Here is a 114,459-nt window from a genome sequence, read left to right as displayed (position 1 = left end):
GACCAGCCGCCGTTCAATCCCACGTTCATTACCCAGGGCGCACTCTTCGCGAACGCGCCGGAGGCGGTGTTTCTCGAGGAAACCGTGGAGACCGACCAGGATCGCTGCGAAACCGGGCGCTACTGGGCGTGGGATGGACGGCAGATGCGGCTAAGCATGGAGTACGTGGGCGGCACCTGTAGCGGCGATGGAGCATCCATCTGGCGACTGCCGACTTACATCACGGAATTCCGTTAGGGCATCCGCCGGGCGTGGCCCGGCGCTACCGCGGGAGCCCGGCTCACTCGTGAAGCTGGCGCGGCTTCTTCCAGAACTGCCAGCGCTGGCCACGGTCCAGCTGGAACTGCAGGCCGTCTTCGAAATCCAGCACCAGCCGCTGCAGCTCGCCACGCTTCAGCGCGGCCAACAGCGGACGGATCGCATCATTGCCCAGCTGCTGCAAAGAGCGCAGCTGGCGCAGATCCACCAATGCATCCACCGACTGCTCGCCATCCACGGCAACGCCCGCAGCCAGGGCCAGGCCCTGCAGCAGCGCATCGCGGCTGCGCACCTGTGCGTGCGGCGTGTTGACCGATACCGGCATCACGCCACCGCCCCAGAACCACAGCGAATTGATCGGCTGTTGTCCCTGCGCGGCGCGCTGCTGGTTCCAGGAATGGTTGTGCAGCAGCACCTGCGCCTCGGTCATCAGCGCCCGCCAACGACGGCCGGTGTCGCCCTGCGGAAGGTGCGAGAACAGGTCATCGCCCAGCACCTCGTCCGGACTGTCGAAGTCCGGCAGCTCGCTGTCGATCGGAAGCCGCAGGTACCAGCGCGAAGGATCCGGTGCGTCGAGCACATACCCGGCATCGGCGAACAACGGCTGCAGCACTGGCAGCAGCGCCAGGCAGTCGGCCAGGGTCGGCCGCAGCGTTTCGCCGTAGGCCATCATCCGCGCGCCGTGCATGTCCGGCACCATGCAGGCCGGATCAGCACGCAGCCAGCACGCGCCGGCAGCATCGCCGACGTCACGCTGGCGGGTCAGTGCAGCTACCGGCCAGTGCGGCGCGGCAACCGAGAAATGGCGCTGCAGCTGTGCCCGCTCGCCGGCTTCAAACTGCGAGGCGTCGGCGCGGCCCAGGGCACGCGCCACGTCATCAGCCAGCGCAGCCGCGGCAAAGCGGCTGCGCGCCGGCAACAGCAGGGTCGCCGTCGCCACCGGGTCAGTCCAGGTAGCTGACGCTGACGATCTCGTACTCGCGCTGGCCGGCCGGGGCGTCGATCACGATCGAATCGCCTTCCAGCTTGCCGATCATCGCGCGCGCCACCGGCGAGGAGATGGCGATCAGGCCCAGCTTGATGTCCGCTTCCAGGTCACCGACGATCTGGTACTTCTTCTCTTCGTCGGTTTCCACGTCGGCCAGCGTCACGCTGGCGCCGAACACCACCTTGGAGCCCGCATTGAGCTTGCTCACGTCGATGATCTCGGCGTGCGACAGCTCGCCTTCCAGCTGCTTGATGCGGCCTTCGATGAAACCCTGTTCCTCGCGCGCGGCGTGGTACTCGGCGTTCTCCTTCAGGTCGCCATGCTCACGCGCTTCGGCGATCGCAGCGATCACCTTCGGGCGTTTGACCGACTTCAGGTGATCCAGTTCATCGCGCAGACGCTGCGCGCCCTTCATCGTGATGGGGGCTCTCATGCATTCAACTCCTTGTGCAGTTCCTGCAGCGACCAGACAGGGCCGGTGCCGCGGAATTCCAGTGAATCCACCAGCGCCTTGGCGCCGGCAATGGTGGTCGAGTAAGTGACGCGGTGCTGCAGCGCCTCGCGACGGATCGAGAACGAATCGTTGATCGCCGAACGACCTTCGGTCGTGTTGACGATGTAGACGATCTCGCCGTTCTTGATCGAGTCGACAATGTGCGGACGGCCTTCGACCACCTTGTTGATGATCTCGCAGTCCATGCCGTGCTGCTGCAGCCAAGCGGCGGTGCCACGGGTGGCGACCAGGCTGTAGCCACGGGCCAGCAGGGCCTTGGCCACCGGCAGCACGCGCTTCTTGTCCGGGTCACGCACCGACACGAACGCCTTGCCGACCGGCGGTGCCTTGATGCCACCAGCTTCCTGCGCACGCGCGAAGGCGGCGTTGAAGCTGCGGCCCACGCCCATCACCTCACCGGTGGAGCGCATTTCCGGCCCGAGGATCGGATCGACGCCCTGGAACTTGGCGAACGGGAAGATCGCTTCCTTCACCGAGTAGTAGTCCGGCACGATTTCCTTGGTCGCGCCCTGCTCTTCCAGGGTCTTGCCCGCCATGCAGCGCGCGGCGATCTTGGCCAGCGGCATGCCGGTGGCCTTGGACACGAACGGCACGGTGCGCGAGGCACGCGGGTTCACTTCCAGCAGGTAGATGGTGTCGTTGCCTTCTTCATCGGTCTGGATCGCGAACTGGGTGTTCATCAGGCCGACCACGTTCAGGGCCTTGGCCAGTTCCACCACCTGGCGACGCAGCTCGGCCTGGGTTTCAGCCGACAGCGAGTACGGCGGCAGCGAGCACGAGGAATCACCCGAGTGCACGCCGGCCTCTTCGATGTGCTCCATCACGCCACCGATCAGGACGTTGCCCTGGGCATCGGCGATGATGTCGACATCACACTCGACCGCATTGTCGAGGAAGCGATCCAGCAGCACCGGCGAATCATTGGACACCTTCACCGCATCACGCACATAGCGGGCCAGGTCGGATTCGCCATAGACGATTTCCATGGCGCGGCCGCCCAGCACGTAGCTCGGGCGCACCACCAGCGGGTAGCCGATCTCGCGGGCCAGCAGCAGGGCTTCCTGGTCGTTGCGGGCGATGCGGTTCGGCGGCTGCTTCAGGCCCAGCTTGTCGACCAGCTGCTGGAAGCGTTCGCGGTCTTCGGCCAGGTCGATGGAGTCCGGGCTGGTACCGATCACCGGCACGCCATTGGCTTCCAGCGCGCGCGCCAGCTTCAGCGGGGTCTGGCCGCCGTACTGCACGATCACGCCCTTCGGCTGTTCCAGTTCGACGATTTCCAGCACGTCTTCCAGGGTCAGCGGTTCGAAGTACAGGCGGTCGGAGGTGTCGTAGTCGGTCGACACGGTTTCCGGGTTGCAGTTGACCATGATGGTTTCATAACCATCCTCGCGCAGCGCCAGTGCCGCGTGCACGCAGCAGTAGTCGAACTCGATGCCCTGGCCGATGCGGTTCGGGCCACCACCCAGGATCATGATCTTGTTGCGGTTGGTCGGCGCGGCCTCGCACTCGTCCTCGTAGGTCGAGTACAGGTAGGCGGTACCGGTGGAGAATTCACCGGCACAGGAGTCCACGCGCTTGTAGACCGGACGCACCTTGTGCGCACGACGCAGTGCACGGATGGCGGCTTCGTTGGTTCCGGTCAGCTGGGCCAGGCGGGCGTCGGAGAAGCCGGCGCGCTTGAGCTTGCGCAGGCGAGCGGCGTCCAGTGCGTCGATACCATCGGCGGCGACCGAGGTCTCGGCAGCGATGATCTCTTCGATCTGGTCCAGGAACCACGGATCGATGTAGGACAGCTTGAAGATGTCCTCCACGCTCATGCCGGCGCGGAACGCATCGGCGACGAAGAACAGGCGCTCCGGGCCCGGCGCCTTCAGTTCGCGGCGAAGGGTCTGCAGGTCGTCTTCATTGGTCAGGTCCAGGCCGGTCGGGTCGAAGCCGACCTTGCCGGTTTCCAGGCCACGCAATGCCTTCTGCATCGATTCCTGGAAGGTGCGGCCCATCGCCATCACCTCACCCACCGACTTCATCTGGGTGGTCAGGCGTGCATCGGCAGCCGGGAACTTCTCGAAGGCGAAACGCGGGATCTTGGTGACAACGTAGTCGATCGACGGTTCAAACGAGGCCGGGGTCAGGCCACCGGTGATCTCGTTCTTCAATTCGTCCAGCGTGTAGCCCACGGCCAGCTTGGCGGCGACCTTGGCGATCGGGAAGCCGGTGGCCTTGGAGGCCAGCGCCGAGGAACGCGACACGCGCGGGTTCATCTCGATCACGACCACGCGACCGGTGTCCGGGTTGATGCCGAACTGCACGTTCGAGCCACCGGTATCGACGCCGATCTTGCGCAGCACGGCGATGGAGGCATCGCGCAGGCGCTGGTATTCCTTGTCGGTCAGGGTCTGCGCTGGGGCCACGGTGATCGAGTCACCGGTGTGCACGCCCATCGGGTCCAGGTTCTCGATCGAGCAGACGATGATGCAGTTGTCCGCGGTGTCGCGGACCACTTCCATTTCGAATTCCTTCCAGCCCAGCACCGACTCTTCCACCAGCACTTCAGTGGTCGGTGACAGTTCCAGGCCACGGCTGACGATGTCGACCAGCTCTTCGCGGTTGTAGGCGATGCCGCCACCGCTGCCGCCCAGGGTGAAGCTGGGGCGGATGATGGTCGGGTAGCCAACGCGGGTCTGGATCTCCAGCGCTTCGTCCAGGGTGTGGGCGACGGCGGCGGTCGGGCACTCCAGGCCGATCTCACCCATGGCCACGCGGAACAGCTCGCGGTCTTCGGCCATCATGATCGCTTCGCGCTTGGCGCCGATCAGTTCAACGTTGTACTTCTCCAGCACGCCGTTGTCGGCCAGGTCCAGTGCGCAGTTCAGCGCGGTCTGGCCACCCATGGTCGGCAGCAGCGCATCGGGCTTTTCCTTGGCGATGATCTTCTCGACCGTCTGCCAGTTGATCGGCTCGATGTAGACGGCGTCGGCCATTTCCGGGTCGGTCATGATCGTGGCCGGATTGCTGTTGACCAGCACCACGCGGTAACCCTCGTCGCGCAGGGCCTTGCAGGCCTGGGCGCCGGAATAGTCGAACTCGCAGGCCTGGCCGATGACGATCGGGCCAGCACCGATGATGAGGATGGTCTTGAGGTCAGTGCGCTTGGGCATTTTCTTCTCTAAGTCAGTACAGCGTGACAAGGGGGAGTGATCGCACGCTGTCGATCAGGAAATCTCTTGGGGTTTCAGCGCAATCCGGCACTGGTCCTGCAATCCTCTGGCCAACTGCTCCGGCAGGTCGTCGGGTGGGCTCAGGCGTCCGAAACTGGCCAGCAGGCGCTCGTGGGCCGCGCTGGCCAGGAACGCCTCGAACACGGACTGGTACTGCTCGCTCTGCACGTCGATGGATTCGGCATCATCACCCGTCGTGCCGCCTGCGAGGGCCCGATAGCCCTTGCCTGACGGCGTCTCCAGGAAGCGCGCCCATTCGGCGATGACGGTGTCGCCGTCGTCGCCAAGATCGTTGATCACCGATCGCCTTGCCTGGCCGAGCAGAACCGCATGGATGGCGCTGCGTGCGCACTGGCGGTCGCCCTCGGGCAGTGCCTTGAGCGATGGCACTTCGGCCACCATCATCTCGGCCGACGCGGCCCCCATCGAACCTTTGTTCAGCTTCCGCATCACGTCAGCCACACCGGCATCGGTTGCCGGCGCTGCCGAAGCGAGCCCGGCAACGCACAGCAGCGGCAGCAGAGCGAGGCTGCGCATCAGGCCTTGGCCTCTTCCATCAGGACCACGAAGCGGTCGAACAGCGGACCGACATCGGTCGGCCCCGGCGACGCTTCCGGGTGACCCTGGAACGAGAACGCCGGCACGTCGGTGCGGGCCACGCCCTGGTTGGTGCCGTCGAACAGCGAACGGTGGGTCACGCGCAGGGTCGGCGGCAGGGTCGCTTCATCGATAGCGAAACCGTGGTTCTGCGAGGTGATCATCACCCGGCCGTTGTCCAGGTCCTGCACCGGGTGGTTGGCGCCGTGATGGCCGTGGCCCATCTTCATGGTCCTGGCGCCCGAGGCCAGACCCAGCAGCTGGTGGCCCAGGCAGATGCCGAAGGTCGGGATCTTCACGTCGATGAAGGTCTTGATCGCTTCGATCGCGTAGTCGCACGGTTCCGGGTCACCCGGGCCGTTGGACAGGAACACGCCGTCCGGCTTCAGCGCCAGCACCTCGGCAGCCGGGGTCTGCGCCGGCACCACGGTCACTTCGCAGCCACGCTCGGCCAGCATGCGCAGGATATTGGTCTTCACGCCGAAGTCGTAGGCCACGACCTTGTACTTGGCCGGCACGCTGACGAAGGCATTGGCATCCAGGTCCAGCTGGCCCTCGGTCCAGGTGTAGGTCTTCTCGGTAGTGACGACCTTGGCCAGATCCATGCCCTTCAGCCCCGGGAACTTGCGGGCAGCTTCCAAAGCCTTTTCCACGTCGATGTCGCCGGCCATCAGCGCACCGTTCTGCGCGCCCTTCTCGCGCAGGATGCGGGTGAGCTTGCGGGTGTCGATGCCGGCGATGGCGACCACGCCACGCTGGATCAGCCAATCCTGCAGCGACACCTGGCTGCGCCAGTTGCTGGGACGGCGGGGAACATCGCGCACGATCAGGCCGGCCGACCACACCTTGGACGCTTCATTGTCCTGGTCGGTCATGCCGGTGTTGCCGATATGCGGATAGGTCAGCGTGACCATCTGCCGGGCGTAGGACGGGTCGGTCAGCACTTCCTGGTAGCCGGTCATGGCGGTGTTGAACACCACCTCACCGACGGACAGGCCGGGCGCGCCTACGGATTCGCCCTCGAATACGGTGCCGTCTTCGAGGACGAGAATTGCGGCTTGGGTCACGGGAATCTCACTTTGGCTACCGAGGGGGCTGCCGAAGTCACGCCTGCGCTTCACGGAAATCCGGTTGCAAAAAAGCGCGGACGTACGGTCTGGGACCGGTCCGGCTTTCGTGATTCGGCGAGTGCGAATTGTAGCGCTGCCGGGGCGCTCGCGCCAGCGGTTATCGCGCTTGATGAACAGGCGATTGCGCATTCATTTCAATCCGGCGGCGTATGTGGGGTCCGCTGGCCGGCAATCCCATTGGCGTCCGGTGCCCCGAGGTTGCCGGCCAGCGGCCGGCACTACCGACTTACTGCAGCAGATCCCGTACCCGGTAGCTGCCGGCCGCCCGGCCCTGCAGCTGGCGGGCGGCGAACAGGGCACCGCGGGCGAAGATGTCGCGGTTGGTGGCCCGATGCACCAGCTCGATGCGCTCACCCAGCCCGGTGAACTGGACCAGGTGCTCGCCAACGATGTCGCCGGCACGCAGGCTGGCGTAATGCGGCTCCGCCCCACCCCGCTGCGCGGCCGCCCCCAGGGTCAGCGCGGTGCCCGACGGCGCGTCCTTCTTCTGGGTATGGTGCGACTCGACCACGTCGCAGTCCCAGCCGGCCAGCGCCTGCGCCGCGCGCTCGACCAGCTCGTCCAGCACCGCCACGCCCAGGCTGAAGTTCGATGCCCACACCAGCGCAATCCTATCCGCCGCTGCCTCCAGCGCCTGGCGCTGCGTGCTGGAGATGCCGGTGGTGCCCGATACAAGTCCTGCACCCCGCTCCACGCACAGCGCCAGCAGCGGGTCGAACCCTTCGGGCAGGCTGAAGTCGATCGCCACATCGAACGCCGGTGCGCCGGGCAGCTCGCTGGCAGCGAAGAACGGCACGCCGTCGACCACGCGCTGGGCTGGCGCGCGACCGGTCACCGCGGCCACGATCTGCAGGGTTTCGGGATGTTCGGCAGCCAGCCGCAGCAGGGCCTGGCCCATGCGCCCGGAAGCGCCGTGAATGAGCAATCGCAGGGGAGTCTGGTTCATGCCCGCAGGCTAGCGGCAGCACACCCGCTCCGGCAAGCACCATCGCTGCTACGCTGCATGCCCTTTCATGCAATGGATGGCAGTTCCACCATGCAGATCAGCGAACAGCTGGTACTGGTCACCGGCGCCGGCCGCGGCCTTGGCAAGCACATTGCCCGCGCCTTCGCCGCCCAGGGCGCCCGCGTCATCATCAACTACCACCGCAGCGAAGCCGCCGCACGCACCCTGGCCGCTGAGCTGGGCGGGCAGGCGATCGCGCTGCCGGCCGACGTCACCGAGCGCGCCCAGGTCGATGCGATGCTGCAGCACGCGCTGGCCCACTTCGGCCAGGGTGTCACCACGGTGGTCAACAACGCGCTGGCCGCCTTCTCGTTCAACGGTGACGGCCGCGACGGCGCCGCCGATATCGGCTGGCCGGCATTCCAGGCACAGTTCGAGGGCAGCGTGCGTGGCGCGCTGAACACCGTGCAGGCCGCCCTGCCCGGCATGCAGGCGCGTCGCTTCGGCCGCGTCATCAACATCGGCACCAACCTGTTCCAGAACCCGGTGGTGCCCTACCACGACTACACCGCCGCCAAGGCCGCACTGCTGTCGCTGACCCGCACCCTTGCCGGCGACCTGGGCCCGCATGGCATCACGGTGAACATGCTGTCCGGCGGCCTGCTGCGTACCACCGATGCCAGTGCCGCCACGCCGGAAGCGGTGTTCGACTACATCGCCGCCAATACGCCGCTGCGCAGCGTCACCACCCCGGCCGAGTTCGCTGATGCGGTGCTGTTCTTCGCCAGCCCGTGGTCGCGCGCGGTGACCGGCCAGAATCTAGTGGTCGATGGCGGCCTGGTGCGGGACTGAGCCAATGCGCATCTCCGAAGTCAGTCGCCTGACCGGCGCCAGTGCCAAGGCCATCCGCCTGTACGAGGCACGCGGCCTGCTGCTGCCGGTGCCGCGCCTGAACCGCTATCGCGACTACAGCGAACAGGACGTGGCCTGGGTGCAGCTGATCCGCCAGGCGCTGGGGCTGGGCATCACCCTGGCTGCGATCTCGCGCCTGCAGGGTCGCGATGGGCGACTGGACTGGCCGGCGGCGTTGGCGCTGCTGGAACAGCAGCGGATCCGTATTGCCAACGAACGGGGGCGGCTGGCGCAGGTCGAGCGCGCCCTGCAGCAGGTCAGCGACGAGCTGCAGCAGTGGCTGCACTCCGGCAGCGGCGACTGCATCCTGGAACCCAGCGGCTGCACCACCCCGGTTTGACTCTGCCCCTGGGGCAGACCGCAACCTCGCGCACTTTCCATTGCCCGAGGTTGCCGTGTCCCGTTCCATCCTGATCCTGCTGGGCCATCCCGACCGCGACAGCCTGTGCGGCGCCCTCGCCCAGCGTTATGCCACGGCCGCCGAGAACGCCGGCCACCGAGTGCGCCTGATCGCACTGGGCGAGCTTGGATTCGACCCGGTGCTGCGCCACGGTTATCGCCAGATACAGCCGCTGGAAGCCGACCTGCAGGACGCCGCCGATGCGATCGAAGCCTGCGATCATCTGGTGCTGGTCTACCCCACCTGGTGGGGCGCGATGCCGGCCCTGCTGAAGGGCTTCTTTGACCGCGTGCTGTTGCCGGGCTTCGCCTTCCGCTACCGGCGCGATTCGGTGTGGTGGGACCGTCTGCTGGCCGGGCGCAGCGCGCGGGTGATCACCACGCTGGACACGCCGCCCTGGTATTACCGCTGGATCTACCGTGACCCGGGCATCACCCAGGTCCGCGCCACCATCCTGGAGTTCTGCGGCATCCGCCCGGTGCGGGTCAGCCGGCTGGGTGCGGTGCGCGGCAGTACCCCAGCGCAGCGGGAGCGATGGCTGGCGATGGCAGCGGAGCTGGGCTCACGGACTCGGTAGATCCACGCCATGCGTGGATGAAATGCCGGCCCACGTTCCCGGTGTCGCATTTGCCAATTGACCGCCAGGCACTGCGCCTCAAGGCTGTGGGCCCTTCTTCCGGCCCAGGCAAAGCCCATGAAATCCTCGACCGTCTTCAGCAAATGCGCAAAGAAGACAGGCTTTGCCGGGACATCGACCACCCGCTACCGCTTGCTGGATGACGCCCTGCTTGTCGTAAATCACCAACGCGCCAGCGAAAGCCGGGGCTTCTATGTGAATGCTGGACTCTACTTTCCAGAGCTGCTCGAGTATCCCCTTGCACCTGACGATCTTGAAACGGCTTTCAGGTACCGCTCCAGCATTCCCACGCCGCATGTCGACTGGCGGATCGAAGAGACGCCAGGCCTGCGCCGGACTTTCATCCAGCAGGATCTTGAAGATCTACTGCAGGCCGGCAACCGCGACGCGCTGAAAGGCCTGCTGCTCTTTGCCCTTGCCGATGTGGCGGGCTTCGCGGCAACCCATGGCAACCGCGAGGCGGTGCGGCGACTGAATCAGGACGGGAGTTTCCGCGCGATCATCCGCAAAGAGGTCTGAACCCGGCCGGCGTCCGGTAGATCCACGCCATGCGTGGCGGAAAACCCACAGTAGATCCACGCCATGCGTGGATGAAGCGCGGAAGCGTGCGAACCAAGGTTCGCACCCACCAGGGCAGGAAAAGCAGCGTCAGTGCTGCTTCGGCGGAGTCGGCCCGCAGCTGTCGCAACCGCCACAGGCGCCACCACCTCCGCTCGCCGGCGGCGCGATCTTCCGCCCCAGCCCCTGCAGCCAGGCAGCGCGGCCCGGCTTCAGCAGGGCCAGCGCCAGGGCCCCGCGCAGCGTGCGCACGGTGCCGGGGAACTGCTTCTTCAGCACCACCCAGGCACTGACCAGCACCGCCACCGCGATGATCAGGTACTGGATCAGCAGGCCGGTATCCATCAGCCGCCTCCCAGCGCCTTGGTCACCTGGTAGGTGATCAGCGCGGCGACATAAGCCGCGGCAAACAGATAGAACGCCGAGAAGCCCATCGTCTTCCACGAATTGGTCTCGCGCTTGATGGTGGCCAGCGTCGAGATGCACATCGGTGCGTAGATGAACCACACCAGCAAGGCCAGACCAGTCGCCAGCGACCAGCCATCAGCCACCACCGGCGACAACGCGGAGATCGCCGCGTCGTCATCGGCAGCCGACAGCGCATACACCGTCGCCAGCGAGGACACCGCCACTTCACGTGCAGCAAGGCCCGGAATCAGCGCGATGCAGATCTGCCAGTTGAAACCCAGCGGCGCGAAGATCGCCGTCATCGCATGGCCGATCTGGCCGGCATAGCTGTAGTCGATGGCCGGCATCGTCGCGTCGGCGGGCGCCCCCGGGAACGACAGCAGGAACCACAACAGGATGGTCAGCGCCAGGATGATGCCGCCGACGCGCTTGAGGAAGATCATGCCGCGCTCGTACAGGCCGACGGCGAGATCACGAGGATGCGGAATGCGGTACGACGGCAGCTCCAGCATCAGCGGGTGCTCGCTCTTGTCGCGGCGCCACTTCTTCATCACCCACGACATCACCAGCGCGCTGAGGATGCCGGCCACGTACAGGCCGAACAGCACCAGGCCCTGCTGGTTGAAGATGCCGATCTTGCCGGCCGGAATGAACGCACCGATCAGCAGCGCATACACCGGCAGGCGCGCCGAGCAGGTCATCAGCGGTGCCACCAGGATCGTGGCCAAGCGGTCACGCGGGTCCTGGATGCTGCGCGTGGCCATGATGCCCGGCACCGCGCAGGCGAAGCTGGACAGCAACGGGATGAACGACCGCCCCGACAGGCCCGCCGCCGCCATCATCCGGTCAAGCAGGAACGCGGCACGGGGCAGGTAACCGGATTCCTCCAGCGCCAGGATGAAGGCGAACAGAATCAGGATCTGCGGCAGGAACACCACCACGCCCCCCAGGCCGGCGATGATGCCGTCGGTCAGCAGACTGGTCAGCGGCCCTGCCGGCAACACGCTGGCGGCCAGTTCACCGAGCCAGGCGAAGCCGGCCTCGATACCATCCATCAGCGGCGTCGCCCAGGCGAACACCGCCTGGAAGATCAGGAACATCACCACGACCAGGGTGATCAGGCCGAACACCGGATGCAGGAGCCAGCGGTCCAGCGTGTCGTCGATCTTCGCGGTCCGCGCCGGCATGCGCACGGCTGCAGCGAGGATCGCACGCACCTGCGCGTGGTAGTCCACGCTGCCATCAACACCGGCCAGCGGCGCATCCAGGTGCGGCACCATGGTGTCCAGGCGCTCCACCAACGCACGCGCGCCCTGCTTGCGCACCGCCACGGTTTCCACCACCGGCACGCCGATTTCGCGCTCCAGCGCGGCAACGTCGATCTGGATGCCGCGACGCTGCGCGGCGTCCACCATGTTCAGGGCGATGATCATCGGCTTGCCCAGCTCGCGCAGTTCCAAGGCGAAGCGCAGGTGCAGGCGCAGGTTGGTGGCGTCGATCACGCACAGCAGCACGTCCGGCGCGGCTTCGCCCGGGTAGAAGCCCCGGCACAGGTCACGGGTGATCGCCTCGTCCAGGCTGGCCGGATGCAGGCTGTAAGCACCTGGCAGGTCAAGCACGGCGAATTCACGACCGGACGGCGCACGCAGGCGCCCTTCCTTGCGTTCGACGGTGACGCCGGTGTAGTTGGCAACCTTCTGCCGGCTGCCGGTCAGCTGGTTGAACAGCGCGGTCTTGCCGCTGTTGGGATTACCGACCAGCGCGATGCGCAGCGGGGCGGCGGTGGCAGTAGCGGTCATGCACGTCGTTCCTGGCTGGCGGCGTCGACCACGACGCGCTTGGCTTCACTGATCCGCAGCGCGAACCGGGTGAACCCGACCTGCACCAGCAGCGGCTCGCCCCCCACCGGGCCCTTGGCCACCAGGCGCACTTCCTCGCCCTTCACGAAACCCAGCTCGCGCAGGCGACGGGCAATGGCATCGTTGGCATGCAGGTCCTGCACGGATTCGACCACGGCCGAGGTGTGCAGCGGCAGTTCGGACAGCGTCATCTAGCGTGTTCTCTGCTGGATGTAAATGGTTCTCGATTCTAACATTCCCGCGTCGCGTCATGGCCCATGACCAATGGCCCGCTATGATCCATACAGGTATGGAGTGACTCTGGAATCCCATGAACGATGCTTTGCAGATCGAGCGCAGCGGCGCCGTCCTCACCCTCTGGCTGAACCGGCCGGAGCTGCACAACGCCTTTGACGCCGGGCTGATCGCCCGGCTGACCGCCGCACTGGAAGCCGCCGGCCACGATGATTCGGTGCGGGCGGTGGTACTGGCCGGCCACGGCGCCTCCTTCTCGGCCGGTGCCGACATGCAGTGGATGCGCGGCATGGCCGCCGCCAGCGAGGCCGACAACCGCGAGGACTCGCTGGCCCTGGCGCGGCTGATGCGCACCCTCGATGAGCTGCCCAAGCCGACCCTGGCCCGGGTCCATGGCGCGGCCTTCGGTGGCGGCGTCGGGCTGGTTGCCTGCTGCGACATCGCCATCGCCAGCACCTCGGCCCGCTTCGGCCTGACCGAAAGCCGCCTGGGCCTGCTGCCGGCGGTGATCTCGCCCTACGTGATCGAGGCCATCGGCCCGCGCCAGGCCCGTCGCTGGTTCGCCACTGGCGAGCACTTCGACGGCGAGACTGCGCTGCGCATCGGTCTGGTCCACCAGCTGGTCGAATCCGAACGCCTGGACGAGGCCGTGCAACGCCAGTTGGCCCTGCTCGACAAGGCCGGCCCGATCGCCTCGTCTTCGGCCAAGCAACTGGTGCGGCAGGTCCGCGACAGCGACGACCGCGACACGCTGGATCGCGATAATGCCGCCCTGATCGCGCGCCTGCGGGTGTCCGCCGAGGGCCAGGAAGGCCTGGGCGCCTTCCTCGACAAGCGCGCCCCCCATTGGGTCACGGAAGCCTGAACATGCTCGATCATCTTGGTTTGACCAGCGCCGACCTGGCGCGCAGCAAGACCTTCTTCCTGCAGGCACTGGCGCCGCTGCAGATCGGCGTGGTGATGGAAGTCACCGCCGAACAGACCGGCGCCCACGACCACATCGGCTTCGGCAGCGACGGCAAGCCGTTCTTCTGGCTTGGCAATGGCGGCACTGCCAGCCACGGCGTGCACGTGGCCTTTGCCTGCGCCAGCCGCGCCCAGGTGGACGCCTTCCATGCCGCCGCCCTCGCCGCTGGCGGCCGCGACAACGGCGCCCCGGGCCTGCGCCCGTGGTACCACCCCGACTATTACGGTGCCTTCGTGCTCGACCCGGATGGCAACAACATCGAAGCGGTCTGCCACCGCCCCGCCACCGGGGAGGCCGCATGAACGACTACGTCCGCATCGTCGAGGTCGGCCCGCGTGACGGCCTGCAGAACGAAAAACAGTCGGTGTCCACCGCCGACAAGATCGAACTGATCAACCGCCTGTCGGCCACCGGCCTGCGCAGCATCGAAGCGACCAGTTTCGTCAGCCCGAAGTGGATCCCGCAGCTGGCCGACGCCGCCGAGGTCTATGCCGGCATCCAGCGCCGGCCGGGCATCCACTACCCGGTACTTGTGCCGAACGAACAGGGCTACGACCGTGCCCGTGCGGTGGGCGTGGAGGAAGTGGCGGTGTTCACCGCCGCGTCCGAGGCGTTCAATCGCACCAACACCAATGCCGGCATCGATGAATCGTTGGCGCGCTTCGAGCCGATCCTGCGCCGTGCCGCCGCCGATGGCGTGCGCGTGCGCGGCTACGTCTCCACCGTGCTCGGCTGCCCCTACCAGGGCGAGGTGCCGCTGGCCGACGTGGTGCGGGTGGCCCGCGCCCTGCACCAGATGGGCTGTTACGAAATCTCGCTGGGCGACACCATCGGCGTCGGCACCCCGCGCAAGGCACGGGCGATGCTGCAGGCGGTGGCCGCCGAGATCCCGATGGAGGCGCTGGCCGTGCACTTCCACGACACCTATGGCCAGGCCATCGCCAACATCGCCACCTGCCTGGAAGAAGGCGTGCGCGTGGTCGACAGTGCCGTCTCCGGTGCCGGTGGCTGCCCGTATGCGAAGGGCGCCAGCGGTAACGTCGCCAGCGAAGACGTGGTCTACCTGCTGCAGGGCCTGGGCCTGGACAGCGGCGTGGACCTGCCGGCACTGGCCGAGACCGGCCGCTGGCTGGCTGGCCTGCTCGGACGCGCCACCGCCAGCCGCACCGGGCAGGCGCTGGCCGCCGCCGGGTGACCGCCGCACTGCGCCGCCCTGCAAAGGCGGCGCAGTGCACAACAGCGGCGGTCGCAGCTTCCGTTAGAATCGGCGGTTCTCGAACCTGCAGGACCGTTCAATGCAGCTGTCTTCCGTACGTGCCGTGATCACTGGCGGCGTCTCCGGCCTCGGCCTGGCCGTGGCCCAGCACCTCGTCGCCCAGGGCGGCAAGGTGGCCCTGTTCGACCTCAACGACGACAAGGGTGCGGCCGCCGTTGCGGGGCTGGGCGCCGACAAGGCCCGCTACTTCAACGTCAACGTCAGCGATGAGGCAGCCGTGGCTGCGGCCATCGACCAGGCCCACGACTTCCTCGGCGGCCTGAACGTGGCGATGAACTGCGCCGGCATCCTCGGCGCCGGCCGCGTGCTCGGCAAGGAAGGCCCGATGCCGCTGGCCGGCTTCCAGGGCACGGTGATGGTCAACCTGGTCGGCAGCTTCAACGTCGCCAAGGCCGCTGCCAACCGCATGCAGCACAATGAAGCCGGCACCGACGGCGAGCGCGGCGTGATCATCAACACCGCCAGCATCGCCGCCTATGAAGGCCAGATCGGCCAGGCTGCGTATGCCGCCAGCAAGGGCGGCGTGGTGTCGATGACGCTGCCGATGGCACGCGAACTGTCGCGCTTCGGCATCCGCGTCAACACCATCGCTCCGGGCGTGTTCTGGACGCCGATGGTCGATGGCATGCCTGAAGCCGTGCAGCAGTCGCTGGCCGCCTCGATCCCGTTCCCGTCGCGCCTGGGCAAGCCGGAAGACTTCGCCAGCCTGGTCGGCTTCATCCTCGGCAACACCTACCTCAACGGCGAGACCATCCGCCTGGACGGCGCTACCCGCCTCGCTCCGAAGTGATTCCCCCCGGGCGCCGGGACGGCGCCCTCCCCCAACGACCTAGATCACCATGAAAGCCAACGACATCAAGAAGGGCAACGTCGTCGAGTTCAACAACGGCGTGTACCAGATCCGCGACATCGAGCGCAGCTCGCCGCAGGGTCGCGGCGGCAACGTCCGCTTCCGCTTCATCATGTACAGCGTGCCGGGCGGCAACAAGCTCGACGCCAGCTTCGATGCCGACGACAACCTGGTCGAGGTCGAACTGCTGCGTCGCCAGTCCACCTATTCGTACAAGGACGGCGATGCGTTCGTGTTCCTCGATGACGAGGACTACACCCCCTACACCCTGGACGCGGACGTGATCGGCGACGACGCCGGCTACATCACCGACGGCCTGACCGGCATTTACGTGCAGGTGATCGACGAGCAGCCAGTGGCGATCCAGCTGCCGGCCTCGGTGGTGCTGGAAGTGATCGAGACGCCGCCGGAACTGAAGGGCGGCACCGCCACCAAGCGCCCGAAGCCGGCCAAGCTCAACACCGGCATCGAAATCATGGTGCCGGAGTACATCGTCAACGGCGAGCGCGTGCTGGTGAACACCGCCACCGGGGAATTCGCTGGCCGTGCCGACTAAGCGTCTCGCGTTGATCGCCTGCCTGTCCCTGCTTGCGGCGTGTTCGCCGCAGGCAGCGGACAACGCTGCTGATGCTGCGCCGAACGCCGCACCGGTCGAACCGGCGGTGACGGCCACACCGGCGGTGGAGGCACCGGCCGCCGTGGAGGCCACCGCCGAAGCGGAGCCCTCTACCGACCAGACCTCGGGCGATGAGGAACTGGACAAGGCACGCGCAGCCGCAGGCTGCCCGGTTCCGGAGGATGTGTATGACGTCGACGACGTGCGCATCTACTGCACGATGCCGGCTGACGTCCAGGCTTTCCTCACACGTGAGAACACCTGCCAGCATTTTGCAGGCGAGGAGCCGTACGACGACGAGCGTCGCCGCGAACTGGAAGAGGCCGGCGCAAAGTACTGCGAGGGCCGCGAGAAGATCTTCACCGATCTGATCGCGCGTCATCGCGGTGACTGTGCGATCCGCAACGCGCTGATCGGAGTCAACGGTCGCTATGACCTGGACTTCGATCTGGACCTGAAGCCCTGCGAGGGCTGATTCGATGCACGCCGGGCATGGCCCGGCGCTACCGATGCGGCGGAATCAGGCGTTACTTCGCGCCAAAATTGCCGCAGCCGTGGTATTGGCGGGTACCGATGGTCAGATTCACTTTGGCCTCGAACGCCTCGCCGCTCATGTCGTCCTGGCAGGTGGTGCGCTGGAAGCTGAGCTTGACGTCGGTGCCATCGGACGCCTTGCCGCTCCAGCCGTCAGCACCTTCGGCGGGCTTGGCGACGTCGAAACGACGCTCACCGTAATCCACTTCCACCTGCAGGCCCGGCGTGTCGCCGTCGACAACCGCCAGCCAGCCGGGTTCATTGCCGGTGGCACGGAACGCGGCCTTGCCGGCGCTGCCATCGCCTTCGGTGGCTTCCACCGCATGGCACTCGCGGTCCGCCTCGCCCTTCAGGCTCAGCAGGCCGTCATCGCTACCCTTGGTCCAGAAGCTGTTGCCCTGGCCATCGCCATACTTGGCGCCGGACGCCGCGCGCTCGGAGGTCATGGCGAAGGTGCGATCACCGATCACCACCGTGGCCGCATCCTCACCATTGAAGGTCGCGCGCACGTCCAGATCGCCACAGCGATACGGGGATTCATTGCCACCCTCGCTGCTGGCGCTCGGCTGTGGCGTGGCAGGCGGGGCGTCATTGCCGCCCGCAGCGGGCGCCTGGGCTGGCTGGCACGCGGCCAGCACCAACCCGAGGGAGGCTGCCAACAGACTGGGAACTACACGCATGGCTCGACTCCTTGTCGACACTACAGAGAGGCTCGACCCTACCACCTGTCGGTGAGCGGGGCCTGAAAGCGGCCTGACCGCGCTCACGCGGCCAGTACCGCCATCGACAGGAGCTGTGCGCCGCTGTCGCCGGAACTGCAGGTCCACACCCGCAGCAGGCGCAGTTTCAGTTCGCGCTCCTGGCCCTGGTCGTGCACCGACAAGCGCACGTCGCTGGACAGCAATGCCAGGCGTCCGCACAGCAGCGTTTCCACCGCATGCGACTGCAGGCTGCGCACCTGCAACCTGCCGGCCAGCCAGTCGCCCAGCCATGGCAGATCGAGCATGCGCCCGCCCTGCCCGTCCATCATGAACAATGCTGGCGATACCAGCGCGGTCAGCGCATCGTGGTCGTCATCCAGCAATGCCTGCCGCAGGCGCTGTTCCAGCGCCACCAGCTGCCGCTCATGCAGGTCTTCAACGATGTCCCGTTCCATCCACGGATCCTTCCGGCATCGGCCGGCGCCTGCGCAGGCGTTGCGCGATCCACTGCCGCGCGCCCTGCACCACTACATAGAAGACCGGTACGAAGAACACCGCCAGCACGGTCGCACTGACCATGCCGCCGAACACACCGGTTCCAATCGCCTGCTGGGTTTCCTTCGACGCACCCTGCGCCAGCATCAGCGGCACCACGCCCAGCGCGAACGCCAGCGAGGTCATCACGATCGGCCGCAGGCGCAGCCGCGCCGCTTCCAGTGCCGCTTCAACCAGGCTGCGACCCTGCTGCTGCAGCTGGCGCGCGAACTCGACGATGAGGATGGCGTTCTTCGCCGACAGCCCGATCACCGTGATCATGCCGACCTTGAAGAACACGTCGTTGGGCATGCCCCGCAACAAAACTGCAGCAACGGCACCGAGCAGGCCCAGCGGCACCACCAGCATCACCGCCAGCGGGATCGACCAGCTCTCGTACAGTGCCGCCAGCACCAGGAACACCACCAGCATCGACAGCAGCAACAGCCACGGCGCCTGCGCGCCCGATTCGCGTTCCTGCAGCGACTGGCTGGTCCACTGCAGGGCAAAGCCGGACGGCAGCTTTTCGGCCAGCCGCTCCATCTCCGCCATGGCCTGGCCGGTCGACACGCCGGAGGCCGGTGCGCCGGACAGGTTCAACGCCGGGAAGCCGAGATAGCGCTGCAGCTGCAACGGCGCCTCGGTCCAGTGCGGCGTCACCAGTTCCGACAACGCCACCATGCCGCCTTCGCTGTTGCGGACGTACAGCTTCAGCACGTCCTCCAGCTCCATCCGGTGCGGCGCATCAGCCTGCAGGATCACCTGCTGCAACCGGCCCTTGTTGGGAAAGTCGTTGACGTACTGCGAGCCCATCGCTGCCGACAGTGTGCTGCTGATGTCAGCGAAACCCACGCCCATCGCCTCGGCCTTGGCGCGGTCGATGTCCAGCCGCACGCTGGTACCTGCGGGCAGGCCATCGGCATGCACCTCCGACAACAGCGGGCTGGCCTCGGCCAGCTTCAGCAGCTGCTGCAGGGCCGCGCGCAGCTCGGCCTGACTCTGCCCGGTACGCGCCTGCAGGGCCAGCGAGAAGCCGGACGAACGCCCCAGGCTGTCGATGGCCGGCGGCATCACGCTCATCACCTCGCCCTCGGCAATCGTGGCCATCGCCTTCTGCGCGGCCTCCACTTCGCCGGCTGCGGTGGCCCCTGCACGCTCGCCCCAATCCTTCAGCATGGTGTAGGTCAGCGCCGCGCTCGGGCCGGAACCGGAGAAGCTGTAGCCGAGGATCGACTGGTTGGAGCCGATGCCCGGGCGTGACGCCACATGCCGTTCGTAGGCTTCTACCACGGCCAGCGTGCGTTCGGCGGTGGCTTCGGCCGGCAGCTGGATCGATGTCATGAAGTAGCCCTGGTCCTCTTCCGGCAGGAATGCGCCCGGCAGCCAGTGCAGGCCCAGCAGTAGCGCCACTACCAGCGCGGCGAACACGCCCATTACCCGCCCGCTCCACTGCAGCACCGACGCCACACCACGCTGGTAACGCCCGGTCATCCGCTCGAAGCCACGGTTGAAGGCGCCGAACAGCCCGCCACGACCATGATGGCCATGGCTGTTCGGGCGCAGCAGCGTCGCGCACAGCGCCGGCGTCAGGCTCAATGCCAGCAGCGCCGAGAACAGGATCGACACCGCCATCGCCACGGTGAACTGGCGGTAGATGGCGCCCACCGAACCGCTGGCCAACGCCATCGGGATGAACACCGCAGTCAGCACCAGGGTGATGCCGATCACTGCGCCGGTCAGCTCACGCATCGCCTTGATGGTCGCCTCTCGCGGCGGCAGCCCTTCTTCGGCCATGATCCGTTCCACGCCTTCGACCACCACGATCGCGTCGTCGACGATGATGCCGATTGCCAGCACCATGCCGAACATGGTCAGCACGTTGATCGAGAAGCCCAGCGCCAACATCACCGCAAAGGTACCCAGCAGCGCGATCGGTGCGACCAGCGCCGGAATCAGCGTGTAGCGCCAGTTCTGCAGGAACAGGTACATCACCGCGAACACCAGCAGCATCGCCTCCAGCAGCGTCTGCACCACCTTCTGGATCGAGATCTTGACGAACGGCGCGGTGTCGAATGGAATGCTCGCCTCGACTCCGCGTGGCAGTAAGGGTGCCAGCTCGGCGATGCGCTCACGCACGGCCGACGCGGTACGCACCGCATTCGCGCCCGGGCGCAGCTGCACGCCGGCGGCGGTGGCCGGATGGCCATCCTCACGGGTGCCCCAGGCATAGCTCTGTGCGCCCAGCTCGACGCGGGCGACATCGCCCAGCAGCACCCGCGAGCCGTCGGCCCCGGCACGCAGCACGATGGCGGCGAACTGTTCCGGCGTGGACAGCTGGCCATCGGCGCTCAACGGCACGGTGATGCGCTGGCCCGGCACACCCGGCGAATCGCCGATGCGCCCTGGTGAGATCTCCAGATTCTGTTGCTCTATGGCAGCGGCCACGTCACCCATGGTCAGCCCGTAGCCGGTCAACCGGGTCGGGTCCAGCCACACGCGCATCGCCTGCTCGGCGCCGAACAGCTGCACGCGGCCGACGCCATCGATGCGGCGCAGCTCCTCGATGATGTTGCGCGCCATGAAGTCGCCCAGCGCGGCCTCGCTGACGCTGGCATCTGGCGAACGCAGGCCGACCAGCATCAGGAAGCCGGAATCGGCGGCCTCGACGAACAGGCCGTTCTGGCGCACGCTGCGCGGCAGGCGCGGCTCGATCGCCTTGATCCGGTTCTGCACGTCCACCTGCGCCAGCTCCGGGTTGGTGCCCGGCTTGAAGGTCGCAGTAATCGAGGCTTCGCCGGAGGTGTCCACCGACGACTCGAAATACAGCAGGTGCTTGACGCTGGACAGCTCGCGCTCGATCAGGCCGACCACCGCGTCATTCAGCGTCTGCGGGCTCGCACCCGGGTAGCTGGCGTAGATGCTGACGCTGGGCGGCGCAACCGCCGGATAGCGTTCCACCGCCAGCCGCGGGATCGCCAGCACGCCGGCCAGGATGATGAAGATCGCCAGCACCCAGGCGAACACCGGGCGATCGATGAAGAAACGTGCCATGTTGTATTTCCCTGGAGGGACCAGCCCGGTAGAGGCTCAGCCCTTGCTGCCGGCCTGCACCGCACCGGCGCTGGCGACCGGCATCTGCCAATCGCGCGCATCGACCACCACGCCTTCCTGCAGGCGCTCCTGGCCCTCGACCACCACCTTCTCGCCGGCTTTCAGACCCGTGCGCACGAGCCACTGGCGATCAACGCTGCCGTCGACTTCCAGCGTGCGGATCACTGCCTTGCCATCACCACCGATCACCCAGGCATACGCCTGTCCGCCGGCGCTGCGCAGCACGGCCTGCTGCGGCACGGTCAGTGCACTGGCCGGCGCGCCGCGCGGCACTTTCGCGCGCACGTACATTCCCGGCAGCAATTGGCGCTGCGGGTTGTCGACCAGGATGCGCAGGATCACATCACCGGTGCGTGCATCGACGTTGATGCCGGAGAACAGCAGCTGTCCACGCTCGGGCATCGGCTTGCCGGCGGCGCCGATGATCGTTACCGGCAACTCATCGCCACCGGCGGCGCTGCGCTGCAGCGACTCCAGCTGCGCGGCGGGCTGGCGCACATCGACGTAGACCTGGTCGATCTGCTGCACCACCGCCATCGGCTCGGTATCGGCCACGCCGACAAGCGCGCCTTCGGTCACCAGCGTCTGGTCGATGCGGCCGGCAATCGGTGCACTGACCGTGGCATAGCGCAGGTCCAGCTGGCGCCGGGAGAGGATCGCACGCGCCTCGTTGACGGCGGCACGCGCCTGTTCGTACTCGGCACTGGCGTCGTCGCGGTGCTGCTGGCTGACCGCCTGTGCAGCCGCCAGAGCATGCAGCCGCTGTGACTGCACACGACTGCGGCCCAATGCCGCCTCGCTGCGCTGCAGCGCCGCCATTGCCGAATCAACGTCGGCCCGGAATGCGGCCGGGTCGATCTGGAACAGCGCCTGGCCGGCGCTGACTTCGGCGCCCTGGTCGAACAGCCGACGCTGCACGATCCCACCCACCTGGGCACGGATCTGCGCGGTACGCACGGCGGCCACGCGGCCGGGAAGCTCGTCGTCGCGCTGCACCACCTGCGGGCCGACGGTGACCACGCTGACGCGTGGCGTGGCTTCAGGCGTGGCTTCGGGGGTGGAGCAGGCCGTCATGGCCAGGGCGAGGGCCGCGATCAACGCGGCCGGTGTCCTGAAGGTTCTCATTGCTGTGCACAATGCCGCGCAGGCGGCTGATAGGTTCTGAAGCGCAGAGTGTGCGTGGCGATGATGGGGTTTCGATGGAGGAACTGTGGAGATACGATGGAGGCAAGCACCTTAAGGCCCCGCCCCTGCATGCATGCCTCCCCTGCCCTCGCCGCCCTCGTCCTGATCGTCGAGGATGAGGCCGAGATCGCCGACATTCTTACCGCCTACCTGGAACGCGAAGGGCTGCGCACCGTCCGCGCCGCCGATGGCCACAGTGCGCTGGACCTGCATCGCAGCGCCCGCCCCGACCTGGTCCTGCTGGATGTACAGCTGCCGCGCCTGGATGGCTGGAGCGTGCTGACCCAGCTGCGCCAGCGTGGTGAAACGCCGGTGATCATGCTGACCGCGCTGGACCAGGACCTGGACAAACTGACCGCACTGCGCATGGGCGCCGACGACTACGTGGTCAAGCCATTCAATCCAGCGGAGGTGGCAGCACGCGTACGCGCCGTGCTGCGGCGTACGTTGCGCGCCTCGCGCGTGGACGCACCGACCGCGCTGCGCGCAGGCCCGCTGCTGATCGACTCGGCTACCCATGCCGTGCACGTGGAAGGCGATGGTTACAGCCACGAAGTACTGCTCACCCTCACCGAGTTCAAGCTGCTGCATTGCATGGCGCTGGCGCCGACCCGCATCTTCAGCCGCAGTGAACTGATGCACGAATGCCTGCCGGAAAGCGAGGCGCTGGAGCGTACCGTCGACAGCCATGTCAGCAAGCTGCGCCGCAAACTGGACGAAGTAGGCATGGTCAATGTTCCGGCCAGCGTGCGCGGCGTCGGCTACCGGTTGATGGCCGACCGCTGATGGCCCGCCTGCGCCGCTCAGGGCTCAGCCGCCACATCATCGTCTCGATGTCGCTGATGGTGATCGGCGTCATCGTGATGATGATCCTGTCGTCGTGGCTGCTGTATGCGGTGCTGGTCGAGTTCTTCCCCGGCAGCACCGAAGAACCGGAAAGCTGGCTGCCGACCGGGCCGGAGCTGGCGTGGATGGTCGGAGTGATCCTGACCGGCCTGGCCCTGGCCATCGCCGCGTCGTTCCGTCTCGCTCATCGCATCCTTTCGCCCTTGAATTCACTGGTCGACAGCGTGCGCGCGCTCGCTGGCGGTGACCTCGGCGCGCGCGCCAGCGTCGAGGAGAACTCACCGGGCGAAGTGGCCACCCTGGTCGAGGATTTCAATGCAATGGCACGCCGCCTGCAGCACGTGGAGAGCGAGCGTGCGATGTGGCACGCGGCCATTGCCCATGAACTGCGGACCCCGGTGACGATCCTGCGCGGCCGCCTGCAGGGGCTGGCCGAGGGCGTGTTCCAACCGGACGAATCACAGTTCCGCAGCCTGCTGGCGCAGGTCGAGGGGCTGTCGCGCCTGATCGAGGATCTGCGCGTGCTGAGCCTGTCCGACAATGCGCGGCTGGACGTACGCCGCGCGCGCACCGATGTGGTGGCCGAGGTACATTCGGTGATGACCTTGGTCGACCCCCAGTTCCGCGCCGCCGGCTTCGTGCTGGAGCTGGAAACCAGCCGCGAGGAGCATGCCGCCCATTGCGATCCGACCCGGCTGCGCCAGGCGTTGCTGGCATTGCTGGAGAACGCGCGACGCTATGCCAGCCCGGGTAAGGTGCGGATTGCCGTGCACGATACGCCCGGCCATGTGCAGGTGGCGATCGAGGACGAGGGCCCTGGCATCGACCCGGCATTGCACGCCGATATCTTCACTCCGTTCATGCGCGCCGATGGCTCGCGCTCACGCCAGGGCGGTGGCAGCGGGCTCGGCCTGGCGGTGGTCAAGGCCATCGCCGACGCGCACGGCGGCCGTGTCTACTGCACGCCGGGCAGCGCCGGCGGCAGTCGTTTCGTCATCGAACTGCCGCGCCAGTAGCGGGCGTGGCCGCCTGCTTCCGCAGGTGCGCGCCGAGTGCAGCCAGGTTGGCATCGATCGCATCCATCTCGTTCCGCTGGCCAGCCGGCAACTGCCGGCGTAGTTGCACGCGCAGCGCCTGCCAGGCCGGCACCGCCTGGGCGCTGGCGGTGGCAACCGCTGCGGCCAGCACCGCCTGCTCATCGGCCAGCGGCAACCCGTAGCCACCATCCGCCAGCAGCGTACCCGGGCGCAGCCACTGGCCACCCTGCTCAAGCAGCTGGCGCAGTCCGCGCGTCTCGGCGCTGTCCGGCGCCGCAAGCAGGCGTCGTTTCAACGCATCACGCGCGCGCAGCTCGGCGCGGCGCTGTGCGGCCTGTTCCAGCAGCAGCAATCCAGCGCTGGCGCGCAGGTCGCCTTGCATCAGCCACGGCGCACGCCGCTGTGCGGGCAGTTTCAGCCAACCGCGCACATCGCGCACCGGAAGGCCCAGCTGTGCGGCTGCCACGGTGAACAACTGCTGGTAGTGATCGCGCGCCGAGGCAAAGTAGTAGCCCTGCGCCTGCGCTGCATTGCGGTCCGTCAGCACCTGCTCATCCAGCACATGCAGCCGTGCAAGCCGGCGCTTCAGCCCGCGCGGGCTCAGCTGGGCCAGACCAGCCTGGCCCAGGCGCGGCACACCCGCCTGCAGCAGCTTTGCGGTTTCCACCGCACAGTTGTTGCTGACGAAGTAGTAGCGCCCGTCATAGCTCCAGTGCACCTGCGCGGTGCGCTCGAGCAGGCTGGAGATATCATCAGGTTCCAGCTGCAACGGCAGCGACTGCAGACCCCGTAGTTCCACCTTGGTGTACTCGTCCACCACCTGCTGCAACGGCAGCACGAACAGGCGCGACGGGTAGCCACCGGTCAGGCCACGCCAGTTGGAAATCTGCACATCGCCCACGAACGCGCGGAACGACAGCACGCGGTGGTACTCCAGATCCAGACGGCAGTCAGGGCCCGGCGCGCGACCTGGCCGGCAGATCACCAACCGCAGCATGCTGTGGCCCCAGCGGCTCATCGGTTGCGCACTGCCTTCGGCGAACAGATAGTCCACCGCGTAGACACGCGAGGGATCGAGCTGCAGCAGCGACGCAGCGCCTTCTTCCGATTCGGCCTGGAGCAAGGGCAGCGTCGTGGCGCACTGCGGCTGTGGCAGCGAGGGTGGCGTACCAAAGTGAGCCCGGTACCACTGTGCCAGCGCCGGGCGCCGGCAGGCGAACTCACTGTCGAGCACGAAATGCTCGGCGTTCACCGCCAGGTACTCGGCCGGGTCTTTCAGTTCATAGGCATCCGGGCTGCGGTCACGGAAGTCGTTGTCGCCACGGCCGAGATGCCAGGGCTTGCGCTGCCATCCGGCCAGATCGCGCCAACGCGGACTGCGCGACCAGTTCGCGCTGGTACGGTCAGAAACATGGGTCAGTTCGTGTACCAGCGCGCTGCGGCGTGCGCGCCGGGCGCCGGGCGCCGCATCATCCAGCAGCTCGCGACGCAGGGCGATACGCCCGGCGAAAGCGCGGCCATGTACATCGGCCGGCAGGTCATCGCTCCAGCGCACCTGGACCTGTGCCGGCAATGCGCGCAGCAGGCCCTCGGGCAGCAGTGCCTGCACGTCGGCCAGGGTCTGCCTTGCGAGCTGCTGCTGCGTCGGATCGAGACCGGCCGCGTCCAGCTGCAGGCGATCGGCCGCGTGCGCGACGTGAGCGATCAGCAGTAGAGCCACGCCATGCGTGGCTGCTGTGATCGCCCATCTGCGCTTGGCATTCAGCCGAGCATGGCTCGGCTCTACAGAAAGCGATGACGCCGAGGTCATGCAGCCCGGATCAACGCGCCAGCAGCGCGCGGGCCAGTTCCAGGTCACTCTGCTGCTGCGCGGTGGCACTCTGCTCACGCAGGTGGACCAGCGCGGCCTGCAGGCGGGCGCCACGGATCTGGCCATCGCTGGCAACGAACGCGGCAGCATCATCGCGCGCAGCCTGCACCATCTTGTCATCGCCCGAGCTGCTGGCCGAGGAGCCGGAAGAGGCACCGGTGGCCGAGCCGGCCGAGGTACCGGCAAAGCTGGAAGCGAAGCCGGCCAGCGGCAGGGACAGCAGGGCGAGCAGCAGAAGCGGACGGGTCATCGGTTCGAAGCCGGTTGTGAGGATGGGTGGAGCGTAACGGGTGCGTGAAGAATTTGCCCGACTCAAACGTCGAACAGCTTGCCGGGATTCAGCCGCGCTTGGGGATCGAACGCGCGTTTGACCGCCTTCATCAGCGCGATCTCGGCCGGGCCGCGGGTGCTGTCCAGGTAACCCTTCTTGACCAGGCCGATGCCGTGCTCGGCCGAGATGCTGCCATCGAAGCGCGCCAGCACCTGCGCCAACAGCTTGGTCACCTGCTCGCATTGTGTGACGAAATCGGCGTCGCTGGTGTCGTCCGGCTTGAGCACGTTGATGTGCAGGTTGCCGTCGCCGATGTGGCCGAACCAGACCACGTCGAAGTGCGGATAGGCCTGCCCGATCAATGCCTGGGTCTCTGCCAGGAACGCCGGCATCGACGAGATGCGTACCGAGACATCGTTCTTGTACGGCTTGTAGCGCGCCAGCGATTCGGTGATGCCTTCGCGCAGGCGCCACAGCTGGGCGGCCTGGGCGTCGCTGGCACTGATCACGCCGTCGCTGACCCAGCCATTGCCCATGCAGTCCTCGAAGGCCGCCATCGCCGCCGCTTCCTGCGCTTCGTCGTTGGCGGCGAACTCGGTGACCACGTAGTACGGATGCACCTCATCGAACGGCGCCTGTGCGCCATGCGCCAGCACGTGCTCCAGCGCGCGGTCGGTAAAGAATTCAAAGGCCTGCAGCTGCAGGCGCGCGCGGAACGCCGCAAACACCTGCATCAGCACTTCGAAGCTGGGCAGTGCCAGCAGCATCACGTTGCTCGCCGGCGGCGGGTCGGTCAGCTTCACCGTGGCTTCGACGATCACGCCCAGCGTGCCCTCCGAGCCGATCAGCAGCTGGCGGAAGTCATAGCCGCTGGAGTTCTTGATCAGGCCCTTGTTGAGCTCCAGCAGCTCGCCGCTGGCGGTGACCACCTTCAGCCCGGCGATCCACTCGCGGGTGTTGCCGTAGCGGATCACGCGGATGCCACCGGCATTGGTGGCAATGTTGCCGCCGATCGTGCAGGAACCACGTGCGGCGAAATCCACCGGGTAGATCAGGCCGTGGTCCAGCGCGGCGTTGTGCACGGCTTCCAGCGGCATGCCCGCCTGCACCACCAGGGTGCGATCGACCGCGTCGTAGGCCAGCGCCTTGTTCATCCGCTCCAGGCTGAGCACCAGCTCGCCGTTGGCAGCCACCGCGCCACCGGAGAGGCCGGTGCGGCCGCCGGACGGCACCACAGCCACGCCCTCGCCTGCGCTCCAGCGCATCACCGCCTGCACCTCCTCGACCGTGGCCGGCAGTGCGATCGCCAGCGGCGCCGGCGTCCAACGCCGGGTCCAGTCGCGCCCGTAATGCTCCAGGTCGGACGGGTCGGTCTTCAGCTTCAGGCCGGGACAGGCCTGCAGCAGCGAGGCAATGCGGGAATCGGTCATGACGGTCCAGCGCGGTGCGTGAAGAACGGGCAAGCGTGCCAGCGGCACGCGCCAGCGTCCAGCCCCACAGCGCTGCAGATAGCTACGGATGCAACCAATTGCGCACTGCACCATGGGCGCTTCGATCTGGCATAGTGGTCAGCCCCTGTCCCACTGGCCGTGTTGCCCCATGTCGCCGAAGAAGACCTCGTTCCCGAAGCAGGATATCCGCGTGCTGTTGCTGGAGGGGGTCAGCCAGACCGCCGTGGAGGTATTCAGCGCCGCCGGCTACAGCCAGATCGAAGCCCATACCAAGGCACTGCCCGAGGACGAACTGAAGGCGCGCATCGCCGAGGCGCACATTGTCGGCATCCGTTCGCGCACCCAGCTCAGCGCCGAGGTGCTGGCCGAGGCCAAGCGGCTGATGGCGGTGGGCTGCTTCTGCATCGGCACCAACCAGGTCGACCTGGATGCGGCCGAGCTGGCCGGCATCCCGGTGTTCAACGCTCCCTACTCCAACACCCGCAGCGTGGCCGAGCTGGTGATCGCCGAGGCGATCATGCTGACCCGCGGCATCCCGCAGAAGAATGCCGAGTGCCATCGCGGCGGCTGGTCGAAGTCGGCCAACGGCAGCCATGAGGTGCGCGGCAAGGTGCTGGGCATCATCGGCTACGGCCATATCGGCACCCAGGTGGGCGTACTGGCCGAATCGCTGGGCATGCAGGTGATCTTCCACGACGTGGAAACCAAGCTGTCGCTGGGCAATGCGCGCGCGGCGGCCAGCCTGGATGACCTGCTGGCACGCGCCGACATCGTCACCCTGCACGTGCCGGAGACGCCGTCCACGCAATGGATGATCGGCGCTACAGAGCTGGCGAAGATGCGCAGCGGTGCGCACCTGATCAACGCCGCGCGCGGCACCGTGGTCGACATCGACGCGCTGGACGCCGCATTGGCCAGCGGTCACATCGGCGGTGCGGCGCTGGACGTGTTCCCGGTCGAACCGAAGGGCAATGGCGATATCTTCGAATCGCCGCTGACCCGCCACGACAACGTCATCCTCACCCCGCACGTGGGCGGCAGCACGCTGGAGGCACAGGACAACATCGGCATCGAAGTGGCGGCCAAGCTGGTGCGCTACAGCGACAACGGCAGCACCCTGTCAGCGGTCAACTTCCCGGAAGTGACCCTGCCCGAGCACGCCGACAGCCTGCGCCTGCTGCACATCCATCAGAACGTGCCGGGCGTGCTGTCAAAGGTCAACGAGATCTTCTCGCGCCACAACGTCAACATCGACGGCCAGTTCCTGCGCACCGACCCGAAGGTGGGCTACGTGGTGATCGACATCACCGCCAGCGAGGCACAGGCCGCCGCCGTGCGCGACGAGCTGGCCGCGATTGCGGGCACGCTGCGCACGCGCATTCTGTACTGATAAAAGGGCACCACGCCATCCACGCATGGCGTGGATCTACCAGGAGATCGCGCGCCCGGTAGATCCATGCCGCGCGTAGATGACGCAATGTCCAGATGGCCGCAATGCCAGTAGATCCACGCCATGCGTGGATGCGTTTTTCAACGTGCCAACCACCGGCGCGCCATGCGTTGCATCGATTCGTCCGATTCCGGATCGGCCGCGACCTCGGTCACCGGCCGCCAGGCCAGGTCCAGCGATTCCTCGCTGAGCACGAAGGCCTCGCCACCCAGCGCCCGGATCACGAAACGCACGTCGTAGTGCCAGTGCCCCGGCACATCCTTGCGCTCCGGAATCCAATGCTTGTCCAGATCGAAGATGGCCGGGTCTTCCAGCACCAGCCCGCTCAGGCCCGACTCCTCTTCGGCCTCCTTCAGCGCCACCCGGGCCAGGTCGCGGTCGCCGTCGGCGTGGCCGCCCAGCTGCAGCCAGCGCTGCAGCTTGCGGTGGTGGGTCAGCAGCAGGCGTTGGCCATCGGCGCTGACCAGCCAGCAGCTGGCGGTGAAGTGGCCAGCCAGCCGTTCGCGCCGGAACGGATCTTCCGGATCGTCCAGCAATGTGCCGAATTCGGCAGCCAGTGCGTCGTGGGAAGGCTCACGGCGGGCGTAATCCCGCAGCAGACCACGCAGGCGATCGTCAAGCACGGCAAGGGTTTCGGCGGTCTGGCTCATGAATGGGCGGTGTTTGGAAAAATACTGCTCATTATCGCCGTTCATTGTTGCGATTGCGCTTGTGCGTTGGCTTCAGCTTTGGCTAAGGTACAGCGGGCCGTTCGCACGACCTTCACCATTCCAGGCCGCTGGCAACGTATCAGCGGACCACCCAATCCGATCACTAGGAAGTACTGCATGCTGAAAGCTCTGTTGAGGGTCAAGCCGGTCGAACCGGCCGGGCACGTCGATGCCGGCGAACCCATCGAAGGCAGCCTGGATGGCGAAGCCACGTTGAAACGGACCCTCACGGCTAAACACCTGATCCTGCTTGGCGTGGGTGCGGTGATCGGCGCAGGCATCTTCGTGTTGACCGGCCAGGCCGCAGCCAACCACGCCGGCCCCGCCGTCATGCTGTCGTTCGTGATCGCCGGCTTCGCCTGCGCACTGGCGGGCCTGTGCTATGCCGAGTTCGCGGCAATGATGCCGGTCTCCGGCAGCGCCTACTCCTATTCCTACGCCACCCTCGGCGAGGGCATGGCCTGGTTCATCGGCTGGTGCCTGGTGCTGGAGTACCTGTTCGCCTCGGCCTCGGTCGCGGTGGGCTGGTCGGCGTACCTGATCAGCTTCATCACCACTACCCTGCACATGCCGTTCCCGGATGCGCTCAGCGCGGCCCCGATCGCCTGGACCGGCAGCGAGTTCATCGCCTCCGGCAAGCTGTTCAACCTGCCGGCAGTGTTGATCGTGGCAGCGGTCTCCGGCCTGCTGTACGTGGGCGTGACCCAGTCGGCGTTCGTCAACGCCATCATCGTGGCGATCAAGGTCACCGTCATCTGCCTGTTCATCGGCATCGGCGCAGCGCACATCGATCCCGCCAACTGGCAGCCGTTCATCCCGGAAAACACCGGCGTGTCGGGCGAATTCGGCTGGAGCGGCGTGTTCCGCGCGGCCACCATCGTGTTCTTCGCCTACATCGGCTTCGATGCGGTCTCCACGGCTGCCGGTGAAACCAAGGACCCGCAGCGCAACATGCCGATCGGCCTGCTCGGTTCGCTGGCGGTGTGCACCATCGTCTACATCATCGTCTGCGCGGTGCTGACCGGCATGATGCCGTACCACCTGCTGGGCACCGACAAGCCGGTGGCTACCGCACTGGAGCCCTACCCGACCCTGGCCTGGCTGAAGACGCTGGTCGAGATCGGCGCCATCGCCGGCCTGTCCTCGGTGGTGCTGGTGATGATGATGGGCCAGACCCGCATCGCCTACACCATTTCCCGCGACGGCCTGCTGCCGAAGTTCTTCGGCAAGGTCCACGCGCGCTTCCGTACACCGTACGTCGCCACCATCGTGGTCGGCGTGATCGCCGCCGCACTGGCCGGCATGGTGCCGCTGAACGTGCTGGGTGAACTGGTTTCGATGGGCACTCTGCTGGCCTTCGCCACGGTCTGCATCGGCGTCCTGGTGCTGCGCTACAGCCGCCCGGAACTGCACCGTCCGTTCCGTGTGCCGGCCGTGTGGATCATCTGCCCGCTGGGTGCGGCCACCTGCCTGTTCCTGTTCTGGCAGGCGTTCGTGGTGCACTGGCACCTGTTCGTTGGCTGGACCCTGCTCGGCCTGCTGATCTACCTGGGCTACGGCATCCGCAACAGCAAGCTGGCCAAGTCGCCCTGATCCGCCTACGGGCCGGCCTCGCGCCGGCCCGTCCGTTTTCCCTGCGCGCCCCTTGCGGCGCGCTTCGACAAGACCACCACACATGTTCAAGCAACTGTGGGCCACCAAGCACCCGCATGCCGCCCATGAAGACGCCAACGGCCTGAGCCTGCGCCGCCACCTCGGCCCCTGGGGCCTGACCGCCCTCGGTATCGGCGCGGTGATCGGCGGCGGCATCTTCGTCATCACCGGCCAGGCCGCCGCCAATCATGCCGGCCCGGCCATCATGCTGTCGTTCGTGCTGGCCGCCATCTGCTGCGCCTTCTGCGCGCTGGCCTATGCCGAGTTCGCCTCGATGGTGCCGGTCTCCGGCAGCGCCTACACCTATACCTACGCCACGTTCGGCGAGCTCTCGGCCTGGTTCATCGGCTGGATGCTGGTGCTCGAATACGGCGTCTCCGCCTCGGCGGTCGCGGTCAGCTGGACCGGCTACTTCCTCAGCCTGCTCAGCCAGTTCGACATCCATCTACCTTCGGCACTGGTCAGCGCCCCGCTGGACGCACAGCTGCGCCCGACCGGCGCGATCGCCAACCTGCCGGCCGCCGCCCTGGTACTGCTGCTGACCTGGCTGTGCTACGTCGGCATCAGCAAGTCCTCGGCGATGAACATGGCGATGGTCGTGCTCAAGACCGGCCTGATCGTGCTGGTCATCGTGGTCGGCTGGAAGTACGTGGACACCAGCAACTGGACCCCGTTCATCCCGGCCAACGAAGGCCCCGGCAAGTACGGCATGGAAGGCGTGCTGCGCGGTGCGGCGATGGTGTTCTTCGCCTACATCGGCTTCGAGGCGGTGTCGGTGGCGGCGCAGGAATCGAAGAATCCGCAGCGCGACATGCCGTTCGGCATGATGCTGTCGCTGGTGATCTGCACGGTGCTGTACATCGCGATGGCCGCGGTGATGACCGGCCTGGTGCCCTACCAGCTGCTGGGCACCGACGAGCCGGTGGTGACTGCGGTGGCGGCGCATCCGCAGCTGGGCTGGCTGCGCTGGGTGGTCGAGGTCGGCGCACTGGTCGGCTTGTCCTCGGTGGTGCTGGTGATGATCATCGGCCAGCCGCGCATCTTCATGATCATGGGTCGCGACGGCCTGCTGCCGCCGGTGTTCACCAAGATCCACCCGAAGTACCGCACACCGCACATCAACACCGTGATCACCGGCATCGGCATCGCGCTGCTGGCGGCGCTGTTCCCGCTGGACATCCTGGGCGAGCTGACCTCGATGGGCACGCTGATCGCGTTCGCGGCGGTATGTGCTGGCGTGCTGATCCTGCGCCGCACCCAGCCGGACCTGCCGCGCCCGTTCCGCATGCCGATGGCGTGGCTGATCTGCACCTTGGGCGTGCTGAGTTGCCTGGCGCTGTTGTCGGCGATGACGATGCACAACTGGATGCTGATGGGTGTGTGGACGTTCGTCGGCTTCGTGATCTATTTCTGCTATGGGTTCCGGCACAGCCGCCTGCGGGGGAAGTAAGGGGTTTTGCATTGCAGGGCCTGCGGCCCTGCACCCGCCTTTGAAGCCGGAGCAACGGCAACAGCTGGGTTGAGGGTTTGGCGGGGCGGGTTGGGTTCGCGGGGGACGCCGTTAACCCGTCCCTGGGGGCTTGGCCGCGGCTTGCTCGCGTGCGCTGTCCTGCGCACACGGCAAGACCGGGGTTGGGCCTCCTGCCCAACCCGCCCGAGGCATGCCTCGGGCCCATGCCGCGGACACCCCCGCGAACCCAACCCGCCCCACCTCCGACAGTCTCCAGGCACGTCCAGTAGATCCACGCCATGCGTGGATGAAGCGTTCCCGGAAACGAATGTATCGGGACGAATCTGCCGTAGAGCGGAGCCATGCTCCGCTCCGAGCAAGCGCAGCGCCGCGACCCGCTTTCCGCTTTTCCTTCTTCACTCCGTGGCTGGCCGCACGCCGGAACCTGTCAGAGGCGGGGCGGGTGGGCCGTGCAGGGGCGTTGGCGCCATGGATGGCGCCATCGAGCTTACAGGGACGTACTTGCAGCGTCCCCTGGACGGCCCACCCGCCCCGCCACCTCCATGAACCGCTTTCCGTGACCAACCAACCACCGCCCAGCCACGAGGGGCTCAGCCGTTGGCCGAATCCAGTAAAATCACCCGCATGAACGCCCCCACCTTCCCGTACGACACCGCGCGCCTGAGCGAACTGGCCCAGCTGCTGATCGACAACGTCCGCGAACTGGCCCAGGCCGGCTGGACCCCGGCCACCAGCAGCAACTTCTCCCACCGCCTGGACGACCGCCACGCGGCGATCACCGTCTCCGGCAAGGACAAGGGCCGACTGATCGAGGACGACATCATGGTGGTGGACTTCGACGGCCTGGCCGTCGGTCGCCCGCTGCGCCCGTCCGCCGAAACTTTGCTGCACACCCAGCTGTACCGCCGCTTCCCGGAAATCGGATGTGTGCTGCACACGCATTCACCGGTGCAGACCATCGCCTCGCGCCTGTACGCGCAGCAGGGCCACATCCGGGTCGAAGGCTACGAGCTGCTGAAGGCCTTCGCCGGCAACAGCACCCATGAAATGGCCATCGACATACCGGTGTTCGCCAACACCCAGGACATGAACGTGCTTTCGAAGCAGGTCGATGACCTGCTCGACACGCAAACCCTGTGGGGCTATCTGATCGACGGCCATGGCCTGTATGCCTGGGGCCGTGACATGGCCGAAGCCCGCCGTCACATGGAAGCCTTCGAATTCCTGCTGCATTGCGAGCTGGAACTGCGCAAGCTGCGCGGCTGAGCCTGGGCGCAGGTGCAGATGCCGATCCGGAATCTGCACCCCACCCCCACCCTGCTACCCTGTCTTCCCCCCGAGACGTTCAAGCTGCCGCCATGAGCCGACTGCGCATCTACGACGACACCCACCCCGAATCGCCGCTGCTGGACAGCCAGGACGGCGCGATCATCGCTGCCGAACTGCAGAAGATCGGCGTCACCTTCGAACGCTGGCAGGCCACCGCGCCGGTCGCGCCGGGCGCCAGCCAGGATGAAGTGTTCGCTGCCTACCGCGCCGACATCGACCGCCTGGTCGCCGAACGCGGCTTCAAGAGCGTGGACGTGGCCTCGATCGCGCCGGACAATCCGAACCGTGCCGAGCTGCGGAAGAAGTTCCTCGACGAACACTTCCACAAGGAAGACGAGGTGCGCTTCTTCGTCGCAGGCTCCGGCCTGTTCACCCTGCACGTGGCCGACAAGGTCTACGAGATCGAATGCGTGAAGGACGACCTGATCGCCGTGCCCGATGGCACCACCCACTGGTTCGACATGGGCGATGAGCCCAGCTTCGTGGCGATCCGCTTCTTCACCGAGCCGGATGGCTGGGTCGGTCACTTCACCGGCACCGACATCGCGCAGAAATTCCCCCGTTACGTACCTACCCAGGCGTCCTGAGCCATGCAGCCCCGCGTCATCCTGACCGATATCGAAGGCACCACCAGCAGCATCTCGTTCGTCAAGAACGTGCTGTTCCCCTATGCCCGCGAGGCATTGCCCGCGTTCGTCGCCGAACATGGCCAGCAGCCGGAAGTACGCCGCTGGCTGGATGCGGTGGCCACCGAGATCGGCGGCGCCTGCCAGGACAGCCTGGTGGCCGAGACGCTGCAGGGCTGGATCGACCAGGACCGCAAGCACACCGCACTGAAGGCGCTGCAGGGCCTGATCTGGGACGAAGGCTACCGTCGCGGCGACTACACCGCGCACTTCTACCCGGAAGTGGCGCCGGTGCTGAAGGGCTGGCATGCCTCGGGCCTGCCGCTGTACGTGTACTCCTCCGGCTCGGTGCCGGCGCAGAAGCTGTTCTTCGGCTTCAGCGACGCCGGTGACCTCAGCCCGCTGGTGTCCGGCTGGTTCGACACCGAAGTGGGTGGCAAGCGCGAGGCCGACAGCTACCGCCGTATCGTGCAGGCCATCGGCGTGCCGGCTGGCGAGATCCTGTTCCTGTCGGATGTGGTGGAAGAACTGGACGCCGCTCGCGAAGCAGGCCTGCAGACCCGTCTGATCGACCGTCTGGATGATTACCCGCTGCCGCGTACCGGGCAGGCCGCCAACGGCCACGATCGGGTCGAGAACTTCCAGCAGATCCAGCTGTAAAAAGGTGTGCGGACCAACGGTCCGCACCCACCCCAACGGCGCGGACCTGCCCGGCTCCGCGTCTGGTGAATGCCAACCTTGGTTGGCATGTTCGGGGTGTGCCAACCAAGGTTGGCACCTACCAAAACAGGATGTGCCGCCCTCAACGATCGAAGTGTGCGGACCAACGGTCCGCACCTGCCCGGCTCCGCGTCTGGTAGATGCCGACCTTGGTTGGCATGTTCGGGGTGTGCCAACCAAGGTTGGCACCTACCAATGCGGGATGTGCCGCCCTCAACGATCGTTGAGGGTCTTTACCTTCAACGCTTCGCGCAGCGTTGCGAGATCCACCGGTCCACGCACGGCGATATCGCGGATTTCGCCGGGCAGCAGGTCCAGCAGGTTGTCTTCGACCTGCACATCCAGCGCGCCGAAATCGATCCACGCCGCACGCGCATAAGCTGCGCTTTCCAGGCGCAGACGATAGTGGTCGCCTTCGATGGACAGCGTGGCCTTCAGCTTTTGACGCGGCAACACCTGGTCCTTGGCCTCGACGAAACCGACCACCTGCCGCGCACTGACCTTGCCATCCTGCAGCAGCTCGAACACCGCCACGGTGCGCTTCGGGTCGGCACCGGCCAGCAGCTCGGCATCGCGGAAATCACCGATCGAGGTGACACCCTCTGCCTTCAACGTCACCGCTTGCTCGCGACGGCGCAGCACCTTGCCGTCCACGTCCAGCACCTGCAACCGCCAGCGTGCATCCAGCGCGGCACCGTCGTTGAGCAGCCGCACCCGTGTGCTGCCTTCGTCGCGCAGCGCGGCCACCGTCACCGGCGCAAAGAAGCGCCGGGCCGCGAAGTGCAACGCCTTCCAGCGACCGAAGTAGTCCACGCTGGACCATGAAGCACCCGGCCAGACGTCGTTGAGCTGCCAGTACAGCGAACCCATCGTGTACGGCCGCGAGGCACGATGATGCAGCGCGGCCAGCGCGATGCCATCGGCCTGAATCACCTGGCTGAGGTAAACGAAGTCCTCGAAGTCCTTCGGCGTGCCGTAACCCAGCTCGATGTAGTGCAGCAGGCGGCTGTTGCCCTCGCCGGCCATGAACTTCTGGTGCGCACGGATCACCGGGCTGTCGATACGCTGCTCGGCACGGGTGGCGATCTGGTCCACCGTCGCCACGGATGGCCACGCCTGCAGCCCGTACTCTGACATGAAGCGCGGCGTCTCGCGCATGTAGGCCTGCACCGGCAGCGCCGGATTGCCCCAGACCTGCCAGTAATGCTTGTCGCCGCGGGTGGAGTCGTTGGCTTTCTCGTCCAGATCGTTACTGGGCGAACTGGACCAGTACGGCACGCCCAACCCCTCCTCGCCCACCACCTGGCGCAGGTCGTTGCCGAACAGGTCGACATAGCCCTGCCACACCTTCGCCGCAAACGCCGGATCGGCCGCCTTCAGGTCGCGGCCGTGGCCCCAGTCCTTCCAGGCGGTCTCTTCCTCGTTGTTGCCACACCACAGCACGATGCTGGGGTGATGGCGCAGGCGGCGCACGTTGTCGCGCGCCTCGGCCACCACGCTGGCACGGAAGGCCGGATCGTAGCCCGGCTGCATGCCACCACCGAACATGAAGTCCTGCCAGACCAGCAGGCCCAACTCGTCGGCAATGTCGAAGAACGCATCGTCCTCGTAATAGCCGCCGCCCCAGTTGCGCAGCATGTTCATGTTGGCGTCGCGTGCGGCGGTCAGCACCTGGCGCAGGCGTGCGGCATCGACGCGTGCCGGGAAGGCATCGAACGGAATGACGTTGGCGCCCTTGGCGAAGATCTCCACGCCATTGATGACGAAGGCGAAGCCCTGCCCGCCCTTGCCGTCTTCCTCGCGGCGTAGTTCAACCGTGCGCAGACCGACGCGCTGCTCGCGCGCCAGCGCTGCATCGGCGCCATCATCCAGACGGGCCTGCACGGTATAGCGGTCCTGCGCGCCATGGCCCACCGGCCACCAGCGCTGTGGCTTGGCCAGCTCGACCGGCAGTTCGACGGCGTTCTGGCCGGGCTTCAGCAGCACCGTGCGCTGCACCTGGGCCACGCTGCGGCCCTGCGGATCGCGCACGTCCACGTTCACCACGGCCGAGCCGGCCGCCGCGCCCTGCTCCACCTGCAGCAGCACCGCCAGCTTTGCCTGATTGGCATCCAACGCATCGGTGCGCACGGCCAGATCGGTCAGACGGTGAGCATCCCAGGCCTGCAGGTCGACCCCGCGCCAGACGCCGGCGGTGACATAGCGCGGGCCCCAGTCCCAACCGAAGTGGTAGGCCGGTTTGCGCGCGAAGTTGCCGACCATCGCGTCTTTGGGCTCATCCCCATAGGGCGAAGGATAGTTGCTGGCGATCTTGTGCGGCATCGCCTGCACGCCCGGCAGCAGGGTGCGGATGGGCGAGCGGAACACGATCTGCAGTTCGTTGCCGTTCGCGCGCAGACGCCCTTCCACCCGCGCACGCCAGGTACGGTGCGCATTGTCTGCGCGCAGCAGCGGCTTGCCGTTGAGGCTGACCTCGGCATAGGTATCCAGCCCATCGAAGCGCAGTTCGGCATTGGGCTTGGCCAGCGTCGCCGCATCCACGTCGAAGCGGGCGCGGTATTCCCAGGCCGCCAGGCCGATCCACTGCAGCTCGGCCTCGGGCGCACCGACATACGGGTCGCGGATCAGTGCATGCGCCAGCAGGTCGGTGTGCACGCTGCCCGGCACCTTCGCCGCACGCCATTGCTGCAGGCCCGGATGGGCCGCGCCCTGGGAATCGCCAGGCAGCATGCGGAATTCCCATTGCGCCTGCAAAGGCGCTGCAGTTGCCGGGAAGGCAGAGGCCGCGATCAGCAGCAGGAGCAAACGGACAACGAGGGAAATGCGATGCACCTGATGCTCCTGTTTTGTGTTGAAGGCCTAAGCGGGTGTCCACTGCTTGCGGTCGGCTTCGCGCGCATGGCGATGCGTTCATCATCCCGGCGCCTTAACCGCGGCGCGGCGCGGCGTGGCCCGGCGCTACCGAATTCGGATTGCCAGGCATGGCCTGGCACTACTGCATTCGAACGATCTTCAGCGCACGACGTTCAACACTTCGTAGCACGCACCCATGGTGTGGTAATCCACCTTGCCGGCCGGGCTCTTCTCGTCGCTGTACTTGCGGTTGTCGGCATCGAGGATGCGGAACCAGGCGCCGTACTGGTGATCGACGAAGTGTTCCCACGAATACGCCCAGATGCGTTCGTACCACTGCCAGTAGCGGTCATCGCCGGTACGCTTGGCCATCAGTGCTGCAGTGGCCAGCGTTTCGGCCTGCACCCAGAAGTACTTGTCGTCGTCGCAGACGAAGCTGTCACCACCGATCGGCGCATCGTCCATGCCCGGCTGCCGGCGCGATTCCGGCGCAAAGCCGTAATACAGGCCGCCTCGCGCGTCGTCCCAGCTGCGCGCGACGGCCACATCGAACAGGTGCTGCGCGGTCGGCACCAGCCAGTCCGCCCGCACGTGGCGATCCAGGATCAGCAACAGTTTGGCCCATTCGGTCTGATGGCCCGGCTGGAAGCCCCACGGGCGGAACAGGTGCTTGGGGTCGTCCAGGTTGTAGTCCCAGTCGATTTCCCAGCTGGAATCGTAATGCTCCCAGACCAGGCCACCGGCCTTGGCGGCCTGGCGACGGGTCATGTTGTCAGCCAGCTGCAACGCGCGCTCGACATAGCGCTGCTCGCCACTGGCCTCGAACGCGGCCAGCATCGCCTCGCACATGTGCATGTTGGCGTTCTGGCCGCGGTAGCCGGTGAAGTTCCACTGGCCATCGGCTTCGTCCTTGTACAGGCCGTGCTGCGGCTCCCAGAAGCGCGCTTCCAGCAGCTGCCAGGTCTCGTCCATCCACTCGCGGGCCGGCTCGACACCGGCCTTCAGCGCGCAGCTGTAGGCCAGCAGCACGAAGGCCACGCCGTAGCAGTGGTTCATGTCGTCCTCGACCCTGCCGTCGCGCAGGGTCCAGGCATAGCCGCCGGTGGCCGGGTTGCGGTGCACCTCGCGCAGGTAGCGCACGCCGTGCTCGACCGCATCGCGATACTCGGCGTTGCCGAACTCGCGGTAGGCCATCGCATAGTTGAAGACGAAGCGGGTGCTGCTGACCAGGTGGCGGTGGCTGGCATCGTAGATGCTGCCGTCATCACGGAAGTAGTGGAAGAAACCGCCATTCGGATCGATGCAGCGCGGGTGGTAGAACGCCATCGTATCGGCGATATGCGCGCGCAGGAACGCGGGCGAACGGAAATCGGGCGAGGTGCTCATGCAGTAATGTCCTGTGCCTGCAGCAGCTGCTGCACTTCATCAAGCGAGGGCATCGCAGCGAACGCGCCCTTGCGGGTAACCGCCAGCGCGCCCACCGCGGCGCCGAAGCGCAGCGTGGCGGTGATCGCTTCCGGGTCCTGGCAGAACGCAGCGAAACCTGCACCGGCCCCGCCCCGCTCCAGCAGGGCGACCAGCACGCCACCGACGAAGGCATCGCCGGCTGCGGTGGTGTCGACTGCGGCCACGCGGAAGCTGGTCAACGTGCCGTGGTTGTCGCGGGTGTACCAGTGAAGCGTGGCCGCACCGTCGGTGACGATGACCCAGCGTGCCTGCGCGGCCAACAGGCGACGCAGCACCTGCGCTTCGCCGTCATCGCCGAGTGGCGCTGCCAGATAGTCCAGCTCTTCGCGTGACAGCTTGACCAGGTCGGCGCGCTCCAGCGCCTGCCACAGCCACGGCGTCGGATCCTCGTTGGACGGCCACAAGGCCGGACGCAGGTTGAGATCGAGGCTGACCACTGCACCGGCAGCGCGGGCGCGATCCATGCCGGCGAAGGTCGCCTCGGCGATGGCCGGCTCGGTCAGGCTGTTGGAGCAGACATGGAAGCACTGTGCGCGATCCAGGCACGCTGCCTGGAAGTCGCTGTCACGGAACAGCAGATCAGCCGCCGGTGGGCGGTAGAAGCTGAAGCTGCGTTCGCCATTGGCATCGAGTGCGACGAAGGCCAATGCGGTCTTGGCCGCGTCGGTACGCACGATGTAATCGGTGCCGACGCCATGCTCGACCAGGCTGTCAGCCAGGAAGTCGCCGAACATGTCCCGGCCCAGCATGCCAACGAACTGGGTCTTCGCGCCCAGCCGCGCGGCAGCCACCGCGACGTTGGCCGGTGCACCACCGGCGTACTGCAGGAACGCGCGCGGGGTGTCGGCCGAGGCCGGTGGCTGCGCTAGTAGATCGATCAAAATTTCGCCGAAGCAGACAATGGCACCCATTCCGGACTCAGCCTCCCTGCGTTGCGGAAGCCGGCGTACGCGCGCCGACCAGTCCGTAGAAAATGATGTAGCCGTAGCACAGCAACGGCAGGATGAAGCTGGCCTGCACACCGATGTGGTCGGCCAGCATGCCCTGCAGGTACGGCACCACGGCGCCGCCGACGATGGCCATGATCAGCAGGCTGGAACCCTTGTTGGTCAGCGGGCCCAGGCGCTCGATGCTGAGCGCGAAGATGGTCGGGAACATGATCGAGTTGAACAGGCCGATTGCTACCACCGAATACAGCGCGATGCTGCCGGAGGTCAGCATGGTCGTGGCCAGCAGCGCCACGTTGACCAGCGCGAAGATTGCCAGCAGGCGGCTGGGCGAGAAGCGCGCCAGCAGCGCCGAACCGGCGAAGCGGCCGATCATCGCCATCGTCCAATAGGCCGACACGTAATGGGTGGCCTGCTGCTCGCTGAAGCCGCCGATGCTCGGCATCGACAGGTAGTTGACCAGGAAGCTGCCGATCGACACTTCCGCGCCGACGTAGAAGAAGATGCCCAGTACGCCCAGCAGCAGGTGGCGCTTGCGCAGCGCGTCCAGGTAGCTGTGCTGATGGCCCTGGTCGGCCTGTTCGGTGGCATCGCTCAGCGCCGGCAGGCGGAACAGGAACACGAACAGCGCCAGCAGCACCAGCGCCACTGCCAGGCCCACGTACGGGCCCTGCACGGCCTGCGCCTCGGCGGCGCGGTAGGCCAACTGTTCTGCAGCCGGCAGCGCGTTCAGTTCATCAGCACTCTTGACCGTGTTGGACAGGATCAGCATGCCGCCGAAGATCGGTGCGATGGCCGTACCCAGCGAGTTCAGTGCCTGCGCCAGGGTCAGACGGCTGGAACTGGTCTGTTCCGGACCCAGCAGCGCCACATAGGGGTTGGCAGCCACCTGCAGCACGGTGATGCCGGTGGCCAGCACGAACAACGCCCCCAGGAACGCGCCGTACTCGCGCAGCTCGGCCGCCGGCCAGAAGCCCAGTGCACCGATGCCGGCGATCACCAGACCAGCGACGATGCCCTTCTTGTAACCCAGCGCGGCAACCAGGCGACCTGCCGGCAGCGACATCAGGAAATAGGTACCGAAGAAGGTGAACTGCACCAGCATCGCCTTGGCGTAGTTCAGCTCGAACACCGCCTTCAGGTGCGGGATCAGGATGTCATTGAGGCAGGTCAGGAAGCCCCACATGAAGAAGATCGTGGTGACCACGGCCAGCGCCTTGCCGTTGGTGACGGCGGGTGCGTTGCCCGAAGAACCCGATGGACGGGGCGTTGCGGAGATCGGCATGCGGTACGCGCCTCGATGCGCAGAAGGTCGTTGTTGCGTGGAAGGGGTATGTTGAAGGAATCAGTTCGGTCGTGCGGCACTGCTTTCGCGGATGCGCAGCTGCACCGGCGCGACCGTGCGCCGTGGCGGCGCATCCGGTTCGTCCAGTCGTTGCAGCAGCAGCGCGGCAGCTTGCCGGCCACGCTCGCGCGGGTCGGCGGTGAGCGTGGTCAACGGCGGCACCGCGACCGACGCCTCGGAAATATCATCGAAACCGGTAACGGCAAAGTCACCGCCCGGACGGATGCCACGCGAATTCAAGCCCAGCATCAGGCCCAGCGCGACGGTGTCGTTGTAGCAGACCGCCGCACTGGGGCGATGGCCATCGGCAAACAACTCATCGGTGCGCGCGGCAGCTTCCAGGCGGTTCGGCGCCGACTCGATCATCCAGCCCGGTGGCAGCGCAAGACCCGCTTCGGCCAGTGCCTGCTGGAAACCCGCGCGGCGCTGGTGGCAGGAGCTGGATGCTGCATGGCCACCGAAGAAAGCGATCTGGCGATGGCCGCGCTCGATCAGGTGGCGCGTGGCCAGATAGGCGCCATGCTGGTTGTCCAGGGTCAGGAAGTCCCAATCGGCACCGTCCAGCTCGCGATTGAACAGCAGCACGTTGGCATTGGCACCCAGCGCCTGTCGCAGCTGCGCGGTATCGCTGCCTTCGGCGGGTGACAGGATCAGGCCGGCCGGGGTGTGCTCCATCAGCGTGGACAGCACCGCCTGCTGGCGCTCCGGCGATTCGCCAGTGCTGCCAAGCAACGTCACGTAGCCGCGTCCGCCCAGCGCCTCGTCCACACCGGAGGCGAATTCGGCGAAGAACGGGTTGGACAGATCGTTGATCACCAGCGCGATGCTCGACGAGGTACGTCGGCGCAGGTTGGCCGCGGCGCGGTTGTAGACGTAACGCTGGCGGCGCAGTTCGGCCTCGACCTTGGCGCGGGTATCGACGTTGACCAGCGGGCTGCCACGCAGCACCAGCGACACGGTTGCCCGTGACACGCCGATGGCACGCGCGATGTCGGTCACCGTCACCGCCTTGCCGGCGCGCTTGCTGGGACTGCTGCCGTTGTCGTTCATCGTCTTCCCGGACTCCCGCTGGAGGCTCAAGCCTAATGGATCAGGGCCGTGTCGTGCCGTGCCGTTCGCTGGGTCACCGCGAACGGCACAGTCCGTCTCAGCGCAGCTGGCTGCCCGGTGCCGCGCACCAGGACACCGGCAGGTCCTTCACGGCCGTGCCCCAGCCCTGCTCCGGCGCGTTCGTGTCGAGCGCAAAGTGCAGGCGCGGGCCCTGCTGCAGCTGGCTCCAGTCCAGCCACACCGGCGCATACGCCTGGCCATCGACCTTGACGCCCTGCACGTACTGCAGGCGGCGACCATCGGCACCGGGTGCGTCGATGCGCAGGGTGCGGCCATTGCCCATGTCCACTTCCACCTTGCTGAAGCGCGGGGTGTGCAACAGGAACTGGCCGCTGCCCGGCACCGCCGGGTACACGCCGATGGCACTGAACAGGTACCAGGCCGACATGGTGCCGAGGTCATCGTTGCCGGTCACGCCGTTCGGGGCATTGGTGAACAGCTGCTGCGCGGCACGCACCACGGCGGCGGTCTTCCACGGCTGGCCGATCAGCGTGTACAGCCACGGCGAATGCAGGTCCGGCTCGTTGTTCGGGTTGTAGCGGAACTGGTTGTAGTAGCTGTACGGCCCGACCACCCATTCCTTGCGGGCAGCGTTGAGCGGGTCGGCCTGCAGCGCGTCCATCGCGAAGAAGGCATCGAGGCGGCGGCCGGCCTGTTCGCGGCCGTCCATCGCTTCGACCAGGCCCGGCACGTCCTGCTGTGCCAGCCACTGGTACTGCCACGCCGTGCCTTCATGGAAACCATGGTGCGAGCGCGGGCTGTAGTGGCCATCGGCCGGGGTGTACCACTGGCCATCCTCGGTACGCGGGCGCGGGAAACCGGTGAAGCCGGTCTCGGCATCGCGCACCTGCGGGTCCCACACCTTGCGCCAGTTGCGACCGCGCTCACGCAGCGTCGCCGCGTCCTGCGCATGGCCCAGGCCATCGGCCATCTGCGAAAGCGCACAGTCGGCCAGCGCGTATTCCAAGGTGGCCGAACCGCCGTGGTGCGGATCGACGTCCATACCCTTGGACGGGAATGCACGGTCGTAGACCACGTAGCCCTTGTCCAGGTACGTCGGGTTGCCGGAGCGGCCGGCCATGCGCGAGTTCAGCGGCGGCGTGCCGAAGGCATTGCGGCGCAGCGCGTCCCATGCCTGCGATTCACGGCCCTTGAGCGCACCGAAGCGCCACAGGTCGACCATGAACGGGGTGACCGGATCGCCGGTCATGATGTTGGTCTCGAAGTTGGCATAGCCCCAGCGCGGCAACCAGCCACCCTGCTCGTCGATCGCCAGCAGGGTACGGCCGATGTCGCGCGCCACGTCCGGACGGGTCAGCGCCAGCCACTGGTTCTGCGCACGGTAGGTATCCCACAGCGAGAAGTACTCGTAGTAGGTCCAGCCATCGGTGCGATGGATGCCATCGTCGTAGCCACGGTAACGGCCGTCGGCATCGTTGCCGGTCATCGGCTGCAGCAGCGCGTGGTAGACCGCGCTGTAGAACACGGTGCGATCGTCAGCGTTGCCGCCCTGCACACGCACCCGGCCCAGCTGCTCACGCCACGACTGCTGGGACAACGCACGCATGCGGTCAAAACCGAGCAGCGCCCCACCCTGCATGCCCTCCGCGCGCAGGTTGGTACGCGCGCCTTCGGCATCCACGTGCGAGATCGCACTAACCGCCGTCACCGACTGGCCCTTGCCCAGGTCGAAGCTGAGCCAGGCACCATTCGGCTTCTGTTCGCCCTCCATGCTGTGGCGCGCGCCCGGCAGGCCACCGCCCTCGCCCCAGGTGCCATGCGCCTTGAACGGGCGGTCGAACTCGATGCGGAACCAGGTGGTGTACTGATGGCCGCCGCAGAAGCTCTTGGTGACCAGCTTGCCTTCCACCACGCGATCACCGACCACATCGACCACGCTGCCGATCACCGAATGGCGCTCGTTGGCCTGGCCGACGTTGACCAGCACGTGGCCGTCTCCGCTGCGCTGGCTGAAGGTATAGCGCTCGGCCGCGGCGCGGGTGCGGGCAGTGGCTTCGGCGTCGATGCCGCCGTAGCTGGTCAGCCGCACCTTGTAATAGCCCGCCTGGCCGATCTCGCCGTCATGGGTGTACGCCGCGGCATAGGCCTTGTGGTCGAACTGCTTTGCGTTGCCGGTATCGAAATCGCCGCCCGGACCGATCGACCCGGTAACCGGCAGCACCGACACCTGGCCGCCCTGTTCCCAGCAACCCGCGCCGGAGATGAAGGAGTGGCCGAAACCGCGGATCTTCTCGTCGTCATAGCGCCAGCCCGAATAATGGCTGCCGATCGGGCTGACCTGGATCAGGCCGAACGGCGCCGACGCGCCCGGGAACGTGTTGCCGTCGTCCTTGCTGCCGATGAAGGTGTTGACCTCGCGTTCCAGCGCCGCCGGCGCGGCCTGCAGCAGCATCGGCACTGCCGACAATGCGAGCAGGCATGCCAGGCGCGTCAGCGGGCGCGAAGACGATGGGACGGCGGGAGCGGACGGCACTGGACGCATGTCGGGTTCCTGTAGTCGATGACGCAGAGACAGACGGCCCGGGCCTTCCGGCACCGTTCCGCTGAGCTCTGCCTGGACCGGCAGAAGGCTCCCCCTGGAATGACGCCCGACCCACGTGACCGTGGATTTAGATCGATTCAAGTAGAGCATGCAGCTTCAGCCGAATGCATTCTGCGGCGCAGCATGAGAGGGGGGTGTTCGGCAGGGCTGCGCCCTGCACCTGCTACGAGCTGGAGCAGCAGCAACAGCAACAGCAGAAGCCGGTTTCCTGTGGGGAGCCGGGGTGGGTCCGGTTGCGGGGGGCGCTGCAAGTACGTCCATGTAAGCTCGGTCGCCGCATCCATGCGGCTCACGCCCCCGCAACCGGACCCACCCCGCCTTCGACAGATTTCCGCGATCTGTGGATCCACGCTATGCGTGGATGAATCTCTGTCAGATAACGAAATCAAGTGGGGTCAGATCCGTTTTCCGTTGGAAAACGGATCTGACCCACAACCCCATGTCGTTCCCAGGACCCATCCAGCCGTCACCGGGAAACTGTCAAAGGTGGGGCGGTGTGGGCTGGCAGGACCGTTGGCGCCATGGATGGCGCCATCGAGCCCCCAGGGAAGGGTTTACGGCGTGTCCTGCCAGCCCACACCGCCCCGCCCAACTCACAGACAACCCAGAGCCACTTTGGCTTTGGCTTTGGCTTTGGCCTTGGCCTTGGCCTTGGTTGCTGCCGGCCAGCGGCCGGCACTACCGCAGGTGCAGGGCGCAGCCCTGCCGCCCCCCCCTGCGCACGAAAACGTTTTCACTTGATTCAGCAAACCGTCACCCCTTCGCCACGCCAGTAACATATTGCGTAGCAGCATGCGCCCACGGGCGACCCATGCTAAAAATCGCCCGCCCATCGCTTAGATCGATCCAAGAACGACATTGCGATGGCCGGGAGTTGGGGGAGCAGCAACAGGACGTACCAGGCCACGCGCACGGTGCTACTGCCACTGCATGGCGATAGCGACAATGTCACTTCAAATTAGATCGATTCAAGTGCCACGTCACCGGATCAATCCAGGAGAGAGGGAGAGATGGGAATGAAGCATTCAACACGCACGCACGGTCACGACGCACTGTCGCTGGCCATCGCGCTGGCCCTGGCCGTCGCCCTCGTGCCGGCAGGCGCCGCCGCACAGCAGGCTGCCTCCACCGCCGCGCAGGACGCCACCACCCTGGACAGCGTCCAGGTCACCGGCTATCGCTACGCCATCGAGAAGAGCCTCGAAAAGAAGCGCGACGCCAACGCTGTGGTCGAAGTGATCACCGCAGAAGACGTCGGCAAGTTCCCTGACAAGAACGTCGCCGACGCGCTGCAGCGCGTGCCCGGCGTGGTCATCACCCGCAGTGGCGGCGAAGGCAAGACTGTCAGCGTGCGTGGCCTTGCGCCGGACCTGACCCTGACCCAGTTGAACGGCAACTACGTGGCCACGTCGGAAACCAACGACGAAGCAACCCGCTCGTTCAACTACACCTTGCTTCCGTCGAACATGCTGTCCAGCGCGGAGTTGTTCAAGTCGCCGGAAGCACGCATCGATGAAGGCGGCATCGGCGGCACGGTCATCCTGCACACCCGTCGTCCGCTGGACATGGAATCCAACTCGGGCTTCGTCACGCTCGAGGGCACCTCCTCCGATACCCACCACGATATCGACCCACAGGCATCGGCCCTGTATTCGTGGCACAGCAAGGATGAACGCTTCGGTGTGCTGGTCGGCGTGACGCAGCAGAAGCGCACCACCCGCACCATGGAAGCCAGCACCGAGGACTACCAGTGGTACGGCGCCGGCAAGGCGCGCGATGCCTATGGCAATGTGCAGCAGCAGGATGGCATCCACTACTGGTGGGGCAAGTCCGGTTTCAACAACCAGACGGGCGGCAACTACAGCGATTTCTTCATGCCGACGTCGGTCAACTTCGCGGTGAAGGAAGAAAAGCGCGAGCGCAAGGGCGGCCAGCTGACCTTCCAGTTCAAGCCGGTCGACAACGTCACGATGACCGCCAACTACTTCCGCTTCGAGCTGCAGGGTGATTACACCCAGAACATGCTGAAGATTCCGGAATGGAGCATGGCGCGCTACAACCAGGACGGCAACTGGGCTGGTGGTCGCCTGCTCAATGGCCTGGACTTCGATCCCAGCGGCAACACCGTCACCGGTGCCCAGTTCGAGAAGCTTCCGGGCAAGGCCTACATCTGCAGCGAAGACCAGGCCAAGGCCGCTGGCCTCAAGCCTGGCGGCTGGGGCCCGGACGACTGCACGGTTCCGACGCCGCAGTTGACCGGCGGCTACAGCAAGGAGAAGGCGCTCTCGCAGACCGCCGACCTGACCATCGACTGGGATATCAGCCCGCTGTGGAAAGCCTCGTTCACTGGCGGTCGCACCTGGTCCGAGGGTGGCCCGTCGATGAACTTCCGCATGTCGGCCAAGCCGCGCCGCAAGGTCGGCAACGACTACCTGTCCGGCAACCAGTACAGCGCGTGGGACCTGACCGGTACGCCGTCGGCCAACTTCTCGCCCGACCTGCAGCAGCAGCTGATGAACGGCATCGCCGAAGTCGACACCGGCTCGACCGATTCGTCGTGGAAGCGCACCGAGGTCAAGCAGAACTATTTCCAGGCCGACGTGACCAAGCTGTTTGAATCGGGCTGGCTGGATTCGATCCAGTTCGGTGCCAAGTACCGCGATGGCAAGGTCCACCGCAACACCGGCAACACCTACTGGACCTGCCAGGGCCGCGATCCGGCCGACTACAAGGACGGCCGCTACCAGGTAGGTTGCGACCCGACTGCCGGCGACGCGCAGCCCGGCTTCTTCCTGTCCAATCCGATCAGCAACATTGCCGGTGGCTTCAATGCCAACGTGTTCCCGGGCATCAACTACCCGGCGTACATCGACTACTTGAACAAGACCTACGGTGGTTCGCACAACCGTACCGAAGAAGACTTCGTCTACAACGTCAACGAGAAGATCTACTCGGGCTACTTCCAGGCCAACTTCCGCACCGAGCGCCTGCGCGGCAACGTCGGCGTGCGCGTGGTGCGCACCAAGCAGTTCGCACAGTCTTCCGACTCGATCGAGAAGTTCAACGACTACTTCCTGGACAACGCCTCCGGCGCACCGATGGCGTGCACCGATCCGGCCGCTGCGGCCTATCCGGGCTATGGCTGCGAGAGTGGCTTCAAGCGACTGCCGTACGATCTGGCACAGAGCAAGTCCCATGAACTGATCGGCGTCGACCGCACGTATACCGACATCCTGCCGAGCTTCAACATCGCCTGGGACATCACTGACACTCTGGTGCTGCGCGGCGCCGCGTCAAAGGTCATTGCCCGTCCGGGCTACACCGATATCGCCACCCCGGGCGCTCTGAGCTTCTACAGCGCCGAGTACGTCGACGATCGTCGCGTGGCCGGCGGTGCGCCGAACCCGGGTTGGGCCGGCGAAGGCAGCAACAAGCAGCTGCAGCCATTCAAGGCCACGCAGTACGACCTGGGCCTGGAATGGTACTTCCAGCCGGGCGCCGTGGCCGGTGTCGGCCTGTTCCGCAAGGACGTCAGCAACTTCACCGTGCCGGTCGTGCGCGACACGCAGATGACTGTCGGCGGCGAAGTAGTAACCGTGCAGAACTACAAGACCAAGGCCAATGGCCAGGATGGTGTTTCGCAGGGCGTGGAACTGTATGGCCAGTACACCTTCGATTTCGGCTTCGGCGTGCAGGCCAACTACACCTACAACGACACCAACCTGGCATCGATCGTGATTGACGGGCAGAACATCGGCTCGTCGCCACTGGTCGGCAGTGCCAAGAACCAGGCCAATGTAACCGTGTTCTACGAGAACGAAAAGTTCCTTGCGCGCGCCTCGTTCAACCGTCGCGGCGAAGTGGTAGGCGGCCTGCAGAACGGCATGACCGTCTACACCGAACCATATGACCAGCTGGATCTGAACGTGGCCTACAACCTGACCCCGGACTGGACCCTGACCGCCTCGGTGATCAATGCCACCAAGTCCGAGCAGCGCGTGCACCTGGGCAATGACACCAAGGCGCGCCTGATCTCCAACACCTATGCAGGCCGCCAGCTGTACTTCGGCGCCACCTGGAAGTTCTAAGGCGCCACCGGGTTGCCCGGGCCCGCCCGGCGCAACCCACACCCTGCTCCGGCGGGGACGTTCCTCCACGGCAGTCACGCTGGTACAGGTGGCTGCCGTTTTTTGTCGGCGCCTCGCCTGTCGTTCAGCCCAGTGCTTGACCCTGCCATCGTTGGAAGGTGCACACTGGCTCCACCCCAAGAGCACCGAAGGAACTACAGATGGAATTCCATGTTGAAGGCATGACCTGCGGCGGCTGCGCCCGTAGCGTGACCAAGGCGATTGAAGGCGTGGACCCGCAGGCCAGCGTGCAGGCAGATCCCGCCAGCCGTCGCGTGCAGGTGCAGACCTCGGCCAGCGAAGCGCAGATCGTGGCAGCGCTGAACGACGCCGGTTTCCCGCCGCGTACGGCCTGATCCCCTGCCCTGTTCCACACTGCAAAGCCCGCCGGCTGCTACAACAACCGGCGGGCTTTTTCATGCATGCAGTATCGAGTCAATGCTTGTGCGTACGCCGCCGCACCGCGCCGGTCTTGGCGGTGTCGACCGCTACCGGGGTCTCATCCTCTTCACCCAGCCGCTGCAGGATCGGGCACTCCGGGCGCTCGTCGCCCGCGCAGCAACTGATCAACGACTTCAGCGTATCAGCCATCTGCCGCATGCTTTCGATGCGCTGCTCCAGGTCGACGATGTGCTGTTCCGCCAGCTGCTTGACGTCGGCGCTGTGCCGCGACGTGTCGTTCCACAGGCCGAGCAGATCGGTGATCTCGGCGACCTGGAAACCGAGATCGCGCGCGCGACGGATGAAACGCAGGCGGTGGATGTCCGCCTGCGAATACGCCCGGTAGCCCGACTCGGTGCGATCGGCCGCGGGAATCAGGCCGATCTGTTCGTAGTAACGGATCATTTTCGCTGAAACGCTGGAAGCTTTGGCGGCTTCGCCGATGTTCATGCGGGTTTCCTTCAATGGGTTGCAGCGGGGACATCGGCCATCGGCGCCTGGAAGCGGCGCAGGCGCAGCGCGTTGCCCAGCACGAACATGCTGGACAATGCCATCGCACCGGCCGCGAACACCGGCGACAGCAGTACACCCCATACCGGGTACAGCACGCCGGCCGCTACCGGGATCAACGCCGTGTTGTAAGCGAAGGCCCAGAACAGGTTCTGCCGGATGTTGCCCAGTGTTGCCTTGGACAGCGCAATGGCATTCGGCACGCCCTGCAGGTTGCCCGACATCAGCACCACGTCGGCCGACTCGACTGCGACATCGGTACCGGTACCGATGGCCAGGCCAACGTCAGCCTCGGCCAGTGCCGGCGCATCATTGATGCCGTCACCGACGAAGGCGACGTGGCCATGCGTGGCCTTCAAGCGGCGCACCGCCTCGACCTTGCCTTCCGGCAGCACTTCGGCCACCACTTCATCGATGCCCAGCTGGCGTGCGATCGCCTGCGCGGTACCGGCGTTGTCACCGGTGATCATCGCCACCTTCAGGCCAAGCTGATGCAGCGCCGCGATCGCAGCCGGCGTGCTCGGCTTGATCGGATCGGATACCGCGATGATCGCGGCCAGGCGACCGTCGATGGCGGCATACAGCGGCGACTTGCCCTGCGCGCCGAGTTCGGCTGCCAGCGCGGCGAACGCGCTGATATCCACGCCCAGATCGCGCATGAAACGGTCCGCGCCAACCTCCACCCGCGCGCCATCTACACTGGCACGCACACCCATGCCGGTGACAGATTCGAAATCGATCATCGCCGGCAGTGCCAGTCCCTGCTCAGTCGCCGCATCGACAATGGCGCGGGCGATCGGATGTTCCGAACGTGACTCCACCGTGGCCACCGCAGCCAGCACCGTGGTGCGATCGAAGCCATCGGCAATCTCCAGATCGGTCAGGCGCGGGCGGCCTTCGGTCAGCGTGCCGGTCTTGTCCACCGCCACCACCTGCGCGTCCTTCAGCAACTGCAGTGCTTCACCCTTGCGGAACAGCACGCCCATCTCGGCGCCACGGCCGGTACCGACCATGATCGAAGTTGGCGTGGCCAGGCCCATCGCACACGGGCAGGCAATGATCAGCACCGCCACCGCGTTGACCAGCGCGAAACTCAAGGCTGGCGACGGGCCAAAGATCAGCCAGACCAGGAACGTGGCCAGCGCCGCCAGCATCACCGCTGGCACGAACCACAGCGTCACCTTGTCGACCACCGCCTGGATCGGCAGCTTCGAGCCCTGCGCCTGTTCAACCATGCGGATGATCTGCGCCAGCATGGTCTGCGCGCCCACCGCCGTGGCACGCACCGTCAGTGCGCCCTTCTGGTTGACGGTACCGCCGACCACGCTGCTGCCCGGCTGCTTCTCGACCGGGATCGGCTCGCCACTGATCATCGATTCGTCGATGTAGCTGCGGCCTTCGATGACCTCGCCGTCGACCGGCACGCGCTCGCCCGGGCGTACTTCCACCACGTCGCCGCTCAGCACTTCATTGACCGGAATATCGATGCTGCGGCCGTCACGGATCACATGCGCGACCTTGGCCTGCAGGTTGACCAGGCGCTTGATCGCCTCGGAGGTACGGCCCTTGGCGCGCGCTTCAAGGAAACGGCCGAGCAGGATCAGTGCGACGATTACCGCTGCCGCTTCGTAGTAGACGTTCACCGTGCCCGGCGGCAGCAGCCGCGGTGCAAAGGTCGCTACCACCGAATAACCGAACGCGGCGGCGGTGCCCACCGCCACCAGTGAATTCATGTCCGGCGCAAGCCGCAGCAGCGCCGGGAAACCCTTCTGGTAGAAACGGCGGCCGGGAATGGCCAGCACCAGCAGGGTCAGTGCGAACTGCAGATACCAGCTGGTCTGCATGCCGATGTTGGCCATCACCCATTCGTGCATGCCGGGAATCAGGTGCGAGCCCATTTCCAGCACGAATACCGGCAGCGCCAGCGCGGTCGCCACGATCAGGTCGCGCTTCAGCTCGGCACGCTCGGCATCCTTTTTTTCCGCTGCTTCGTCGTCGGATTGAACGCCTGCTTCGATGGCGCGGGCGGCATAACCGACCTTGTCGATGGCCGCCACCAGCGCATCCACAGCGGCCACGCCGCGCACCGTGGCGCGTTCAGTGGCCAGGTTCACGCTGGCCTGGCTGACGCCCGGCACCGCCAACAGCGCGCGCTCGACACGACCCACGCAGGAGGCACAGGTCATGCCTTCCACCGCCAGTTCGACAGTGGCAGCCGGCACGTCGTAGCCCACCCGCTCCACCGCCTGGATCAGCGCAGCGCGATCAACCGGCCCGGACGCCCGGATGTCCGCGCGCTCGGTGGCCAGGTTCACCGTGACGCTGCCGACGCCCTCGACCTTGGACAGCGCTGCTTCGACCCGGCCCACACAGCTGGCGCAGGTCATGCCCTCGATGGGCAGGCTGATGGTGGAGGGGCTGACGGGGACTGCAGTGGCGCGGGGCGTACTCATGATCGGATTCCCGGATTTCCTTCTGGATGCGGACAGGCTAAACCTTGCCATCGTGGGAAGGTCAAATCCAGCCACCCCCGGGTTCATGGAGGAATTCATCCACGCATGGCGTGGAGCCACCAACGCCCGGTAGCGCCGGGCCATGCCCGGCGGCACAAGGCCCGGCGCCACCGATGTCGTGCTCAGAAGGTGAACACGTACTCCAGCGCAAACTCGCGACCCACCGCACCGAGCAGGCGGGTCGGGGCGAAGTCGTAATCCAGCTTGTACGGGTCCTTGTGGTTCCAGCTGGCCGAATTGAACACGTTGTTGACGTAGACGTTGACCTTGGCGCGTTCGGTCACCTGGTAGCCCATGTTGAAGTTCCAGGTGATGAACGGCCCGACCCGCCCGTAGTAGCGCGTGGTCTGCTGGCCGGCGTTCGGGTTCGGATTCGGCGAACCATCCGGACGTGTTGCCGGTTCCAGGCAGTTCAGCGACGGGCTGTCGCTGGGCACGTAGCCATCAGCGAACGGCAGGCAGCCACCGGGGTTGTTCAGGCGATCGGTGCCCCAGTGGTAACGCACGCCCGGCACCGAACCGATGCGATCGGCATAGACATTGGCATTCCAGTTGCCGCGCTGCCAGGCCAGGCTCGCACGCAGCTTGCTGCGCAGGTCGCGGTCGCGGCGCTCCGGATTCGGATCGTTGGCGTAACGCTGTTCCTTGGTCGATAGTTGGTTGGTGTAGTTCAGGCCCAGCTGGAAGCTGCCCCACTGCGCGGTTTCCAAGCGGTAGCGCGCGGTCAGGTCGATACCGCGCACTTCTCGGCTGGCCAGATTGAACGGGCCGCGTTCGATCGACACCAGTCGGCCGCTGCTGTCACGGTTCACGCGGGCCAGGATGCCGGCGCAGTAATCGCCACCGGCCGGATTGGCCCACGGCGTACCGTCCATGTTCTTGCCGGTCAGGCAGCCCGCCTCGCTGGCCAACACCTCGTCGGCACCGACGTCGACGATCATGTCCTCCAGCTTGATCGCCCAGTAGTCGGCGCTGACCGACAGATTGGGCATCACATCCCAGACGAAACCGACCGTCCACGAGTCACCGGTCTCCGAGCGCAGCAAGGGCGTGCCGCGCCGGTTCACGTCGAAGGTGTACCAGACGTCGGTGTTGCCCACCCCGCAGTTGTTGACCAGGTAGGCGCCGCTCTGGATGCAGCGCAGGCGGTCATAGGTCTGCACTTCGGAGCTGCTCGGCTGGCCCAGCAGGTAGTGCATGTCCGGTGCATGGAAACTGGTGGCGTAGGAGCCACGTACCAGCAGCGATTCCACCGGGCGCCATTCAAGGCCGACATTCCAGGTGGTTTCCTTCTGGCTGCCGATGTCCAGCGCTTCGCCACTGTTGTCCGCCTTGTAGTTGCCATAGCGGTCATAGCGTGCGGCCGCAGTGGCGGTCACGCTTTCCAGCAGCGGAATCTTGAACTCGACGCCGGCCGAATAGCGGGTGCGCTCGCCGCCACCGCGGTCGACGTTCTGCAGGTCGAAGTCGATGCCAGCGCGCGGGTCGGGGCTGAGGTGATAGCCCTGCTGCGCGACTTCGGCCACGGCGGCGAACGAGATCGGACCGGCCCAGCCCTGGAACAGTTCGCCGGTGATGTCGGCCGAGGCCTGGTTGACGTAGGACGACGCGCGATTCTTCGCCACCGTGCCCATCTGCCAGTACTGGTCCGGCGTCAGCGGATTCCACCAGCGCGATTCGTTCAGTGCGTAGATCGACTCACCGTTGGCGGTGGTGCCCAGCTTCGGGCCGAGGAAGTAGTCATACGATTTCTGCTTGTGCACCACGTTCTGTCGTTCTTCCACGCGGTAGTAGGAACGACCCACCGTTGCGCTCCAATCGAAGCGATCGGCGAGGCGTCCGCGCAGGCCCGCACTCCAGTCCCAGGACAGTTCACGGTTGGTGTTGCGCAGCGTATCCAGGCCGCCGACTTCGTTCGGGGTGAACTGGCGCACGCCAAGGATCGGGCGGTTGCGGTTGGCATCCCAGTAGTAGCCCTTGTCGTCGTCGATCAGCGACACGCTGGGTGGATTGGTGCCCCAGATCGCTTCGGAGCGGTACACCGCCAGGTTGGTCCACGCCTGCAGGTCATTGCTGAAATCGAAGGTGGCATACAGGTTGCCGGACACGTTCTCGGCACCGCCGGTGAGCAGCCAGTTGGTGTAGTCGGCGCTCATGCCGCACAGGCGGCCGGTGTTGGTGATGGTGTTGGCGGCGTAGTTGTAGACCAATCGATCGGCAGTGTAGTACTCGCCGTCGAACTTCTCGCAGGTGCCAGTGGGCGGCCCCAGGCGCTGGCCGGTGGTCGGATCGATCAGCGCCAGGCCAGCGGTTGGACGGAAGCCGACCTTGCGTTGTTCCATGTTCCAGGACGGATACGGTGCATCATCGGCATCGTCCATCTGCGGGCGATCACGCCCGAACAGCGGATCGCGCTTGGTGTACTGCAGCGCGTAGGTCACGCTCCAGTTGTCACCGGTCCTGCCGCCGGCCCAGGACAGATCCCAGGTATCGCGGCCGCCTTCGGTGGAGGTGCCGCCGCGCACGCGCACCTCGTCGCCGTCGTAGTTGGTCTTGAGGATGACGTTGACCACGCCGGCGATTGCATCCGAACCATAGATGGCCGAGGCGCCACCGGTCAGCACTTCGATGCGCTCCACCGCAGCGGCCGGAATGTTGCCGTAGTTGGAGAAGTTGGTTTCACCGCCATACGGCAGCGGGTAATCCGCCACGCGACGGCCGTTGACCAACAACAGCGAGCGGTTCGGGCCCATCCCGCGCAGGTTCAGGCCGCTGGCATTGGGTGTATGCGAGCCCCATTGCGAGGCGGCTTCGACGGTGCCGGTCGCTTCGGTGAGGGTCTTCAGTGCGTCGTACACGCTTACGAAGCCTTCCTTCTGGATCTGCGCGGCGGTGATCACGTTGACCGGTGCCGGGCCTTCGACGCCGGCGCGCTTGATGCGCGAGCCGGTGACGGTGACCGCATCGAGATCCTTGGTGGACGAACTGGCGGCCTCCTGCGCGCTGGCAGCCAGGGGCAACAGGGCCAGGACCAGGGCCTGGGACAGCAGGTGACGACGCTTGCGAACGGACTGAGCCATGGGTGGTTGCTCTTCGAAAGTGTGGACGCACGGACGGGTGGTGGCGCTGCACTACGACGGATCCAGGCGCCTGGATCGGTTGAAGCCCGATGCGGCACCTCCCCTGTGGATCGATCCAAACTAAAGCACAGCTGAACCACGTCGGGCATGTGGCGCCGCAGCAACGCCCGACGCAATGCCGTTATCGGTCGCCGGTGACTATGACAATCAAAGAGTTGCGAGACATCGCTGAGAGAGCGGCGCACGCGTCAATGACACGATCGCGACAGCGGCGCGCGGAACTGCTTTGTCCGCTCTCAACGATGACCCTCACTCGATTGAGTCGGGACGAAGTGACCATTGCGGAGAGCGTAGTGGCTCGATGCATTGCCTCCGGGTCCGATTCCCCACCACTCGATGCTGAACCCGTCGTCCTGCCAGATGACCGAGGAAAAGTCGGACTCACTGTGGGGTCGCCCTGAGTTCTGGCTGGCCAGAGACAGAGTCTCAAGACAGCTGCTGATCAATACCCTGCCGCGCTCGATGGGCTTCGGCCGGGTTAATTCGTAAACGAACAAATGGATCTCGCGCCCCGCGCCACAGCGTCCCATCGGGTTGGAGGCCTTTGAATCGAACACCTGATAGAGCGCGCGAAAGCACTTCTCGCCGATCCGATGTACCCGCGTGTCGACGAACGCGCCTGTAGCAGCGGGTGCCAGCGTCATGCCACCCAGCACAGCGTCGATGCTGCCTCCCTCGGGACCTGTCGCCTTCCAGATCAACATTGGTGGCTGTCCCTTCTCTGCAGCTATTGCGGCAGCTGGTGGCAAGCAGAGAAGTAGCAAGAGCAGTCGAGACATGCGGAAGGAGGATCATTGCCACGGGGAGTTGGACCCCACTGTTAATAATCCTGGCTTGATCGTCCACCCGGAAACACAGATGCCCCTGCGTTCCGCTGTTTGGCAGACGGACTGGCGATCCACGCACGTCAGAAGCGTCACTTTTCGGCAACAGGTACGCGTTCCGCAGCGGAGTCAGAGCCCTTCTGCGAAGGGATCCGACCCCGGGGCCATACCCGACGGATTCGATCAGCCGTCCAACGCCTGACGCAGGCCGGCCACGGTCGCGGTGGCGGTCTGGCTCCAGTCTGGATCCAGTCCGCGCAGCGCCGGGTTCTGGAACTGCATGGCCGAGCGGCGCAGGCCCTTGGCCGAGGCGTGCAGTTCGGTACAGCCGCTCCGTCGTGCGACGGCGGCGATATTGGCCGGGCCCAGCCCCGCGCCGGCCATCACACTGATGCGCCCCGCCGCCTGCGTGACCAGACCTGCCAGCACATCCGCGCCGGCCTCGGCGCTGACCTGGCCGCCCGAGGTCAGCACGCGCTGGCAGCCCAGCCCGATCACCTGCTCCAGCGCGGCTGGCAGGTCACGGGCGGCGTCGAAGGCGCGATGGAACGTCACCTTGAGTGGGCCAGCGGCCTGCACCAGTTCACGGCACAGCGCCACGTCGATGCCGCCCTGCACATCCAGCGCACCGATCACCACGCCATCGCAGCCGAGGGCGCGGCACTGCGCGATGTCACGCAGCATCAGTTCGGTTTCCAGCGCGTCGTAGTGGAAGTCGCCCGGGCGTGGCCGCACCAGCACGAACAGCGGAATCGACAGGCGTTCGCGGGCGATCGCGATGCTGGCGAACGACGGCGTGGTACCGCCCTCGGCCAGGTTGTCGAACAATTCGATGCGATCAGCGCCGCCGGCCTGGGCGGCCAGCGCCGACGCCAGCGAGTTGCTGGCGATTTCCAGAGTCAGCCGCGTGCTCACGCCTGGGTGCTCGTGTAGATCGACGGCGAGTCGCGCAGGTCATCCTGGCGCTGCCCATCGCACACGGCGTAGACGAAGCCGCGATGCAGCGCATAGGCGCCTACCTCGCCCTGCTTGTTCATGGCCAGGAAGCACACTTGCAGGGTCTTGCTCGCTTCGGGGCGCTTGCGCACCACGCGGTCGATGGCTTCACGGCAGGCCTGTGCCGGTGAACGCCCTTGGCGCATCAGTTCGACCACCAGGAACGAGGCGGCGTTGCGGATCATCTCTTCACCCACGCCCGAGGCAGTGGCCGCGCCCACTTCGTTGTCGACATACAGGCCGGCACCGATGATCGGGCTGTCGCCGACACGGCCGTGCAGCTTCCAGGCCATACCGCTGGTGGTGCAGGCACCGGCCAGATGGCCCTTGGCATCCAGCGCCAGCATGCCGATGGTGTCGTGGTTGTCACTGTTGCCGGGCATGCCACGGCGCTCGGCATTGATCTGCGGTTGGTACTTCTCGGTCTTCAGCCACTCGCGCCAGGCCGCTTCGGCCTGCGGCGTCAGCAGGTGCTTGCGCTCGAAGCCCTGCTGCACCGCGAACTGCTGCGCGCCCTCGCCCACCAGCAGCACGTGCGGGCTGTTCTCCATCACTTTGCGGGCCACCGACACCGGATACAGGATGTCGACCAGCGCGGCCACTGCGCCACAACGACCATCGCCATCCATGATGCTCGCGTCCAGGCTCAGCACGCCGTCGCGATCCGGATTACCGCAATGGCCGACGGTAGGGTTGCACAGCTCGCTCTCGGCCCAGCGTGCACCGGCTTCGACTGCATCCAGTGCGCTGCCACCCTGCGCCAGCACCTTCCACGCGGCCTGGTTGGCCGGCACGCCGAAGTCCCAGGTCGAAACCACTTTGGCCCCACCCTGCGTGCGCGCCTGCACGCCTGGCAATGCCGCCATGCCTGCGGCCAGAGCACCGGCCTGCAGGAACTGCCTGCGATCCACCATCTTCCCCTCCCAGTCTGCAATGCACGGCCGGCCCGATGCCGGCCCTGCCGATCAGTCGTGCGTGGGCTGCCGCGCGGCGTGCCAGACCGCTGCACCGAGCACCCCCAGCTGGCCGTGCTCCACGCGCCATACCGGTACCTGGCGCAGCACCTCGGTCAGCACGCCCTTGTTGAGGAAGCGCTCACGGAAGCGGCCATCGGCCAGGAAATCCTGCACATGCGCGGAAATACCGCCTGCCAGGTACACCGAGCGCGCGCCGACGGCGATCGCCGCGTCGCCCGCCAGGCTGCCCAGCCAGGCACAGAACACCTGCAGCGTCTCCACCGCCAGCGCGTCCTCACCGCTGCGCGCGGCACCGATCAGTGCTTCGGTGCTGGTCCACACCGGGGTGGCACCGCGCAGCTCGCACAGGCACGGGTACAGGTTCATCAGGCCACTACCGGACAGCACGCGCTCGTTGTCCACGTGCGCCCAGCGCTGCAGCAGCTTGCCCAGCACCTGCAGTTCCAGCGCGTTGCCAGCGCCGAGCGCGGCATGGCCGATCTCGCTGGCCAGCACCGGGCGCTCGCCATCGGCAAAGCGCAGTGCCGCGCCCAGGCCGGTACCAGCCCCCAGTACCAGCGCCGGGAACGTCTGCGTTGGATCAGCATCGCCGTTCAACGGCACCAGCGTATCGGCCTGCAGGTACGGGATGGCCAGTGCCACCGCCTCGAAATCGTTGATCAGCTGCAGCTCGCGCAGCCCGGACTGCGCGCGGGTGGCCGACAGCGAGACCGTCCACGGCAGATTGGAATTGATCAGCACGTCGCCATCGAGCAGGCCGGCGATGGCCACCACCGCGGTCTGTACCGGTTGGCCGAGGCCTGCGCTGAAATCGGCCAGGATCGCCGCCAGGCTGGGATGCTCGGCGCAGGCATAGGTGCGGTGGCTGCCCAGCAACGGCGCCTGGCCTGGCTGGGTTTCGGCCAGAGCGAGGCGGGCAAAGGTGCCGCCGACATCGGCGACGACCAGACTGCGCGGAAGACCGCCGCGGGCGGAGTCGGAGGAAACCGGGGACGCTGCTGCGATGGTCACGCTGGCCTGCTTGGATCGATTGAATCGCCCCGATTCTCAGGCATCGGGGCGGCTTTGCCTAGCGCGCCGATGGTTCAGGTTGGCCTACATGCCTTCCTGTTCGGCCACCTGCACACCGTCCACCAGCACGCGCAGACGCTGCGGGCGGAAGCCGGCGAACAGCAGCGGCCGCGTGCGCTCGACCAGCACTTCGTGGCCGGCGATGTGGCGCAGCCACGACTGTACCAGCGAGAACGAGAAGTGGGTGCCCGGATGCAGCGGGTGCTGCACCCAGACCGTCTCGGTGGCGCTCTGCAACTGCATCGCACCGGTGAACCAGTGGCGGCTGAGGGTCACCGGCGTGGTGCCGGCCATGAAGCGGATATCCATGCGGGGTCCTTTCGCTGGTGCCCTGATGCGGATGTCAGGGTTGGGCAGTCTGCAGGCTGTAGCTGGTGGTGGCGGTGAACACCGCTCCGTCGGGCTGGGTGGAGCGGACCTCGACTTTGTGGCTGCCCACGGCCAGATCGGTCGGCAGCGCGCCACGCCACAGGTGCGGCGATGCGGTGGCCTCCGGCGAGCGGTCGTAGCCACGCAGGCTGCTGGCCAGGTCGTCGGCCACGTTCTCCACCATCAGCCGCGGATCGGGCTGGCCGACCTGCTTCATCGCCTGCCAGGCACCGCCATCGACGCGGTACTCGACCACGCTGGCGTCCTCGCCCATGTAGACGTTGGCATAGATGCCCCACGCCGGGTAGGCGCCCTGGCGCAACACCTTGGGCGCATGCAGGCCGATCTGCTCGCTGGCCGGTTTTCCGGCCACGCGGTACTGCAGCTTGTAGCTGCCATTGCCGGCCACGTCGAGCAACGCATAGCCCTTCGGTGTGCCATCGCTCATGGTGCTGTCCGGCACGCCAGCGGCGTCCTTCACCCCCGACCAGAACGCACCGCAGTTGGCGCCCACGTTGTACTCGTGCAGCGGCTTTTCGCCGTTCCAGCCATCGGCCTTGCCGTGGTAGACGTGCTGCTGGGTGTGGCTGTGGCCGCTGAGCACCAGCACGTTGCGGAAGTCCTTCAGCAGGTCGAACAGGCGCTGGCGATCGGCATGGCGGAAGGTCTCGCGACCCGGCGCGGCGTCGAACAGCGGGATGTGCATGCCCAGCACCAGCAGGCGATCCTTGTGCAGGCCCTTCAGGTAGCTGGCGAGGAAGGCGAACTGGTCTTCGCGCAGGCCGCCGACGTACTTCGGCTTGGCCTTGGGGTCGTACACCACATCGTCGAGGAACACGAAGCTGGCACCGCCCTCTTCCACCGCGTAGGTGTCCGGGCCGTAGATGTTGCGCCAGCTGTCCAGCGAATGGTCATCGCTGGCCGCGTCGAAATCGAGGTCATGGTTGCCCGGCACGTGGAACCACGGCACGCCAAGCTCGGTGGTGACCTTGTTGATCGCCGGGTACAGGGTCAGGTCGTCGTTGACGATGTCACCCAGGGTGGTGCCCATGCGTGCCTTGGTCTGGCCGACCAGCGGTGCCACGATCGACTGCTGGTAATAGCCGATGTCCTTCAGGCTGGCGGTCTGCGAATCGGTGAACACCAGCATCTGGAAACCACGCCGGCTGTCATGGCGGTCCGACTGCAGGGCGAAATCCCAGTTGCGGGTGACATCGCTGGTCGCGGCGATGCCGCCGTACTTCAGCGCCGGCGAGCCATTCGGGCGGTAGTGGCGCCAGAACGACGGCAGGCCGTCAGCCGCCTTCGGGAATGTATAGGCGTCCGGCTTGATCACGAACACGGTCTGGCCATCACGCACCGGCAGACTGTAGCCGCCGTCTGCAGCCGTCTTGACGATGGTCTCGCCGTTGGAGACCTGGACCCCGGCCAGGCCCGGATCGGTCGCGCCGCGACCCGGCCGGCCGTCGCGTTCCAGATACACCTTGCCGGTGACCACAGCGTCTGCGGCCCAGGCCGGCGAGGTCAGCAACAGGCAGCACAGCCAGGCGGCAGGCAGTTTCATGGACGGTCCGGGTAAAGAAAGACCGCCTATTGTAGATTCCGTTGATGACATCGCGCACGCGATGGCGCATTGCCGGTAGTGCCGGCCGCTGGCCGGCAGCCTCATGATCGTCGGGCATCCGGGGCTTGCCGGCCAGCGGCCGGCACTACCGCGCCATCAACGATGACGTTGTTCCAGCACCGCGCGCGCATCATCCAGCGACAAGCCGCGCGCGCGCAGCAGCACCAGCAGGTGGTACAGCAGGTCCGAGGCTTCGCCCAGCAGCGCCTCATCATCCTGCGCCACCGCCGCCAGGGCAGTCTCCACGCCCTCCTCGCCCACCTTCTGCGCGATGCGACGAATGCCACCCTCGAACAGGCTCGTGGTGTAGCTGCCCGGCGGGCGTTGCGCCTCACGCATCGCCACCAGCTGGCCCAGCCCGCCCAGGAAGTCCTTCGGCGCCTGGTCGAAACAGCTCTCGGCACCGGTGTGGCAGGTCGGTCCGGCCGGGCGCGCCATCACCAGCAGCGTGTCGGCATCGCAGTCGACACTGATCGACTGCACCACCAGCACGTTGCCGGACTGCTCGCCCTTGGTCCACAACCGCTGCTTGCTGCGGCTGAAGAAGGTCATGTGGCCGATGGCCAGCGTGGCCGCCAGCGATTCGGCACTGACATAGCCCAGCATCAGCACCTGCAGGGTGTCGGCATCCTGCACCACCGCTGGCAGCAGGCCGTCGCCCTTGCCCCAGTCCAGCGCCTGCAGCGCGTCCAATGACGGCTTCACTTCAATAGACATCCCGCACCTCGATCTGCTGCCCGCGCAGGTAGCGCTTCAATTCTGGAATGGCGATGGCGCCGCTGTGGAACACACTGGCCGCCAGCGCACCGTCAACATCAGCCTGGTCGAAGGCCTCGGCGAAGTGTTCCATCGCCCCAGCACCGCCGGAGGCGATCAACGGCACCTGGCAGAGCGCCCGCGCCTGCTGCAGCTGTGCAATATCGTAGCCACGGCGCACGCCATCGCTGTCCATGCAGTTCAACACGATCTCGCCAGCGCCGCGCCGCTGCGCCTCGACAATCCAGTCCAGGGTGCGCAGCGGCACCGCCTGGGTCTTGTCCGGATCACCGCTGAAGCGGCGCACCCGCCACTGGCCATCAGCCTCGCGTACCGAGTCGACACCGACCACCACGCATTGCACGCCGAATTCGTCGGCCAGTTCAGTGATCAGTTCGGGGCGGCCCAGCGCGGGCGAATTGATCGACACCTTGTCGGCACCGGCGAACAACACGCGACGCGCGGTTTCCACGCTGTCGATGCCACCGGCCACGCAGAACGGAATGTCGATCAACCGCGCGATGCGCTCGATCCAAGCCACGTCCACCGAGCGTGCCTCGGGACTGGCGCCGATGTCATAGAACACCAGTTCGTCGGCCCCCTGGTCACGGTAGCGTTGTGCCAACTCGGCGATGTCGCCCATGTCGACATGGTCGCGGAAGCGCACGCCCTTGACCACGCGGCCATCGCGCACGTCCAGGCAGGGAATGATGCGACGGCTCAACATGCCAGCGCCTCCGCCAGATCCATGCGCTGCTCCAGCAGAGCCTTGCCAAGGATGGCACCGCCGCAGCCGGCGGCACGCGCCTGGGCCACATCGGCCACGTCACGGATGCCACCGGAGGCCTGCACGGCCACACCCGGCAGCAATGCCGACAGGTGTTGGTAAAGGCCGATGTTGGGTCCGGCCAGCATGCCGTCACGGGCAATGTCGGTGCACAGCAGGTGGCGCATGCCGGCGCGTGCGTAGCGCTGGGCCAGGTCATCCAGGGTCACCCCGGCGTTCTCGGTCCAGCCGTGCACCGGCAGCTGCCACTGTCCCTGTGCGTCCTGACGGGCATCGAGGGCAATGGTGATGCGCTCGGCACCGAACTCTTCCAGCCAGCCGACCACTTCATCGGGGCGACGCACCGCCAGCGAGCCGACCACCACGCGGCCCGCGCCGGCATCGAGAATGCGCGCCACATCGTCGCGGCCACGCACGCCGCCGCCGGTCTGCACCTGCAGCGATGTCTGCGCGCGGATCGACGACAGCAGCGGTGCCAGGGTGTAGCCACCGGCGCGCGCGGCGTCCAGGTCGACCAGATGCATCCACTGCGCGCCCTGCGCGGCAAAAACCTGCGCACGCTGCAACGGATCGTCGCCATAGGAGGTTTCCTGCGCGTAGTCGCCCTGGCGCAGCCGCACCACGCGGCCATCACGGATATCCAGCGCGGGGTAGACGATGAAACTCATGCAGCAGTGCCCTCAAGGAAGTTGCGCAGCATCAACGAACCGGTATCGCCGGAGCGTTCGGGATGGAACTGCGCACCGAAATAGCGCCCCTGCTCCACCACCGCGGTGAACAGGCCACCGTGGTCACATGCGGCCACCGTGTGCGCATTGAGGGGCGCCGCATAGCTGTGCACGAAGTAGGCGCTGGCGCGCTCCGGCACACCCTGCAGCAGCAGCGATTCGCGCAATGGCAGCAGGCGGTTCCAGCCCATGTGCGGCACGCGGATGCCACAGGCCGGCACCAGTTTGCGCACCACGCCGGGAATGAGCCCCAGCGCTTCCACGCCCGCCTCCTCGGAGCGCTCGAACAGCAGCTGCATGCCCAGGCAGATGCCCATCAACGGCACCTCCAGTCGCTGCAACGGTTCCACCAACCCCTGCGCGTGCAGGCGCTGCATGCCGGGACCGGCGGCGCCGACGCCGGGCAGGATCACCCGCTGCGCACCGGTCAGACCGTCTGCATCGCGCACCAGCCGCACCGTCGCGCCCAGGCGCTCCAATGCATAGCGCACCGAGCCCAGATTGGCACCGCCGGCATCGATCAGCGCGATCTCGCTCACAGCGCCCCCTTGGTGGTAGGCAGTGCGGTGCCCTGGCGGGCCAGCGCCGGACGCAGCGCGCGCGCCAGCGCCTTGAAGCAGGCTTCCACCTTGTGGTGATCGTTGTCGCCGCGTACCTGCAGATTGAGGTTCAGGCCGCTGGCGTCGCACAGCGAGCGGAAGAAATGCGGTACCAGCTCGGTCGGCATATCGCCCACCCGCTCACGCTTGAACTCACCCTCGAACACGAAATACGGGCGGCCACTGAAGTCAAGCGCAGCGCTGGCCAGCGTCTCGTCCATCGGCAGGGTGAAGCCGTAGCGGCCGATGCCACGTTTGTCGCCCAGCGCCTCGCGCAGCGCCTGGCCCAATGCAAGACCGGTGTCTTCGATGGTGTGGTGTTCGTCGATGTGCAGGTCACCCTCGGCCTGGATGTCCAGCGCGAAGCCGCCATGCTTGCCGATCTGTTCCAGCATGTGGTCGAAGAACGGCAGGCCGGTGGAGATGTGCGCATCGCCCGCGCGATCCAGGTCCAGTTCAACGCGGATCTTCGTTTCCTTGGTATTGCGCTGGACCACCGCGGTGCGCGGCGCGTCGGCCAGCGCATGGGCAATGCCCGGCCAGTCCCACTCGCCACCGAACTGCTCGGTGCGCAGCTGGAAACCACGGATGTTGAGGTTGTCGGCGAACTGCAGGTCGGTGATGCGATCACCCACCATGCCCGAGCGCGCCCAGTCGATGCTGCGGTCCTGCAGGTAGGCGGTCATCAGGCCGATGCCCGGCTTGCGGGTCGGCGCATTATCCTGCGGCCAACTGCAATCGATCAGCACGTCACGGAAGGTGATGCCCTGGCTCTCGAAGATCTGCAGCATCAGCTCGTTGGGACCCTCGAAGCTGGCACGCGGGTAGCCGTCGCTGCCCAGTCCATCCTGGTTGGTGACGATGACGAACTGGTAGCCGGCATCACGCAGCTTCAGCAGCGCCGGGATCACCTGCGGCACGAAGCGCAATTTCTCGTAAGCATCGATCTGGAAGTCGGCCGGCTCCTCGATGAGGGTACCGTCGCGGTCGATGAACAGGATCGGGGTCATGCTGCGGCCCTCCGCGCCGACAGGGCCGCAAGCACGCGGTCATTCTCATCGGGGCTGCCGATGCTGATGCGCAGCGCATCGCCCAGCTGCGGTGCGGCGCGCTGGTCACGCACGACCACGCCCGCAGCCAGCAGCGTATCGAACGCAGCCTGGGCATCAGCGAAGCGGACCAGCAGGTAGTTGCCGGCCGAGGCATACACCCGGCGCACGTCAGGCAGGCCGACCAGTGCGGCGCGCAGGCGTTCACGCTCGGCGATGACCGTGGCTACGCGCTCAGCGGTGCGTGCCAGCGCGGCCGGCTGCAGTGCCTGCACGGCCAGTTCCGCGCACGGCGTCGGCACCGGGTACGGCGCCTGGCAGCGGCGCAATACGGCAATCAACTCTGGTGCGGCGATCAGGGTGCCGATGCGCGCGGCAGCGAGCGCGTGTGCCTTCGACAGCGTGCGCAGCACCGCCAGGTTTGCGTGAGCGGCCAGCAACGTGGTCGCCGAGGCGCGCTGCGCGTACTCGACATACGCCTCGTCCACCACCACCAGCGCCTGGCCTCGCAAGGCAACCGCCACACGTTCAATGTCGGACAGGTCGATATCGCTGCCGGCCGGGTTCGACGGCGCACACAGGAAGACCAGCTTTGCACGCTGCGCCTTGGCAGCTCCGATGACCGCGTCCAGATCGGTACGCAGGCCCTCTTCGGTGTCCACCAGCGGAACGTCGATCAGCGGCGCGCCCTGCAGGCGTGCACAGACCGCGTACATGCCGAACACTGGCGAAGTGACCAGCACGCCATCGCGGCCCGGCACGCACAGGGCACGCACCAGCAGATCAATCGCCTCGTCGCTGCCGCGGCCGACCAGCAGCTGCGGCGGCGTCACGCCGTACAGCGCCGCCAGGCCCTCGCGCAATGCCAACGGCTGCGGCTCCGGATAACGACGGCTGCTGCCCGCAACGTCAGCCGGATTGGCCCACGCCGATTCGTTGGCATTCAACCAGACCTCGCCCTGCACCGCTGCGCTGCGCGCCGAACTGTAGCCAGCGAAGGCCTGCAGATCCGGGCGCACCAGTGCCAGCACGTCATCAATGGCGGCGCTCATGCGGCGGCCTCCATGCGCAGGGCAACCGCACGCTCGTGCGCATCCAGGCCTTCGGCGCTGGCGATGATGCGCGCGCAGCCGCCGATCGCTGCCAGGCCGGCGGCGCTGGCGCTCTGCACGCTGATCAGGTTCTGGAAGCTGGCAACGCTCACGCCACTGTAGGCACGCGCGGCACCGGCGGTGGGCAGCACGTGGTTGGTGCCGCTGCAGTAGTCACCCAGCGCTTCAGGCGTGTAATCACCCAGGAACACCGAGCCAGCCGCCTGCACCCTGTCCAGCCACGCACGCGGTTCGCGCAGCGCCAGGATCAGGTGCTCGGGCGCATAGCGGTTACTGATCGCGAAGGCTTCGTCCAGCGAATCGACCTGGATCAGCCGCGAAGCCGACAGCGCCTGGCGTGCGATCTGCTGGCGCGGCAGCAAGGCCACCTGGCGCTCTACTTCGGATTCAACGGCCGCCAGCATCGCGGCATCGTCGGTCAGCAGCAACACCTGCGAATCGGGGCCGTGCTCGGCCTGCGACAGCAGGTCGGCGGCGACGAACGCCGGATTGGCGCCGGCATCGGCAATCACCAGCACTTCAGAGGGACCGGCCGGCATGTCGATGGCGGCGGCACCGTCCTGTGCCACCTGCTGCTTGGCTTCGGTAACGAAACTGTTGCCCGGCCCGAACAGCTTGTCGCAGGCCGGAATGCTAGCGGTGCCATAGGCCATTGCGGCGATGGCCTGAGCGCCGCCCAGCTTGAACACGCGCTGCACGCCGGTCAGCCGCGCGGCCACCAGCACCGCCGGATCGGCCGTGCCATCGGCGCGCGGCGGTGTGCACAGGACCACCTGCGGGCAGCCAGCCAGCTGTGCCGGCACACCCAGCATCAACGCGGTGGACGGCAGCGGCGCGCTGCCGGCCGGCACATACAGACCCACCCGACCGATCGGACGCAGCATACGTTCGCAGACTACGCCCGGCGCGGTTTCCACCGCATAGCCCGTGCCCATGCCAGCGGCGTGGAAGCGCGCGATGCGCTCAGCGGCGTCCACCATCGCCTGGCGCAGTTCGGCGGGCACGGCGGCTTCGGCGGAGGCGAATTCGGCATCGCTTACTTCAAAGGACGGAAGCTCGACACCATCGAAGCGCGCGGTGATCGCGCGCAGTGCGTCGTCACCCTGCGCGCGCACCTGTGCGATCAGCGCGGCGACGGCATCGCGGGTCTGCTGCGCCACGGTCTGCACCGGGCGGGTCAATGCCGCGCTGCGCGCGGCCTCATCAAGTCGGGACCAGATCAGACGGTTCATGCCAGCGACCGCTCCACGCTCAACACCATCAGGCTCTGCGCACCGGCACGTTCGAGTTCTTCCATGCGCTGCCAGCTCAACGGGCCGGGACACATGGTCTGCAGGCGCAGCGCGCCACCATCGGCTGGCAGCCGTACCAACGGCTCGGCATCGGCCAGCAGCTGCGCCAGCGCGTCGACGCGATCCTCGCTGGCGCGGAACATCAGCAGCTTGCGGTCCTGGCGCTGCACCACGCCATCGAGGCGACGCAGCAGCATCGCGCGCAGCGACGCGCGGGCGTCATCCGGTACGCGCGCCGCACCGGCCAGCACCGCCTCGCTGTCGAGCAGGTTGTGCACTGGGGTCAACTGGTTGGCACGCAGGGTGGCACCGCTGGAGACCAGATCGCAGATCAGGTCGGCGGTACCCAGTCGCGGGGCGATTTCCACCGAACCGGACAGCTCGACCACCTGTGCGTCCACGCCCTGCTCGGCCAGCCACTGCTTGAGGATGGCCGGGTAGCTGGTGGCGATGCGGGTGCCGGCCAGCTGTGCCGGACCCTGCCACTGCCACTCCTCGGGCACCGCCAGCATCAGCCGGCACTGGCCGAAACCCAGCCCGCGCAGCGCCTGGTAGGCATCCGGCAGGCCGGTCTGGCGACGCGCTGCGGCCTGCTCATCCAGTTCATTGCGGCCGACGATGCCGAGGTCGCAGACGCCGTCGGCGATCAGGCCGGGAATGTCGTCGTCGCGCACCAGCAGCAGGTCCACCGGCAGCGATTCGCCGTAGCAGAACAGCTTGTCGCGACTCTCGCGCCAGCTCAGGCCACAGGCGCTGAGCAGGTTGCGGGCGGGCTCGGCCAGCCGGCCACTCTTCTGGATGGCGATACGCAGCCGGTCTCGTGCCGGCGCTGCCTGGGTTGCACTCATGGGGGAGGTCTCGAAGTTCGGAACGGGGCGCGGATCAGCGCGAAGCAAGGCGGTCGATGGCGGCGGCATAACCTCGATGGCCATGCTCGAGCGTGCGTGCCACCCGTCCAGTGGTGGTCACGCTGACCCCGGTGCGCTCGTGGATCTCGCGGTACGGCACGCCCTGCTGCAGCAGCGGCACCACCTTCCAGCGGTCGGCCATGGCTTCCAGCTCGGCGGGGGTGCACAGGTCACGCAGGAAGGCCTCCACCTGCTCGGGCTCGCGCAGGGCGGCAAAGGCCTGGGCCAGGGCTTGCAAGTCGGCCTTAGGGTCTTTCGCGGCGATGTCGGGACGGGTTTTCACAGGCAAGGCTCTTGCATCAATGTAATAGCGTGTTAGTACATTAACGCATTCTTGCGCAGTGCGTCAATCCGGTGGCTCATAGGGTCAGATCCGGTTTCCTTTTGAAAACGGATCTGACCGCTGGACCGGATGCCGGAAACGCAGAACGCCCACCAAAGGGCGGGCGTTCTGCTTTCAAATCAATACTCTGGCCATACTCAGGGTTGGCAGCGAACCTCCGCCTGCAGCGCCCCGCGCCGAAGGCATTCGCCGAACAGGCTGCCCTGCCGGCTTGGCAGGGAGTGGATGTTCTCCAACGTCCCTACTCCCGCCGGGCACTTCCGCGCCGCCAGGGTTCGCAGGTCACCCTCCAGCTGCGCGCGGTCGATCACGTGGCAGCGGTCAACCTGCAGCCTGTACTGCGCCGGACCGATCCGCGCACTGTGTAGTGCAGGATCACTCTGGCAGCCCGCCAGCAGGAGCACGCTCAGCGCCCCTGCGGCGGCCCGCGTCACGCCATCGCCTTGGACTGCTCCAGCTCCACCTGCAGGGTGCTGGCCAGTTCGTCGCGCGACACTTCGAACTGCTGCTCACGCACCAGGTCCTTCACCGCCACCACGCCACGCGCCAGCTCGTCCTCACCTGCCAGCACCACAAAGCGGATGCCAGCCTTGGCCGCGTACTGGAACTGCTTGCCGATCTTCTTCGGCTCCATCTGCACTTCGGTGTTGATGCCACCGCTGCGCAGGCGGCGCGCGATGTCCAGCGACTGCGGCATGCCCTGCTCGTCCATCAGCGCCACCAGCGCCTGCACGCTGCTGGCCTCGATGCCATCGATCAGACCCGCCTCGCGCAGCTGCCAGAACAGGCGCGACAACCCGATGGAAATGCCAACGCCCGGCAGCTTCGACTTGCTGTAGTGGCTGGCCAGGTCTTCATAGCGGCCGCCCGAGCAGATCGAACCGATCTGCGGGTGATCGGTCAGCGTGGTCTCGTAGACGGTTCCGGTGTAGTAGTCCAGGCCGCGCGCGATGGAGAAGTTCAGGCAGTACGCGGTTTCCGGCACGCCCAGCGCCTGCACCAGCTGCAGCACTTCGCGCAGTTCGGCCACGCCGGCACGCAGGGTCTCCGACGATTCCGCCGCCGCTTCCAGTGCGTCCAACTGCGCCAGCGCATCATCGTGGCCCTTCGAACGCACGGCGACGAAGGCCAGGATCTTCTCGACCTGTTCGACCGGAATCCCGAAGCCCTCGCCCACCAGCGTGTCGCGCACGTAATCAGCGCCGCGCTTGTCCAGCTTGTCCACTTCGCGCAGCACCGCCAGCTGGCGTTCGCCTTCGGCCACGCCCAGGCTCTCGAAGTAACCGCGCAGCAGATTGCGGTTGTTCAGCTGGATGCTGAAATCGCCGATGCGCAGCTCCGAGAACACCGCGTGGATGACCGCCAGCACTTCGGCGTCGTAACGCACGCTCAGGCTGTCCTTGCCGATCACATCGATGTCGCACTGGTAGAACTCGCGGAAACGACCGCGCTGCGCACGCTCGCCGCGGTACACCCGCTGCATCTGGTAGCGACGGAACGGGAAGGTCAGTTCATGCTCGTGTTCGGCTACGTAGCGCGCCAGAGGCACGGTCAGGTCGAAGCGCAGCGCCATTTCCGGCAGCGAGCGGTCGCCCGATTCGGCCGCATTGGCCAGCGCGCCGGTGGACTGCACGAAATACACCTGGCGCTCAGTCTCGCCACCGGATTTGGTCAGCAGCACATCGGACAGCTCGAACACCGGCGTCTCCACCGGCAGGAACCCGAAGCGCTCGTAATTGCGGCGGATCACGTCCAGCATGCGCTGGAATGCAATCTGCTCGCGCGGCAGCAGTTCAAGGGTGCCGGGCGGGGTACGGGGCTTGATCACGGGCGGAACTCCTGCTGGAACGGGACGTGGGAGGGGGCGACATTCTAGCGCCCCCGCCTCGGGCAGGGTCGAACGGCCGCTTGAAGTATCATAAGGCCCTCCCCGACCGCGATACGCCCCCCGCAACATGTCACGGCCTTCCGGCGCTCCGCCCGCCACCAATGACTCCGCCTCGCCGTCCTGCGTCACGCAGGACTGCCTGCACTGCTCGGTTCGCCACCTGGCGGTGTGCTCGGCGCTGTCGCCCGATGAAGTACAGGCACTGGAACAGGTCACTGTTTCGCAGCCGGTGACGATGGGCAGCACCCTGGCCCGCACCGGCGAGGAACGCCAGCATGTCTATACATTGACCGGCGGCGCACTGCGCCTGGTGCGCACCCTGGCCGATGGGCGCCGCCAGATCAACGGTTTCGTGCTGCCCGGTGACTACCTGGGCCTGAGCGGCAGCGATCACCATCGTTACGACATCGAGGCCATTGCCGACAGCCGCGTGTGCCGCGTTGCGCTGCCGCAGATGAAGGCGCTGCGCAGCCGTTTCCCGCATCTGGAGCGCAAGCTGCTGCAGCGTGCCTGCCAGGAACTGGATGCCGCCCAGGACGCCGCGCTGGCGCTGGCACGCCTGCAACCGGCCGAGAAGCTGGCCGATTTCCTGCTGCGCCTGGCTGCACGCGAGGCCAAGCTGGGGGGCGACGGCCTGCGCGTGTCGCTGCCGATGGGCCGGGGCGATATCGCCGACCATCTGGGCCTGACCATGGAAACGGTCAGCCGCACCTTCACCAAACTGCGCCAGCAGGAGCTGATCGCCCTGCCCCACCTGAACGTGGTGGAGATCCTCGACGAAGATGGGCTGCGCGAACTGGCCGGTGAAGGGTTGATCTGACCGCATCGCGGTTCATGGGGTTGCCGGCCAGCGGCCGGCACTACCAGATGGACGCAGCACGGGTAGTGCCGGCCGCTGGCCGGCAACCCCAGACACCTTAGATCAGCGCATCAACACCTCACGCAGCGCCGCGTAGTCGGCCGCCAACGGTTCGGCATGTGCCGGTCGCTGCAGCAGCGCTTCCAATGCAGGCGGCACCGCCACCGGACCACCGATCAACGGCTCGACTACCGCCTCGAACTTGGCCGGATGCGCCGTTGCCACCACCGCCCAATCACCCTTGGCACCGCCATTGCGCAGATCCTGCAGCACCTTTGCTGCGGTGGCCGTGTGCGGGCAGAACAGCTCGCCACTGCTGGCATGCTCAGCCGCAATCGTCGCGCGGATGGTCACGTCATCCACCGCGAACGCGCGGAACGCAGCGCGCAGCTCGGCGTCTTCTCCGTGGTAAAGCCAACGCAGGCGCTCGAAGTTGCTTGGTGCCCCTACGTCCATTGCATTTGCAACGGTGGCCACGCTGGCCTGCGGCTGGTAGTCGCCACCACTGAAGTACGCCGGCAGTACCGCGTTGGCGTTGGTGGCCAGCACGATCTGCCCGATCGGCACGCCCAGCGCGCGCGCCAGTACTGCGGCCATCGCGTTGCCAAGATTGCCGGTCGGCACCACCAGGTTGAGCCGGCGACGATGCGCCGCGTAATGGGTCAGCGCCGCATGTGCGTAGTAACTCATCTGCGGCAACAGGCGGCCCAGGCTGATGCTGTTGGCCGAGCTCAGTGGCACGTTGGCCTGTAGTTCGCGATCGGCCAGTGCCTGCTTGACCATGGCCTGGCAGTCATCGAACGAACCGGCCACGCGCAGCGCACGGATGTTGTCACCGAAGCAGCCAAGCTGATGCGCCTGACGCGGGGACACGCGGCCATCCGGATACAGCACCACCACGCGCACGCCCGGCTGGCGATGGAACGCCGCCGCCACCGCAGCACCCGTATCGCCAGAGGTGGCGACGACAATCGTCAGATCGCGATCCCTGCCGGCCTGCAGCCGCGACAGAATGCCGGCCAGGAAGCGCGCACCAATGTCCTTGAACGCCGCGGTCGGACCATGGAACAGCTCCAGCACGTGGTCGCCATCGCCGAGGGAGCGCAGCGGGACCGGGAAGTCGAAGGCCTCGCGGCAGATGGATGGCAGCGCGTCTTCCAGCGAATCACCCGCAAAGAACGGCGCCAGCAGATCAGCAGCGGTATCGGCCAGGGTCGTGCCAGCATGCAGTTCACGCGGGGCAGGCAGAAGCTCGGGCACATACAGCCCGCCATCGGGTGCCAATCCCGCGGCGATTGCCGCACTGAGGCCAACGGCAGGCGACTGCCCACGGGTCGAAACGAAATGCATGGGTTCGGTATCCAGTAGAGGGGAAGGATTCAGCACAGCCGCGCTCCCGGCGCATCCAGCGGCGACACCCAGGCATCGCTGTCAAAGCCGGCAGCGGCGAATGCCGCCCGCACCGGTGCAGCGGCGGCACGGGCCTGGTCGGCATCTTCGAACCAAGCGAACACACTGGGGCCGGCACCCGAGATGCCCGCGCCCATCGCATGGGCTGACAGCGCTGCATCGCGTGCCGCCTCGAAGCCGGCAATGAGACCAGCGCGGCGTGGCTCGACCAGCACATCGCGCAGGCCCGCGCGCACCAGCGAAGCATCGCTGCGATGGCAGCCACTCAGGACCAGCGCCAGGTTGGCACTCTGTGCCACGAACTCCCCCAGCGCATAGCTGCCCTGCAGCGCCTGCCGCGCCCTGCGCGTTTCCAGTACCGCATGCGGATGCACCAGCAGGCTGTGCCAGCTGGCCGGCACCGGAATCGGCAGCAGGCGATCGGCGGTGCACAACGCCAGGCCACCCAGCAGCAGCGGGCCGACGTTGTCGCCGTGACGGCCACCACTGGCCACCGCCTCGCCATCCAGCGCATGCGGGTAGAGCGCCTCGCGCGGTAGCGGTGCCTCCAGCAGCGCATTGGCGGCGACCAGCGCGGCAACACTCGACGCCGCCGAACCGCCCATGCCGGAGCCGAACGGAATGCCCTTGTCGATCTCGACCGCGAAACCGAAGTCCAGGCCCAGGCCTTCGCGCAGCGACATCAGTGCAGCACCGGCAGTGTTTGCGGCGGCCTCCAGCGGCAGCGCGACGGCACTGCCACGGATCGCCTCGATGCGCACCACCGGCTCATCGATGCGATGCACGCTGACGGTGTCGCCAATACCGGCGATGGCATGCCCCAGGATGTCGAAGCCTACCGCCACGTTGGCTACTGAGGCGGGTGCGAACGCACGTGCGATCACAGCCGCGCCCCTTCACCGGCAGCCACCCGCAGCAGATCGGCGAACACCCCGGCCGCCGTGACTTCCGGGCCCGCGCCCGGACCCTGCACCACCAGCGGGTTGTCGCAGTAGCGGCGCGTACGGAACTGCACCACGTTGTCGGTCAATCGCAGGTTGGCGAAGGCATGATCGGCTGGCAGCTCCTGCAGGCCGACCGAGGCACCGTCCGCCCCCAGCTGCGCCACGTAACGCAGCACCGCGCCACGCGCCCGTGCGTCCTGCAGACGCTGCAGCAGGCTGGCGTCGGACTCCCCAAGGCGCGCCATGAAATCATCCACGCTGCCCTCGCGCAGCAGCGCCGGCACCAGGCTTTCCACCTGCACCTGTTCCAGGCTGAGCGGATGACCGGCTTCGCGGGCCAGGATCACCAGCTTGCGCGCGACATCGACGCCAGACAGATCGTCACGCGGGTCCGGCTCGGTATAGCCCATCGAACGCGCCTGTGCGACCAGTGCCGAGAACGGCTGGCTGCCGTCGTAGCGGTTGAACAGCCAGGCCAGCGTACCGGAGAAGATGCCATCGATGGCCAGCACCTCGTCGCCGGTATCGACCAGGTCGCGCAGCGTGGTGATCACCGGCAGGCCAGCGCCCACCGTGGCCTCGTAGCGGAAGCGCGCGCCGCTGGCAGCGGCGGCGGCGCGGATACGTTGATAGCGTGCCAGCGGACCGGCACCGGCCTGTTTGTTCGGGGTGACCACATGGATACCGGCGGCCAGCCAGCCCTCATAACGTTCGGCCACCTCGGCACTGCCGCTGCAATCGATCACCACCGCGTGCGGCAGGTGCGCGGCCAGCAGGTGCTCGGTGAAACGATCCAGATCGCTGGCTTCGCCCGCATCCTGCAATGCCTCCCGCCAGTCAGCGTGCAGGCCATCTCCTTCCAGGCGCATGCGCGAACGCGAGGCCAGTGCGCGCAGACGCAGATCCACATTGGCCTTGGCCAGCAGCTGCGGGCGCGCGGCCAGCAGTTGGTCCAGCAGTGCGGCACCGACGTTGCCCGGCCCGATCACCCCGACCGCAAACGTCTGCGGCGACAGCCAGAAGCCCGCATGTGCAGCCCGCAGCGCACGGGTGGCATCGGCACTGTCCACCGCCACCGAAATGTTGCGTTCGGACGATCCCTGCGCGATCGCCAGGATGTTCACCTGCGCACGACCCAATGCCTCGAACAGGCGCGCGGCAACGCCCGGCTGGCCGGCCATGCCATCACCAACCGCGGCCAGCACGCTGACGCCCTCACTGACCTGCACGCGCTGCACATGCCCCACCGAGAGTTCATGTGCGAACGCCTGCAACAGCGCCTCTCGGCCGCGCGCGGCTTCGGCGGCACGCACCACGCAGCAGATCGAATGCTCGGAGGATCCCTGAGAAATCATCACCACCGAAACCTGCGCCTGACGCAATGCCGCGAATACACGCTCGGCAGTACCGGGCACGCCGATCAGGCCGGTGCCCTCCAGATTCAGCAGGGCCAGCCCGGGGCTCAGGGTCAGGCCCTTCACCGGCCCGCGCGGCGAGCGCTGGGCACTGATGCGCGTACCAGGATGCGTCGGCTGGAACGTGTTGCGGATGAAGATCGGCAAGCCAAGGCGGATCGCCGGCGACATCGTCTGCGGGTGGACTACCTTGGCGCCGAAGTAAGCCAGTTCGCAGGCCTCGTCGTAGCTCAGCGATTCCAGCTGCACCGCCTCGGGTACCAGCCGCGGGTCGGCCGACAGCACGCCGTCGACGTCGGTCCAGATGTGCAGTTCGTCAGCGTTGAACAGTGCGGCGAAGATCGCGCCCGAGTAGTCGCTGCCATTGCGGCCGAGCGTGGTGATGCGATCGTGGCGGTCACGGGCAACGAAGCCGGTGGCGACCAGGCGCGACTGCGGATGCTGCAGGCGCCATTTGGCAAGGCGGTCGGCACTGGCTTCCCAGTCCACATCCACACCCAGCTCGCCGTGCCCCACCACCAGCACCTCGCGCGCGTCGAGCACCGCGCAGTCTTCGCCCAATGCACGCAGGTGGGTACCGAGCAGCTGCGCGGAAAACACTTCGCCCAGGCCCTGCACGCGGTCCAGCACCTCGCGGGGCAGTTCGCCGATCACCGCCAATGCTGCCAGTACCTCGGCCAGCTGGTCGAAGCGCGCATCGATCCACTCCACGGTCTCGCCCACCTGCTCACCCAACAGGGCCACGGCAGCGCCACGATGGCGGGCGCGCAGCGCATGCCAGGCCTCGCGCCAGCCTTCATCGCCCTTGGCCGCCAGCTGGGCCAGCTCGATCAGCGCGTCGGTGACGCCCTTCATCGCAGAAACGACAGTGACCTGCAGCGATTCGGGGCGCGCCAGCAGCAGGCCCGCAACATGGCGGTAGCGTTCGGCATCGGCCACCGAGGTGCCACCGAACTTGTGCACGACAGTTGATGGCGCAGCCAGATCGGCCGGGGCAACGGGATGGGCGGGGGCGTGGGAAGACATGCAGACCTCGGTAGGAGGCCCCGTCGCATGCAGGTGTCGAGTTTCCCCGCCACCTGTATGGTGCGGGGCCGTGGTTTTCGGGAGTTACACGAAGACGACGGGCCGCACCAGGGCAGTGGTGACGGTGGTGGTGGTAATGGTGGTGGTGACGACCGGCGCAGTCGAACGGCCCGCGGTGGCGGGGGCGATCAGGCTGGCGTGGGCGGCATCAGGAACCATGACGCACAGAAAACACCGGGCGCCGGGTCGTTGTCAAGTGCTGCGCTGCAAAAATCCCCTGCGCCGATCATCGGTCAACGTGCTGGCATTTGGTTGCATATGTGACAAAGTCGGCATCGGTGCGCTTGACGACGTCATTCAGCCCGCATGTTCGGCGATCGCCCGTGGTGTGCGATGGGCGTGCGCGCACAGCATCACGCCAGCTACCAGGAACACGATGGCCAGTGCTTCCAGCAAGGTCGGCCAGCGCCCCTGCCAGGCGAATGCATAGAGCAGCGCGAACAGCGTCTCGAACACGATCATCTGCCCGGTCAGCGTCAACGGCAACAGACGGCTGGCGCGGTTCCAGAACGCGTTGCCGAGGATCGAGGCCACCACGGCAACGCCCGCACTGATCGCCCAGAACCCGCTCCACTGCGCCGCGGTGTGGCCACCGGTGTGACCGATGAAGGCCATCGGCACCAGCAGCAGGGCCAGCCCACCGGTGGTGACACCGGTCAGCAGCGACCAGTCATGGCTGGACAGATCGGAACGGCGCGCCAGCCAGCGGCTGTTGCCGATCGAGTACAGCGCCCACGAGAACAGCGCACCGAACGCGCACAACAGGCCGATCAGGCGCTGCCGCCACGGGGTGGCCAGGTGCTCGGACATCAGCGATTCCCACCCGACCAGGGCGACACCCAGCACGCACAGGCCCAACGCCGGCAGCAGCTGCTTCAACGGCACCGCACCCTGCTCGCGCACGCCGACCAGGGTCACCAGCACCGGGATCAGCCCCACGATCAGGGAGGCGGCCGCGCCACCGGCCCACTGCACAGCGGTCGCCAGCAGCAGGAAGTACACCAGGTTCCCGGCCAGGCTCAACCACAAGAGACCGATCCACTCGGCGCGGCCAAGCCGCGGGGCCAGCCGCTTCCATCGCGGCAGCAGCAGGACGATGGCGATCAGCCCATAAACCAGGTAACGGCCGGCGGACAGTTGCAGAGCATTGAAGGACTGCAGCACAGCGGGCGCGAGGAAGACCACGCCCCACAGCGCGCCAGCAGCAACGCCATTGGCGATGCCCAGGGCCATCGGGTTGTTGCGCATTTGGGATTCTTCGGGGGGAGAAGAGGCCGCGCAGTGTAAGCGCTGGCCGGTGGGGCGTTCTTGACCGAGGCTACTGGCCCATCGCGTTCGTAGAGTCGAGCCATGCTCGACTGCTTCTGCACCCGCCATCCCGCGAACGGCAGCCAAGCATGGCCGACGTTACAGTCCGGCGCCCCGGCGCCACGCAGCGGGGGTCTGACCACATTCGCGGCGCAGCGCGCGGGTCAGTGCGCTCTGCTCGGAATAGCCTGCGGCCAGCGCGATATCGATGATCGGTGCGGCGCTGGTGCGCAGCTGGTGCTTGGCCCAGCGCAATCGGCACGCACTGAGCCAAGCCTGCGGGCTGAGCCCGAACTCGCGCTGGAACAAGGCATGCAGACGACTCTCGCTGACGCCCACGAACGCCGACATGCGCGCCACCGGCCACGATTGCCCCGGGTCGGCCTGCACCGCCGCACACAGCCCCTGCATGCGCGCACCGCTACCAGCAGGTGCGAACGCCTGCAACAACCGGGGAAGCAGGGCGGGCATCGGCTGCCCTGCCTGCACGTCGGTCAGGCATCGGCGCAACGCCAGCGGCAGATGCAGCCAGCGCTGGTGGCACAGGTGTTCCTGGGTCGCGTCGTCGAGCACGCCAGGCGGGCAATCAACGATCACGAAACCGTTCGGGCCGTCGGCCATCTGGTCATGCGCTTCGCCGGCCGCTACGAAAGCACCCTGCAGCAGATCCAGGCGACCGCCGCGGCCTTCCATCTCGAACTGCAGTTCACCTTGCAGTGGCAGCACCCACTGCGCGTAGTCATGACGGTCCAGGCCGGTGGCCTGTCCGTAGTGCCGCAGGTGGAAGATCGCGCCCATCGGGGCAGTGTGCGCGTGTAACACCGGCCGTGCAAACCGCAGCTATAGTCGAGCCGTCATCCAATGCAGGGAGTGCGGGTCATGACCCATCAATACGTGTTCGTGGTGCTGGCGACCGGCCTCGGCCTGGTACTTGCCGCGGGCGCCTGCGCACAGGAACGCACGCCGCCGGCCCCGCACTGCATGGATGCAGTCGGCGTCCAGGAAGTGGAGCAGGCATCAGCACGCACGATCGCATTGCGCGCCGCCTCCGGCCAAGCCTATCGCATCGATTTCAGCGAAGACTGCCCCGGCGTCCGCGACGCCACCACGCTGAAACTGGAAGCGCCGGATGGCTGGGCCTGCGGTCGCCCCAGCGAGCGTGTCGTGGTTGATGGCCGCAGCTGTGCCGTCAGCGCGGTGACCCCCGTGCAGGACCGCGACTACGCCAGCGTCGCCCGCGACAGCGACCGACTGCACACAGCCACCCTGCCCGCCGTGACCATCCGCGAGCGCAAGGACATCCGCCGCAGCTTCGGCGGCTCGCCGTCCTACTGCTTCGCCACCCGCAATGTCCGGGCCTGGTCATCCGACCCGCAGGGCATGCTGGTGGAGACCAACCCGCACCGCAATGGTGGCCACCGCTACTACCGGGTCGAGCTCGGCAGCCACTGCCGCCAGCTCGACCGCGCGCCGCAACTGAGCTTCCACTCGGGCCTGCAGAATGGCCTGATCTGCGGCAATCCCGGCGATCGGATCATGACTGCCGAGTTCGAGACAGACGATCTGCGCGGTGAAAGCATCGCCCCACTGCCGCAGTACACCCGCGGCAGCTGCGCGATCCAGGCGGTCTACCCGGCCTCCAGCAAGGCATCGAACTAACCGTCGACGCCGAGGAAGGTGAACGGTGCGCTGGGCACGAACTGGCCCAGTGCATTGCCGGCAAAGGTGTTGCGCTGGTCCTTGCCGAGGTCGAGCTTGAGCACCTTGCCGCCGAAATCGACCTTGTTCAGATCAACCCAGAAAGTGTTCGGGGTCAATGCCGATTCGAAGAAGTACAGCCTCCGCTTGTGGTCGGCCACGGTGCGCCAGCGCGTGGATGAAATATTCGGCTCGCCCGGCGTGGTGATGCCGTACGGCACCGAGGTGTTGCGGATCACGCTGAACACACTGGCCAGCGCAACCACCGGATCCTCGGCCTTGGGAATGGCGTTGATGTAGAACGAGGCGCGCGCGAAACGGTCGGCCGAGCGGTTGGTGCCCGGCAGCATCACCGTGCCGCCGATCTGCTGCCAGTAGCTGTTGAGGGCCAGCTGCTGCTCGAAGATCGGCGAGTTGGTCATCACCTGGTAGCGGCGATCATGGTGAATCACCTGGCGACCGCCGATGTACTCGACGATGGCACTGTCACCGCTGGCATCGGACAGTGACAGGTGCAGCGTCGCCTGGCGGTCTTCGCCGGGCACCTTGTCGGTAATGATCGAGTACGGCTCACGCTTCAGCGCCGCCACCGCCTCTTCCACCGTCGCGAAATTGTCGAGCACGTACTGCGCCCACAGCGAAATCGCCAGGCCTGGCTTGTTGCCGCGCTGCTGCGGATACTCCGATTCCACCAGCCACAGCAGGTTGGCCACCAGGCCCTTTTCGTTCATGCCATCGGTGGTCGATACGTCGTAGCCGGTGGCCACCACACTGCCGTAGCGTGCGGTCCATGCCAGCGACTTCGGCCCGGCCTGGCCAGTACGAGCGATGCCGCGCGGCAGGACGTAGAGGTTGGTCGCCACATCGACCTTCCAGTCCATCGAACGTGCGGTGATCACATCACCGTTGTCACCCAGGTACACCGCACGCGTGCAAGCCAGCGCGGGTGCCGTCGCTGCGATCAGTGCGACCGCAAGCATTGCGCTTCCCTTCCACTTCATCCGTGCCATATCAGTACGCTCCTTTCCCCGTGGTCCATGGATCTGACCCGATCCATCGTGACACAGCGGTGAAACCTCAGCGCACGAAGCGGTCATGCAGCCAGAAGCCCAGCAGCATCGCAGGTACGAACCACAGCGCTTCGCGCGATGCCACCGCCAGGCCCGCAATCGCCGGACCGGGACAATAGCCTGCCCAGCCCCAGCCAATGCCGAACAGTGCGGCGCCCAGCAACAGGCGCGCATCCACATCGCGCACGGTGGGCAGCTGGAAGCGGGCTGCATACAAGGGGCGCGCGCGATGCAGCACCCAGCGTTGCCCTATCGCGCTGACCAGCAACGCAGAGGCCAGCACCCACATCAGGGTCGGATCGAAGCCACCGGTCACATCGAGGAAGCCGAGCACACGACGCGCATCGGTCATTCCAGAAAGCGCCAACCCCGCACCGAACAAGGCACCCGCCGCAACGGCGGCCCACACTGCGCGGCTCATGCCAGGCCTCCGCCGTGGCGGATCAGGAACGTGGTCAGCATCGCGCAGGCCATGAACACCAGCACCGCCAGCAGCGAACGCATGGAGCCACGCGCCATGCCGCAGACGCCGTGGCCACTGGTACAACCGCTGCCCAACCGGGTGCCGAATCCGACCAGCAGGCCAGCGCCAATCAGTTGCCAGGCAGGCAACGCATCACGCAGCAGCACTTGCGGTGAAGCTTCCGGTACCGATTGCCACCACAAGACCCCTCCCGCCGCAGCAAGCAGCCCGAGCAGGAACGCCCAGCGCCAGCGGCGTTCGCCTCCCTGTGCGCGCAGGCAACCCGCTGTGATTCCACTGATGCCGGCCACGCGTCCGAGGGTGGCCAGCAACAGCACTGCCGACGCCCCGATCAACCCTCCCCCAGCCAACGCCGCCCATGGCAGGTTCATGCCCCGCTCCTGTCGATCGCGCTCATCAATTTGCCTTTTTATTTAGCTTTCTCTAAATTAGCTTCTTCTAAACAAAAAGGCCAACCATGGCCCGCATCGAGCTCGACAGCGCGGCCATGGCCGAGCACGCTACGCAGGCCGCCGCCCTGCTCAAGCGCCTGGCCCATCCTGCGCGGTTGCGCGTGTTGTGCCGCCTAATGGAAGGTGAAGCGCCGGTGCCGGAACTGCAGGCACTGACCGGATTGAGCGCATCGGCGCTGTCGCAGCATCTGGCCGTGCTGCGCGAACTGGATATCGTGGCAACCCGGCGCCAGGCGCAGGCGATCCACTACCGCGTGGTCGAAGGGCCGGCGCTGGGCGTGCTGAAGGCATTGCATGCCGCCTACTGTGGCGGTGATCCGCGCTGAACCCGCAGCGCGGGATCAACCGGCGTGCAGCACCGGCTGCACCACCTGGTCAAGCAGGTCCACCGGCGTCGGTAGCGAGCGGTCGCCCTGCAGCGCGCGGGTGAACCCCGACCAGTCGCTGGAAGACAACTGGCGCAGCAGTGCGGCGTCCACCGGCAACGCGCGCATCGACCAGTAGGGGAACTGACGCTGACCCAGGCGGCCACGCGCCAGTTCGACGATGTCGATATGGCTGCCGGCCTGCAGGATGCGCTCGTAGACCGAGTCGATGCCATCCGGCGGCCCTTCAATGTACTGCAGGAAGCGCTGGCCATCATGCAGCAGCACACCTGTCACCCCGGCCAGCTTGTTGAAGCGTGCCGCATCCTCGACCAGTACACGCAGGCGTTCGACGGAAAGATCCGGCAGCGCCTGGCTGACGTAGGCGATGGCGCGCAGTGGCATGGTGCTTCCTTGGCAACGTGAGCGGCCACGGTAGCAGTTGCGGACGACTCCGTCTCAGTACTTCACCACGTTTGCTGAAGAATTCAGCTTCCGGCGGCAACCGGTCCGTCACTACGCCTGGGCAGCCACGCCTCGAACACCACCTGTCCCGCGTCGTTGCGGGCATCGATGCGGCCGCCGTGGGCTCGCACGAACTGATCGACGATGTACAGGCCCAGGCCAAGACCGTTGCTCTGGTGGAAGCTGGCCTTGAACGGCTCGAACAGGCGCGGCAGCAGCGCCGCATCGATCTGCCCGGCGTTGCGCACCCGCAACAGCACGCTGCGCGGGTCACGGCCATCCACCTCGACGTGCGCCTCGTTGCCGTGGGTCAGCGCATTGCCGATCAGGTTCGCTGCAACCTGCCCCAGTCGATCCAGGTCCCCTTGCAGCTGCGTGTCACCGTGTGCATCGAGGCGGATCCGGCCTGCCCCCTGCGCGCTCCCCACCTCCGCCACCACCGCACGGGTGACCTCGGCCAGATCGCAGGCATGGGCCTGCAGGCGCAGGCCACCGCTGCGGATCCGCGAGAAGTCCAGCAACTGCTCCACCATCCGCGCCATCCGCAGCGTACTGGCCTCCAGGTACTGCAGCGTCTGCTGCGCGCCAGCGTTGTCCTCGGGAAGCTCCAGCGCCAGCTTGTCGGCACACAGCAGGATCGCCGACAGCGGCGTGCGCAGATCGTGCGTCAGCACCGCGGCCATCGTTTCGTTGAGCTTGAGCGCGCGCTCCAGCGCCTCGTTGCGCGCCTTCAGCAACTGCCGCTGCTGGTAAAGCTCGATGAAGACATTGACCTTGCTCAGGATCACCTGCGGTGCCACCGGCTTGTGCAGGAAATCCACCGCGCCGGATTCGTAGCCCTTGAACGCGCGCAGCGGGTCATCCGGCGAGGCGGTCAGGAAAATGATCGGCACCGTACGGCTGCGATGCGAACCGCGCATCAGTTCGGCCAGTGTGAAACCGTCGATCTCCGGCATGTGCACGTCCAGCAGCGCCAACGCGACCTCGTGCTCCAGCAACAGCTCCAGCGCCTGGGCGCCAGAACCGGCCAGCAACAGGTTGACGCCCTCGCGCTGCAGCAGCGCCTGCATGGCCACCAGGTTCTGCGGCACGTCATCGACGATCAGCAGGTTGACCGGGGACTGCGACTGCGCAGGGTCCGGTGGCAGCAGGTTCATGCAAACAACTCCTTCAGGCGACGGCACATCAATTCAAGGGGCAGCACGGCATCGGCGCCGGCATGCTGCAGGGCGGAGGCCGGCATCATCGATGCCTCGGCCTCCTCGGGACATTGCAACCAGGCGCGGCCACCGGCAGCGCGCACTGCGGCCACGCCTTCGCTGCCATCGCTGCTGGCGCCGGTCAGCAGCAGCGCCAGCACCTGGTCACCGAATACCGCAGCGGCAGATTCGAACAACGGGTCGATGGCCGGACGCGAAAACAGGACCGGGGCATCCACCGACAGCGCGACCGAGTGCGCATCCTCTACCAGCAGGTGGTAGTCCGGTGGCGCGAACGTCACCGTTCCGGGCTGCAGCGGCTGCTTGTCCTCCGCCTCACGCACCGGCAGCGCGCAGTACGGCGCCAGCACCTCGGCGATGCGACTGGATCGGTCACGCGGAAGGTGCAGTACCGCCAGCACCGGCGCCGGCAGCCTGGCGGGAAGCGCGCCCAGCACGGCCTGCAGCGCCGCGACGCCCCCTGCGGAGGCACCGACCACCAATACCGCTGGGCGAGCCTGCATCGCCATCAGGCGACCTTCCGGTACAGGCGATGCTCGCGCGAACAGACCTCGAAGTCATCGTGGTGGCGCCCGAACTGCAGCGACTCCTTGCTGCCCAGGCCAAGGAACCCCTTGTGCACCAGTGCTTCATGGAACAGGCCCACGGCACGGTCCTGCAGGTCGCGGTTGAAATAGATCAGCACGTTGCGGCACGACACCAGGTGCACTTCGGAGAACACGGTATCGGTGGCCAGGCTGTGGTCGGCAAACACCACGTTGCGGCGCAACTGACGGTCGAACACCGCGCCGTCGTAGGCCGTGGCGTAGTAATCCGAAAGCGAAGCGGTACCGCCGGCCGCAAGATAATTGCGACTGAACTGCGCCATCCGGTCAATGCCGTAGGCACCGGCCTCCGCCGTGGCGAGCGCGGCCGGATTGATGTCGGTGGCATAGACGATGCTGCGCTCGAGCAGACCTTCCTCATGCAGCAGGATCGCCAGCGACCACACTTCCTCTCCGGTGCTGCAACCGGCCACCCACAGCTTCACCGAGGGATAGGTGCGCAGCACCGGCACCACCTGCTCGCGCAGTTCACGGAAATACGCCGGGTCACGGAACATCTCCGAAACCTGCACGGTGAAGAACTGCATGGCCTGGGCGAACAGCTCCGGCTCGTGCAGCAGGCGATGCTGCAGGTCCGACAGGCGCTCACATTCGTAGCGCTGCATGGCCTGGCCGATGCGTCGCCGCAGCGAGGACACCGCGTAGCTGCGGAAGTCGTAGTGGTAGCGCTGGTACAGCGCCTCCAGCAACACCTTCAGCTCAAGATCGAACAGCGCCTGCTCGTTCATTGCCGCGAGCACCAGACCCTGCACAGGGAAACCAGCTTGTCGACGTCGATCGGCTTGGAGATGTAGTCGTTGGCACCGGCCTGCAGGCAGCGCTCACGGTCATCCGGCATCGCCTTGGCGGTCAGCGCGATGATCGGCAGGTCCTGCAGGTGGCGCTGCGCGCGGATCTCGCGCATCGCCGCCAGGCCATCTTTCTCCGGCATCATGATGTCCATCAGCACCAGGTCGACCTCACGCTCGGCCAGGCGATCAACCGCCTCCTGGCCATTGCGCGCGATTTCCAGGGTCACACCCAGCGGCTCGAGCACGCTGGACAGCGCAAAGATGTTGCGCACGTCGTCCTCGGCCAGCAGCACGGTACGGCCGTCGAGCACGGTGTCGCGGCGGCGTGCCTCGCGCAGCAGGCGCTGCTGATCGCTCGGCAGGCTGGCCTCGACGCTGTGCAGGAACAGGGTCACTTCGTCCAACAGGCGCTCCGGCGAACGCGCACCCTTGATGATGATGCTCTTCGAATAGCGACGCAGGCGCTGCTCTTCTTCGCGGTTGAGCGCACGGCCGGTGTAGACGATCACCGGCGGGAAGCCGACATCATCATTACCGGCCATGTGTTCGAGCAGGTCGTAGCCACTGCCATCGGGCAACGACAGGTCCATCACCATGCAGTCGAAGGTAACCATGCTCAGCTGCTCCAGCGCGCCAGCCAGGGTGCCGACAGCGATGATCTGAAGTTGCTCGCGGCCCAGCAGCAGTTCCAGGTTGTGGCGCAGCTCGCTGTCGTCCTCCACGATCAGCAGGCGGCGCACATCACGCTGGCTGGTCTGTTCCAGCTGCTCGATTGCCGCTGCGAGACGCTCACGCGTGGTCGGCTTGATCGCGAAGCCGATCGCGCCCAACTCACGCGCCACCTGGCTGCGGTCCATCGCTGAAACCACATGCACCGGAATGTGCCGCGTGTCCGGGTTGCGCTTCAGCCGCTCCAGCACACTCAGGCCAGACACATCGGGCAGGCCGATATCGAGCAGGATGCCGTTCGGGCGCAGCTCGGCAGCCAGCGCCAGAGCCTCTTCAGCCGTGCTGGCCACCACGCAGTCGAAGTCCAGTTCGTGGGCCAGCACCACCAATGCCTCAGCGAAGGTGGCATCGTCCTCCACCGCGAGGATCAGCCGGCCGGCGCGTTGCCGGCGGCCACGGTCATCAGCCACGCTGGCGGGTGCCAGGGGCGCAGGCGGCGCAGCCACAGGCGTCGCCACAACGCGCGCGGGTGCCGGTGCCACCATGGGCGGCGACACAGCATCCGCAGCTGCCACCTGGGGAGCCTCAGATGCCGGTGCGCCCTGCAGCGGCAGCTCAAGGATGAAGCAGCTGCCACGTCCGGGTTCGCTGTCAACCTGGATGTCACCCCCCATGCGCATCGCCAAATCGCGTGAAATGGACAGGCCCAGGCCGGTGCCGCCGTAGCGGCGACGTGTACTGCCATCGGCCTGGCGGAACGCCTCGAAGATGACCTGCAGCTGCTCACGGGCGATGCCGATGCCGGTATCGCAGACTTCGAAGCGAATGCGTCCATTGCCGCCCGCACGCACATGCAGGCTGACCTTGCCGTGTTCGGTGAACTTCAACGCGTTGGCCAGCAGGTTCTTCAGGATCTGCTGCAGGCGCTGGTTATCGGCCACCAGCTGGCTGGGTGCCAGCGTATCGGCCTCGAGCTGCAGGGCCAGGCCCTTCTGCCGCGCCATTGGCTCGAAGGTCTCGCGCAGGCGCTGCAGTACGCTGTCCACCACCACTACTTCATCGGCCAGCTCGACATGGCCGGCCTCGATGCGCGACAGATCCAGGATGTCGTTGATCAGCGCCAGCAGGTCGTTGTTGGACGACAGGATCGCGCGCGCATACTTCACCTGCTCCTCGGTCAGCGTGCCGTCCTTGTTGTCGGCCAGCAGCTTGGCCAGGATCAGCGAACTGTTCAGCGGCGTGCGCAGCTCGTGCGACATGTTGGCCAGGAATTCGGACTTGTAGCGCGAGGTGGCCGCCAGCTCGTTGCTGTTGCGGATCAGCTGGCCCTGGGCAACCAGCAGCGCCTGCTTCTGCGCCTCCAGCTCATGGGTGCGCTCTTCCAGCTGGACGTTGCTCTGCTCCAGCTCGGCCTGCTGCTCTTCCAGATGGCTCTGCGACTGCAGCAGGCTGCGACTCTGCTCTTCCAGTTCCTCGTTGGCCACGCGCAGTTCTTCCTGCTGGGCCTGCAGTTCCTCGCCCTGGCGCTGCGACTCTTCCAGCAGGACCACCAGCTGCGCCCGCAGCAACGACGCACGAAGAGCCATGCCGATGGTGTCGGCGCAACGCTCCAGCAGTTCGTCGTCAAGGCCATGCTGATCACCGACCCGGGCCCGGCCCAGTTCGATGACCCCCACCACTCCGCCATCGCTGTTGATCGGTGCCAGGATCCGTTCGCGCACCGGCAACCTGCCCAGGCTGGTCTGCAGCTCAAGCACTGCGGCCTCGTCGCCGTGCAGGTGGCGGATGCGTTCATCGCGCGCGACCTGCCCGGCCAGCCCTTCCTGCAACGACAGGGAGGCGGGCGTGCCGGATGGCAGGGCCATGCCACCGGTCAACTGCAGCCGTCCGCCCTCCAGCCGATAGACCGCACCCACGTCGGCGCGCAGCTGCTCCGCCAGGCGGGTTACCGCTGCGTCGGCGATCTGCTCCGGCCCGAGGTCGCCGCGCAGGCTCATCGCCACCGCGTTCTCGGCCTCCTGCAGCCACAACGCGCGCATCGCCTGGCGCCGGGCCTGGATGGCACGGGAAACGATCAGCGCGATCATCAGGAATGCGCCACCGCCGATGCTGCGATTGACGAACGAGAACGCCGAGTTGGAGCTGGCCGGGGCGACGTTGTAGCCGACGATCAACAAGATGCAGGCGAGCACCGCCACGATGAACGGTGCCCGCGCGCTGCGCTGGAACACCGTCACGCCCACGGCAAGGAAGTAAGCCAGCCATACCGCATAACCCAGCGGCACCACCAGCTCCAGCGCGATGGTCGCGGCCAGCAGCGCAGCGGATGTCATCCAGATCCAGCGGTCACGCGCAGTCGCACCAGGACGCATGCAGGTCAGTTCCAGAAGGCAGGGGGTGGGAGATGGTACTCCGTGTCGTATTCAGCCGCACAGGACCATTGGCACGCGCCGCGCCTGCACGCATCCTTCACACTGCACTGCCTAGCTTCACGTCCCTCTCAGGGGTAATGCTCATTTCTACGTGGACGCAGCTGCTTCTACGACGTCCGTGCTGACGGACCCTTCCCGCCAACTGCGACTGCTGATCGACAGTGTGCGCGACCATGCGCTGTATCTGCTTGATCCCGCTGGCATCGTCTGCAGCTGGAACCCGGGCGCAGAGCGCATCAAGGGCTATTCAGCCGACGAAGTGGTCGGGACGCACTTTGACCGTTTCTATCTGGCCGCCGATCGCGACGCCGGTGAACCCCTGCGCCTGCTCCGCCTCGCAGCGCAACAGGGCCATGTTTCCAGTGAAGGCTGGCGGGTGCGCCGCGATGGATCCTCTTTCCGTGCCAGCGTGGTCATCGAGCCGGTCGTAGAAGCCGGCGAACTCCTCGGCTTCGTCAAGATCACCCGCGACATCACCGAGCAGTGGCAGGCGCAGCGGCTGCTGCGTGATGCCCAACGTGCACTTCGCAATACCCAACAGTTCGAGACCGTTGGCCGTCTCAGCCGCGGGCTGTCGCACGAATTCAACAACCTGCTGACCACCATCGGCAACGCGCTGGACCTGCTGTCGCTGCGGGTGAGTGGTGACGACGCGCGCGCAGCCGAACTGCTGGATGCCGCACAGTCGGCCACCGACCGCGGCGCCCTGCTGACCCGCCAGCTGCTGGCCTTCAGCACCGGGCAGACCCTGATCCGTGAGCCAGTGGACATCAACGCACTGGTGCGGCAGTGGCTGCCCGACCTGCAGCGCGCCTGCCCCCCCTCGGTTGCGCTCGAAGTCCGCTTCACGCCGGATCTGCCACCGGTGAGCACCGATGCGATGCAGTTGCAGACCGCATTGGCCAACCTGGTGGCCAATGCCGTGGAGGCCACCGTCGACGGCGGCCGCATCCTGGTCGGCACCGCGCTGGAGCATCGCCTCGATCCGGACGCGGACACCACGATGCAACGTGGCTACGTCACCCTCAGCGTCTGCGACGAGGGCCACGGCATGGCGGCGGACATCGCCGAACGGGCGACCGAGCCATTCTTCACTACCAAGGACATCGGCAAGGGCAGCGGGCTGGGCCTGAGCCAGGTGTTCGGATTCACTACCCAGAGCGGCGGCTTCGTCGACGTGTCCACCACGCCCGGTGTCGGCACCACGGTCAGCCTGCTGCTCCCCGCAACGGAGGAACCTGCCCATGACCGATGACCCGATCCGCGTACTGATGGTGGAGGACCAGACCGATCTTCGCGAAATGATCGGCCTGGCCCTGCGCGATTTCGGCATCGACGTGGCGACGACTGCGGATGCACACGAAGCGGCCGCGCTGTTGAAGGGTGAAGCGCGCTTCGACGTGGTGTTCAGCGATATCAGCATGCCCAACGGCATGTCCGGCATTGAACTCAGCGAACACGTCGCGCGCGATCAACCGCAGGCGCGGATGATCCTGTCATCCGGCTATGCCCGCTCGCAGCTGCCGCCGCTGCCGGAACAGGTGGAGTTCCTGCCCAAGCCCTATCGCCTGCGCCAACTGGTAGAGCTGCTGAAGCAGGTGTAAGGCAGTCGCAGCAAGGGGTCCGCCAGCAGGCTCACCCCTTCATCGCGCCGTGCTGGAACGAGGCCAGCAGGGTGGATGAGGCCATCGCCGGCGCCAGCCGACCGCGCGCGAGCGACCAGGTGATGCCGTAGAAACAGGTCCAGTAGAAATCGGCCAACCACACCGCACTGAACTCGACGTTGAACACGCCGGCTTTCTGTCCTCGCAGGAAAAACGCCTCGAAACGCTCGCCGATCGGCGCCCAGCGCTCAGGCAGCAGATGCAGATCCCCTTGCCGCTGCTGCTCTTCCATCATCCGCGCGAACAGCAGCGTCACCAGCTCCCAGTCCGCCAGCAGTGTCACGGTGACCTGCTCCAGCACGTGCCGAGCGGCGCTCTCGTCGTCGAACCACACCGCCGCCGCTTCCAGGCGTTCGAAACCGGCAGCGAACAGGGCTTCATCGATCGCCTCACGGTTCGGCGCGAACCGGTACAGGGTCGCGCGGCTGATGCCCGCTCCCCGCGCCAACTCACTGAGCGTGCAACGCGGATGGCTGACCAGTGTGGCCGCCAGAGCGTGGTGCAGATCGCGGCGAGTGCGTGCTGCGGCAGGTCGCATGGAAAAGCCTGATTCGGGATGCACTCACGCTAGCATGAATCATTAATTAATAAACTGAATCAAAAATGATTCACTCGAAACACGAATGCGCTACAAGGGAGGTGCGTCCGGTGCACCCGGGTCGGTGCATTGCAGGGAACGCGCCACAGGCATCGAAGGAGAAAGGCCATGCTGCATCCGCTACGCGATATCGCCGTACTGTTCGATGCCAGCGACACCGGGCAGCGCGTACTGAAAATCGCCTCTCACCTGGCGCAGGCACAGCAGGCGCACCTGGTCGCGGTCTCCACCGCCCAGCACCCCACCGACATCGCCAGTGGTTTCGCCCGTGGCGCCGGCATTGCTGCCGCGCTCGACCATGAAGCGCGAGCCGACGCCGCCTGTACCGCGCAGTTGATGCAGAACCTGCGCGTGCTGTCCGAACCGCTGCGGATCAGCACCGAACTTCGGATCGTCTCGGACTATCTGGGTGGCGCCGACCTGGCCCTGCAATCGCTCTACTGCGATCTGATCATCGCCGGCTACCCGCACACGCCCGGCGCGCCCAGCGGCTGGCATCCACTGGGTACGCTGCGTCAGACCGGCGTGCCGATGCTGCTGGTTCCGCCACACTGGCGCGGCGAACAGGTCGGCCGACGCATCGTGGTGGCCTGGAACGCCAGCAAACAGGCGCGACGGGCGGTCGCGGATGCACTGCCGCTGCTCGCCCGCGCGCAGGCCGTGCACCTGCTGATGGTCGACACACCCAAGACCGAAGGCTCGCCCGGGACCGACATGGCCCAGCATCTGGCCCGGCACGGCGTCGACGTGGAAATACAGGCGATCAGTTCGAGCCAGGGCGGCATCGCCGCAACCATCCGCCAGCATGTGCTTGATGCCGAGGCCGACCTGCTGGTGCTGGGCCCCTACAGCCGCAGCAGGGTGGTAGAACGCGTCCTCGGCGGGGTCACCGAGGACCTGCTGGCCGAAGTGCCGGCGCCGCTGTTCGTATCGCACTAGTGCCTCCCTGCCCCGCACGACGGTAACCGGTCAGCGACTGACCGGTATGCCGCCGGAAGTACCGGCACAGATACGACGCATCCTCGAACTGCAGACGCTCGGCAATGCGTCCAATCGGCAACTCGCTATATGTCAGCAGCGCCTTGATCTCCAGCACCACCTGGCGATCGATCAGTGCCTTCGGGGTTTCATCGAAACATTCGCGGGTCAGCTGCGAAAGATAGAACGGGGTGATGCACAGCGCTTCCGCATAGGACTGCACGTCGCGCTGGCGCGTGCTGCGCTGGCCCACCAGCTCCCAGAAGTTCCAGGCCAGCCGCTCGCGCCGGCCGACCTGCGCGGGCGCGCGCTTCTGTTTCGGCAGCAACGTAGCCATCTTCAGGAAAAAGGTCTGCAGCAGGCTGCGCAGCATCACATGTCGATAGCGCCCGCCGTTGTGCTGTGCATCCATCAACTGTTGCAACCAGCCCTGCAGCAGCGGCACGTCCAGGGGTGACACCACGCAATGCGGCTGCTCGTGCAGGAACTGGAACAATGCATTTGGCAGCACATAGGCCACTTCCGATGCCAGCACCTTCGGCATCAGGCAGACCACCACGGCGAACCCGCGTGAGCGCTGCCGCAGCAGCGCCAGCGTGTCCTCTGCCAGCACCAGCACGTCATGCCGCTGCACCGCCACCTCGCGGAAGTTCAGGGCAAAGCGCGCGCGACCGGACACGCATACCAGCACCGCCAGGTAGGCGTGCCCGAACGACAGCGGAACACCCTGCCCTTCGGCCAGCGTGCTGACCTCCAGGCGCAGGGATTCGTCCTGATCCAGAAGCTGGGGTACGCGATCCATGGGCCGATCCGGCTGTATTCCAGGCCCCAGCATACCCAGCCACGCCCATGAGTTGTGAAAAGTACCGAAACCATCAAGGTCCCGCCCTGGGCCAGCCGCGCCTGGCGACCTAGCCTGTGCGTTCTCTTTGTCTCCTTGGAATCGACATGCAGCTGCACACCGAACGCTTGATCCTGCGCCCCTGGCACGACACCGACGCCGCAGATCTATACGAGTACGCCCGCGACCCGCGGGTGGGGCCGATCGCCGGTTGGCCGATCCACACCAGCATCGAGGAAAGTACCGAAATCATCCGCACCGTCTTCAACCAGCCGGAAGTCTACGCACTGCAGAACCGCGAAGACGGCCGCGCCATCGGCTGTGTCGGCATCCTGATCGGCGCTGACAGCAACTTCGAGATCAGCGACCGCGAAGGCGAGATCGCCTACTGGATCGGCGTACCGTACTGGGGCCGGGGCCTGGTCCCCGAAGCGGTGCGCGAAGTGATGCGGCATGCGTTCATGCGGCTGGAGCTGGAAGCGCTGTGGTGCGGCTACTTCGCCGACAACCTGCAATCACTCACGGCACAGAGCAAATGCGGTTTCCAGCATCACCATACCGAAGTGAACAAGTTCAACAGCTTCCTTGGCGACTACCGCACCGAGCACATCAGCCGCATCACCCGCGTGCAATGGTGTGCCCTGCAGGCGGTCACACCGGCCTGAGCAGGATTCAGCCCGACGTGCGCCGCATGAACAGAAGTTCTGGCGTCGAAGACGCTTCGACCTGCTGGAAGCCGAGATCGCGGTATAGGGCCACGGCGGCCGTGTTGTCGCGATAGACGCGCAGGGTGAGGTGCCGCACAGCGTCTTCGTGCAGGGCCTGTGCACTCAAGGCCTGCATGAGCAGCCGGCCAAGGCCGCGCCCGCGTGCCCGCGGGGAGACAATGATGCGGCCGAGGTGTGCGGTACCGGCGCCGGTCGTCCAGTACTGGCCGAAGCCTACGCAGAGGCCTGGCCCTTCCAGCAGCACCCACCCGGGGCGCTTCGCAAGTTCGAGCACCTGTGCGAACCGTTCCGGCGGGAGTGGAAATGGCACGCCGGGGCCCGCCCAGCGCTGGGTGGCCTCGGTTGATTCGGGCCAGCTGGCGACGGTGGCGTAGTGCGAAGGCTGGACGGGGCGAAGATGCAGGTTCATGGCGTTGATGGTGCGTGATTCGTGCCAAGTGCTCACGCTGCACGGCGGCACTTGAGATTTGTCATAGGACAATAAACAATTCCTGGCGTCCAGCCGCCGCGCCCGAATGCCCACGTACCCACCTCTCGAGATGACCATGTTCCAAGGCCTCAGCGCATTCCCACTTACGCCCCTCACAGAATCGGGCATCGACCTTCGATCGTTTGCCGGATTGGTCGAGCGCCTGGCGGGTTCCGGCGTTGACTCGATGGGCGTCCTGGGTTCCACCGGCAGCTACGCCTATCTGGAGAAGCCCGAGCGCAAGCGCGTGCTGCGCGAAGCACTGGCCCACGCCGGAGACGTACCCGTGATCGCCGGCATCGGTGCACTGCGTACCCGCGATGTACTGGAACTGGCGCTGGATGCCGAAGATGCGGGTGCTGCAGGCCTGCTGCTCGCCCCCGTGTCCTACCAGCCCCTGAAGGATCATGAGGTGCAAGCGCTGTTCGAAACGGTATGCGCGGCGGTACGCACGCCCATCTGCGTCTATGACAACCCGGGCACCACGCACTTCCGCTTCACCGATGCACTGCATGGCCGGATCGCCGCGCTGCCCAACATCGCCTCGATCAAGATTCCGCGCCTGGCCGATGACACGGCGGAGGCAGTTGCACGTGTCGCGGCACTGCGCGCAAGCATCCCTGCGCATGTGACGCTGGGCATCAGCGGAGATGCCTCTGCGGTGCGAGGGCTGCTGGCAGGGTGCGATGGCTGGTACTCGGTGACCGCGGGGCTGTTCCCCGAGGTTGCGCTGCAGATCATGCGGGCCGCGGGTAACAGCGATGCCGAGGGTGCCACTGCCCTCTCCGCACGACTGGCACCGCTATGGGCGCTGTATGACCGGTTTGGTGGGATTCGCGTCATGGCCTGCGCGGCGGCGCTGCTGGGACTGTGCGGCGAGGACTGCCTGCCACTGCCGTTGCAGGGGCTGCGGGGCGATGAGCGCGAGGAGGTGTCGGCGGTGCTGGGCGGGTTGGGGTTGCTGTAGAAGCCCGGAGAGTGGCTGCCATGCAGGGGCGACGAATGATGACTTCGGTCCGATTCAAAGATGCGACCGGCGGTCGCAGATCCTGCGAACGCAGCAACGATCTGCCTGAGTCGTTCGGACTGGACGCCGACGCGGCGCTGCTCATGCGCGCCTGGAGGGTCCGTCTAAGCCACCTCGGTCCTGGATTGGGCTAAGGCTCACTCACCTGCATATGCGCCAATTACTATCGGGAAGTAGCAAAGCCTGGTTCTTAGAACACCGCAGATCCAAGCAAGCTTCCGTTCGCGTGGGGGCTTTGCCATTTGGTCGGTCATCCGCACCAGGTCCCGGTAGACAGCAATGATCTGGCCGGTGTAACACATGGCAGCTATCTGGCCGCAGTGCCGTTCTGGCTACGTGATGGAAGCCTACCGCGTCAGCCGCGCGGTGAACGCGCCGCGGAATAACAGTGAGGATCTGTTGCTGCAGATCACCTGACATTCGCAATATCAAGACGCGAATCGTTCTCTGTAAGGCCCGCGAAAGCCCGGGGCCATACCTTTCCCCTTCGCAGTACAACACAAGCAGCAGAACGCTATTCGCGCATCAATCTTTGCATGGGGGCAACGTGGCGAGCTTGAGTTGGTTCGACGGAATGGTCCTCGGCTTCTTGCTCGGCGTCGCTGCAAGCGCAATTGCCGCATTCCTCACCCTTCGTGAGAAAAAGCGGGATAGATGACCACAGTGCAAGTCTCCCCAGAGAGGATGACCCGGACGGAGTGGAACATCGGCACCATTCCGCCACACCTGCCGTTGGGGCCACGCAATGCAGGCTTACCGCCTCAGTCTTGAGGTCAACACAGTGCGGAACAACCTCGAGGACCTGCTGCGGGCTCATCTGAAATGAGCGGAGGCTCACACCATCAGCGCAGCGAAATTCCACACAAGGCTGGCTTCTCGCGCCTGTGGGAACAAATGGCGCTTCAAGAAACTCTGCAAGCCTGCCAAATAGCACAAGCCATTGATTTATGGTGACCCCGGCCCGATTCGAACGGGCGACCTTCCCCTTAGGAGGGGGACGCTCTATCCAGCTGAGCTACGGGGCCATTGCAGCGAGGAAGGATACCTCGTCTGGCTGAATGGACCAAGCGCGGGGCGTTCTGCAGGATGCCCAGCATCAGTATTCTGTACACATCTACCCGCTGCACTTACACCTTCACTGCATGATGACTTTCTGGGAGAGCCTGTCTGCACTCGGCGACAGCCGCGCCTTGCTTCCGCTTACCGCTGTACTGGCCTTGTTCCTGTCAGCGTCTCACCGCCACCTACTGTGGCGTTGGGCTGTGGCCATCATGGTGGTCGCCGCGACCACACTGGCCAGCAAAATCGCCTTCATAGGCTGGGGTTTCGGCTTGGAGCATCTGGATTTCACTGGCATCTCCGGGCATGCCGCCATGTCCAGCGTGCTCTATCCCGTGGTCTTCTGGCTGCTGGCAAGCGGCCGCAGCCGACACCTGCGGGCCTGGACCGTCGCCGGCGCGGGGCTTGCGGTCGCGATCGGCTGCTCTCGCCTGCCTTTGCGAGCACACTCTCCGTCCGAGATCATTATAGGACTCAGCCTCGGCCTGGCCGCGTCGGCCTGGGTGCTGCACGGCGTACAGACGCTGGACAACACTCTCGCCGTGCGCGGCCGCGCCGCGTTGCTGGCAATTGCCGCCGCCACCATCACCCCGATATCGCTTGCAGACTTGCACACCCATGACCTCGTGAAGGCCGCTGCGAAGGCAATGTCCGGTCGCGAAAGCGCATTCGAACGCCAAGATCTACACAGTCGTTCATCGCCAATCAGAGACCATCATTAGATACGAAGTTTTCACAAACCTTGACAGCAAGGATTCATCCACCGAACATGGGAAAGGAATTTTCCCTGACGGAGCAGGCCTCCCATGTTCAAGAAGACGATCGCAGTTGTGGCACTGGCGGCCCTGTCCGCCTCCCCGATGATGAGTTTCGCGCAGGAAGCGCAGGCTACGGCCGGCACGGAGGCTACTGCGGCTGAAGTTGCCGGAGCAGAAGCCGCTGGCGTCTCGACCGCTGCCGTGGTCGGCACCACCGTGATTGGCGTGGCCGCCGCTGCCGTTGCCTACAGCATTGGTGGCGACAGCACCAGTGGCAGCAATGACGGTGGCAGTGGCACCGATCCGGGTGGCCCGGGCCCGGGCGGTCCCGGCACTGGCGGCACCGGTGGTACGGGCGGCACCGGCGGCACGGGCGGTACCGGCGGCTGATCAACGCGCTGCGTATCACTCAGGCCCTCGCCGGGCGCGGCCCGGCGGGGGTTTTTTATGCCTGCCAGACTCTCATTCTCATGAACAAGATCACCCCTCGCCTTCTTGCCGCTGCGCTGACCGCACTGGCACTGTCCAGCTGTGCGCTTGCGCCGGGACAGCACCTGCGCCGCAGCGACGTCGCCGTTGATCGCCAGAGCGGCGATGGTCAGCTGGAAATCGTCACCATCACGCCGAAGCTGATCGCGCAGGAAAACGCCGCGCGGACGCAGAACTCACTGCCAGCTGCATTGTTCGACTACCAGCCTGCACCGTACACGGTCGGCGCCGGCGACATTCTCTATGTCACCGTATGGGATCACCCGGAACTGACCGTGCCGGCCGGCCCCCAGCAGCAGGGCGCTCTGGCAGGGCGCCTTGTGCAGAGTGACGGCACGATGTTCTACCCATACATCGGCAAGGTCACAGCCTCCGGCAAGACGCCGATGCAGCTCCGCGAGGAGATCAGCGCCCGCTTGGCCAAGTACGTGGAATCGCCCCAGGTGGACGTATCCGTCCTCACCTATGGCAGCCAACGGGTCTGGGTGACAGGCGCAGCCCAGCGATCCTCGCCGATTGCTCTGAGCACCTCGCCACTGACGCTGGCAGACGCGATCAGCCAATCCGGACTGGACAACCAGCAGGCCGACTTGTCGGGCATCCAGCTCAGCCGCGAAGGCACCACTTACACGATCAATCTGGAAACCTTGGCCCGCGAGTTTGGCGGCCGCCAACTGCTCCTCAAGGATGGCGACTCCATCTTCGTGCCCTACCTGGACCGCAAAGAGATCTTCGTGGTGGGCGAAGTCAATCAACCTGGCGCCTACGCCTTCCGCACAGGCGATGTCTCGTTGAACCAGGCGCTGGGACGCGCGCGCGGTCTACTGCAGCAGACAGCCAACGGCAACGCAGTGTATGTCATCCGCGGAAGCACTGACCTGCAGCAGCTGCCCTCGATGGTCTACCAGTTGGAAGCCCGTTCGCCCACCGCATTCGCCGCCGGGAGCCAGTTCCACGTGCAGCCGGGCGACGTGGTGTTCGTCGGCGCCGCCGGCGTCAGCCGCTGGAATCGTTTCGTGAATCAACTGCTGCCCTTCACCAACATCCTGTACAACGCGGCGCGTACTGGAACCGAAATCAAGGACAACTGACATGGCTCGCATGGAGGCGACCCGCCACTGCCGAGCACATCGTACCCGTGGCGCACTGTTGCCGGTCATCGTCTCCGTCCTGCTGTTCACCGGGTGCACTACCGGTAGCCGCTCCACAGTGGACACCTTCCGGCTGATTACCCATCGACCGGCACAGGCAACTGCAGAAGGCGTCGCCAGCAATCGCTTCCCGCAGATGCAGGTGGACACGCCTGACATCGTGGCGGTAGCAGTGCTGGGCTACATCGATGCGGGCCGGCAGCAGTGGTTCGCAGGTACACATGTGGTGTTCGAGATGGACCAACATGGCCTACTCCTGGGCGGCAGCGGCCAGGGGCAACAATGGCGGGCCCGCATCATCGGTCAATCACCTTTCGATGACCTCAGAACCGTGACCACACCTGTTACGGTGCAGCGCCGCTATGACTGGGTTCCCGCCTACCAGGTCGACGTCGCCGTGACCGGAACACTGAGCAGGGGCGCACTGGAGCAGGTCGACATCCTTGGTTCGCGCCGAACCCTGCAGCGGTTCGACGAACGGCTGCAGGGCAGTGGCATGAGTGGCCGCAATGTCTACTGGGCAGATCCAGCCACCGGCTTCATCTGGAAGAGCCGACAGCATCTGGCGCCCGGTCGCGTCGCAGAACTGACCCAGCTCAAACCCTATCGCGCGGCCAAGGATTGAGCCATGACGTTCAGATTTTTCAGTTCGGCAATCCTCGCCGCGCTGTTTGCCGCCAGCGCCACCCAGGCCGCGCAGATACATATTGAGGGCGCCGCTGAAGCTACCGGGGCGTACGAGCTGAGCGCCGGCGCCCGTCTGGCCGACGGGCTGCTGCTGGCTCGTCCACGCGCTGACGCCTACCTGCTGGGGACAAGCCTCGAACGCCCACAAGCCCTGCAGGCCCAGGTGCGGCTACGCGCCGGGCTGCAGTATGGCGCCGGGCAGCTGGCACAGTCTGCCGATGCACAGGTCGCGACGCTCGCGCAGGCATTGCAGACTTGGCTGGAGACACATCCGGCGACCGGCCGGACGCCCATCACCGGTGCCGCACGACTGATCCAGGTGCAGCCCACGAACAACCCGGTGCTAGCCGCAGGCGATAGGCTGCGGCTCCCTCTGCAGCCACGCACGATCACCGTCATGGGTGCAGTGGGGCAGGAATGCGAGCTGCCCCACATCCCGCAGCGCGATGCACGCGACTATCTGCGCGACTGCCACCCCGGCCCCCTGGCCGACCGCAACGACATCTACGTGATCCAACCCGACGGGCGAATCCAGCAGTTGGGTATCGGCCTGTGGAACCGCGCGGATCTCCAGGCTGTCGCGCCCGGAGGTACGGTCTTCGTACCCTTGCGTGCCTCTCTCATCAAGCGTATCGACCCGCTGTTCAATAGCGATTTCGCCGCGTTCATCGCCACCCAACCCGTCAGTCCGTGATGACCCAGTCCTGCCTGCGCGCGCACCCAATGCGCCCTGCCCGTTTCACACTGAGCGCGCTTGCCTTGTCGCTGTCCTGCGCACTGCACGCCCAGGAGGCACCGCCCCCCACCGCCAACGAATGGGGCGGGATTGGCCTTCTGCAGACACCTACCGCGCGCATGGCGAGCGACGGAGACCTGAGCTTCACGGCGTCGTACAACGCTCCGTACGCCCGCTACAACCTGACCATGCAGCCGTTCCCATGGCTGGAGGCATCATTCCGCTACATTAATGTCAATAACTTGTTGTACGGGCCCAGCGTTGCCGGCGATCAGCATTACAAGGACAAGTCCATCGACTTCAAACTGCGCCTGTGGCAGGAATCACGCCTGCTGCCTGAGCTTGCCTTTGGTGTGCGCGATCTAGGTGGCACCGGATTCTTCTCCAGCGAGTACCTGGTTGCCAACAAGAATTTCGGCCCGATCGATGCGTCGATTGGACTGGCCACCGGCTACATTGGCAACCGCGGTGATTTCTCCAATCCACTCGGCGCCATCGATGATCGCTTCAAGGACCGCCGCTCCATTGCCAACAGTGACATCACGCAATCCGGCAAGTTTGGCCTGAGCAACATGTTCAAGGGCCCAGTCGGCATCTTTGGCGGTATCACCTACCAGATGCCGATGGACGAACTGCTGCTTAAATTCGAATACGACGGCAACGACTACCGCCGCGAACCCCGCAACAATAACCTGCGCCAGCGCACGCCCATCAACGTGGGTCTGGTCTATGTGCCAAACCGCAATGTAGAGCTGACTGCAGCCTGGGAGCGCGGCGACGCGGCGATGTTCTCGCTCACCTTGCGTGGCAACCCGGGCAATGCGCCTGCTGCACCGAAGCCGTTCGACCCGCCACCGCAGCGACTGTTGCCCGAGACGGCCGCCGCCGATCAGCGCGCATCTTTGGCCAGCAAAGACGCGCCTGGTACCGCACCTGGTACCACACCTGCCACCAGCACCGACTGGGCAGCGATCAGCACCGAACTGCAGCGCAATGCCGGCTTCCGTGTCGAACGCATTTCGCGCCGCGGCGACGAACTATATGTCGACGGTTACCAGACCCGCTACCTGCATGCTGCCAAGGGCCTGGGACGCGCCACGCGCATTCTTGCCAACACGACTGGCGATGACTATAACTGGTTCACCCTGCGCACCACTCGCGTGGGCATGCCGATTGCCGATCTGTCGATCAACCGCGAAGCGTTCGCGGGATACCTGGACGGCACCGTCAGCGAAGACGTACTGCGGCGGAGCACGGAACTGCACGCGCCTGACACGCGCGCGCGCGAAACGCTGTACACGCCCACGCGCAACCCGTTCGGCGGCGGCTTCAACATCGGCTACCGGCAGAACCTTGGCGGCCCCGACGGCTTTATTCTGTACCAGATCGCAGCCAACTATACGGGCAGCCTGTTCCTGCGCGACAACATCTGGCTGACCGGTACCGTCAGTGCCGATGTCACCAACAACTACCACAAGTTCAAGTACAACGCCCCAAGCCGCCTGCCGCGCGTGCGTACCGACATCCGCCAGTACCTGACCACCTCTGACATCATGCTGCCCAATCTGCAGGCCAACATCGCGGGGCGGCTGGCACCAGACCTGTATGGCATCGCCTACGCGGGCTACCTGGAGTGGATGTATGCCGGCGTCGGCGGCGAACTGCTGTATCGCCCAAGCGGCGAGCGCTGGGCGGTTGGGGCGAATCTCAACCGGGTCCAGCAGCGCGATTACGACCAGCACTGGGGCCTGCGCGACTACCGCGTCACCACCGGCCATGCCACGCTCTACTACGCGTTCGACGCCCGTGAACGCATCATCGGCTCGCTATCGGTCGGCCAGTACCTGGCCGCCGACAAGGGTGCCACTCTGGACCTGGCCCGCGTATTCGACAACGGCGTGACCATGGGCGCGTATGCGACCAAGACCAATGTCTCGGCGCGCGACTTCGGTGAAGGCAGCTTCGACAAGGGCATCTACTTCAGCATTCCGCTCGATGGATTCCTGCCACGCTCCACGCGTGGCCGTGCGGCCTTCAACTGGAATCCGCTGATCCGCGATGGCGGTGCCATGCTCGGCCGCAAGTACGGCCTGTACGGCATGACCGGTGATCGCGATGAGCGCTTCTTCTACGACAATCTGCGCAACGTCGGGGAATGAGAAAAGCCGGGGGCCTGACGGCTCCCGGCCTTTCGTCTGCAGCGCAACTTCAAGGGGCCTGTGCTATCAGAGGTAGCGCACCCAGCTTTTCACACCCTCATCCATCAGCGTGTAGACGTGCTCGAATGCAGTGCGTTGCTGGCGATACGGGTCGGGAATCTCGCGATCAGACTGCCACTTGCCCAGCAGGAAGGTCTTGCCGGACGCCTCCGGCGCGATCTCGATGATGCGATGGACGTGCTTGCGCTCCATCACCAGCACCAGATCCGAGGCTCCCAGGGTGCTGCGGTCGATCTGCCGAGCACGATGGCTACTACCATCCAGGCCATGCTCGGTCAACAGCGCCTGCGCGGTGGCATCCACACCGTGGTTGACCAGGGCCCCCAGGCCGGCCGAGGACACCGTGATGCCCTTGCCCCTCACAGCCTCGCGCAACATCACTTCAGCCGACGGGCTGCGACAGATGTTGCCGACACACACAACCAGAATATTCTTGAACACGGACAACGGTTTCCATCAGTTCTTCAATACAGGAAATGCAGCGCCCGGCCGCTGCTGCCGCCCGGGCACGTCCACACGAGCGTGCCGGCACATCCAGGCAAAAGCCTTGTCTAGTACGCCGATTTCTGACCCAGTACCTTCAAAGCCGTCAGCACGATGATCCGCACGTCCAGCGTCGGACTCCAACGCCTGATGTAGTCGATGTCGTACTGGACACGCTTCTTCATCGAGCGCAGCTCCGGAGTCTCGCCACGCAAGCCATGCACCTGTGCCCAACCCGTGATACCCGGCTTGACGTAGTGACGGTGCATGTAGCGCTCGATCACTCGCTCATAGTGGTCGTTGTGCTGGATCGCATGCGGTCGCGGCCCCACCACTGACATGTTTCCGCCCAGCACATTGAAGAACTGCGGCAACTCATCCAGGCTGCTGCGGCGCAGGAAAGCCCCGAAACGGGTCACTCGCGGATCACCGCGCGTGGCCTGGGTGATCTGCCCCCCTCCCTCCGCATGCACGCGCATGGAGCGGAACTTGAGCATCCAGAACTCCTTGCCACCCAGTCCGTGACGCTTCTGGCGGAAGAACACCGGCCCGGGCGAACTCAGCTTCACTCCAATAGAGAGTACGACGAACAGCGGCGCCAACAGGACCACCGCCACACCCGCTACGAAGATATCCTCGACCCGCTTGAACAGGCGGAACCGATGATCCGCCAGGCCCTGCCGCACGCCGATCATCGGCACGTCACCCACCTGGTGCACGCTGGGATTAAGCGCCCCCAGGCCTGTTGTATCGGGAATCAGGCGTACCGGCACCGGGAACCGCTCGATCTGCTTGAGCATGTCCTTGATCGCAGCTGCATGCCCCATCGGCATCGAAACCCAGACCTGGTCGAACTCACCCCGATGCTGGTCCATGTACTGCGGGACCTCAGCCAGCATGCCCAGTCTGCGCGGTGCATCACCGCCACGACGGGTGGCGATATCGCCTGCACTGGCGAAGTAGCCAATAACTTCCTTGCCCAGCTCCGGCTTGCCACGCAGCAGGCGGTGCAGCTTCAGGGCTGGCGCACGAAGCCCTACCAGAAGGACCCGCTCGCGATCCATCCCACGAGAGCGCAGGCGATGCAACTGCACCCGCAGCAGCACGCGCAGGACGGCCATAGCACCCAGCCCGGAAACGTACCAGCCCACCAGCCAACGGGACGGGATCGCATCGGCGACGCCCACCAGAACGGCATACAGCGAGAACAGCGCAAAAGTGCATGACCACGCCAGCAGCAGCAGCCAGAGATCAGCCAGAAGGCCACGCATCCGCCAATTGCGATAAACCGGCGCTACAGAGAAGCAGACGATGGCACTGAGGATCACCGCACCGAACACGATGCGCTGGGAAGAATCAGGGGCCCCTGTTCCCGCCATCAGAATGTGGGAGAGCACCGCCATGCCCGGCAGCAGCAACAGATCGCCCAGGCGCAACCCCAACTCGAGTGCAGCCCGGGCTTCGACGCGGCGGCGGCCCGCCCGGGCCCGCTCTGCGGGAAGGTCTTCTACTGATCCATGTAGCAAAGCACTTCTCCAGTATCTGCTCGACCGGACGCCGGAGCGTTCGTCGTCACGTGCATGGACTCCCCAGCCTGCACGGAAATGTCGAGATCTCGTCAATTAATTGTGGAGGAATTGTGAACGAAGTTCGGAGCAAAAGATAGGAATTACAAGTAGGCGACGTGCTCAACGTAATGCCGTATGACAGCCTAAGTCATTGCAACTATTACGAATTTTGAATATTTCGCAATGCATCAATATACGTCGATATGCGTCCAATTGAGCCATCCGCTACCGCAACAGCGTCAGCATGTTGACGGGCTCATACCACGAGCCCCACCCCGCACCGCACCAAAGCCCCACCACCTCCCTCTGCTACCATCGGCGGTTCTGTTCATCGCGTCCCCCACCTGCCCGCGATGGCGCCAAACAACGTAACGAAACACAGGAGTCTGCATGTCTTCCGAGCTGCTCAAGTCCCTTGGCCTGGACGCGATCAACGCTGGCACGTACCTGGGCAACGGGGAGTGGTCGAGCACGACCAGCGGTGAGCTGATCACCCCGGTCAACCCGACCACCGGCGAGCCGATCGCGCAGGTCCGCGCGACCACCGAGGCCGAGTACGAGACCGTCGTCGCCCGCGCCCAGGAAGCTTTCAAGGTCTGGCGCACCACGCCGGCCCCGCGCCGCGGTGAAGCCGTGCGCCTGTGCGGCGAGGCACTGCGCAAGCACAAGGACGCCCTGGGTTCGCTGGTTGCCCTGGAAATGGGCAAGAGCAAGCCGGAAGGCGACGGCGAAGTGCAGGAGATGATCGACATCGCCGATTTCGCCGTGGGCCAGAGCCGCATGCTGTACGGCTACACCATGCATTCCGAGCGCCCCGGCCACCGCATGTACGAGCAGTACCACCCGCTGGGCCTGGTCGGCATCATCTCGGCGTTCAACTTCCCGGTCGCGGTGTGGAGCTGGAATTCGTTCCTGGCCGCCATCTGCGGCGACGTGTGCATCTGGAAGCCGTCCAACAAGACGCCGCTGACCGCCATCGCCTCGATGAAGATCTGCAACGACGCCCTGCGCGAAGCCGGTTTCCCGGACATCTTCTTCCTGATCAACGATGCTGGCACCGCGCTGTCGGAAAAGATGGTGGATGACCGCCGCGTGCCGCTGATCAGCTTCACCGGCTCGACCCAGGTTGGCCGCACCGTGAATGAGAAGGTAGCGCGCCGTCTTGGCCGCTGCCTGCTGGAGCTGGGCGGCAACAACGCCATCATCCTGGACGAAACCGCCGACCTGAAGCTGGCCGTGCCGGGTATCGTGTTCGGCGCCGTCGGCACCGCCGGCCAGCGCTGCACCACCACCCGCCGCCTGATCGTGCACCGCTCGATCTACGCCGACGTGCTGGCCACCCTGGTCAAGGCCTACAAGCAGGTGGAAGGCAAGATCGGCGATCCGACCGATGCCGCCAACCTGATGGGCCCGCTGAACAGCGACGGCGCCGTGCAGCAGTTCCTCGATGCCATCGCCCAGGCCAAGGCGGCCGGCGGCACCATCGAAACCGGCGGCACCCGCATCGACCGTGCAGGCAACTTCGTGCTGCCGGCCATTGTCTCCGGTCTGAAGAACAGCGACGCGGTGGTCCAGCACGAGACCTTCGCGCCGATTCTGTACGTGATGCCGTATGACAACATCGATGAAGCCATCGACATGCAGAACGGCGTGCCGCAGGGCCTGTCGTCGTCCATCTTCACCGCCAACCTGAAGACTGCCGAGAAGTTCCTGTCGGCGGCCGGCAGCGACTGCGGCATCGCCAACATCAACATCGGCACGTCCGGTGCGGAGATCGGCGGCGCCTTCGGTGGCGAAAAGGACACCGGCGGTGGCCGCGAGTCCGGTTCGGATGCGTGGAAGGTCTACATGCGCCGCCAGACCAACACCATCAACTATTCGGATTCGCTGCCGCTGGCCCAGGGCATCAAGTTCGATCTGTGATGGCAAACGATGCGGACACGTCTGCGGGTCAGAGCCCCTCCGGGGATCTGACCCCAGCGGAGGGCCGGATCCCCACAGGGGCTCCGACCCTCGATTTCACCGGCCGCCGCGTGCTCATCGCCGGCGGCAGCAAGGGCATTGGTCGTGAAATGGCGCTGGCGTTTGCCGGTGCCGGTGCGCAGGTCTCGGTCTGCGCCCGCGGCCAGGCCGGCCTGGATGCCCTGCGTGCCGATGCACTGGCGCAGGGCTTCCAACTGAACACGTTTTCCGCCGATCTGGCCGATCCCGGCCAGATCCAGGCCTGGCTGCAGGCGTCCACCGATGCACTCGGCGGCATCGACGTGCTGGTCAACAATGCCACCGGCTACGGCATGGCCGACGACGAAGATGGTTGGGCCGCCAGCCTGCAGATCGACCTGATGGCAGCCGTTCGGGCCTCTCGCCTGGCCCTGCCCTGGCTGCGCGCGTCCAGCGATGCCTGCATCCTCAATCTCTCTTCGATTGCCGCACAGCAGCCGCGCCCCGGTGGTGCGCCCTACGCCGCCGCCAAGGCCGCGCTGTCGCACTACACGACCTCGCAGGCGCTCGCGCTGGCCAAGGACCGGATCCGGGTCAATGCGATCGCACCAGGCTCGATCGCGTTCGACGACGGCCTGTGGGACCGCCGCCGTACCGAAGACCCCGCCCTGTACCACGGCACCCTGGCGAAGATCCCGTTCGGTCGCTTCGGCCACCCCCGCGAGATCGCCGACGCCGCCCTGTTCCTGTGTTCGCCACTGGCGCGCTGGGTCACCGGCAGCGTGCTCAACGTGGATGGCGGCCAGGTGTTGATGGGCTGACACCGCCCACGGTAGCTGCCAACCTTGGTTGGCATGCCTTTCGTCGACCAAGGTCGACGCCTACCAGGGCTGGCACCTCGTTCGTCGACCAAGGTCGACGCCTACCATGGCTGAAATCCCGTTCGTCGACCAAGGTCGACGCCTGCCATCGTATCCGCCGGGCATGGGATTGCCCGGGCAGACGCACTATCATGTGCACACTGCCAAGGAGGACCCCGATGAGCGTGGCACCCCGACAGACAAGCGCCCTGGCCGTGGTCAGCCTGGTCATGGGCATCGCCAGCTGGACCGTCCTGCCCTTCGTGGCCAGCATCGTGGCCATCATTACCGGCCACATGGCCCGCGCCGAGATCCGCCGCCGCCCGCATGAACTGGAAGGCGATGGCCTGGCCGTCACCGGCCTGGTGCTGGGCTGGGTCATGGTCGGCGCCGTACTTGCCGCCATCCTGGTCTTCATCCTGTTCTTCGGTGGCCTGGCGTGGCTGGCGGCGGTGTCGAACTGACGCCATGACCGCCTCCGACAGCACTGAACGCTTCAGCAGCCGCGTCGCCGACTACGTCCGCTACCGGCCCGATTATCCGCCTGCCCTGCTGGACTGGCTGCACGGTCCGATGGGCGTCAGCCACGAGGCTCTGGTGGCCGACATCGGCGCAGGAACCGGCATCTCCAGCCGTCAGTTTCTGGCCAGCGGCCATCCGCTGGTGGCAGTCGAACCGAACGCTGCAATGCGTGGTGCGGCCGAGGAATGGCTGGCGCCACAGTACCCGCAATTCCGCGCCGTCGACGGCCGCGCCGAGGCCACCGGCCTGGCAGACGCCAGCATCGATCTGGTCAGCGTCGCGCAGGCCTTCCACTGGTTCGACACGGTGGCGGTGCGCGCCGAGTGGCTGCGCATCCTGCGTCCCGGCGGCCAGGCCCTGATCTACTGGAATTCGCGCCTGCTCGATGCCAGCCCGTTCCTGATCGGCTACGAGCAGCTTCTGCTGGAGTACGGCACCGACTACACCGCCGTGGCCGAGCGCTACCAGGACGACGCCACCATGCAGGCCTGGTTCGGCCCCGGCCTGCGCGGCATGGTAGAGCTGCCGAACGTACAGCATCTGGACGCCGACGCCCTGCGCGGGCGCCTGCTGTCTTCTTCCTACGCGCCACAGCCAGGCCATCCGCGTCATGCGCCGATGCTGGCTGCGCTGCAGGACCTGTTCGCTGCCCACGCGGTTGACGGTCAGGTCGCTTTTGAATATCGAACCCGAGCCTTCCTCGGCACGCTGGACTGAAACCTACGCATGTATTCGCTTGCCCGCCCCTTCCTGTTCTCGCTCGACGCCGAACGCGCCCACGGCCTTGGCCTGTCCGCCCTGGACCTGGCCTATCGCACCGGCACCACGCCGCTGCTGGCCGCACGCATCGCGCCGATGCCCAGCACGGTGTTCGGGCTGACCTTCCCCAATCCGGTCGGCCTGGCCGCCGGCCTGGACAAGAATGGCGAGCACATCGATGCGCTGTTCGCGCTGGGCTTCGGCTTCGTCGAAATCGGCACCATCACTCCGCGCCCGCAGGCCGGCAATCCGAAGCCGCGCCTGTTCCGGCTGCCGGCGCACAACGCAATCATCAATCGCATGGGCTTCAACAATGCCGGCGTGGATGTGCTGGTACGCAATGTCGAACGCGCACGCAACCGTCGCGGCCTGCTCGGCATCAACATCGGCAAGAACAAGGACACCCCCAACGAACAGGCCGCCGATGATTACATCGCCTGCCTGGACAAGGTGTACCCGCTGGCCGACTACATCACGGTCAATATTTCCTCGCCCAACACTGCCGGCCTTCGTGAGCTGCAGGAAGAAACCGCGCTGCGCCAGCTGGTCAGCCAGCTGCGCGAGCGCCAGGAAAGTCTGGCTGCCCGGCACGGCCGCCGCGTGCCGATGCTGGTGAAGGTGGCACCGGACCTCAACGAACGCGACATCGATGCCGCCGCGCGCGTGCTGGGCGAGCTGCAGGTGGACGGCGTGATCGCCACCAACACCACCGTCGACCACAGCAAGGTGGCCGGCGACCCGCTGGCCAACGAGGCCGGCGGCCTGTCCGGTGCGCCGGTGCTGGAGCAGTCCACGCTGGTGCTGCGCCGCCTGCGCGCGCGCCTGCCCGAATCGGTACCGCTGGTCGGTGTCGGCGGCATCCTGTCCGGTGCCGACGCGGTGGCCAAGATGGCCGCCGGCGCGGCGCTGGTGCAGTGCTACAGCGGCCTGATCTTCCGTGGCCCGGCACTGGTGTCCGAATGCGTGGAGGCAATCCGTCGCCGCCGCGAAGCGCCGAGCCGCGGCGCGGTGGCCCCACTGTGAGCGCGCCCATGGATACCGTCGACGGCAACGCCCCGCTGCGCTGGACGCTCACCCGCAATGCGCCGCTGCAGGCGCTGAACACCTTCCATGTACAGGCCAACGCCGCGCAGCTGCTGGAACTGCACGATGCCGCGCTGCTGCCGGAAGTACTCGCGCTGCCCGACGTAGCCAGCGGCCCGCTGCTGGTACTGGGCAGCGGCAGCAACGTGCTGATTGCCGAGGACCTGCCCGGCACCGTGCTGGTGTTCGGCAACCGTGACATCAGCTTCCTGGAGCACCGCGCCGACCATGCGGTGATCCGCGCCGGCGCCGGCGTGCCCTGGCATGGTCTGGTGATGTGGTCGCTGCAGGAAGGCCTGTCCGGGCTGGAAAACCTGGCGTTGATTCCCGGCACCGCCGGTGCCGCGCCGATCCAGAACATCGGTGCCTACGGCGCGCAGGTCGGTGAGTTCATCCAGGCCGTGGAAGCCTGGGACTGCCAGGAACAGGCGTGGGTGCGGCTGGACAACGAACAGTGTGGCTTCGCCTACCGCGACAGCGTGTTCAAGCAGCAGCCGGATCGCTACCTGATCACCGCCATCGAGCTCAGGCTGCCGCTGCTGCACGACCTGCGCATGGACTACGCCGGCATCCGCGAGGAACTGCAGGCACAGGGCGTGGAGCTGCCGAGCGCGGTGGACGTGGCCAACGCGGTGATCGCGATCCGCCGCCGCAAGCTGCCCGACCCGGACGTGCTCGGCAACGCCGGCAGCTTCTTCAAGAATCCGGTGCTGCCACTGGAACAGGTCGACGTGTTGTTGCAGCACTTCCCCGAACTGCCGGTGTTCCCGTCCGACCAGGACGGCAAGCGCAAGGTCTCGGCGGCGTGGATGATCGAGTCCTGTGGCTGGAAGGGCTTCCGCGAAGGCGATGCCGGCGTGGCGCCAAGCCACGCACTGGTACTGGTCAACCACGGCAATGCCACCGGCGCTGAACTGCTGGCGCTGGCACGTCGCATCTCGGCCTCCGTGCTGGAAAAGTTCGGCGTGCCGATCGAACCGGAGCCCCGCCTGCTCGGCGCACAGTGGTGAACAGCCCCGCCCTCTCCCCCAGCGCCACCCCGATGCGGGCGGCGCTGTTGATGCTCGGCAGCACCCTGGCGTTCGGCCTGATGGCGGTGGCGATCCGCTACGCCACGCGCTACGTGCCTACCCAGGAAGTGGCGTTCTTCCGCAATGCCTTTGGCCTGCTCGCGTTGCTGCCGATGCTGCTGCGTCCCGGCCACGCCCCCTTGAAGACCCAGCAGCTGCCACGCTACTTCGTGCGCAGTGCGATCGGGCTGGGTTCGATGCTTTGCGCGTTCTGGGCGCTGGGCCATCTGCCGCTGGCGCAGGCGGTCTCGCTGTCGTACTCCACGCCGCTGTTCGTCACCATCGCCGCCGTGCTGTGGCTGGGCGAGATCGTGCGCGTGCGCCGCTGGGCCGCCGTGGTGGTCGGCTTCATCGGCGTGCTGGTGATCGTCCGCCCCGGTACCGCAGGCTTCACCGCCGGCAGCCTGGTGGCGGTGAGCGCAGCCGTGCTCAGCTCACTGGTGGCCATCCAGATCAAGCAGCTGACCCGCATCGACAGCGCAGACACCGTGGTGCTCTACACCTACGTGTTCTGGGTTCCGCTTTCGTTGATCCCGGCGGTGTTCGTCTGGGTCTGGCCGACCGGCCTGGCCTGGCTGTGGCTGCTGGCCACCGGCGTACTGGGCACCATCGGCCAGTTGCTGTGGACGCGTGCGCTGCGCCTGGGCGAAGTCTCGGCACTGACCCCGATCAGCTTCCTGCAGCTGCCACTGGTGACACTGTGCGGCTGGCTGCTGTTCAACGAAACGGTGGATCGCTGGACGATCATCGGTGCCGGCATCATCCTCGCCGCCAATGCCTATATCGCGCATCGCGAAGCCGTGTTGTCGCGGCGCGCCGCAAGCGCGGCAGCATCTTCTGCGGCCAAGCCCGCCGAGTAGATCCACGCCATGCGTGGATGCTGCCTGCGCACCTGATCAACGATGGCGGCGCGAAGAGCAGCCATGCTCGACTCATCGCGCAGCGCGAGAGTTCATCGTAGAAAATTCCATCCACGCATGGCGTGGATCTACAGCGCGCGATACACCCGCTCCGCCGCGTCAAACACATTGCCGGGCGCGAACTGCTCGCCCAGATAGTGCAGCGACTGCCGGCGCAGCTGCGGCGAACGCTCCTCTCCGTCGCTGCCCAGCAGCACCTGCTGGAACTCGATCAGGTCCTGCAGGATGCGCCAGTGCCGATACCACGCGATCCAGCGCGGATCGCCAAGATCGTTGCCGTAGCTCTCTACAAATCCCTGCGGATGCTCGCGTCCCCAGCGCCCACCAACAGCCGCGCCGATGAACATCAGGTCGCGCTCGCGTGGCGCCAGCGACAGGCCATCCCAATCAATCACGTGCAGGCCGCCGTCGTTGCCCATCAGCAGATTGCCGGCATGCAGGTCGGTATGGCATAGGTGCAGATCCACCGGAACCCCCTGCAATGCTGCGTGCAGTTGCAGTGCCTGCGCATGCAACGCCGTGATGCGCGCGTGCTGCCGGTCCCATACGGAAACGAATGCACGGCCCAGACCATCCTTTGCGGCCGCCAGGCCCTCGCCGGCCAACCATTGCCCGACCGTCTCCAGAGCCGCGGTCTCCAAGCGCAGGCTCGGCAGCGCCTGCTGCAGTTCCGCCGGCAGTTGCGCTTGGTGCAGGCGCCGCAGCACTTCGCCGAGCCGCTGCCACTGCACGCGGCTCAATGCCGCCTCGAATCCGGACTGCCCTTCAATGTAGGGGAACAGGGTGAACTGCAGGCCCCAACGCTGTACCGACGCGCCACCGGTCAGCGCCGGCCACGGCGCGACGATTTCATCGATGCCCAGCGTGCCACGCAGCCAATGCAGGCTGTCCCAGACCGCCGGATCCACCTGGTAGGTGCGGCACTTCAACCACCACTGCCCGTGCCGTGCATCGATGCGATACACACTGGCATTGGCGTCGGCGCCCACCGGACGCGGCACCACGGCGGTGGCCGTGATCCCATAGGATTGTTGAAGGACTTCGCCGAGATGCTGCGCCGAAGCGAATGACATGGATGCAAGCGGAAAGTATTACCTGCCGCCACTATCGCAGATGCGTTCGCCGCGACACAGACATGTCCGTCACAAGATCGTGCGACGCGACCAAAGTACTAGCCGGCGATACGGCGCATCACCGCCTCCAGCGGCCCGCGGGCGAACTGCCACGACCACAGCCATGCCGCCCCCGTCGCCACCATCAGGAACAACAGTGCCCACAGCAGCACCGAGGCGAGCGATGCGCTGCCATCGAGCAGGCCCAGGCTTTCCAGTGTGCCCATGCCCACCAGGATATGGCCCACGTACAGAGTCAGGGTCATGCGCCCGGCCGCGGTGAACGGTTCAAGCCAATCACCCGGATGCACACGCGTGAGCCAGAGGCAGGCGGCAATCACGCTGCAGGCGGCACCCGCTCCAGTGAGCACGTAGGCAGGACCCGGCGGCATCGGCTGCGTTCCCAGCCACGCCTGCCAGGGCGTTCCCTGCGCGAGGTGCTGCACACCGTGGCCGGCGCCGATCAGCAGCAGGCCCAGCACCAGCAGCCCACGCTGCACCCGCGGCTGCGCCAACGGCAAACGTGCCAGCAACATGCCCAGCAGGAAGAAGCACAACCACGGCAGCAACGGATGGAACCCATTGAACAAGAGATTGCGCGCCCCGCCCGGCCATTGCCACAGACCGGCGTATTCCAGCGTCTGCCAGTTCCATCCCTGGTTGTAGTCCCAGTGCAGCAGCGCCCAGAACGAACCGGCCGCCAGAGCGATGATGCTGGCCAGCAGTACCCGCGGCGACGCGCGCAGCCATACCACCGCCAGCGCGAAATACACCGCGTAGTAATGCAGGATGTCGGCCGGGAACAGGGTCAGGTTGAGCAGACCGAGTACCAGCAGGAACGCGGCACGCCGCCAGGTCTGCACGCTGGCTGCCCCCCATTCCTGCCGCTGCGTGGCCAGCACCAGGCCAAGACCGGCCAGGGTGACAAAGGTCGCCGAGGCCTTGCCTTCCAGCAGATGGAAGAAGCCGGCCAGCCAACCTCCGCCCTCTGCGGGAACCGCCATCGCCAACCGGAAGTTGACCAGCACCATGCCGGCCAGCGCCAGGTAGCGTGCCAGATCCAGCCCATGCAATCGCCGGTCGGCAGCGCTCATGCGCGTGCCCCGAGCAGCAGCGCCAGCAGGCCAAGATCCAGCGATGCATCATCGGCACCCTCGGCTTCGCCGAGCCCACGCCGCAGCGCATCGCTCTCGATGGCGTCCAGAAGCACCTGCGCCTGCATTGCCGGCGCCAGCACGGGGCGTCGCCGTTCGCGCTG

106 protein-coding genes and 1 tRNA gene (2 of these 107 cut by a window edge) are annotated in these 114,459 nt (G+C 66.2%); 42 read left to right on the top strand and 65 right to left on the bottom strand.

Going from position 1 to position 114,459, the window contains the following annotated elements; translation table 11 throughout:
- A protein-coding gene (locus ABR323_RS12550) for a DUF1176 domain-containing protein (protein ID WP_439449560.1) crosses the window boundary here: on the top strand, positions 1–237 show its 3' portion. Its footprint begins 834 nt before the window's first position; only the last 237 of its 1,071 coding nucleotides appear in the window; its start codon lies off the left edge, out of view; it ends in the stop codon at positions 235–237.
- A 43-nt stretch (positions 238–280) separates the two neighbouring features.
- Here the strand turns inward: ABR323_RS12550 and ABR323_RS12545 are convergent, their stop codons facing one another.
- The 6 genes from ABR323_RS12545 to dapB form a co-directional block, all read right to left on the bottom strand.
- Positions 281–1,198: a phosphoglycerate mutase gene (locus ABR323_RS12545; RefSeq protein ID WP_439449559.1), complete on the bottom strand. Its 918-nt coding sequence runs from the start codon at positions 1,196–1,198 to the stop codon at positions 281–283.
- A 4-nt stretch (positions 1,199–1,202) separates the two neighbouring features.
- Positions 1,203–1,667 (bottom strand): transcription elongation factor GreA, encoded by a 465-nt coding sequence (greA, locus tag ABR323_RS12540; protein WP_206141072.1) that lies wholly within the window; start codon positions 1,665–1,667, stop codon positions 1,203–1,205.
- 8 nt (positions 1,668–1,675) lie between these two features.
- On the bottom strand, positions 1,676–4,918 hold the full coding sequence (gene carB, locus ABR323_RS12535) for a carbamoyl-phosphate synthase large subunit (protein WP_439449558.1): 3,243 nt from the start codon (positions 4,916–4,918) through the stop codon (positions 1,676–1,678).
- A gap of 54 nt (positions 4,919–4,972) precedes the next feature.
- Positions 4,973–5,515 carry a hypothetical protein gene (locus ABR323_RS12530; protein WP_439449557.1) on the bottom strand — a complete coding sequence of 181 codons (543 nt, stop codon included), beginning with the start codon at positions 5,513–5,515 and terminating at the stop codon, positions 4,973–4,975.
- Complete coding sequence (gene carA, locus ABR323_RS12525; protein WP_135273479.1) at positions 5,515–6,642, bottom strand: glutamine-hydrolyzing carbamoyl-phosphate synthase small subunit; 1,128 nt, start codon at positions 6,640–6,642, stop codon at positions 5,515–5,517. The genes ABR323_RS12530 and carA overlap by 1 nt, the downstream gene beginning before the upstream one ends.
- A gap of 289 nt (positions 6,643–6,931) precedes the next feature.
- Positions 6,932–7,651, bottom strand: a complete 720-nt coding sequence (dapB, locus tag ABR323_RS12520) for a 4-hydroxy-tetrahydrodipicolinate reductase (RefSeq protein ID WP_439449556.1) — start codon at positions 7,649–7,651, stop codon at positions 6,932–6,934.
- 90 nt (positions 7,652–7,741) lie between these two features.
- On the opposite strand from dapB, the gene ABR323_RS12515 reads away from it, so the two are divergent.
- The 4 genes from ABR323_RS12515 (at position 7,742) to ABR323_RS12500 (ending at position 10,119) form a co-directional block, all read left to right on the top strand.
- Positions 7,742–8,503, top strand: coding sequence for a 3-oxoacyl-ACP reductase (locus ABR323_RS12515; protein WP_439449555.1), 762 nt, complete (start codon positions 7,742–7,744; stop codon positions 8,501–8,503).
- A 4-nt stretch (positions 8,504–8,507) separates the two neighbouring features.
- On the top strand, positions 8,508–8,903 hold the full coding sequence (locus tag ABR323_RS12510; protein WP_439449554.1) for a MerR family transcriptional regulator: 396 nt from the start codon (positions 8,508–8,510) through the stop codon (positions 8,901–8,903).
- A 55-nt stretch (positions 8,904–8,958) separates the two neighbouring features.
- The gene (locus ABR323_RS12505; RefSeq protein WP_439449553.1) at positions 8,959–9,540 is read left to right on the top strand and encodes an NAD(P)H-dependent oxidoreductase; all 582 of its coding nucleotides are present in this window, start codon (positions 8,959–8,961) and stop codon (positions 9,538–9,540) included.
- A gap of 117 nt (positions 9,541–9,657) precedes the next feature.
- Positions 9,658–10,119: a DUF4304 domain-containing protein gene (locus ABR323_RS12500; protein ID WP_439449552.1), complete on the top strand. Its 462-nt coding sequence runs from the start codon at positions 9,658–9,660 to the stop codon at positions 10,117–10,119.
- Positions 10,120–10,248: 129 nt separating this feature from the next.
- On the opposite strand, the gene ABR323_RS12495 is transcribed toward ABR323_RS12500, so the two are convergent.
- Genes ABR323_RS12495 through ABR323_RS12485 form a run of 3 tightly spaced genes read right to left on the bottom strand, consistent with a single transcriptional unit; the run spans position 10,249 to position 12,616 of the window.
- Positions 10,249–10,503, bottom strand: a complete 255-nt coding sequence (locus tag ABR323_RS12495) for a DUF6587 family protein (protein ID WP_135273474.1) — start codon at positions 10,501–10,503, stop codon at positions 10,249–10,251.
- Positions 10,503–12,365, bottom strand: coding sequence for a ferrous iron transport protein B (gene feoB, locus ABR323_RS12490; RefSeq protein WP_135273473.1), 1,863 nt, complete (start codon positions 12,363–12,365; stop codon positions 10,503–10,505). Before feoB ends, ABR323_RS12495 begins: the two co-directional genes overlap by 1 nt.
- The gene (locus tag ABR323_RS12485; protein ID WP_005409473.1) at positions 12,362–12,616 is read right to left on the bottom strand and encodes a FeoA family protein; all 255 of its coding nucleotides are present in this window, start codon (positions 12,614–12,616) and stop codon (positions 12,362–12,364) included. Before ABR323_RS12485 ends, feoB begins: the two co-directional genes overlap by 4 nt.
- Before the next feature lie 119 nt (positions 12,617–12,735).
- Between ABR323_RS12485 and ABR323_RS12480 the strand changes: the two genes are divergently transcribed.
- The 6 genes from ABR323_RS12480 to ABR323_RS12455 all read left to right on the top strand — a co-directional run bounded on the left by ABR323_RS12480 (position 12,736) and on the right by ABR323_RS12455 (position 16,843).
- On the top strand, positions 12,736–13,524 hold the full coding sequence (locus tag ABR323_RS12480; protein ID WP_439449551.1) for an enoyl-CoA hydratase/isomerase family protein: 789 nt from the start codon (positions 12,736–12,738) through the stop codon (positions 13,522–13,524).
- 2 nt (positions 13,525–13,526) lie between these two features.
- Positions 13,527–13,928 carry a VOC family protein gene (locus tag ABR323_RS12475; protein WP_197579392.1) on the top strand — a complete coding sequence of 134 codons (402 nt, stop codon included), beginning with the start codon at positions 13,527–13,529 and terminating at the stop codon, positions 13,926–13,928.
- Positions 13,925–14,821, top strand: a complete 897-nt coding sequence (locus ABR323_RS12470; protein ID WP_439449550.1) for a hydroxymethylglutaryl-CoA lyase — start codon at positions 13,925–13,927, stop codon at positions 14,819–14,821. The genes ABR323_RS12475 and ABR323_RS12470 overlap by 4 nt, the downstream gene beginning before the upstream one ends.
- A 100-nt stretch (positions 14,822–14,921) precedes the next feature.
- Positions 14,922–15,692 (top strand): SDR family oxidoreductase, encoded by a 771-nt coding sequence (locus tag ABR323_RS12465; RefSeq protein ID WP_043399005.1) that lies wholly within the window; start codon positions 14,922–14,924, stop codon positions 15,690–15,692.
- A gap of 49 nt (positions 15,693–15,741) precedes the next feature.
- Positions 15,742–16,308 (top strand): elongation factor P-like protein YeiP, encoded by a 567-nt coding sequence (gene yeiP, locus ABR323_RS12460; RefSeq protein ID WP_006363947.1) that lies wholly within the window; start codon positions 15,742–15,744, stop codon positions 16,306–16,308.
- Positions 16,298–16,843 carry a hypothetical protein gene (locus tag ABR323_RS12455; protein ID WP_439449549.1) on the top strand — a complete coding sequence of 182 codons (546 nt, stop codon included), beginning with the start codon at positions 16,298–16,300 and terminating at the stop codon, positions 16,841–16,843. Before yeiP ends, ABR323_RS12455 begins: the two co-directional genes overlap by 11 nt.
- A gap of 52 nt (positions 16,844–16,895) precedes the next feature.
- Here ABR323_RS12455 and ABR323_RS12450 read toward each other — a convergent pair whose 3' ends face one another.
- The 4 genes from ABR323_RS12450 to ABR323_RS12435 all read right to left on the bottom strand — a co-directional run bounded on the left by ABR323_RS12450 (position 16,896) and on the right by ABR323_RS12435 (position 22,373).
- The gene (locus tag ABR323_RS12450) at positions 16,896–17,582 is read right to left on the bottom strand and encodes a COG3650 family protein (protein ID WP_439449548.1); all 687 of its coding nucleotides are present in this window, start codon (positions 17,580–17,582) and stop codon (positions 16,896–16,898) included.
- Between the two features lie 83 nt (positions 17,583–17,665).
- A complete protein-coding gene (locus tag ABR323_RS12445; protein ID WP_439449547.1) occupies positions 17,666–18,058 on the bottom strand; it encodes a nuclear transport factor 2 family protein in 393 nt (130 codons plus the stop codon).
- Complete coding sequence (locus ABR323_RS12440; protein ID WP_439449546.1) at positions 18,039–21,188, bottom strand: multidrug efflux RND transporter permease subunit; 3,150 nt, start codon at positions 21,186–21,188, stop codon at positions 18,039–18,041. Before ABR323_RS12440 ends, ABR323_RS12445 begins: the two co-directional genes overlap by 20 nt.
- A gap of 36 nt (positions 21,189–21,224) precedes the next feature.
- Positions 21,225–22,373: an efflux RND transporter periplasmic adaptor subunit gene (locus ABR323_RS12435; protein WP_439449545.1), complete on the bottom strand. Its 1,149-nt coding sequence runs from the start codon at positions 22,371–22,373 to the stop codon at positions 21,225–21,227.
- 129 nt (positions 22,374–22,502) lie between these two features.
- Between ABR323_RS12435 and ABR323_RS12430 the strand changes: the two genes are divergently transcribed.
- Together ABR323_RS12430 and ABR323_RS12425 are read left to right on the top strand one after the other, a co-directional pair.
- Positions 22,503–23,219, top strand: a complete 717-nt coding sequence (locus tag ABR323_RS12430) for a response regulator (protein ID WP_206141071.1) — start codon at positions 22,503–22,505, stop codon at positions 23,217–23,219.
- A complete protein-coding gene (locus ABR323_RS12425) occupies positions 23,219–24,295 on the top strand; it encodes an ATP-binding protein (protein ID WP_439449544.1) in 1,077 nt (358 codons plus the stop codon). The genes ABR323_RS12430 and ABR323_RS12425 overlap by 1 nt, the downstream gene beginning before the upstream one ends.
- On the opposite strand, the gene ABR323_RS12420 is transcribed toward ABR323_RS12425, so the two are convergent.
- The 3 genes from ABR323_RS12420 to ABR323_RS12410 all read right to left on the bottom strand — a co-directional run bounded on the left by ABR323_RS12420 (position 24,273) and on the right by ABR323_RS12410 (position 27,887).
- Positions 24,273–26,126, bottom strand: a complete 1,854-nt coding sequence (locus ABR323_RS12420; RefSeq protein ID WP_439449543.1) for a DUF7844 domain-containing protein — start codon at positions 26,124–26,126, stop codon at positions 24,273–24,275. The genes ABR323_RS12425 and ABR323_RS12420 overlap by 23 nt on opposite strands.
- Before the next feature lie 10 nt (positions 26,127–26,136).
- Positions 26,137–26,436 carry a DUF2388 domain-containing protein gene (locus tag ABR323_RS12415; protein ID WP_135273461.1) on the bottom strand — a complete coding sequence of 100 codons (300 nt, stop codon included), beginning with the start codon at positions 26,434–26,436 and terminating at the stop codon, positions 26,137–26,139.
- A 62-nt stretch (positions 26,437–26,498) separates the two neighbouring features.
- Positions 26,499–27,887, bottom strand: a complete 1,389-nt coding sequence (locus ABR323_RS12410) for an FAD-binding oxidoreductase (protein ID WP_439449542.1) — start codon at positions 27,885–27,887, stop codon at positions 26,499–26,501.
- A 169-nt stretch (positions 27,888–28,056) separates the two neighbouring features.
- Between ABR323_RS12410 and serA the strand changes: the two genes are divergently transcribed.
- Positions 28,057–29,298 carry a phosphoglycerate dehydrogenase gene (serA, locus tag ABR323_RS12405; protein WP_439449541.1) on the top strand — a complete coding sequence of 414 codons (1,242 nt, stop codon included), beginning with the start codon at positions 28,057–28,059 and terminating at the stop codon, positions 29,296–29,298.
- Between the two features lie 140 nt (positions 29,299–29,438).
- Here the strand turns inward: serA and ABR323_RS12400 are convergent, their stop codons facing one another.
- Positions 29,439–30,053: an NUDIX hydrolase gene (locus tag ABR323_RS12400; protein ID WP_439449540.1), complete on the bottom strand. Its 615-nt coding sequence runs from the start codon at positions 30,051–30,053 to the stop codon at positions 29,439–29,441.
- Positions 30,054–30,185: 132 nt separating this feature from the next.
- Between ABR323_RS12400 and ABR323_RS12395 the strand changes: the two genes are divergently transcribed.
- The 5 genes from ABR323_RS12395 to mtnC all read left to right on the top strand — a co-directional run bounded on the left by ABR323_RS12395 (position 30,186) and on the right by mtnC (position 35,807).
- Positions 30,186–31,661, top strand: a complete 1,476-nt coding sequence (locus ABR323_RS12395; RefSeq protein WP_439449539.1) for an amino acid permease — start codon at positions 30,186–30,188, stop codon at positions 31,659–31,661.
- A gap of 82 nt (positions 31,662–31,743) precedes the next feature.
- Entirely contained in the window at positions 31,744–33,171 is a 1,428-nt protein-coding gene (locus ABR323_RS12390) for an amino acid permease (RefSeq protein ID WP_439449538.1), read from the top strand.
- A 645-nt stretch (positions 33,172–33,816) separates the two neighbouring features.
- Positions 33,817–34,458: a methylthioribulose 1-phosphate dehydratase gene (locus ABR323_RS12385; protein ID WP_135273443.1), complete on the top strand. Its 642-nt coding sequence runs from the start codon at positions 33,817–33,819 to the stop codon at positions 34,456–34,458.
- 92 nt (positions 34,459–34,550) lie between these two features.
- Positions 34,551–35,108, top strand: coding sequence for a 1,2-dihydroxy-3-keto-5-methylthiopentene dioxygenase (locus ABR323_RS12380; RefSeq protein WP_439449537.1), 558 nt, complete (start codon positions 34,551–34,553; stop codon positions 35,106–35,108).
- 3 nt (positions 35,109–35,111) lie between these two features.
- Positions 35,112–35,807, top strand: a complete 696-nt coding sequence (mtnC, locus tag ABR323_RS12375; RefSeq protein WP_439449536.1) for an acireductone synthase — start codon at positions 35,112–35,114, stop codon at positions 35,805–35,807.
- A 273-nt stretch (positions 35,808–36,080) separates the two neighbouring features.
- Here the strand turns inward: mtnC and ABR323_RS12370 are convergent, their stop codons facing one another.
- The 6 genes from ABR323_RS12370 to ABR323_RS12345 all read right to left on the bottom strand — a co-directional run bounded on the left by ABR323_RS12370 (position 36,081) and on the right by ABR323_RS12345 (position 46,092).
- Complete coding sequence (locus ABR323_RS12370) at positions 36,081–38,699, bottom strand: beta-mannosidase (RefSeq protein ID WP_439449535.1); 2,619 nt, start codon at positions 38,697–38,699, stop codon at positions 36,081–36,083.
- A gap of 180 nt (positions 38,700–38,879) precedes the next feature.
- A complete protein-coding gene (locus ABR323_RS12365; protein ID WP_439449534.1) occupies positions 38,880–40,106 on the bottom strand; it encodes an AGE family epimerase/isomerase in 1,227 nt (408 codons plus the stop codon).
- Positions 40,103–41,098, bottom strand: a complete 996-nt coding sequence (locus tag ABR323_RS12360; RefSeq protein ID WP_439449533.1) for a carbohydrate kinase family protein — start codon at positions 41,096–41,098, stop codon at positions 40,103–40,105. The genes ABR323_RS12365 and ABR323_RS12360 overlap by 4 nt, the downstream gene beginning before the upstream one ends.
- A 7-nt stretch (positions 41,099–41,105) precedes the next feature.
- Positions 41,106–42,419 (bottom strand): L-fucose:H+ symporter permease, encoded by a 1,314-nt coding sequence (gene fucP, locus ABR323_RS12355; RefSeq protein WP_135273437.1) that lies wholly within the window; start codon positions 42,417–42,419, stop codon positions 41,106–41,108.
- Between the two features lie 60 nt (positions 42,420–42,479).
- Entirely contained in the window at positions 42,480–43,529 is a 1,050-nt protein-coding gene (locus ABR323_RS12350; protein WP_135273436.1) for a LacI family DNA-binding transcriptional regulator, read from the bottom strand.
- Positions 43,530–43,626: 97 nt separating this feature from the next.
- Positions 43,627–46,092: a GH92 family glycosyl hydrolase gene (locus ABR323_RS12345; protein WP_439449532.1), complete on the bottom strand. Its 2,466-nt coding sequence runs from the start codon at positions 46,090–46,092 to the stop codon at positions 43,627–43,629.
- A gap of 1,070 nt (positions 46,093–47,162) precedes the next feature.
- Between ABR323_RS12345 and ABR323_RS12340 the strand changes: the two genes are divergently transcribed.
- Both ABR323_RS12340 and ABR323_RS12335 read left to right on the top strand, forming a co-directional pair.
- Positions 47,163–50,240, top strand: coding sequence for a TonB-dependent receptor (locus ABR323_RS12340; RefSeq protein WP_439449531.1), 3,078 nt, complete (start codon positions 47,163–47,165; stop codon positions 50,238–50,240).
- Between the two features lie 200 nt (positions 50,241–50,440).
- Entirely contained in the window at positions 50,441–50,635 is a 195-nt protein-coding gene (locus tag ABR323_RS12335) for a heavy-metal-associated domain-containing protein (RefSeq protein WP_049445502.1), read from the top strand.
- 79 nt (positions 50,636–50,714) lie between these two features.
- Here the strand turns inward: ABR323_RS12335 and cueR are convergent, their stop codons facing one another.
- From cueR to hisS, 19 genes are all read right to left on the bottom strand, one after another.
- On the bottom strand, positions 50,715–51,170 hold the full coding sequence (cueR, locus tag ABR323_RS12330; RefSeq protein ID WP_439449530.1) for a Cu(I)-responsive transcriptional regulator: 456 nt from the start codon (positions 51,168–51,170) through the stop codon (positions 50,715–50,717).
- Positions 51,171–51,181: 11 nt separating this feature from the next.
- Positions 51,182–53,683: a heavy metal translocating P-type ATPase gene (locus ABR323_RS12325; RefSeq protein WP_439449529.1), complete on the bottom strand. Its 2,502-nt coding sequence runs from the start codon at positions 53,681–53,683 to the stop codon at positions 51,182–51,184.
- A 182-nt stretch (positions 53,684–53,865) separates the two neighbouring features.
- A complete protein-coding gene (locus ABR323_RS12320) occupies positions 53,866–56,823 on the bottom strand; it encodes a TonB-dependent receptor plug domain-containing protein (protein WP_439449528.1) in 2,958 nt (985 codons plus the stop codon).
- A 296-nt stretch (positions 56,824–57,119) separates the two neighbouring features.
- The gene (locus ABR323_RS12315; protein WP_439449527.1) at positions 57,120–57,587 is read right to left on the bottom strand and encodes a hypothetical protein; all 468 of its coding nucleotides are present in this window, start codon (positions 57,585–57,587) and stop codon (positions 57,120–57,122) included.
- Positions 57,588–57,890: 303 nt separating this feature from the next.
- Positions 57,891–58,622: a copper homeostasis protein CutC gene (locus ABR323_RS12310; protein ID WP_439449526.1), complete on the bottom strand. Its 732-nt coding sequence runs from the start codon at positions 58,620–58,622 to the stop codon at positions 57,891–57,893.
- A complete protein-coding gene (locus ABR323_RS12305) occupies positions 58,619–59,617 on the bottom strand; it encodes a N(4)-(beta-N-acetylglucosaminyl)-L-asparaginase (RefSeq protein ID WP_439449525.1) in 999 nt (332 codons plus the stop codon). The genes ABR323_RS12310 and ABR323_RS12305 overlap by 4 nt, the downstream gene beginning before the upstream one ends.
- A gap of 51 nt (positions 59,618–59,668) precedes the next feature.
- Positions 59,669–60,691, bottom strand: coding sequence for a glucokinase (locus ABR323_RS12300; RefSeq protein ID WP_439449524.1), 1,023 nt, complete (start codon positions 60,689–60,691; stop codon positions 59,669–59,671).
- An 84-nt stretch (positions 60,692–60,775) separates the two neighbouring features.
- Positions 60,776–61,060 (bottom strand): hypothetical protein, encoded by a 285-nt coding sequence (locus ABR323_RS12295; RefSeq protein WP_012480039.1) that lies wholly within the window; start codon positions 61,058–61,060, stop codon positions 60,776–60,778.
- A 34-nt stretch (positions 61,061–61,094) separates the two neighbouring features.
- The gene (locus ABR323_RS12290) at positions 61,095–62,684 is read right to left on the bottom strand and encodes a calcineurin-like phosphoesterase C-terminal domain-containing protein (RefSeq protein ID WP_439449523.1); all 1,590 of its coding nucleotides are present in this window, start codon (positions 62,682–62,684) and stop codon (positions 61,095–61,097) included.
- A 156-nt stretch (positions 62,685–62,840) separates the two neighbouring features.
- Complete coding sequence (hisIE, locus tag ABR323_RS12285) at positions 62,841–63,461, bottom strand: bifunctional phosphoribosyl-AMP cyclohydrolase/phosphoribosyl-ATP diphosphatase HisIE (protein ID WP_439449522.1); 621 nt, start codon at positions 63,459–63,461, stop codon at positions 62,841–62,843.
- Entirely contained in the window at positions 63,451–64,227 is a 777-nt protein-coding gene (hisF, locus tag ABR323_RS12280; protein ID WP_439449521.1) for an imidazole glycerol phosphate synthase subunit HisF, read from the bottom strand. The genes hisIE and hisF overlap by 11 nt, the downstream gene beginning before the upstream one ends.
- Positions 64,221–64,955: a 1-(5-phosphoribosyl)-5-[(5-phosphoribosylamino)methylideneamino]imidazole-4-carboxamide isomerase gene (gene hisA / locus ABR323_RS12275; protein WP_439449520.1), complete on the bottom strand. Its 735-nt coding sequence runs from the start codon at positions 64,953–64,955 to the stop codon at positions 64,221–64,223. The genes hisF and hisA overlap by 7 nt, the downstream gene beginning before the upstream one ends.
- The gene (gene hisH, locus ABR323_RS12270; protein ID WP_439449519.1) at positions 64,952–65,554 is read right to left on the bottom strand and encodes an imidazole glycerol phosphate synthase subunit HisH; all 603 of its coding nucleotides are present in this window, start codon (positions 65,552–65,554) and stop codon (positions 64,952–64,954) included. Before hisH ends, hisA begins: the two co-directional genes overlap by 4 nt.
- A complete protein-coding gene (gene hisB / locus ABR323_RS12265; protein ID WP_439449518.1) occupies positions 65,551–66,624 on the bottom strand; it encodes a bifunctional histidinol-phosphatase/imidazoleglycerol-phosphate dehydratase HisB in 1,074 nt (357 codons plus the stop codon). The genes hisH and hisB overlap by 4 nt, the downstream gene beginning before the upstream one ends.
- Positions 66,621–67,715 carry a histidinol-phosphate transaminase gene (gene hisC, locus ABR323_RS12260; protein ID WP_439449517.1) on the bottom strand — a complete coding sequence of 365 codons (1,095 nt, stop codon included), beginning with the start codon at positions 67,713–67,715 and terminating at the stop codon, positions 66,621–66,623. The genes hisB and hisC overlap by 4 nt, the downstream gene beginning before the upstream one ends.
- Positions 67,712–69,007, bottom strand: a complete 1,296-nt coding sequence (hisD, locus tag ABR323_RS12255; RefSeq protein WP_439449516.1) for a histidinol dehydrogenase — start codon at positions 69,005–69,007, stop codon at positions 67,712–67,714. Before hisD ends, hisC begins: the two co-directional genes overlap by 4 nt.
- On the bottom strand, positions 69,004–69,915 hold the full coding sequence (hisG, locus tag ABR323_RS12250) for an ATP phosphoribosyltransferase (protein WP_439449515.1): 912 nt from the start codon (positions 69,913–69,915) through the stop codon (positions 69,004–69,006). The genes hisD and hisG overlap by 4 nt, the downstream gene beginning before the upstream one ends.
- 34 nt (positions 69,916–69,949) lie before the next feature.
- A complete protein-coding gene (locus ABR323_RS12245) occupies positions 69,950–70,258 on the bottom strand; it encodes a YerC/YecD family TrpR-related protein (RefSeq protein ID WP_439449514.1) in 309 nt (102 codons plus the stop codon).
- A gap of 490 nt (positions 70,259–70,748) precedes the next feature.
- Positions 70,749–72,146: a histidine--tRNA ligase gene (hisS, locus tag ABR323_RS12240; protein WP_439449513.1), complete on the bottom strand. Its 1,398-nt coding sequence runs from the start codon at positions 72,144–72,146 to the stop codon at positions 70,749–70,751.
- A 127-nt stretch (positions 72,147–72,273) separates the two neighbouring features.
- On the opposite strand from hisS, the gene ABR323_RS12235 reads away from it, so the two are divergent.
- A complete protein-coding gene (locus ABR323_RS12235) occupies positions 72,274–73,026 on the top strand; it encodes a Crp/Fnr family transcriptional regulator (protein ID WP_135273410.1) in 753 nt (250 codons plus the stop codon).
- 102 nt (positions 73,027–73,128) lie between these two features.
- Here ABR323_RS12235 and thrC read toward each other — a convergent pair whose 3' ends face one another.
- The 6 genes from thrC to ABR323_RS12205 all read right to left on the bottom strand — a co-directional run bounded on the left by thrC (position 73,129) and on the right by ABR323_RS12205 (position 80,026).
- Positions 73,129–74,415 (bottom strand): threonine synthase, encoded by a 1,287-nt coding sequence (gene thrC, locus ABR323_RS12230; protein ID WP_439449512.1) that lies wholly within the window; start codon positions 74,413–74,415, stop codon positions 73,129–73,131.
- A 29-nt stretch (positions 74,416–74,444) separates the two neighbouring features.
- A complete protein-coding gene (locus ABR323_RS12225; protein ID WP_439449511.1) occupies positions 74,445–75,359 on the bottom strand; it encodes a homoserine kinase in 915 nt (304 codons plus the stop codon).
- Complete coding sequence (thrA, locus tag ABR323_RS12220; protein ID WP_439449510.1) at positions 75,356–77,860, bottom strand: bifunctional aspartate kinase/homoserine dehydrogenase I; 2,505 nt, start codon at positions 77,858–77,860, stop codon at positions 75,356–75,358. Before thrA ends, ABR323_RS12225 begins: the two co-directional genes overlap by 4 nt.
- 84 nt (positions 77,861–77,944) lie before the next feature.
- On the bottom strand, positions 77,945–78,079 hold the full coding sequence (locus ABR323_RS12215) for a hypothetical protein (RefSeq protein WP_439449509.1): 135 nt from the start codon (positions 78,077–78,079) through the stop codon (positions 77,945–77,947).
- 138 nt (positions 78,080–78,217) lie between these two features.
- Positions 78,218–79,168 carry a DMT family transporter gene (locus ABR323_RS12210; protein WP_439449508.1) on the bottom strand — a complete coding sequence of 317 codons (951 nt, stop codon included), beginning with the start codon at positions 79,166–79,168 and terminating at the stop codon, positions 78,218–78,220.
- Positions 79,169–79,327: 159 nt separating this feature from the next.
- A complete protein-coding gene (locus tag ABR323_RS12205) occupies positions 79,328–80,026 on the bottom strand; it encodes an AraC family transcriptional regulator (protein WP_439449507.1) in 699 nt (232 codons plus the stop codon).
- Between the two features lie 81 nt (positions 80,027–80,107).
- Here ABR323_RS12205 and ABR323_RS12200 point away from each other — a divergent pair, with 81 nt between their 5' ends.
- Positions 80,108–80,887: a DUF6491 family protein gene (locus tag ABR323_RS12200; protein WP_439449506.1), complete on the top strand. Its 780-nt coding sequence runs from the start codon at positions 80,108–80,110 to the stop codon at positions 80,885–80,887.
- Here the strand turns inward: ABR323_RS12200 and ABR323_RS12195 are convergent.
- The 3 genes from ABR323_RS12195 to ABR323_RS12185 all read right to left on the bottom strand — a co-directional run bounded on the left by ABR323_RS12195 (position 80,884) and on the right by ABR323_RS12185 (position 82,851).
- Positions 80,884–81,936 (bottom strand): linear amide C-N hydrolase, encoded by a 1,053-nt coding sequence (locus ABR323_RS12195; RefSeq protein ID WP_439449505.1) that lies wholly within the window; start codon positions 81,934–81,936, stop codon positions 80,884–80,886. The genes ABR323_RS12200 and ABR323_RS12195 overlap by 4 nt on opposite strands.
- A 67-nt stretch (positions 81,937–82,003) precedes the next feature.
- Positions 82,004–82,417: a DUF6691 family protein gene (locus ABR323_RS12190; protein WP_439449504.1), complete on the bottom strand. Its 414-nt coding sequence runs from the start codon at positions 82,415–82,417 to the stop codon at positions 82,004–82,006.
- Positions 82,414–82,851 (bottom strand): YeeE/YedE family protein, encoded by a 438-nt coding sequence (locus ABR323_RS12185; RefSeq protein ID WP_439449503.1) that lies wholly within the window; start codon positions 82,849–82,851, stop codon positions 82,414–82,416. Before ABR323_RS12185 ends, ABR323_RS12190 begins: the two co-directional genes overlap by 4 nt.
- An 86-nt stretch (positions 82,852–82,937) precedes the next feature.
- Between ABR323_RS12185 and ABR323_RS12180 the strand changes: the two genes are divergently transcribed.
- A complete protein-coding gene (locus tag ABR323_RS12180; RefSeq protein ID WP_439449502.1) occupies positions 82,938–83,258 on the top strand; it encodes an ArsR/SmtB family transcription factor in 321 nt (106 codons plus the stop codon).
- Between the two features lie 15 nt (positions 83,259–83,273).
- Here the strand turns inward: ABR323_RS12180 and ABR323_RS12175 are convergent, their stop codons facing one another.
- The 5 genes from ABR323_RS12175 to ABR323_RS12155 all read right to left on the bottom strand — a co-directional run bounded on the left by ABR323_RS12175 (position 83,274) and on the right by ABR323_RS12155 (position 89,419).
- On the bottom strand, positions 83,274–83,702 hold the full coding sequence (locus ABR323_RS12175) for a BLUF domain-containing protein (protein WP_135273399.1): 429 nt from the start codon (positions 83,700–83,702) through the stop codon (positions 83,274–83,276).
- Positions 83,703–83,785: 83 nt separating this feature from the next.
- A complete protein-coding gene (locus tag ABR323_RS12170) occupies positions 83,786–84,919 on the bottom strand; it encodes a hybrid sensor histidine kinase/response regulator (RefSeq protein ID WP_135273398.1) in 1,134 nt (377 codons plus the stop codon).
- Positions 84,916–85,491 carry a chemotaxis protein CheB gene (locus tag ABR323_RS12165; RefSeq protein WP_439449501.1) on the bottom strand — a complete coding sequence of 192 codons (576 nt, stop codon included), beginning with the start codon at positions 85,489–85,491 and terminating at the stop codon, positions 84,916–84,918. Before ABR323_RS12165 ends, ABR323_RS12170 begins: the two co-directional genes overlap by 4 nt.
- Positions 85,491–86,315: a CheR family methyltransferase gene (locus tag ABR323_RS12160; protein WP_135273396.1), complete on the bottom strand. Its 825-nt coding sequence runs from the start codon at positions 86,313–86,315 to the stop codon at positions 85,491–85,493. Before ABR323_RS12160 ends, ABR323_RS12165 begins: the two co-directional genes overlap by 1 nt.
- Positions 86,312–89,419, bottom strand: coding sequence for a response regulator (locus tag ABR323_RS12155; RefSeq protein ID WP_439449500.1), 3,108 nt, complete (start codon positions 89,417–89,419; stop codon positions 86,312–86,314). Before ABR323_RS12155 ends, ABR323_RS12160 begins: the two co-directional genes overlap by 4 nt.
- Before the next feature lie 151 nt (positions 89,420–89,570).
- Here ABR323_RS12155 and ABR323_RS12150 point away from each other — a divergent pair, with 151 nt between their 5' ends.
- Complete coding sequence (locus ABR323_RS12150; protein WP_439449499.1) at positions 89,571–90,734, top strand: two-component system sensor histidine kinase NtrB; 1,164 nt, start codon at positions 89,571–89,573, stop codon at positions 90,732–90,734.
- Complete coding sequence (locus ABR323_RS12145) at positions 90,724–91,083, top strand: response regulator (protein WP_439449498.1); 360 nt, start codon at positions 90,724–90,726, stop codon at positions 91,081–91,083. The genes ABR323_RS12150 and ABR323_RS12145 overlap by 11 nt, the downstream gene beginning before the upstream one ends.
- A gap of 31 nt (positions 91,084–91,114) precedes the next feature.
- Here the strand turns inward: ABR323_RS12145 and ABR323_RS12140 are convergent, their stop codons facing one another.
- On the bottom strand, positions 91,115–91,681 hold the full coding sequence (locus ABR323_RS12140) for a TetR/AcrR family transcriptional regulator (RefSeq protein WP_439449497.1): 567 nt from the start codon (positions 91,679–91,681) through the stop codon (positions 91,115–91,117).
- Between the two features lie 168 nt (positions 91,682–91,849).
- Between ABR323_RS12140 and ABR323_RS12135 the strand changes: the two genes are divergently transcribed.
- Positions 91,850–92,680 carry a universal stress protein gene (locus ABR323_RS12135; RefSeq protein ID WP_135273392.1) on the top strand — a complete coding sequence of 277 codons (831 nt, stop codon included), beginning with the start codon at positions 91,850–91,852 and terminating at the stop codon, positions 92,678–92,680.
- Here ABR323_RS12135 and ABR323_RS12130 read toward each other — a convergent pair.
- Positions 92,628–93,521: a helix-turn-helix domain-containing protein gene (locus tag ABR323_RS12130; protein WP_439449496.1), complete on the bottom strand. Its 894-nt coding sequence runs from the start codon at positions 93,519–93,521 to the stop codon at positions 92,628–92,630. The genes ABR323_RS12135 and ABR323_RS12130 overlap by 53 nt on opposite strands.
- 146 nt (positions 93,522–93,667) lie before the next feature.
- Between ABR323_RS12130 and ABR323_RS12125 the strand changes: the two genes are divergently transcribed.
- Positions 93,668–94,225: a GNAT family N-acetyltransferase gene (locus ABR323_RS12125; RefSeq protein WP_439449495.1), complete on the top strand. Its 558-nt coding sequence runs from the start codon at positions 93,668–93,670 to the stop codon at positions 94,223–94,225.
- A 7-nt stretch (positions 94,226–94,232) separates the two neighbouring features.
- On the opposite strand, the gene ABR323_RS12120 is transcribed toward ABR323_RS12125, so the two are convergent.
- Positions 94,233–94,697, bottom strand: coding sequence for a GNAT family N-acetyltransferase (locus tag ABR323_RS12120; protein ID WP_439449663.1), 465 nt, complete (start codon positions 94,695–94,697; stop codon positions 94,233–94,235).
- 136 nt (positions 94,698–94,833) lie between these two features.
- Here ABR323_RS12120 and ABR323_RS12115 point away from each other — a divergent pair, with 136 nt between their 5' ends.
- Positions 94,834–95,724, top strand: a complete 891-nt coding sequence (locus tag ABR323_RS12115; protein WP_439449494.1) for a dihydrodipicolinate synthase family protein — start codon at positions 94,834–94,836, stop codon at positions 95,722–95,724.
- A 1,008-nt stretch (positions 95,725–96,732) separates the two neighbouring features.
- On the opposite strand, the gene ABR323_RS12110 is transcribed toward ABR323_RS12115, so the two are convergent.
- Positions 96,733–96,809: transfer RNA gene (locus tag ABR323_RS12110), tRNA-Arg, on the bottom strand.
- A 117-nt stretch (positions 96,810–96,926) separates the two neighbouring features.
- Between ABR323_RS12110 and ABR323_RS12105 the strand changes: the two genes are divergently transcribed.
- The 6 genes from ABR323_RS12105 to ABR323_RS12080 all read left to right on the top strand — a co-directional run bounded on the left by ABR323_RS12105 (position 96,927) and on the right by ABR323_RS12080 (position 102,823).
- Positions 96,927–97,565: a phosphatase PAP2 family protein gene (locus ABR323_RS12105; protein ID WP_439449493.1), complete on the top strand. Its 639-nt coding sequence runs from the start codon at positions 96,927–96,929 to the stop codon at positions 97,563–97,565.
- Between the two features lie 84 nt (positions 97,566–97,649).
- Complete coding sequence (locus ABR323_RS12100) at positions 97,650–97,991, top strand: hypothetical protein (protein ID WP_057503544.1); 342 nt, start codon at positions 97,650–97,652, stop codon at positions 97,989–97,991.
- Between the two features lie 80 nt (positions 97,992–98,071).
- The gene (locus ABR323_RS12095) at positions 98,072–99,181 is read left to right on the top strand and encodes a polysaccharide biosynthesis/export family protein (protein ID WP_439449492.1); all 1,110 of its coding nucleotides are present in this window, start codon (positions 98,072–98,074) and stop codon (positions 99,179–99,181) included.
- A gap of 1 nt (position 99,182) precedes the next feature.
- On the top strand, positions 99,183–99,866 hold the full coding sequence (locus tag ABR323_RS12090; protein ID WP_439449491.1) for a YjbF family lipoprotein: 684 nt from the start codon (positions 99,183–99,185) through the stop codon (positions 99,864–99,866).
- Positions 99,867–99,869: 3 nt separating this feature from the next.
- A complete protein-coding gene (locus ABR323_RS12085) occupies positions 99,870–100,622 on the top strand; it encodes a capsule biosynthesis GfcC family protein (protein ID WP_439449490.1) in 753 nt (250 codons plus the stop codon).
- A gap of 161 nt (positions 100,623–100,783) precedes the next feature.
- Positions 100,784–102,823 (top strand): YjbH domain-containing protein, encoded by a 2,040-nt coding sequence (locus ABR323_RS12080; protein ID WP_439449489.1) that lies wholly within the window; start codon positions 100,784–100,786, stop codon positions 102,821–102,823.
- Positions 102,824–102,889: 66 nt separating this feature from the next.
- On the opposite strand, the gene ABR323_RS12075 is transcribed toward ABR323_RS12080, so the two are convergent.
- Both ABR323_RS12075 and ABR323_RS12070 read right to left on the bottom strand, forming a co-directional pair.
- Positions 102,890–103,324 carry a low molecular weight protein-tyrosine-phosphatase gene (locus ABR323_RS12075; protein WP_439449488.1) on the bottom strand — a complete coding sequence of 145 codons (435 nt, stop codon included), beginning with the start codon at positions 103,322–103,324 and terminating at the stop codon, positions 102,890–102,892.
- Positions 103,325–103,434: 110 nt separating this feature from the next.
- Entirely contained in the window at positions 103,435–104,784 is a 1,350-nt protein-coding gene (locus ABR323_RS12070) for an undecaprenyl-phosphate glucose phosphotransferase (protein WP_439449487.1), read from the bottom strand.
- 540 nt (positions 104,785–105,324) lie between these two features.
- On the opposite strand from ABR323_RS12070, the gene amaB reads away from it, so the two are divergent.
- The 7 genes from amaB to ABR323_RS12035 all read left to right on the top strand — a co-directional run bounded on the left by amaB (position 105,325) and on the right by ABR323_RS12035 (position 112,029).
- Positions 105,325–106,857, top strand: coding sequence for an L-piperidine-6-carboxylate dehydrogenase (gene amaB / locus ABR323_RS12065; protein ID WP_439449486.1), 1,533 nt, complete (start codon positions 105,325–105,327; stop codon positions 106,855–106,857).
- Positions 106,857–107,696 carry an SDR family NAD(P)-dependent oxidoreductase gene (locus ABR323_RS12060; RefSeq protein ID WP_439449485.1) on the top strand — a complete coding sequence of 280 codons (840 nt, stop codon included), beginning with the start codon at positions 106,857–106,859 and terminating at the stop codon, positions 107,694–107,696. Before amaB ends, ABR323_RS12060 begins: the two co-directional genes overlap by 1 nt.
- 218 nt (positions 107,697–107,914) lie before the next feature.
- A complete protein-coding gene (locus ABR323_RS12055; protein ID WP_005413144.1) occupies positions 107,915–108,199 on the top strand; it encodes a DUF4190 domain-containing protein in 285 nt (94 codons plus the stop codon).
- Between the two features lie 4 nt (positions 108,200–108,203).
- Positions 108,204–108,974 (top strand): class I SAM-dependent methyltransferase, encoded by a 771-nt coding sequence (locus ABR323_RS12050; protein ID WP_439449484.1) that lies wholly within the window; start codon positions 108,204–108,206, stop codon positions 108,972–108,974.
- Between the two features lie 9 nt (positions 108,975–108,983).
- Positions 108,984–110,039: a quinone-dependent dihydroorotate dehydrogenase gene (locus ABR323_RS12045; protein ID WP_439449483.1), complete on the top strand. Its 1,056-nt coding sequence runs from the start codon at positions 108,984–108,986 to the stop codon at positions 110,037–110,039.
- Between the two features lie 8 nt (positions 110,040–110,047).
- Positions 110,048–111,109 (top strand): UDP-N-acetylmuramate dehydrogenase, encoded by a 1,062-nt coding sequence (gene murB / locus ABR323_RS12040; protein WP_439449482.1) that lies wholly within the window; start codon positions 110,048–110,050, stop codon positions 111,107–111,109.
- Between the two features lie 32 nt (positions 111,110–111,141).
- Complete coding sequence (locus ABR323_RS12035) at positions 111,142–112,029, top strand: DMT family transporter (RefSeq protein WP_135273431.1); 888 nt, start codon at positions 111,142–111,144, stop codon at positions 112,027–112,029.
- A gap of 128 nt (positions 112,030–112,157) precedes the next feature.
- Here the strand turns inward: ABR323_RS12035 and ABR323_RS12030 are convergent, their stop codons facing one another.
- The 3 genes from ABR323_RS12030 to ABR323_RS12020 form a co-directional block, all read right to left on the bottom strand.
- Complete coding sequence (locus ABR323_RS12030; RefSeq protein WP_439449481.1) at positions 112,158–113,162, bottom strand: phosphotransferase; 1,005 nt, start codon at positions 113,160–113,162, stop codon at positions 112,158–112,160.
- Positions 113,163–113,260: 98 nt separating this feature from the next.
- Complete coding sequence (locus tag ABR323_RS12025) at positions 113,261–114,295, bottom strand: DUF418 domain-containing protein (protein WP_439449480.1); 1,035 nt, start codon at positions 114,293–114,295, stop codon at positions 113,261–113,263.
- Positions 114,292–114,459, bottom strand: partial view of a TetR/AcrR family transcriptional regulator gene (locus ABR323_RS12020; protein ID WP_439449479.1) — the 3' end only. It continues 423 nt past the right edge of the window; 168 of the gene's 591 nt are visible here — the last part of the coding sequence; its start codon lies off the right edge, out of view; it ends in the stop codon at positions 114,292–114,294. Before ABR323_RS12020 ends, ABR323_RS12025 begins: the two co-directional genes overlap by 4 nt.

The sequence above is a fragment of the Stenotrophomonas sp. ATs4 genome (assembly GCF_051861585.1).
Taxonomy (GTDB): Bacteria; Pseudomonadota; Gammaproteobacteria; order Xanthomonadales; family Xanthomonadaceae; genus Stenotrophomonas; species Stenotrophomonas maltophilia_AS.
This window is presented reverse-complemented; position numbering and strand designations above follow the sequence as displayed.

Coding starts and splice junctions, on each gene's coding strand:
- ABR323_RS12100 (WP_057503544.1), top strand. CDS start 97,650: ATGTTCAAGAAGACGATCGCAGTTGTGGCACTGGCGGCCCTGTCCGCC.
- ABR323_RS12450 (WP_439449548.1), bottom strand. CDS start 17,582: ATGCGTGTAGTTCCCAGTCTGTTGGCAGCCTCCCTCGGGTTGGTGCTG.
- ABR323_RS12160 (WP_135273396.1), bottom strand. CDS start 86,315: ATGAACGAGCAGGCGCTGTTCGATCTTGAGCTGAAGGTGTTGCTGGAG.
- ABR323_RS12115 (WP_439449494.1), top strand. CDS start 94,834: ATGTTCCAAGGCCTCAGCGCATTCCCACTTACGCCCCTCACAGAATCG.
- hisD (WP_439449516.1), bottom strand. CDS start 69,007: ATGAACCGTCTGATCTGGTCCCGACTTGATGAGGCCGCGCGCAGCGCG.
- ABR323_RS12205 (WP_439449507.1), bottom strand. CDS start 80,026: ATGGGCGCGATCTTCCACCTGCGGCACTACGGACAGGCCACCGGCCTG.
- ABR323_RS12515 (WP_439449555.1), top strand. CDS start 7,742: ATGCAGATCAGCGAACAGCTGGTACTGGTCACCGGCGCCGGCCGCGGC.
- ABR323_RS12325 (WP_439449529.1), bottom strand. CDS start 53,683: ATGAGTACGCCCCGCGCCACTGCAGTCCCCGTCAGCCCCTCCACCATC.
- ABR323_RS12290 (WP_439449523.1), bottom strand. CDS start 62,684: ATGAAACTGCCTGCCGCCTGGCTGTGCTGCCTGTTGCTGACCTCGCCG.
- hisC (WP_439449517.1), bottom strand. CDS start 67,715: ATGAGCGCCGCCATTGATGACGTGCTGGCACTGGTGCGCCCGGATCTG.
- ABR323_RS12320 (WP_439449528.1), bottom strand. CDS start 56,823: ATGGCTCAGTCCGTTCGCAAGCGTCGTCACCTGCTGTCCCAGGCCCTG.
- ABR323_RS12055 (WP_005413144.1), top strand. CDS start 107,915: ATGAGCGTGGCACCCCGACAGACAAGCGCCCTGGCCGTGGTCAGCCTG.
- ABR323_RS12360 (WP_439449533.1), bottom strand. CDS start 41,098: ATGGGTGCCATTGTCTGCTTCGGCGAAATTTTGATCGATCTACTAGCG.
- ABR323_RS12440 (WP_439449546.1), bottom strand. CDS start 21,188: ATGGCACGTTTCTTCATCGATCGCCCGGTGTTCGCCTGGGTGCTGGCG.
- ABR323_RS12425 (WP_439449544.1), top strand. CDS start 23,219: ATGGCCCGCCTGCGCCGCTCAGGGCTCAGCCGCCACATCATCGTCTCG.
- ABR323_RS12530 (WP_439449557.1), bottom strand. CDS start 5,515: ATGCGCAGCCTCGCTCTGCTGCCGCTGCTGTGCGTTGCCGGGCTCGCT.
- ABR323_RS12305 (WP_439449525.1), bottom strand. CDS start 59,617: ATGGTGGATCGCAGGCAGTTCCTGCAGGCCGGTGCTCTGGCCGCAGGC.
- ABR323_RS12035 (WP_135273431.1), top strand. CDS start 111,142: ATGCGGGCGGCGCTGTTGATGCTCGGCAGCACCCTGGCGTTCGGCCTG.
- hisA (WP_439449520.1), bottom strand. CDS start 64,955: ATGAGTTTCATCGTCTACCCCGCGCTGGATATCCGTGATGGCCGCGTG.
- dapB (WP_439449556.1), bottom strand. CDS start 7,651: ATGAACCAGACTCCCCTGCGATTGCTCATTCACGGCGCTTCCGGGCGC.
- ABR323_RS12415 (WP_135273461.1), bottom strand. CDS start 26,436: ATGACCCGTCCGCTTCTGCTGCTCGCCCTGCTGTCCCTGCCGCTGGCC.
- ABR323_RS12195 (WP_439449505.1), bottom strand. CDS start 81,936: ATGGCACGGATGAAGTGGAAGGGAAGCGCAATGCTTGCGGTCGCACTG.
- ABR323_RS12385 (WP_135273443.1), top strand. CDS start 33,817: ATGAACGCCCCCACCTTCCCGTACGACACCGCGCGCCTGAGCGAACTG.
- cueR (WP_439449530.1), bottom strand. CDS start 51,170: ATGAACATCGGCGAAGCCGCCAAAGCTTCCAGCGTTTCAGCGAAAATG.
- ABR323_RS12090 (WP_439449491.1), top strand. CDS start 99,183: ATGGCTCGCATGGAGGCGACCCGCCACTGCCGAGCACATCGTACCCGT.
- ABR323_RS12390 (WP_439449538.1), top strand. CDS start 31,744: ATGTTCAAGCAACTGTGGGCCACCAAGCACCCGCATGCCGCCCATGAA.
- ABR323_RS12210 (WP_439449508.1), bottom strand. CDS start 79,168: ATGCGCAACAACCCGATGGCCCTGGGCATCGCCAATGGCGTTGCTGCT.
- ABR323_RS12495 (WP_135273474.1), bottom strand. CDS start 10,503: ATGGATACCGGCCTGCTGATCCAGTACCTGATCATCGCGGTGGCGGTG.
- ABR323_RS12030 (WP_439449481.1), bottom strand. CDS start 113,162: ATGTCATTCGCTTCGGCGCAGCATCTCGGCGAAGTCCTTCAACAATCC.
- ABR323_RS12470 (WP_439449550.1), top strand. CDS start 13,925: ATGAACGACTACGTCCGCATCGTCGAGGTCGGCCCGCGTGACGGCCTG.
- ABR323_RS12165 (WP_439449501.1), bottom strand. CDS start 85,491: ATGGCGATGCAGGCTCGCCCAGCGGTATTGGTGGTCGGTGCCTCCGCA.
- ABR323_RS12085 (WP_439449490.1), top strand. CDS start 99,870: ATGACGTTCAGATTTTTCAGTTCGGCAATCCTCGCCGCGCTGTTTGCC.
- ABR323_RS12135 (WP_135273392.1), top strand. CDS start 91,850: ATGCTGCATCCGCTACGCGATATCGCCGTACTGTTCGATGCCAGCGAC.
- thrA (WP_439449510.1), bottom strand. CDS start 77,860: ATGTCTTCCCACGCCCCCGCCCATCCCGTTGCCCCGGCCGATCTGGCT.
- ABR323_RS12485 (WP_005409473.1), bottom strand. CDS start 12,616: ATGACGCTGTCCGAACTGCCGCTGCACACCTCGGCCGTGGTCGAATCC.
- fucP (WP_135273437.1), bottom strand. CDS start 42,419: ATGCCGATCTCCGCAACGCCCCGTCCATCGGGTTCTTCGGGCAACGCA.
- ABR323_RS12080 (WP_439449489.1), top strand. CDS start 100,784: ATGGCGAGCGACGGAGACCTGAGCTTCACGGCGTCGTACAACGCTCCG.
- ABR323_RS12480 (WP_439449551.1), top strand. CDS start 12,736: ATGAACGATGCTTTGCAGATCGAGCGCAGCGGCGCCGTCCTCACCCTC.
- hisIE (WP_439449522.1), bottom strand. CDS start 63,461: ATGTCTATTGAAGTGAAGCCGTCATTGGACGCGCTGCAGGCGCTGGAC.
- ABR323_RS12140 (WP_439449497.1), bottom strand. CDS start 91,681: ATGCGACCTGCCGCAGCACGCACTCGCCGCGATCTGCACCACGCTCTG.
- ABR323_RS12340 (WP_439449531.1), top strand. CDS start 47,163: ATGGGAATGAAGCATTCAACACGCACGCACGGTCACGACGCACTGTCG.
- ABR323_RS12295 (WP_012480039.1), bottom strand. CDS start 61,060: ATGGATATCCGCTTCATGGCCGGCACCACGCCGGTGACCCTCAGCCGC.
- mtnC (WP_439449536.1), top strand. CDS start 35,112: ATGCAGCCCCGCGTCATCCTGACCGATATCGAAGGCACCACCAGCAGC.
- ABR323_RS12185 (WP_439449503.1), bottom strand. CDS start 82,851: ATGAACCTGCCATGGGCGGCGTTGGCTGGGGGAGGGTTGATCGGGGCG.
- carB (WP_439449558.1), bottom strand. CDS start 4,918: ATGCCCAAGCGCACTGACCTCAAGACCATCCTCATCATCGGTGCTGGC.
- ABR323_RS12145 (WP_439449498.1), top strand. CDS start 90,724: ATGACCGATGACCCGATCCGCGTACTGATGGTGGAGGACCAGACCGAT.
- yeiP (WP_006363947.1), top strand. CDS start 15,742: ATGAAAGCCAACGACATCAAGAAGGGCAACGTCGTCGAGTTCAACAAC.
- hisG (WP_439449515.1), bottom strand. CDS start 69,915: ATGAGTGCAACCCAGGCAGCGCCGGCACGAGACCGGCTGCGTATCGCC.
- ABR323_RS12105 (WP_439449493.1), top strand. CDS start 96,927: ATGATGACTTTCTGGGAGAGCCTGTCTGCACTCGGCGACAGCCGCGCC.
- ABR323_RS12475 (WP_197579392.1), top strand. CDS start 13,527: ATGCTCGATCATCTTGGTTTGACCAGCGCCGACCTGGCGCGCAGCAAG.
- ABR323_RS12465 (WP_043399005.1), top strand. CDS start 14,922: ATGCAGCTGTCTTCCGTACGTGCCGTGATCACTGGCGGCGTCTCCGGC.
- ABR323_RS12380 (WP_439449537.1), top strand. CDS start 34,551: ATGAGCCGACTGCGCATCTACGACGACACCCACCCCGAATCGCCGCTG.
- ABR323_RS12155 (WP_439449500.1), bottom strand. CDS start 89,419: ATGCGTCCTGGTGCGACTGCGCGTGACCGCTGGATCTGGATGACATCC.
- ABR323_RS12170 (WP_135273398.1), bottom strand. CDS start 84,919: ATGAACCTGCTGCCACCGGACCCTGCGCAGTCGCAGTCCCCGGTCAAC.
- ABR323_RS12315 (WP_439449527.1), bottom strand. CDS start 57,587: ATGTTGATCTGGAAGGCGACAGGTCCCGAGGGAGGCAGCATCGACGCT.
- hisB (WP_439449518.1), bottom strand. CDS start 66,624: ATGACCCCGATCCTGTTCATCGACCGCGACGGTACCCTCATCGAGGAG.
- amaB (WP_439449486.1), top strand. CDS start 105,325: ATGTCTTCCGAGCTGCTCAAGTCCCTTGGCCTGGACGCGATCAACGCT.
- ABR323_RS12420 (WP_439449543.1), bottom strand. CDS start 26,126: ATGACCTCGGCGTCATCGCTTTCTGTAGAGCCGAGCCATGCTCGGCTG.
- hisF (WP_439449521.1), bottom strand. CDS start 64,227: ATGTTGAGCCGTCGCATCATTCCCTGCCTGGACGTGCGCGATGGCCGC.
- ABR323_RS12120 (WP_439449663.1), bottom strand. CDS start 94,697: ATGAACCTGCATCTTCGCCCCGTCCAGCCTTCGCACTACGCCACCGTC.
- ABR323_RS12235 (WP_135273410.1), top strand. CDS start 72,274: ATGTCACGGCCTTCCGGCGCTCCGCCCGCCACCAATGACTCCGCCTCG.
- ABR323_RS12200 (WP_439449506.1), top strand. CDS start 80,108: ATGACCCATCAATACGTGTTCGTGGTGCTGGCGACCGGCCTCGGCCTG.
- feoB (WP_135273473.1), bottom strand. CDS start 12,365: ATGACCGCTACTGCCACCGCCGCCCCGCTGCGCATCGCGCTGGTCGGT.
- ABR323_RS12410 (WP_439449542.1), bottom strand. CDS start 27,887: ATGACCGATTCCCGCATTGCCTCGCTGCTGCAGGCCTGTCCCGGCCTG.
- ABR323_RS12025 (WP_439449480.1), bottom strand. CDS start 114,295: ATGAGCGCTGCCGACCGGCGATTGCATGGGCTGGATCTGGCACGCTAC.
- ABR323_RS12445 (WP_439449547.1), bottom strand. CDS start 18,058: ATGGAACGGGACATCGTTGAAGACCTGCATGAGCGGCAGCTGGTGGCG.
- ABR323_RS12345 (WP_439449532.1), bottom strand. CDS start 46,092: ATGCGTCCAGTGCCGTCCGCTCCCGCCGTCCCATCGTCTTCGCGCCCG.
- ABR323_RS12130 (WP_439449496.1), bottom strand. CDS start 93,521: ATGGATCGCGTACCCCAGCTTCTGGATCAGGACGAATCCCTGCGCCTG.
- ABR323_RS12050 (WP_439449484.1), top strand. CDS start 108,204: ATGACCGCCTCCGACAGCACTGAACGCTTCAGCAGCCGCGTCGCCGAC.
- ABR323_RS12430 (WP_206141071.1), top strand. CDS start 22,503: ATGCATGCCTCCCCTGCCCTCGCCGCCCTCGTCCTGATCGTCGAGGAT.
- ABR323_RS12060 (WP_439449485.1), top strand. CDS start 106,857: ATGGCAAACGATGCGGACACGTCTGCGGGTCAGAGCCCCTCCGGGGAT.
- ABR323_RS12125 (WP_439449495.1), top strand. CDS start 93,668: ATGCAGCTGCACACCGAACGCTTGATCCTGCGCCCCTGGCACGACACC.
- ABR323_RS12400 (WP_439449540.1), bottom strand. CDS start 30,053: ATGAACGGCGATAATGAGCAGTATTTTTCCAAACACCGCCCATTCATG.
- ABR323_RS12500 (WP_439449552.1), top strand. CDS start 9,658: ATGAAATCCTCGACCGTCTTCAGCAAATGCGCAAAGAAGACAGGCTTT.
- ABR323_RS12435 (WP_439449545.1), bottom strand. CDS start 22,373: ATGAGAACCTTCAGGACACCGGCCGCGTTGATCGCGGCCCTCGCCCTG.
- ABR323_RS12095 (WP_439449492.1), top strand. CDS start 98,072: ATGAACAAGATCACCCCTCGCCTTCTTGCCGCTGCGCTGACCGCACTG.
- ABR323_RS12335 (WP_049445502.1), top strand. CDS start 50,441: ATGGAATTCCATGTTGAAGGCATGACCTGCGGCGGCTGCGCCCGTAGC.
- ABR323_RS12180 (WP_439449502.1), top strand. CDS start 82,938: ATGGCCCGCATCGAGCTCGACAGCGCGGCCATGGCCGAGCACGCTACG.
- ABR323_RS12350 (WP_135273436.1), bottom strand. CDS start 43,529: ATGAACGACAACGGCAGCAGTCCCAGCAAGCGCGCCGGCAAGGCGGTG.
- ABR323_RS12395 (WP_439449539.1), top strand. CDS start 30,186: ATGCTGAAAGCTCTGTTGAGGGTCAAGCCGGTCGAACCGGCCGGGCAC.
- ABR323_RS12365 (WP_439449534.1), bottom strand. CDS start 40,106: ATGAGCACCTCGCCCGATTTCCGTTCGCCCGCGTTCCTGCGCGCGCAT.
- ABR323_RS12190 (WP_439449504.1), bottom strand. CDS start 82,417: ATGAGCCGCGCAGTGTGGGCCGCCGTTGCGGCGGGTGCCTTGTTCGGT.
- murB (WP_439449482.1), top strand. CDS start 110,048: ATGGATACCGTCGACGGCAACGCCCCGCTGCGCTGGACGCTCACCCGC.
- ABR323_RS12510 (WP_439449554.1), top strand. CDS start 8,508: ATGCGCATCTCCGAAGTCAGTCGCCTGACCGGCGCCAGTGCCAAGGCC.
- ABR323_RS12215 (WP_439449509.1), bottom strand. CDS start 78,079: ATGGTTCCTGATGCCGCCCACGCCAGCCTGATCGCCCCCGCCACCGCG.
- ABR323_RS12175 (WP_135273399.1), bottom strand. CDS start 83,702: ATGCCACTGCGCGCCATCGCCTACGTCAGCCAGGCGCTGCCGGATCTT.
- thrC (WP_439449512.1), bottom strand. CDS start 74,415: ATGCATTTCGTTTCGACCCGTGGGCAGTCGCCTGCCGTTGGCCTCAGT.
- serA (WP_439449541.1), top strand. CDS start 28,057: ATGTCGCCGAAGAAGACCTCGTTCCCGAAGCAGGATATCCGCGTGCTG.
- ABR323_RS12045 (WP_439449483.1), top strand. CDS start 108,984: ATGTATTCGCTTGCCCGCCCCTTCCTGTTCTCGCTCGACGCCGAACGC.